The sequence below is a fragment of the Streptomyces sp. SudanB52_2052 genome (assembly GCF_964272415.1).
GTDB lineage: Bacteria > Actinomycetota > Actinomycetes > Streptomycetales > Streptomycetaceae > Streptomyces > Streptomyces olindensis.
The window spans coordinates 2,489,247-2,604,589 of record NZ_OZ186796.1; the positions used below are offsets into that span (position 1 = coordinate 2,489,247).

Sequence of the window (115,343 nt, forward strand, 5' to 3'; positions counted from 1 at the left end):
GATGGAGGCGCCCCTGACGGCGATGCCGATCGCCTCGATCTGCAGATGGAGGGTCTTGGACAAGGTGGTGAGCTGGTCGTGCACGCTGTTGTACTGGGCGTACAGCGTGTGTGCCTCAGGGAAGACGTCGGACCTGCCGTTACTCAGGGACGATGCTTTGATGGTCTGGGCGCCGACCTTCGTTGGGTCGCCGGCCGAACCCTCAAGATCCCGAAGTACCGCATCCACCCGCGACACGAAGTCGCTGAGCGCTTCGCCGCTGGCCTCCAGATCCGCCGCCCTGGCTGCCGACACGCCCCCCACCATGTCCGCCGGAAGCAAGACATCCCTCCCCGTTTCCCCGTGATAGCCATCGGGCCCGAACCGATCGGGACCGATCGCTCGCTGCGCGCGCGTCAGCAAAGCGAGCTGCGCCTGACAGCGCCTTCACCACTGTAGTCACCCTGCGCAACTGGGCCAACCGAGGCGCGTGTTAACTCAGTTACGGGACCGAATGCGATGCCACAGTTGCCCGAAGGGAGACTGGCCGCGACCAGCCGCCACCGGGAGCTCGGCTCACTCATCAGCCTGTACGCCGTGGGTCCCGCGGGCCTTGCATGACCTGCCGGGGCACGCCTGCAGCTCCCCCGAACCTTCACGCCGGACAATCCACCCGTAAGAGACCTGCGCCTCTTCCTCCCCGGAGCCCATTGCTAAGTTGGCCACCAAACCACAGCACCGGAGCCACGGCATCCACCTCGCCCCGGATCCGGCGCCGAGCAGCACGGGGGAAGGATCCGCCCATGGCATGGGACGAGTGGGAGCAGCTCAAGACGCAGGCGGTCGAACGTCATTCCGCGCAGATGCAGTTGAACCAACTCGACCCGGGCGACGGCTCCCCCGGCACGGCCGGCGGCGCCGGCAAGTACGGCGACCTGAAGGTGGCGAACGCCTCGTTGGCCAAGATCAGCAAGTCGGCGCATTCCCTGTACAACGTCCTTTGGGACAAGGCTCGCGTCGCCGTTCCCAGCAGCGACTCCGCGGCCAGTGATCTGTCGAAGCAGGGCTTCGCGCTCGGGGCGGGGCTGCAGCATGTGTCGAACCGCTGGGAGCAACAGCTCAAGTCCCTCATGGACGCCTGTGCGCAGATCACGAACCACCTGCAGGTCACAAAGAAGATTCACGCGGGCGACGAGAACTTCATCGTGCGCCAGATGAGCAGCATCGACGCCCTGGACGCCGGCTTCGACGAGCGCGTCGGGCAGCCCGGTGAGAAAAACCCTGTATACGGGGAGAAGAAGGAAGAGAAGAAGAAGGAAGAGTAGCGGCAGGGCCACCGGGTGACACCGGAGTGTCCCCTCCTCGGCCCAAGACCGGCCAGCATCGCACCGACTCGATCTGCCACTGCTCGACACTTCTGGGGATATTCACCGATGGACCTCGAAACCCTGCGCGACGCCAACTTCAAGCTGCTGGACGACGCCGTCACGGACTGGTCTACCCTCGTCAAGAACCTCGCAACGCTGAAGAAGGACGCCGAGGACGAGCTGCACCAGGCTGCGAACAAAGCGGACTGGGCCGGCGTGAACGCTCAAGTTTCGAAGGAATTCATCGGCAAGACGGCCGGCGAGTTCAGCGACGCGCACACCCAGGCCAGCACGATCCACAAAATCCTCGCGGACACACGGGGCGAGCTGAAGGGGTATCACCAACAACTCGTCGACGCCATCGAGGGAGGTCGGAAGAGGAATCTGACGGTCATCGGCTACGAGGGTGGATTCACTGTCACGTCGAGCGTGCCGCCGGAGGGTCGGGCACAGCAGGACAAGGACAACCAGTCCGAGATCACCTCACTCCGCGACCAACTCCAGAGCATCCTCGACAAGGCGACCGAGAGCGACAACTCGGCCAAGACCGTCCTGCAGGCCATCGCCGACCAGAGCAAACTCGGTTTCTCGGACGCCTCGTACAAGGACCGGGACAGCGCCGCCGAGGCCCTCAAGCAGGCCACGGAGCTGGCGAAGCTGGCACGGAAGGATCCCAAGGACCTCAGTCCTGAGGAATTCGACCGGCTTCTCAACGGGCTCAACAAGTACGGCACCGACGCTTTGTTCGCCGAAAGGTTCGCCACGACGCTCGGCCCGCAGAAGACTCTGGAGTTCTGGACCGGTGTCAACGACCCGCACCGGGGCAACTACGAGCTCGGGCAGAAGCGGCTGGACAAGTTCGACGATCTGCAGCGCAGCCTGGGCACCACGCTCGCCCATGCCACGCAGAGCGATTCGGTCGCGATGACCGAGTGGAAGCGCACGTTGATCGACATCGGTGACAAGCCGGTCTATGGCAACAACGGCGGCGGCCCCATGGGCTTCCAGGTCATGAGTAACCTGATGCGGACCGGGGACTACGACGACCAGTTCCTGAAGGACTACGGCAGCAAGCTCATGGCCACCGAGCGCAAGCTCACGGGCAACGGCGAGCACGCCAACATGGCGTGGCAGCACATGGGTGCGGACCCCTGGCTGAACCGCATCGGTGAGGACAGCGGCTCCGACCCGCTCACCGGCTATCTGAAGGGTCTCTCCAACAGCCCTGATGCCGCTACGGACTTCTTCAACCAGGAGTTCGTCTCGAAGGATGACCCAGACAACCCGTTTGAACGAGACTCGGATGACGAAAACACCCACAAGGGCAAGGTGTCGCTGTCCAACTTCGAGTATCTCTTTGAAGAGCGGGAGTGGCCGAAGGAGACCGATCTCAAGGGCGACGACCTACGCACCGGCGAGAACAACCTCGCCTTGGCGCTGGAGGCGGCAACCACGGGGCATCCGGCGGGCGAGGTACCTACCATCGACACACCGGCGCACACGCGAGAGCAGTCCCAGCTCATGGAGAGCCTGGTCGCGTCGATCGCGGACGAACCGGAGCGGCTCACCGGCCGGGGGTTCATGACCGACAGCGTCGGACAGATCACGTCGGAGTACCTGCCGGACATCAACCGCTCCATGACCGACGTCGTGCGGGATCCGAACTCGGACAAATGGCGGGAGGTCGAGAAGCTGTACCCCGTCGCCGGCTCGGAAGCCAAGCTGGATCACGCGTCGGTGAGCAAGCTGCTCTTCGCCGTCGGCCAGAACCCGGATGGGTACGCCGCTGTCGAGGTCGGCCAGAAGGCGTACATGGGCAAGCTGATGGACTACCACCTGAACCCGGACCTGCCGGAGGCCCAGCGGCTCTCCGACGACGAAGAACTGGTCATCCGGCAGATCGCCGGCCGATCCGGTGAGGTGTCCGGCACGCTCGCGCTGGGCGCGCAGGAGTACATCGGCAAGGAGGCTTCGGACAAGGACAAGGAATACGAGCACGCCGTCGCCCAGAAGAAGAACATCATCTCCGGTACGGTCGGCACCGTGGTCGGCGTCGGTACGTCCTTCGTCGCCACCCCCTGGGTCGGGGCGGCGGTCGGCGGCACCGTCGGCACAGTCACCAGCACCGTCCTGGAATCGGTGTTCAAGGACGCCGAGGGCCACGCCAAGGACCAGGCGCAACAGACCGGTGGCGAGTACTGGCAGGAAGGCCTGACACGGAACCTGACCGTCACGGAGGATGCCGCCCGGACGGCGTCGGACAAGTACCACACGATGGACACGAGCGACGCCGGTATCACAGCCCGTGAGGCGGCCCGCCAGGGTTACATCAACGCACGCGCCATCGTGGACGGACAGGCGCCCGGTAGCATCGCCGCCTTCTGATCATCTCTGCCCGACGAAGGGGATCTTGTGAGTGTTCGCCCTGCACCTCGGCGACAGCGAGGCATGACTGCCGTCGCGGCGATCTCTGTCCTTGCTGCCGCGATGTCCGCATGTGACAGTAATGAGTCCGCCCGCGACTACGCAGTTCCGAAGAAGCTGTGCGGCGTCGCTGTCGACGCCGGAGACCTCGAGCCATTCCTCCCTAACGGCAAGGGCATCACCGTGCGGGACAAGTCCGGCGGTGGGACAAAGGTGTGCGAGGTCGTCGTGGACAACAAGCTAGCCCTAAGGGCCACGCAGGCATGGGTGGAAGAGGGGAAGACCACGGCCTACTTCGCCTCCAGCCAGTCGCTCAAGGCCCCCGAGCATTCGGCTGAAGAGGAACGGTTCCGCTACTCGGGGAACGAGGCCTTTGGAAAGACGGATGGCTGTGTCGACGAGCGACACGGCCAGGAACTGTACACAGCGGTGCAGGCCCAGGGCTCGGACCACAGCGATGCCGAGGCGATGAAGCGGCTCATCACCGCCTATACGAGCGAGGTCGAGGCTTCAGCGGCGTGCAAGGCGGGCGGATTGAAGTGAGATTACGCGCCGCCTCGTCATCCCGAGGGTTCTCCTACTCAGCGGTATGCAGCGCCCACTAGCCGGACACAATTTCACCTGGCTTCTAGGCGTGTCACTTATGGCTGGCCAGCGGAGACGCCGAACCCCTGGATGGCCATGTAGATAAGCATGCCAGCGAGGAACACGAACAGGATACGAGTGATGGTAAAGGCCGAGTCGGGCACTTCTTCAGCTCCTGGGTTGAACCGTCGGCGCCGGTCTCGTACCCACTCTGCCTTGATGCAGGCCATGGCCAGAAAAACGACTGCCAGAACGATGCCCATCAGATTGAGTTTGTCGAGTGCATTCATACTTGTCGCTCCTGCCCTGTCTCAGTCACTAAACGTGCCGTCGCCTACGCGCATCCCGCACGGCGATCGCTGCTCCGCCCAAGCCAGCCACCAGAACCAGCCCCCCGACCACCACGTACGTACCCAACCGCACGTTTCGCTCCTGCTCCGACTCCCCTAGATGGACCGGTTCCACCGACGGCGCCACGCCCGTCGCCACGCCGCTCTCGGGCTTTGGGGACTCCACCGGGTTGGCAGGGTCAATGTCCGTCACCGCCTTGACCGGGTCCACCACCCCCCACCCGACCAGCCGGTCCCGGCCGGGGATCGTGCGTTCCGCTGTCTGTTGGATCTGGGCGACGACCTGCTGGGCCGTCCAGTTGGGGTGTTTCGCCTTCAGGAGCGCTGCCACTCCGGCCACATAAGGGGCCGAGAAGCTGGTGCCGTTGTCGGAACAATGGCCGTCACCGGGGACGGTGGAGATCATGTCGACACCAGGGGCGGCCACGCCCACGAACTCGCCCGACTGGGAAAAGGACGCGCGCTCGTTGTTGCGGTCCGAGGAGGCCACCGCGAGGACCCCTTTGAATGACGCCGGATAGGTGATCTTGACGTTGCCGCCGAGGCCGTCGTTGCCCGCTGAAGCAACCACAACCACCTTGTGGTCGAGAGCGTAATCGACGGCTTGCTTCAGGCTGGCCTCAGGCCTGACCGCGTTGGCCGTGTCCTGGGAGATGTTGATGACGTCGGCACCCGCGTCCACGGCGTAGCGAATGGACAGGGCCAGATACTCGGCCGTCCCGTTGCCCTGGGCGTCGTTTTGTTGGATGGGGATGATCGTGGCCTCAGGAGCGAGGCCGACGAAGCCGGTCCCCTTGGCCGGGCGGGCGGCGATGATGCCGGCCACCCGCGTGCCGTGGCCGACGGTGTCCGTCGTGCCTTGCTCGTTGCCGCGTTCGATCTTCTCGCCCTTGGCGTTCTTCGGTGGGAGGAAGTTCTTGCCCTTGGAGACGTCGACAGCACGGACGAGTTGGGGGTTCTTGACGTCGACGCCGGTGTCGATCACCGCTACCTGGGCTCCCTTGCCCTTCGTCTCCGCCCAGAGCTCGTCGAGGTTGACCCGCTGCAGCGACCACGGGCGGCCCTCGTACTTCTTCGAGGGGAATGTGCACTGGCCGCTGTCGTCCGCTCGTGCCACGGGTGCCAGAAGGGTGAGATGCGCCGTGGCCGCGAAAGAGGTCGTGGTGACCAGGGCCGCCGCGACCGTACATCCCCTCCGCGCTGCCAGGGTCTTACGCGCCTTGGGCCTCATGTCGCCCTCTCCTCAGCATGAGTTCGCTCTCCTACGGGACTGCGTCGGCTACGAACCCTGTGGCTGCCGCGCCGCCGCCTCCGACAGGCGTGGTCCGGTCGGCAGGAACGTCGACCACTCCGCCGGGACAGGAGCCGGGTCGACCTGCTCATAACCCAGCCGGGTCTGGGCGATCTTGGCTTCCGTCAGCTCCTGCTGACGCTGCTCGGCGGAGGTTCCGATGCCTTTGTCGTCGCTCGCGCTGTCACTGTTGGACTGCAGGGCATAGCGCAGGCCGGTGTCGGTGACCAGGAAGACGCTGCCTGCCTTGGTCTCCTTGCCCTTGAACTGGCGGTAGAGCTGGCCGGAGCCCGGGGTGACGTAAGCGCTGGACGACCCGGTGGGCAGCTGCGCGGGGAAGTCGGTGCCCACCCAGGTGGACAAGGTGGTCGCGCCGCTGCCGACGTCGACCGAGCGCAGGACGTTGCAGACGGTGTTGCGCCCGCTCGTCGCGCTGGCGCCGTCGTTGACCGTCCTCGGCTTGTACGCCGGCCACTTCTTGCTGCCCATGAAGGTCGTGCTCTCCACGACCGCACCGGGGCTGACCTGCTGTGCCTCGCCCGCCTGCCCGACGGCTACCAGGTCGCTGCTGTTGAGCAGCAGCGTAGCGGTGAACTCGGAGATGCGGGCTACGCGGCCGGGCAGTACGACGTAGTACTGCATCCTCGTTCCGTCATAGGCCTTGATGACCATGCCCACCTTGTCGTACTCCCCGAGGCTGTCGGAGGCGCCTGCCGCCTGGCCCGGCGTGCCCTCGACCGTCGGAATCGAAAGCGGGTCACCCGTGCGCAGGGTGTCGAGCCACTCCTGTGACACCCGCTGCGGGGCGCGGCTCCGGGTGTCGAGAGCTTTGAGGAGTTCCTTGTCGGTCGGGTCGGCGATCCGGTACGCGTAGCCACGGGAGTCGATGACGTACTGGGTCCTGCCGTCCGGGCCGACGACGTACATCAGGTCGCCCCTGGCGAGCTTGTTGCCGCCCTCGGTCCTGGACCACTCCTTCTCGGCGAGGACGAATGCCGCCTTCTGAATGGCACGGCCGCCGTCTGCGGGACGCTCGCAGACCATCCAGCGCTTGGGGGCCTCCGCCTCGCCGCCGGACGGCAGCCGGTCTGGGGCGTACGGGATGCCGATCGTGGCGCCGTGCGGCGGTTTGCCGCTGTCCAGGACCTTCTCGTCGACGGTGATGACGCTGGTCTTGCTCGGCTCCAGGAGCAGCTTGGCGGACGCCATGTTGAGCACCGGGTGCAGCTGCTTCTCGCCGCCCGTTTCCAGCACGACGTACCGCGTGGTCGAGTCACTCGCGACGATGACGTGCTCACCCGGCTCGTCCCAGCCTCGGGGGGCCGTCGGGCTGAACAGGCCGACGGCCCCGAACACCGCGAGGACCACCACGCCGACGACGGTGCCGGGCCAGACCGCGCTCAGTGGCTTGGGTGCTCCCTCCTCCGAACCCGAAGGCGAGGGACGCAGAAAGGATGCGAGTGTGCGGCGCTTCGCGAAGGTATAGGCGTTGAGTTCGTCACGCCGTGATGCCATGTTGTCCGCTCACTCCTCGTGCGGAGCCATGGGGCACGTCAAGATCCGTCCCCCGGCTTTCGGTTCCCTCTGCTGCCTCGGTTGTCAGCTCCGGCCCCTACTATGCCTGTTGCGTGGGCCTACGTGCGGCACGGGTAGGGTGCCATGGGCCCCAAGAGGCTTGCGCTGCGCTGGATTCGGGATCATTCGGGGGTTTGTGAGTGATGGCTTCCGCACCGCGGGCCAGGTCGCGGTCGCAATCGGGGTCGCGTCCGCGCAGCGTCGGCCGACCAGGCCCCCAGGGCTCCGCACCGGCCACGCCTGACAGGGCGGCGACCGGCAGCACCGTCACACCTACCTTGAGGGCGCGCTCGAATCGCGGTGGCTCGTTCGCGGTGCAGCGGCTCGTACTGCTGGAGCTGGCGGCGGCGCTCGTGGTCGGCGGCTGGTGCATCGGCACCTACGCGCTGGTCCCGGCTGCCGCTGTCGCCGCCCTGCTCGTGGCACTCGCGTTCGTACGTCGCCGTGGACGCTCCCTGCCCGAGTGGCTGGCGTCCGTGCAGGCCTTGCGATCCCGTCGCCGGAGTGCCGCGAACTCACCGGCACCTCCCGGCACCGACTCCGGTCTTGTCCCTGCCGTCGAGTGCGTCCCGAGCCTGCGCACGTACAGCTACAGCCGTGGCGACGACCGGCGGCCGGTCGGCATGGTGGGTGACGGGGCCTTCCTGACTGTGGTGCTCCAGGTCGAGGCGGACGCCGGTGCCCTGCGCGCCGAACTGAGCCGCAGGCCGCTGCCCGTGGCCCACGTGCGGGACGCATTGGAGGTGGACGGGATACGTCTGGAGTCGGCGCAGATCGTGGTGCACACCCAGCCCGCTCCCGCCCCGCATCTGCCGCAGCAGTCGGTCGTGGTGACCAACTACACGCAGCTGCAAGCGCAAGTCGCCTCACCTGCCGTCAGGATCATGTGGGTCGCGCTGAAACTGGATCCCGAGCTGTGCCCGGAAGCGGTGGCCGCGCGCGGGGGCGGACTCCTGGGGGCGCAGAAGTGCCTTTCCCGGGCGGGGGAACACCTGTCGAGCCGACTGACCGGTGCCGGATTCCGCGCAACCCTTCTCACGGAGGAGGAATTGACGGCCGCCATCGCCACCTCCGTGTGTGCCAACCCGATGGTGACCGCCCAGGCCGAGCGTGGCGAGGCACCGCATCGGCGAACCGAAGAATCCAGCCGTAGCTGGCGCTGCGACAACCGTCGGCACACCACCTATTGGGTGCGCCGCTGGCCTCCCCTGGGAGGGGCGGGTGCTGCGCCGGCGCAGTTGGTGGCATCGTTGACCTCGGTTCCCGCACTGGCGACGACGTTCAGCCTCACGCTGGCCCGGGGCGGGCATCAAGAGGTGACGGTGGCAGGACACCTGCGCATCACAGGCAGAAGCAGTGATGAACTGACGGCTGCCCGGCGTGATGTCGAGCATGCGGCACGGCAGGCCCGGGTCGGGCTCGCCCGTCTGGACCGCGAACAGCTCCCTGGCGTTCTCGCCACTCTGCCGCTCGGAGGGGCCCGCTGATGGGCATGACGACACCGACTGTGCCCTCGCCTCGAACCGGCGGCGAGCCACACACTCCCGGCTTCGGACAGCGACTGCGCACGGGCTTCGGTCTGCTCGGCCCTCGGCACCCGCGGCACTCACTGTCGGCGGAAGAGATAGACGTCCTGTCCCTGCCCGTGGGCGACGACGGCGTGGTGGTCGGAGTGAACACCGAGGGCCAGCCCGCCGTGCTCGGGGTGAATCGTCCTTCGCCCTACGGTGTCGTGCTCATCGGTGGCCTGTGGACGGCCCAGGTCCTCGCTCTGCGCTCAGCGGCCACGGGTGCCCGTGTCGCCGTCGAGACGGGACGCCCGCAGGCCTGGGCACGGATGGTGCATGCCTTGGGCGGCGGGCAGAACGGCCTGTCGGTGTACGACGTCGGCCGGGTGCCCCCGCAAGGTGCCTCAGCGGGTACGCCGGTGCTGGTGGTGCGAGATTGCGGTATGCGCCCGCCGCGTGGACGGGTCGTGTCAGGCCCTTGGCAGTCGGTGCTGACCTTGCTGCCGTATCTGAGCCCCGTCGCCCCGCGACTGATTCGGCAGGCACAGCTCGTCGGTGTGCAGCGGGTCTCGCCCGACGAGGCGGCGGAGCTGGGCCGCACCTTGGCTCTGCCTCAGGGTGACGTGGGGTCGCTGCCTACGCTGCCCGACGGGGTCACGCTGTGGTGTGCCGATGGCGACCGCCAGTATGTGACTACGCAGCCCACGGATACCGAGACCGGGCTCCTGGGCACCCCGCGGCGAATTGACTGACGTCACGTCTCCCTGGGCTGAACGTTCCCGTCCGGTTTATACCCATTGAGCAGTGAGCGTACATCCCGTATGCGTCGCTTGTGGCAATCGGCTGTGGATGGAGAGGTGGGCGGGCCTGACGCGTTCGGGTCGGTCGTGATTAGGCTGGGACGGGGCGCGACGTCACAACCCGTGGAGTGGGCGTCGGTGCCCCAGGGGGAGAGCGGGGAAGCCTGTGCAGCGGACTGCCTCGGACGACCTCGATACGCCGCAAACGACTTCGCACGACGCCGGACGACAAGCAAGGGTCGCCCCAGCACGGCATGAGGGTGCTCGACCACACCAGGAGGAACACTGTGAGCAGCGATCGGGACGGGATCCGCGGGGGCTGGGCGACACCCGGCGATGACCAGCCCGACGCGGAATCCGACGTCGAGATGACCGGCGAGTTCACCATCGACTATGCGCCGCCCGCCTGGTACACGCAGAACGCCTCGGGGAGTTCGGGCTCGGGGCAGGGCGCGGGAGCGTCCGAGGAGTCCAGCGCGTCGGGGGCGGCCGCGGATTCCGGGGCTGCGAAGGGGCCGGTGCCGCCGTTGCCGGGGCTGACTCCGCCGCCGCATGCCCATCCTGGTGGGGCCGCGTCCTCCCCGTCGTCCCCTCAGGGGCAGGGCTCCGCCCCCGCTCCGGCTCCCGGGGCGCCCTTCACTCCGCCCGTGCCACCGCCCGCTCCGGGCGCCCCTTTCACGCCTCCCGCGCCCGCGCCGGGTGTGCCCTTTGCGCCGCCGTCGCCTCCCACGCCTCCCGCGCCGTCCGCCGGAGGGTCGGCCGCCATGCCCAAGCTTCCGATGGGAAGCGGTTTCGAGCCGCAGGGGTCGCAGCCGCAGCCCCAGGGGCAGATCGAGGGGCCCGCGGCCGACGGGCCCGCGTCTTCGGCCGCTGTGCCGAACTTCCCCGGGGGATACCAGGCGCAGTGGCCGCCGTCGACTCCTCCGGCGGCGGCTCCCGAGGCTCCGCCCGCTGCTCCAACTGCTCCCGAGGCTCCAGTCGCTCCCCCCGTTCCGGCTGCTTTTCCTTCCGCCTCCGAGGAGAGGGAGTCGGAGAGCAGTGATCCGGAGAGCGGCGCCACCATGCGCTTCTCCGCCGTCGCTCTGAAGCGGGAGATCGCGGAGCGTGCCGCCGCGGCGGAGGCGCGCCTGGACTCGGTGGACGCGGGCCGGGACGAGGACAAGGACGAAGACAAGGACGGAGCCGACCCGGTCGCTTCCGGCTCGACCGACGAAGCACTCGAGCCGGGTGGGGACTCCGGCGGTGATGTCGAGGGTGCGCGCTCCGACGCCGACGAGGACGGCACCGGGGCGACCGAGGGAGAGGCCCCCGTCGCAGCTTCCCCGGTGGACGCCGACGACTCCGTGTCGCGGGATGACGCGCCCGGGGACGCGGTGCTCGCAGCGAAGGCGCCCGAGGCGTCCGCGGACGCGGTGGCCGAGGACCAGACCCCGACGGCCCCCGAGCCGGACGACGCGCAGCCCGCCGACACCGAGTCCGCCGACGCCGAGTCCCCCGACGCCCATGCCGCGGACGCCGCGGACACCCCGCCCGCCGATGCCGCGTCCGAGGACACCGGGCCGGCGGACACCGCTGCGCAGGAGGCTACGGATACCGCTGCACAGGAGGCTCCCGACGCCCAGTCGGCCTGGACGCCCCCGGCCCCGCACGGCATGCCGCCGCTGCCGCCGTCGTACCAGCCGGCCGCCCCGGCGCCCGCGGGCCAGTGGCCCGCACAGCAGCATCCCCAGCCGCAGGCACAGCCCGCGGACCCGAACGCGCCCGCGCAGCCGCAGCCGCAGCCGCAGCCGACGGCCGCGCAGGGGCAGCCGCCGGTGCCGCCCCAGCCGTCGGTGCCGGCTCAGCAGCCGCCGTTCCAGCCGCAGGCGCCGCAGCCCGCGCCCGCCGCCTGGAACCAGCCGGCCGCGCCGAACCAGCCGCCCGCTCAGCCCACACCGCAGCCCGGTGGCTACGGCTTCCCCCAGCCGGGAGCCCCGGCCGCGCCCGACGCCCAGGGCGGCTACGGCTTCCCGCACCCCGGCGCGCAGCCCCCGGCCCAGCAGCCCGGCACCCCGCAGGGCGGCTACGGCTTCCCGCAGCAGGGCGCCCCCGCCCCTGGCGCACCCACCCCTCAGGACGGCTACGGCTTCCCGCACCCCGGTGCCCCCAACGCCCAGGGCGGTTACGGCTTCCCCCACCCCGGCGCGCAGCCCCCGGCCCAGCAGCCCGGCGTGCCCCCGCAGGCCCAGTCGCAGCCCGGCGGGCAGCCCCAGCAGCCTGTGGACCCCCGTACCGGCGCGGCCTGGCCGCAGCCCATGCAGCACGACCAGCGGCAGCCGACCAACCCCGGTGCCGCGCCGCTCGGTTACACCGCTGCGGTGGAGCTGTCGTCCGACCGGCTCCTCAACAGCAAGAAGCAGAAGGCGAAGAGCAGCCGTCCGGCGGCCGGCGGTGGCCGGTTCAAGCTCGGCGGGAAGAAGGAGGAGGCCGAGCGGCAGCGGAAGCTGGAGCTGATCCGCACGCCCGTGCTGTCCTGCTACCGGATCGCCGTGATCAGCCTCAAGGGCGGTGTCGGCAAGACGACCACGACCACCGCGCTGGGCTCCACGCTCGCCACCGAGCGACAGGACAAGATCCTCGCGATCGACGCCAACCCGGACGCGGGCACCCTCGGGCGCCGTGTGCGGCGGGAGACCGGGGCCACCATCCGTGACCTCGTCCAGGCGATCCCGTACCTCAACTCGTACATGGACATCCGACGATTCACGTCCCAGGCGCCGTCCGGGCTGGAGATCATCGCCAACGACGTCGACCCGGCCGTGTCCACGACGTTCAACGACGAGGACTACCGGCGCGCGATCGACGTGCTGGGCAAGCAGTACCCGGTGATCCTCACCGACTCCGGCACCGGTCTGCTCTACAGCGCCATGCGCGGTGTGCTGGACCTCGCCGACCAGCTCATCATCATCTCGACGCCGTCCGTGGACGGGGCGAGCAGTGCGAGCACGACCCTGGACTGGCTGTCGGCGCACGGGTACGCCGACCTCGTCTCGCGGTCCATCACCGTCATCTCCGGGGTGCGCGAGACCGGCAAGATGATCAAGGTCGAGGACATCGTGTCGCACTTCGAGACGCGCTGCCGGGGCGTCATCGTCGTGCCGTTCGACGAGCACCTCGCCGCCGGTGCCGAGGTCGACCTCGACATGATGCGGCCGAAGGTGCGGGAGGCGTACTTCAACCTGGCGGCGATGGTCGCCGAGGACTTCGTCCGGCACCAGCAGTCGCACGGGCTGTGGACCTCCGACGGCAACCCGCCGCCGGTGGCCGCCCCGCCGCTGCCCGGCCAGCCCGTCCCGCCCCAGGCTCCGTACCCGGGACAGCAGCCGGCTCCCGGCCAGCAGATCCCCGGGCAGCCCGGCCCGTACCCCCAGCAGCCGGGCCAGCCGTACGCCCAGCCGGGCCAGCCCCCGGCCCAGCCGGGCCAGCCGTACCCGCAGGCCGCGGGACAGCCGCCCTACCCGCAGCCGGGACAGCCCGGGCAGCCCCCGGCCGGGCCCCCGCAGCCGGGCTACGGCTACCCGCAGCCCGGTCAGCCGGGGTACCCGGCCCAGCCCGACGGGCAGACGCCGCCTCCGCCCCCGACGCAGTAATCGGCTCACCCGATCGGCCCCTTTCGAGGGGCCGGTCCCCTGTCAGGCCCGCGCCGTCCCGACTCGGCGCGGGCCTCGGCGCGTTCAGGGGCGAAATCCGTTGCCAGGCCCTGGCCAGGAGCGCTTCAGTGGTCTCGACCAATGGGCACGAAAAGCTCGCCAATTCGTTATTTCCGCAGGCCACAAGGGGTGAACGCGCCGTTGACGAGTGGGAACGGCCGCTGATACACACTCAGCATCCACTGACAGCTGATCAACCCGTCCTTCCCGTCCGAGCGATGACGCGAGGTCCGCCCATGGGCACGAACGATCAGACACGCAGCCTCCCGCGCGGCCTCCGGCTCGTCGCCGCGGCCGGGGCGGCCGCCCTCACCCTCACGGCCGGGCTCGCCACCCCGCTCGACCCGGCGCCCCGGCAGGCCCGGGCGGCCGACGACGGCAAGAAGGTGCTGACCGTCGCGGTGGCGCAGAGCGTGGACTCGCTCAGCCCGTTCCTGGCGGTGCGGCTGCTCAGCACGAGCATCCACCGGCTCATGTACGAGTACCTGACGAACTACGACCCCAAGGACAACCACGCCATCCCGGGCCTGGCCACCAAGTGGGAGTCGTCGCCGGACAAGCTGACCTGGACGTACACGATCCGCTCGAACTCGAAGTGGTCGGACGGTGAGCAGGCCACCGCCGAGGACGCGGCGTGGACGTTCAACAAGATGATGACCGACTCCGGCGCGGCCACGGCGAACGGCAGCTACGTCGGGAACTTCAGGAAGGTCACGGCGCCGAGCCCGACCCGACTGGTCATCGAGCTGAAGAAGCCGCAGGCCACGATGACCGCGCTCGACGTGCCGATCGTGCCGAAGCACGTGTGGGAGAAGGTCTCGGACTTCTCGGAGTTCAACAACGACAAGAGCTTCCCGGTCGTCGGCAACGGGCCGTTCGTGCTGACCGGCTACAAGCCCGACAGCTACGTCCGCCTCAAGGCCAACGAGAGCTTCTGGCGCGGTGCACCCAAGTTCGACGAGCTGGTCTTCCGCTACTACAAGGACCAGGACGCCGCCGTCTCGGCCCTGCGCAAGGGCGAGGTCTCCTTCGTCGCCGGGTCGCCGTCGCTGACGCCCGCTCAGGCGGAGTCCCTGGAGGGTACGGAGAACGTCAAGGTCAACGACGCCCCCGGCCGCCGCTTCTACGCCCTCGCCACCAACCCGGGCGCGAAGGCGAAGAACGGCGAGAAGTTCGGCGACGGCCACCCCTCCCTGCTGGACCGGAGGGTGCGCCACGCGCTGTTCATGGCCGTGGACCGCGAGGCCATCATCGACAAGGTGTTCCGGGGCCACGCCGTCGAGGGCGAGGGCTACATCCCGCCGCGCTTCTCGCAGTACTTCTGGAAGCCGTCCGCGAGCCAGAAGCTGGCCTACGACCCGGCGAAGGCCGCTGAGCTGCTCGACCGGGCGGGGTACCGGAAGAACGGCGACGGCAAGCGCGTCGGCAAGGACGGCAAGCCCATCACCTACCGCGTCCTGTGCCACGCCACCGACCCGAACGACAAGGCGGTCGGCAAGTACCTCCAGGAGTGGTGGGGCGACCTCGGCATCGGCGTCCGCCTCGAATGCCTGGACAACGTGACCGACCCGTGGCTCGCCGGCAAGTACGACCTGGCGTTCGACGGGTGGTCCGTGAACCCCGACCCTGACTTCGTGCTGTCCATCCACACCTGCGGGGCGCTCCCGGCGACCCCCAAGGACACGGGCGCGACGGACAACTTCATCTGCGACAAGCAGTACGACGAGCTCTACGCCCGGCAGCTCGCCGAGTACGACCCCGCCAAACGGGCGGACATCGTCAAGCAGATGGAGTCGCGGCTGTACGACCTCGGGTACATGAACGTCATGGCGTACCCGAACGCGGTCGAGGCGTACCGGACGGACCAGATCAAGTCGATCACGACGATGCCGGCGAAGGCGGGCAACATCTACGGCCAGGACGGCTACTGGAGCTGGTGGTCGGCGGTGCCGGCGGACGCGGGCGGCTCGTCGGACAACGCGTCCTCGACGGGGGTCGTGGTCGGGATCGTCGCGGGTGTCGTGATCCTCGGCGGTCTCGGCGTCTTCGCGGCGATGCGGCGGCGGGCCACCGCCGAGGACCGCGAGTAGAGCGGCGAACGGACACCCATGACCGCTGACGCGACCCCCGCGCTGGTCGAGGACAGGCAGACGGCCGCCGGGCCACGGGTACGCGAGCGCTCCGCGTACCCGCGGTACCTGGCCGGCAAGGTGGCCGGTGCGGCCGTGTCGCTGCTGGCCGTCCTCGTGACCAGTTTCTTCCTCTTCCGGCTGATCCCCGGCGACCCGGTGAAGACCATGACCGGCGGCCGCCAGGTCTCGGCCGAACAGCTGGCCGCCTACCGTGAGGAGTTCGGGCTCGACCTGCCGTTGTGGCGGCAGTTCACCGACTACTGCGGCAAGGCCCTCACGGGTGACTTCGGGACGTCGTACCAGTTCCGCGCGCCCGTGGTCGACAAGATCACGGAGGCGCTGCCGAACACCCTGCTGCTCACCGGCACGGCCTTCGTCCTGTACACCGCGCTCGGCATCTTCCTGGGCACGCGCTCGGCCTGGCGGCGCGGCGGGCTCGGCGACCGGGTCAACACCGGCCTGGCGCTGACCCTGTACTCCGTCCCGTCCTTCTGGCTCGGGCTGCTGCTGATCATCGTGTTGTCGGTGGGCATCGGCCCGCTGCCGGGCCTGTTTCCGACCGGCGGCATGGAGTCGGGCGGCGAGGAGGGCTTCGCCTACGTCCTCGACGTCGCGCACCACCTGGTGCTGCCGGTGGTGACGCTGGTGGCGGTGGAGTACGGGCAGACGTTGCTGGTCACGCGGTCGGCGCTGCTGGACGAGATGGGCAGCGACTATCTGACGACCGCGCGGGCCAAGGGGCTGCGCGACGACCTCGTGCGCCGCCGGCACGCCGTGCCGAACGCGCTGCTGCCGACCGTGACGCTGATCTGCATCAACCTCGGCCGGACGGTGGCGGGCGTGATCCTGGTGGAGACGGTGTTCTCCTGGCCGGGCCTGGGCGGGCTGTTCTACCAGGCGCTGAGCGTGCCCGACCTGCCGCTGGTGCAGGGCCTGTTCTTCGTGTTCGCCGCCGCGGTGATCCTGATGAACACACTCGCCGACCTGGTCTATCCGCTGCTGGACCCCCGGGTGGCCCGATGACGACGTCGACCGGCACGGGCACCGGCCCGCGCGCCCTCGCCCGGCAGCGCCGCCGGGCCTCCGTCGCCCGCTTCTGGCGGCAGTACCGCGCGGAGCGGGCGGGGCTGTACGGACTGGCCGTGCTCGCCCTGTGCGCGCTGCTGGCGCTGTTCGCACCCCTGTTCGTCGGCTCGGACGTGAGCAGCGTGACCGACGCGCCGGGGCGTCCGATGCAGAGCCCGAGCGCCGAGTTCCCGCTCGGCACCGACCAGTTCGGGCGGGACCTGCTGGGTCTGGTGATCTGGGGCTCGCGGGTGTCGCTGCTGGTCGGGCTGCTCGCGGCCGTGCTGTCGGTGGCGATCGGCACGCTGATCGGGGTCACGGCCGGGCACTTCAAGGGCTGGTACGCGACGGTGATGATGCGCGTGACCGACTGGTTCCTGGTCATGCCGACCCTGGTGCTGGCGATCGCCCTGGCGACCGTGATGTCCCGCTCGCTGACCACGACCGTCATCGCGATCGGCGTCACCACCTGGCCGACCACGGCCCGCCTGGTGCGCGCGCAGACCCTCGCCGTGGAGACCCGGCCTTACATCGAGCGGGCGAGGGCGCTCGGCGGCGGCCACTGGCACATCATGTCCCGGCACGTCCTGCCGAACGTGATGCCGTTGGTGCTGGCCCAGACGACCCTGATCATCTCCTCGGCCATCCTCGCCGAGGCGACGCTCGCCTTCCTCGGCCTCGGGGATCCGACGGTCGTCTCGTGGGGCGGGCTGCTCCAGGACGCGCGGGAGGCGGGCGCGGTCAGTGCCGGGGACTGGTGGTACCTGGTGCCGCCGGGCATCGCCATCGCCGTGGTGGCGCTGGCGTTCACGCTGTGCGGACGGGCCGTGGAGGCTGTCCTCAACCCCAGGCTGGGGGTGTCGCGTTGAGTCTGCTCGACGTCAGGAACCTGACCGTGACGTATCCGGGCGGGGCCGCCGCCGTGCGTGGGGTGGACCTGCGCCTGGACGCGGGGCGCAAGCTCGGCCTGGCCGGGGAGTCCGGCTGCGGCAAGTCCACGCTGGCCCTGGCCCTGCTGCGGCTGCTGCCGTCCGGGACCCGTATCAGCGGGGAGGTCCTGCTCGACGGCGAGGACGTGCTGACCATGAAGTGGGGCCGGGTGCGGGCGGTGCGCTGGGCCGGGGCCTCGGTCGTCTTCCAGGGCGCGATGCACTCGCTGAACGCCGTGCACCGCATCGGCGACCAGATCGCCGAGCCGATCCTGCTGCACGGGAAGGCGACCCAGGCGGGCGCCAAGAAGAAGACCGGCGAGCTGCTGGAGCAGGTCGGCCTGCCCGCGGCCCGCGCCGACGCCTACCCGCACGAGCTGTCCGGCGGGCAGCGCCAGCGCGTCATGATCGCCATGGCGCTGGCCTGCGACCCGCGGCTGATCATCGCGGACGAGCCGACCACCGCGCTCGATGTGATGATCCAGGCACAGATCCTGCGGCTCATCGAGCAGCTGGTCGCGGACCAGGACCTCGGCCTGATCATGATCAGCCACGACCTGGCGGTCCTCGCCGACACCTGCGACCGGCTGGCGGTGATGTACGCGGGCCGGGTGGTCGAGGAGGGCCCGGCGGCCCAGGTGTACGAGGACGCCCGGCACCCGTACGCCCGGGCCCTGTCGGCCGCGTTCCCGCGCATCGGCGACCCGGCCTCCCGGTTCGCGCCGCAGGGGCTCGCGGGCGACCCGCCCGACCCGGCCGCGCTGCCGTCCGGCTGCACGTTCCATCCGCGGTGCCCGGTGGCACTGGAGTCGTGCGCCGAGCAGGACCCGGCGCTCCGGGAGGCGGGGCCGGGGCGGCGGGCGGCGTGCGTCCTGGTCGGGCCGCCGCCGGACGAGCCTCACACGGGGCCTCAGGATCCGGAAACGCTGGAGGAAGCGAGGCCCACCACGCCATGACCCTCTCCCCCACGGCCCCCGACGTCACCACGGCACCCCTGCTGAGCGCCCAGGGCCTGCACGTCACCTTCCCCGGCCGGCACGGCGGCCCCCCGGCCCGCGCGGTGGACGGCGTCGACCTCGACATCCGGCCCGGCGAGATCGTCGCCCTCGTCGGCGAGTCCGGCTGCGGCAAGACGACTCTGGCGCGCAGCCTGCTGGGCCTGGTCGAGCCGACCGCGGGCCGGGTCACCTTCGACGGCCACCCCCTGGACTACTCGGGCCGCTCCCTCAAGGCCTACCGCAAGCGCGTCCAGCTGGTCCTCCAGGACCCGAGCGGCTCGCTCAACCCCCGGCACACGGTGTACGACGCGGTCGCCGAGGGCCTGCGCATCCACGGCTTCACAGGCGACGAGCGCACGGCGGTCGCCGAGGCGCTGTCCCGGGCCGGCCTGCGCCCCCCGGAGCGCTTCTTCCTGCGTTACCCGCACGAGCTGTCCGGCGGACAGCGCCAGCGGGTCGTCATCGCGGGCGCACTCGTCCTGGAACCCGAACTCCTCGTCGCCGACGAGCCGGTGGCGTCCCTCGACGCCTCCGTGCGCGGCGAGATCCTCGCCCTGCTGCTCCGGCTGCGCACCGACCTCGGCCTGTCCGCGCTGGTCGTCACCCACGACCTGGGTCTGGCGTGGAACATCGCGGACCGGGTCGCCGTGATGTACCTGGGCCGGATCGTGGAGACGGGGGCGGTGGAGCAGGTGCTCACGGCACCGCGGCATCCCTACACCCAGGCCCTGCTGTCGGTCCTGCCGGAGGCCCCGGGCGACCCGGTCGTGCTCACCGGCGAGCCCCCGGACCCGTCACGCGTGCCGTCCGGCTGCCGCTTCCACGCCCGCTGCCAGGTCCTGGCGAGCGGCGAGGCGGAGCGGGCGGGCGTGGCGGACGCGTGCAGGGGCCAGGACGTGGCGGTGCTGAGCGGGGACGGGGAGTCACAGGTCGCTTGTCACTGGGCGGTTTCGCAGCTCCCCTAGGGGCGCGGGGAACTGCGCGAGCGGCCACACACCGCCCGCGGACGGCGTACGGCGGAACTAGGCAGACCGCTCTGCCGCCTCCACCAGCGCCCCGCACTTCTTGACGTCCTCGGACATCTGCTCCATGAGAGCCTCGAGCGTGTCGAACTTCGCCTGCCCCCGCACGAACGCCAGGAAGTCGACCGCGACATGCAGCCCGTAAAGATCCAGCCCGACCCGGTCGATGGCATACGCCTCGACCGTCCGCTCGGTCCCCTCGAACTGCGGGTTCGTGCCGACGGAGATCGCCGCCGGCATCGCCTCCCCCTGGGCGTGCAGCCACCCGGCGTACACACCGTCGGCCGGGACGGCCGTGTGCGGCAGCGTCTCCACGTTGGCGGTCGGGAAGCCCAGTTCACGCCCGCGCTGGGCGCCCCGGACGACGACGCCCTCCACCCGGTGCGGCCGGCCCAGGATCTCCGCGGCGCCCTCGACGTCGCCCTCGGCGACCAGACGCCGGGTCAGGGTGGAGGAGAACGGCTCGCCGCCGCCCGCCTCGCCGGTCACGTACAGGTCGACGACCTCGACTTCGAAGTCGTAGGTCTTGCCCTGCGTGGCGAGGAACTCCACGTTGCCCGCGGCCTTGTGACCGAAGCGGAAGTTGGGGCCCTCGACGACCACCTTGGCGTGCAGCTTGTCGACGAGCACCTTGGCGACGAAGTCGGCCGGGGACAGCTTCGAGAACTCGGTCGTGAAGGGGAGGATGAGGACCGCGTCCACGCCGAGGTCCGCCATGAGTTCGGCGCGGCGGTGGTGCGGGGCGAGCAGCGGCGGGTGGCTGCCGGGGCGGACGACTTCGCTGGGGTGCGGGTCGAAGGTGACGACGACGGCGGGCACGCCCAGCTTCCGCGCGCGGTCCACGGCATGCCGGATGATCAGCTGGTGTCCGCGGTGGACTCCGTCGTAGGAGCCGATGGTGACGACGCTGCGCCCCCAGTCCTGGGGGATGTCCTCCAAGCCACGCCAGCGCTGCACTGTGCCTGCTCCTTGTCGAAAGCTCGTCGAACCCATGTCCGGTCGGTTGTCCGTGTTGCCTCGTGCGCAGGTCTAAGGGTGCCATGCCGGGTCCCCGCCGCCCGCATCGGCATGGGGGCTGTGACCGGGCGCACGGCACCCCGCGCCGGTCAGGCGGGGACGCGTACGCCCGCCAGGTTCTCGATCGTCCGGTGGCAGCTCGGCCCGACCAGCGCCGCCCACTCCCCCGGCGCGTCGGCCAGCCAGCCGGCCACGCGGGCGGCGAAGCCGGGCACGTGCCTGCCGATGTCGATCAGGGCGCGGTCGAAGCGGCGCGCGCCCTCCGGGGTGCGGGAGAGGAGCAGGCCGATGCGGCGGACGAGGTCGCGCAGGTCGTCGCCGCCGTTCCGGGCGGCGGCGTGCAGCAGCGCGTCCAGGACGTCGGTGTCCTGCTCGCGGGCCAGGAGCGCGTCGCGCAGGTCGCGGCGCAGCGGGCGGGAGGCGGGGATGCCGGGTGAGGTGAGGACGGTGGCGAGGGCACACCGCAGCCGGACCGGGCCGCCCTCCAGCAGGCCGGTGACCAGGGGCAGGAGCACGGCCCGGGCGGCGGGGCCCCGGTCGAGCCGCTGGTCCACGTAGGTGGCCGTCTGCCCGGCGATTTCCGGGCGTCGCTCCGCCGCATCCCGCAGCAGCGCGGCGACCCGGCGGGCCAGGTCGGGCGGGGTGGCGTCGGCGAGGGCCCGCAGGGCGTCCTCCGGGTCGGGCCGCTCCAGCCGCGCGGCGAAGGCGCCGAGGACCGGCTCGGGGCAGACCGGGAGGGCACGGGCCAGTGCGTCCGGCGGGAGCTGCGGGTCGCCCGCCGCGAAGTGCTCCAGCGCCCGGGGCAGGTACCGGGCCCGGGTGTGCGGGTCCTGGACGAGGAGGGCGAGGGCACCGCCGTGCAGGGCGCGGTCGGCGGGGCGGGCGAGCAGGGTCAGGGCCGCGTAGCGCAGGAGGGCGCGGTCGCCTCCGGCGGTCACGTGCGGTGCGACGCGCAGTCCGTGCTCCATCGCGGCGCGCCGGCGCGCCGTCCGCTCGTCGCGCGCCCACCGGTCGACGGCCCGGCACAGCGCCGACGGTTCCTCCTCGGCCAGCACGGCCAGCAGTTCCCGGGCCCGCCGGTGCGCGCGGTCGACGAGCACGTCCGCCAGGTCGTCCAGGGCGGTGTGGCGGTGGGTGTGCAGCAGCGCCTGCGCGGCCGTGGCCACGGTCGCGTGCGGGGTGGCGGGCAGGGGCTGCTCGTCGTCGAACCAGTCGGCGAGCAGGGGCTGGACGGCGGTGGGGTCGGCGGCGAGCAGACCGGCGACGGCGTCCAGGAAACGGGGGCCGGCCTCGCACGGCGGTCCGTCGGCGTGGACCAGCCGCCTGAGGAGCGCGCAGCGCACGCTCTCCGGCAGCCGTAGCCCGGTCCAGAAGGCGGGCCCCGTCTCCTCGGGCACCGGCTGCCCCAGCCGCCGCCAGGCCACGATCCGGTCGGCGAGCAGCCGCAGCACCTCGCCGTACGGCGTCGCGTCGGGCACGGCCGCCAGGGTGCCGGTGAGCAGCCGGGCGGCCCACCAGGACCGCGGGTCGGCGTCCAGGGCGTGCACCAGGTCGGCGAGCCGGGCGGCCAGCCGTTCCGTGCCGTGCTGGCGCGCGAGGCACAGCAGGGCCTGGACGACGGGCCCGATGCGGTGGTGCGGGACGGGGTCGGGCTGCGGGCCCCCGCGGCGGTGGACGAGGGCGTGCAGGGCCTCGTCGAGGTCGAGGTGCATGCCCTGGAGCCAGTCGGCGAGTTCCTCGTGGGCGAAGCGGTAGCCGGGTCCGGCGGGCACGAGCAGGCCCTCGGCGAGGACGGCCGAAGCCCAGCCGGTGCCGCCGCCGAGCCGCGCCGGGGCGGGCCCCCACGGGAACACCTCCTCGAAGGTCTCCCGGTCCAGGTCCCCCGGGCCGGGGCCGAGGCTGCGCCGGGCGGCCTCGTGCACCTGCCCGGCGACCTTGGCGGCCAGTCGGCGTACGGCGGTGCCGCGCAGGCCGTTCCCGGCGGCCAGGCGGCGGGCGATGCGCAGGGACATCAGGTCCAGGTAGGCGGAGAGGACGCCGTCCCGGTCGGTGGTGGCGGCGGGCGGGGTGTCGGGGGCGTCGGCGAGGGCGGCCCTGACCTCGGCGAGCAGACGGAGGGTGAGGGGGTGCCCGGCTTCGGCGGGGACGAGGGCGCTCTCCGGGATGCCGTGGCGCAGGCGGGCCTGACGCGCCTCGTCCTCGGTGAGGTCGCCGAGACGCACGCACGGGGGCCGGTCCAGGAGGTCCGCCACCTCCTCCCAGTACTCCGTCCGGCACGCCACGACCAGACGCACGCCCGTCTCCCGCAGCCACCGCACTGTCCCGTCCGCCCAGTCGGCCAGGCGGCGGGCCAGGGCCGGCGGCATCTCCTCGGGGTCGTCGAGGACGAGCAGCAGGGGGCGGCCGAGGGAGCCGGCGACGCGGGCGAGGCGCTCGGGGGTGATGTCGCCCGGGTCGGCGGGAAAGGGGGCGCGTGCGGCCGCCACGACGGGGAGGGCCCGGGTCAGTGACCTGCGGGCCGCGTCCGCCACCGATGTGTCCTCGGCGCGCAGTTCGCAGCCGCGCAGCCAGAGGGTGGGCCGCCCGCTGCGGCCGCGGCGGGCGGCGAGCGCCGCGAGTTCCGTCGTACGGCCGCTGCCGGGTGCCCCGACGAGGCCGAGTACGGCCGCCGGTCCGGCCGTGAAGGCGTCGAGCTCGGCGATCACGGCCGCCCGTTCGACCGGTTCGGGGAGGCCGGTGCCGCCGGGCGGGCCGTCCAGCCCGGCCGATGTGCCGGTCAGCTCCAGCACCCCGGCCAGGTTGAGGTCGGCGCCGTAGGCGGGCACCGTCGCCGCGTTCTCGGCGAGCAGGTCGGCGAGCGGTCCCGCCGCGCCGGGCAGCCGGGCGTGCAGCGGTACGGCGAAGCCGACGTCGCGGTGGCCGGAGCTGAGCGCGGTGCCGAGCACGCCGACGACGGCACCCGTCTCCGCGTCGAGCACGGGGCCGCCGGCCGCTCCGCCGCCCAGGCGCAGCGCGTCCCGCCCCGCCGTGCCGACCGCGAGCTCCAGCGCGCCCCCGACGCTGTGGAAGCGGTCCGTGGCCGCGTAGGTCACGTCGGTCGTGCCGAGCACCCGCGCCTCGCGCCAGCCTCCGGCGGCGATCCGCACATAGGCGCCGGTCCCCGCGCCGCCCCGCACGGTGACGGGCAGCGGCGGCACACCGAGCCCCTCGGTGCGGACGAGGGCGAGATCCAGCGCGGGCAGCGGGGTGACGTCCTCGGCGGTCACGACCCGGCTCCGGTCCCCGGCGCCGTACAGGACGAGCCGGGGCAGTCCGTCGACGGCCTCGTGGCTGGTGACGAGGGTGCCGTGCCGGTCGGCCAGGAAGCCGGTGCCGCGGGGCCGGCCGGCCAGGTCGTGGATGCGGACGAGCGCCTCGCCGGGGGTCGCCCGGTCTCCGTACTCGGCCGTTCCGGTGGTCTGTCGCGCTGTTCCGGGGTGGTCCTGGGAGCCTGCCGCGCTGTCGCGTGGCTCCCGGGACCGGTTCCGCGACGTCATCGTCGTGCCTCCCCGCCGTACACCCGTGCCCTTGTGTTCGACAGTAGGGGCGGGATGATCAGCGGGACAGATCGCTCTGCGAAAGCGCCCCCTTCCGCTCCCCCGGTTCACTCCGAGCGCCCGCACAGACGGGTGAAGGAACCGGGGCGGCTGGATACACCCTAGGGGTGGGGGAACCGAGGGGGACCGTGGAGCGGCGGCAGTGGAGGTACCCCGTGGTCGCCGCTCCACGGGCGGACGGCACCCCGCGGTTCGTCAGCCGAAGACGGCGAGGCTCTTGGCCTTGCCGCGCTGCTCCTCGACGAGGGCGAGGAAGCGGCCCTCCGGGTCGAACACGGCGACGGGGCCGGAGCCCGCGTACTCCTCGGGCATGTCCAGCCGTACGCCGTTGGTGAGCAGCTTGGCCCGCCGGGCGTCGACGTCCCAGCGGGGGAACGCGGCCGCGGCGGCCTCGGCGACCGGCATCACGGTCAGCTCCTGCTGGAGCTGGTCCAGGGTGCGGGCCGCGTCCAGCTTGTAGGGGCCGACGCGGGTGCGGCGCAGGGCGGTGAGGTGTCCGCCGACGCCGAGGTCGGCGCCCAGGTCCCGGGCGAGGGCCCGGATGTAGGTGCCGGAGGAGCAGACGACCGACACGACCAGGTCGAGCACGGGCGTGCCGTCCTCGGCGACGGCGTCGCGGACGTCGTACACGCCGAAGGACGAGACCGTGACGGGCCGGGCCGGGATGTCGAACTCCTCGCCCTCCCTGGCCCGCTTGTACGAGCGCACGCCGTTGATCTTGATGGCGCTGACCTTGGACGGCACCTGCATGATGTCGCCGGTCAGCTTGGCGATGCCGGCGTCGATGGCGTCCCGGGTGACCCGGGAGGCGTCGGTGGAGGAGGTGATCTCCCCCTCGGCGTCGTCCGTGAGGGTGTTCTGCCCGAGCCGGATGGTGCCCAGGTACTCCTTCTCGGTCAGCGCCAGGTGGCCGAGGAGCTTGGTGGCCTTCTCGACGCCGAGGACGAGGACGCCCGTCGCCATCGGGTCGAGGGTGCCGGCGTGCCCGACGCGTCGCGTCCTGGCGATGCCGCGCATCTTGGCGACGACGTCGTGCGAAGTGAAGCCCGACGGCTTGTCGACGATGACGAGGCCGTCGGGCGTGGTGTGCTTCTGGGTCATTCGGCGGTGTCGTCCGTCTCGTCGTCCTCGTCCGGCTTGCGGTACGGGTCGGCGTCGCCGGCGTACTTCGCCCCGGCGGAGGCCTCGCGCACCTTCGCGTCGGACTGGCGCGCCTTGTCGAGGAGGTCCTCGATGGTGCGGGCGGTGTCCGGGAGGGCGTCCATGACGAAGGTCAGGGTCGGCGTGAACTTCACGCCGGCGGCCCGGCCCACCTCGGAGCGCAGGATGCCCTTGGCGCTCTCGAGCCCGGCGGCGGCCGCCGCGCGCTCCTCGTCGTCCCCGTACACGGTGTAGAAGACGGTCGCCTCCCTGAGGTCACCCGTGACCCGGGTGTCCGTGATGGTGACGTGCGAGCCGAGCCGCGGGTCCTTGATCCCGCGCTGCAGCTTCTGGGCCACCACCTCTCGGATGAGGTCCGCCAGCCTTTTAGCCCGCGCGTTGTCGGCCACTGGTCCGTCTCCCGTTCTTTCCTGTCCGGTTCGTTCTGGGGTCGTCAGTCGTCTTCGCCGTGGAAGCGCCGTCTGACGGACAGCAACTCCACCTCGGGGCGGGCGGCGACCAGCCGTTCGCACCGGTCGAGTACCTCGCTCAGGTGCCCCGCGTCGCCGGACACCAACGCGAGGCCGATGACGGCCCTGCGGTGGAGGTCCATGTGATCCACCTCGGCCGCGCTCACCGCGTACTTGCGCTGGAGCTCGGCGACGATGGGGCGGACGACGGAGCGCTTCTCCTTCAGCGACCGTACGTCGCCGAGGAGCAGGTCGAAGGACAGCGTCCCCACGTACATGTGTGTATCCGGATGACCCGCCGGTACGGGATCGGTGGCCCTGCCGGTATGGGTGGCAGGGACACCAGGAACGTTACCGCGAACGGGGCGGGTGCTCGATCGGGTTTTCCCGCGCGCACCGCGCCCCAACGGCCCACCGGCCGACGCGGCGGGTGCCGCGTCGGCCGGTGGGTGAACCCGTGGGTGTCACACCCGCGGCTTCTCGCGCATCTCGTACGTCGCGATGACGTCGTCGACCTTGATGTCGTTGAAGTTGCCGAGGTTGATACCGCCCTCGAACCCTTCGCGGATCTCGGTGACGTCGTCCTTGAAGCGACGCAGGCCCTCGATGGTGAGGTTCTCCGCGACGACCTTGCCGTCGCGCAGCAGGCGGGCCTTGGTGTTCCGCTTGACCTCGCCGGAGCGGATGAGCACACCGGCGATGTTGCCCAGCTTGGACGACTTGAAGACCTCGCGGATCTCCGCCGTACCGAGCTCGACCTCCTCGAACTCCGGCTTGAGCATGCCCTTGAGGGCCGCCTCGATCTCCTCGATCGCCTGGTAGATGACCGAGTAGTACCGGACGTCCACGCCTTCGCGCTCGGCCATCTGCTGCGCACGCCCGGCGGCGCGCACGTTGAAGCCGATGACGATGGCGTCGGAGCCCATGGCCAGGTCGATGTCGGACTCCGTGACCGCACCGACGCCGCGGTGCAGGACGCGGATGTCGACCTCTTCGCCGACGTCCAGCTGGAGCAGGGAGGACTCCAGAGCCTCGACCGATCCGGACGCGTCGCCCTTGATGATCAGGTTCAGCTGCTGGACCTCGCCAGCCTTCAGCACCTTGTCCAGGTCCTCCAGCGACACGCGGCGCGTGCGCTTGGCGAACGCGGCGTTCCGCTCCCGGGCGGCTCGCTTCTCCGCGATCTGACGGGCCGTACGGTCCTCGTCGACCACGAGGAAGTTGTCGCCCGCACCCGGGACGTTGGTCAGGCCCAGGACCTGGACCGGCGTCGACGGGCCCGCCTCGGTGACGAGGTTGCCGTTGTCGTCGTGCATCGCCCGGACTCGGCCGTACGCGTCGCCGACCACCATGGTGTCGCCGACCCGCAGCGTGCCGCGCTGGACGAGGACCGTCGACACGGCACCGCGGCCGCGGTCGAGACGGGACTCGATCGCGATGCCCTGCGCGTCCTGGTGCGGGTTGGCACGCAGGTCGAGCGAGGCGTCGGCCGTGAGGATCACGGCCTCCAGCAGGGAGTCGATGTGCAGACCCTGCTTGGCGGAGATGTCGACGAACATCGTGTCGCCGCCGTACTCCTCGGCCACCAGCCCGTACTCGGTGAGCTGACCGCGCACCTTGGTCGGGTCGGCGCCCTCGACGTCGATCTTGTTGACCGCGACGACGATCGGGACGTCGGCCGCCTTGGCGTGGTTGAGCGCCTCGACCGTCTGCGGCATGACGCCGTCGTTGGCCGCGACGACCAGGATCGCGATGTCGGTCGACCGGGCACCACGGGCACGCATGGCGGTGAACGCCTCGTGACCCGGGGTGTCGATGAAGGTGATCTTGCGCTCTTCTTCGTTGACCTCGGTCGCGACCTGGTAGGCACCGATGTGCTGGGTGATGCCGCCGGCCTCGCCCGCGATGACGTTCGTCTTGCGGATGGCGTCGAGCAGTCGCGTCTTACCGTGGTCGACGTGACCCATGACGGTGACGACCGGCGGGCGGACCACCAGGTCCTCCTCGTCGCCCTCGTCCTCGCCGAACTCGATGTCGAAGGACTCGAGCAGCTCGCGGTCCTCCTCCTCCGGGCTGACGATCTGAACCGTGTAGTTCATCTCGTCGGCGAGGAGCTGGAGTGTCTCGTCGGAGACGGACTGCGTGGCCGTGACCATCTCGCCGAGGTTCATCATGACCGCGACGAGCGACGCCGGGTTGGCGTTGATCTTCTCCGCGAAGTCGGTGAGGGAGGCACCGCGCGACAGGCGAACGGTCTCGCCGTTGCCGCGAGGCAGCATCACGCCGCCGACCGACGGGGCCTGCATGGCCTCGTACTCCTGGCGCCTCTGCCGCTTCGACTTGCGGCCACGACGCGCGGGACCGCCGGGACGGCCGAAGGCGCCCTGCGTGCCACCACGGCCACCCGGACCACCGGGACGACCGCCGAAGCCGGGACGGCCACCGCCGCCACCGAAGCCGCCGCCACCGCCGCCACCGGGACGACCGGCGAAACCGCCGCCGCCACCGGGACGACCGGCACCGCCACCGCCGCCGGGACGGCCGGCGAAGCCGCCGCCGCCGGGACGACCGGCACCGCCGGGACGACCCGCACCACCCGGGCCACGACCCCCACCGGGGCCGGGACGCGGGCCGGCAGCGGGACGCTGCGGCATCATGCCGGGGTTCGGACGGGGACCGGCGGAGCCGCCGCCGGGACGCGGGCCGCCGCCCTGCGGACGCGGCATCGAGCCCGGGGTCGGGCGGTTGCCGCCCGGAGCCTGCGGACGCGGACCGCCGCCGCCCTGGGCGCCGGGCGCCTGGGGACGAGGACCGCCGCCGGGCCCGCCGGGGCCGGGACGGGCACCACCCTGCGGACGGGGCGCCTGCGGGCGCGCCATGCCGGTGGAGCCACCGGAGGTGAAGGGGTTGTTGCCCGGGCGCGGACCGGCCGGACGGGCACCCGGACGCGGCGCCGGAGCGCCGGGACGCGGGCCCTGACCGCCGGGACGGCCCTGGCCGCCCTGACCCTGGCCGGGACCGCCGGAGGGGCGGCCGCCGCCGGGCTTGGGGGCGCCGGGACGCGCGCCGCCGGGCTTCGGACCGGACGGGGCCGGGGCCGACGGGGGCGCGGTGAACTCGGGCGCGGCCGGAGCCGGACGCGGCGCGGGCTTGGGACCCGGCGTCGGGCGCGGGCCGGGGGCCGGCGCGGGGGACGACGGGGCCGACGGCTGCTGGGCCGCGGGCTTGGGGGCGGCCGGCGGCTTCGGGGCAGCCGGACGGGCCGCCTGCGCCGGAGAGGGCGCCGCAGGACGGGGGGCGGCCTTCTTGGGGGCGGCGGGCTTCGCGGCGGACTTGCCGTTGCCACCACCCTGGAAGGCGTCGGTCAGCTTGCGTACAACGGGCGCTTCGATCGTCGAAGACGCCGAACGGACGAATTCACCGAGTTCCTGGAGCTTGGCCATGACGACCTTGCTCTCGACACCGAACTCCTTGGCGAGTTCGTAGACCCGGACCTTAGCCACTTCGCTCCTTTGAGGTCCGGGTTACGTCCGGACCGTCGCTAGTTCATGGGCGTACTCATCGCGTACTCATCGAGTGCTCATCGCAATCTCGACCTGCTTTCGACTCGCGAGGTACCTAAGCCACACGGGGTTCCGTGCGGCACGTCTTACGGTGTTGCCTGCTCGGCAACTGTTGTCTGCTCGACGTATCGGCGCAACGCCTTTGTGTCGAGCGCTCCCGGGGCGCGCAGTGCCCTCGTGAACGCCCGGCGGCGTACCGCCTGGTCGAGACAGACCGGGGCGGGGTGAACGTACGCACCCCGGCCGGGCAGCGTACCGCGAGGATCAGGGACGCATGCGTCCTTGATCGCCACGATCCGCAGCAGTTCGGCCTTGGCCGCTCGCTCCCGACACCCCACACAGGTGCGTTCAGGGCATGCGCGGGCGCGCGTCCGGCCAGACACTGCTAAGTCTACCTCCCCGTACGCACCTCACCCCTGTGGGGCAGGTTTCGAACAGTTGCCGCGCATGAACCTGTCGTGATCTGAACGACCGGCGGCTTGGATCTATTCCCCAAAGCGGTCCCGGGCCTGTTCCCCGGAGGGTTCCGTGTCCGGGCGGATGTCGATCCGCCAGCCGGTCAGCCGGGCCGCGAGGCGGGCGTTCTGGCCCTCCTTGCCGATGGCCAGGGACAGCTGGTAGTCGGGGACGGTCACCCGGGCGGACCGGGTCGACATGTCCACGATCTCGACCTTGGAGACGCGGGCCGGGGAGAGCGCGTTCGCCACCATCTCGGCCGGGTCCTCCGACCAGTCGACGATGTCGATCTTCTCACCGTTCAGCTCGCCCATCACGTTGCGGACCCGGCCGCCCATGGGGCCGATGCAGGCGCCCTTGGCGTTCAGACCCGACCGGGTGGACCGGACGGCGATCTTCGTGCGGTGACCGGCCTCACGGGCGATCGCGGCGATCTCCACGGAGCCGTCGGCGATCTCCGGCACCTCCAGGGCGAAGAGCTTCTTCACCAGGTTGGGGTGCGTGCGCGACAGCGTCACGGACGGGCCGCGGACGCCCTTGGCGACCCGGACGACGTACGAGCGCAGCCGCATGCCGTGCGGGTAGGTCTCGCCCGGCACCTGCTCCTGCACCGGCAGGATGGCCTCCAGCTTGCCGATGTCCACGAGCACGTTCTTCGGGTCGCGGCCCTGCTGGACCACGCCGGTGACGATGTCGCCCTCACGGCCGGCGTACTCGCCGAGCGTCGCGTCGTCCTCGGCGTCGCGCAGGCGCTGCAGGATGACCTGCTTGGCCGTGGTGGCGGCGATACGGCCGAAACCGGACGGGGTGTCGTCGAACTCGCGGGGCTCCTGGCCCTCCTCGACGTCGTCGGGGTCCTCCTTCGCCCACACGGTCACATGGCCGGTCTCCCGGTTGAGCTCCACGCGCGCGTGGCGGCGGCTTCCCTCGGTGCGGTGGTAGGCGATGAGGAGGGCCGACTCGATCGCCTCGACCAGCAGGTCGAAGGAGATCTCCTTCTCCCGAACCAAGCCCCGCAGGGCACTCATGTCGATGTCCACGGCTACGCCTCCTCTTCCTTCTTGTTGTCCTTGCGGCTGAACTCGACCTGGACACGAGCCCGGACGATGTCGTCGAAGGCGAGTCTGCGCGCGGTGGCCTTGCGGCCCTTGACCCCGGGCACCTCGGTGTCGACGCCGTCGTCGTCGACCTTCAGGATCCTGGCGACGAGCTCGCCGCCCTCGGCCAGCTGGAACCTCACCAGCCGGTCCGTGGCGCGGACGTAGTGCCGGTGTTCCGTGAGGAGGCGCTCCGCGCCCGGGGTGCCGACCTCGAGGGTGTACTCCCCCTCGCCCATCGCGTCCGTCTCGTCGAGCTTCGCCGAGAGCGCGCGGCTCACATCGGCGATCTGGTCCAGGTCCGCACCGGTGTCCGAGTCGACGACGACGCGCAGCACACGCTTGCGGCCGACGGAGTCCACTTCGATCTCTTCGAGATCCAGGCCCTGGGAGGTGACGAGCGGTTCCAGCAGTTCTCGCAGCCTCTCGCTCTGGGTGGTGCTCATCCGGGTGACTCCTCGGCCGCGTGTGCTGTTGTGGGATGGGTCGCGTGTCTGGTCAAAGGGTATCCGGTCGCGGGGAGTGTTGCCGTCCACCCGGTCACGAACGGTGCCGCTGAGTGGTCCGGGGCGACGGCCCGGGTACCGTGATCACGGGCGTGCAGCCCTGCCATGCGCTACTTTCTCGCACCGAGCCCCCGAGGACGTCTGACGTGCCGTTCCCCCCATCGCCGCGCGCCCGCTCGGGACCGCGCAGAAGGAGTCTGCTCGCCCTCGGCCCGGCGGCCGTCGCCCTGGCGGGCTGCACCGCCGGCGGCGGGGACCCGGCCGACCCGGGCGACGGCCCGTCGGCGGCGGAGCGGCGGGCACGCGCGCGTGCGGCGCGGGACAGCGAGGGGCTGCTGGAGCGGTACGACGCGGTGATCGCCGCCCGGCCGGGGCTCGCGGGGCGCCTGGGACCGCTGCGGGAGAACGTCGTACGGCACGCGCAGGCGTTCGGGGGTGGCCGGAAAGCGTCCCCCTCGGTGTCGGGCTCGATCGCGCCGTCGTCCTCGCCGACGGCCGCTGTGCCGGGGAACGACGAGGACGCCCTGGCCGGTCTCGCCGCCGCGGAGCGCGAGCTCGCCGACCGGCGGTCCAAGGAGCTGCTCGGGGTGCCGGGCGAGCTGGCGCGGCTGCTGGCGTCGGCGGCGGCGGCCGGGGCGGCGCACGTGTATCTGCTGACGGAGGGGGACGCGTGAGCGAGGCGAAGGACCGGGAGCTGCGGGCCCTCCAGGCGGCCCTGGCGGCCGAGCACGCGGCGGTCTACGGGTACGGGGTCGTCGGCGGGAAGATCGGCGAGGGGCAGCGCGTCGAGGCACGGACGGCGTACGACGCGCACCGGGCGCGCCGGGACGCGCTGGTGCGCGAGGTGAAGGACCTGGGGGGCAGGCCCGTGGCGGCGGCCGCCGGGTACGCGCTGCCGTTCCCGGTGCCGGACGCGGCCGCGGCCGTGCGGCTCGCCGCCGAGCTGGAGGACCGGGTGGCCGGGGTGTACTCCGACCTGGTGCGCGCGGCGGGCGGCGGGCGGCGGGCCCTGGCCGTCGAGGCGCTGCGGGAGGCGGCGGTGCGGGCGGTGCGCTGGCGCGGGGAGAGCGTAGCCTTCCCTGGGCTCGCCGAGCGGGCCGGCACGGCCCCGCCCTCGGCGGCGCCGACGGCGTGACCCGCAGGGCACGCACCGCGGACAGCACGAAGGGAACGACTCGCGCATGGTTTTCGAACCGCCGCAGCGCCTGGTCAGGGCGCTCGGTGAGACGGCGCCGGACGGTGACGACTGGCTGGCGAGGCTGCCCGAGGCGGCGCAGCGTGCCGTCGCGCTACGCGAGTTGACCGTGGAGCGGGTGCAGGTGCCGGGCGGGCGCAGCAGCCTGGTCGTGCTGGTGCGGACGGCCGACGGGACGCCCGCGGTGCTGAAACTGGCGCCGGGGCGGGCCCGGCCGGAGGCGGAGCGGGCCGCGCTCGCGCACTGGGCCGGGCGGGGCGCCGTACAGCTGCTGGAACCCGGCCTTCCGACCGAGGGTGTGCTGCTGCTGGAGCGGCTGCACCCGGACGTGTCGGTGCGGTCCCTGCCGGAGGCGAAGGCACTGCTGGAGGCGGCGGGGACGCTGCGGCGGCTGTGGGTCGAGCCGCCCGCCGACTTTCCCTTCGAGACGGTGGCCGAGCGGACCGGTCGGCAGGCCGAGGCGATGCGGGCCCGGGCGCAGGCCGATCCCGAGGTGGCCCCGCTGGTCGACCTGGCACTTGCGGCGCGCGCGGAGCTGCTGGCCGCTCCGCCCGAACACCGGCTGCTGCACGGCACGTTCCGGCAGAGCAAGGTGCTCGCCGGGGAGCGGATGCCGTGGCTGGCCGTGGGGCCCGACCCGGTGGTCGGCGAATGCGCGTTCGACCTGGCCCGGCTGGTCCGTGACCGGGTGGAGGACCTGATCGCCCAGCCGTCCGGCGCGGCGACGACCCGGCGCCGGGTGAAGCGGCTGGCCGAGTCCCTGGACGTGGACCAGGAGCGGCTGCGCGGCTGGACGCTGTTCCGGGCCGTGGAGTCGGGTGTGCGGGCGGGACGGGTGGGGCGGCCCCGGGACGCGGAGCTGCTGCTGGAGTTCGCGGGCTGGCTGTGAGCGCCCCGGTCGCCCGGAGCGCTCACTCGTCCCGCGCTGTCGGCCTTACGCGGTGAGGCGGGCCACGGCCTCCTCGACCGTCAGTTCCTCGCGCTCGCCGGTGCGGCGATCCTTGAGCTCCACGACGCCCTCGGCGGCGCGGCGGCCGGCGACCAGGATCTGCGGGACGCCGATCAGCTCGGAGTCCGTGAACTTGACGCCCGGGGAGACGCCGGCGCGGTCGTCGACCAGGACGCGGACACCGGCCGCGGCCAGCTTGCCGGAGATGTCGAGGGCCAGTTCCGTCTGCAGGGCCTTGCCGGCGGCGACCACGTGGACGTCGGCCGGGGCGACCTCCTTGGGCCAGCACAGGCCCTTGTCGTCGGCGCTCTGCTCGGCGAGGGCGGCGACCGCGCGGGAGACGCCGATGCCGTAGGAGCCCATGGTGACGCGGACCGGCTTGCCGTGCTGGCCGAGGACGTCGAGCTTGAGGGCGTCGGCGTACTTGCGGCCCAGCTGGAAGATGTGGCCGATCTCGATGGCGCGGTCGAGGACGAGGCCCGTTCCGCACTTCGGGCAGGGGTCGCCCTCCTGCACGACCACGACGTCGACGTAACTGTCGACCTCGAAGTCACGGCCCGCGACGACGTTCTTGGTGTGCGTGCCGGCCTTGTTCGCTCCGGTGATCCAGGAGGTGCCCGGGGCGACGCGCGGGTCGGCGAGGTAGGTGACCTTGTCCAGGCCCTGCGGTCCGACGTAGCCGCGGACCAGGTCGGGGCGGGCCGCGAAGTCGGTCTCGGTGACCAGTTCGACGGTGGCCGGGGCGAAGTGCGCCTCGACCTTGTCCATGTCGACCTCGCGGTCCCCGGGGACGCCGACGGCGACGATCTCGCCGTCGACCTTCACGAGGAGGTTCTTCAGCGTGGCCGAGGCGGGGACGCCGAGGGAGGCGGCGAGGGTCTCGATGGTGGGGGTGTCCGGGGTGGGGATGTCCTCGGCGGCCGGGACGTCCGCGGCGTCGACGGGCTGCAGCTCGTACGTGATCGCCTCGGTGTTGGCGGCGAAGTCGCAGTTCGGGCAGTCGGCGAAGGTGTCCTCGCCGGCCTCGGCCGGGGCGAGGAACTCCTCGGACTTGGAGCCGCCCATCGCGCCGGCGGTCGCGGCGCAGATGCGGTAGTCAAGGCCGAGCCGGGCGAAGATCCGCTGGTAGGCCTCGCGGTGCAGGGCGTAGGACTGCGCGAGGCCCTCGTCCTCGGTGTCGAAGGAGTAGGAGTCCTTCATCAGGAACTCGCGGCCGCGCAGGATGCCGGCGCGGGGCCGGGCCTCGTCGCGGTACTTGTTCTGGATCTGGTAGAGGATCACGGGCAGGTCCTTGTAGGAGGACGCCTGGTCCTTCACCAGCAGGGTGAAGATCTCCTCGTGGGTGGGGCCGAGGAGGTAGTCGCCGCCCTTGCGGTCCTGGAGACGGAACAGCTCCGGACCGTACTCGTCCCAGCGGCCGGTGGCGTCGTAGGGCTCACGCGGCAGGATGGCGGGGAGCAGCACCTCCTGGGCGCCGATGGCGTCCATCTCCTCGCGGACGATCCGCTCGACGTTGGCGAGCACCTTCTTGCCGAGCGGCAGCCAGCTCCAGATGCCGGCGGCGGTGCGGCGCACGTACCCGGCGCGGACGAGGAGCTTGTGGCTGAGGACCTCGGCGTCGGCCGGGTCGTCGCGCAACGTCTTCGCCATCAACTGGGACATGCGCTGGACCGGTGCGTTCGCCATGGTTCTGCTCCTGCTGCTGGGGGTCCCCCCGCTCGAGCGAAGCCGAGAGTGGGGGAGGGTGATGGCAGGAGGTTATCCGGGGGGCGCCGGGCGTCGGAAATCGGTTAACGGCGGCGCAGCGGGAGCGGGGCGCCCATCACCGCGTACGGCTTCGGCGCGCTCGGGAAGAGCACCTGGCGGGCCAGGTCCTGGTAGCCGAGGGAGCGGTAGAGGGCGCGGGCGGGGCTCTCGGTGTCGATCGCGGAGAGGATCGAGCGGGGTTCGGCGGCGCCGTCGGTGATGGTGGTGATCAGGGAGCGGCCGATGCCGCGGTTCTGGTGGGCGGGGTGGACGTGCAGCTCGGTGATCACGAAGGAGTCGTCGAGCCAGTGGTCGCGGCCCTGGGCCCGGAGGTAGGGCTCGACGACGGTGGACCACCAGTGGGTGCGGTCGTTGGGCATGCCGTAGACGAAACCCACGAGGGTGCCGCCGACGGTCGCGCCGAGGGCACGAGCGCCCGGGTAGGTCATGTGGCGGAGGACGATCTGGCGGCGGACGGCGACTTCGTCGGGACCGAGGCCGAATGCCACGGCTTGGACTTCCAGTGCCTCGTCGACGTGGGCGGGGAGGTCGAGGGGGCCGATCACCAGGTCCATGGCGGGGAGCCTACAGGGGGCTTCCCGTTGTCAGAACAGCACGCTCATGAAGGCGCCGACCTCTTGGAAGCCCACCCTCTGGTACGTCCTGCGGGCCGCCGTGTTGAAGTCGTTGACGTAGAGGCTGACGACGGGGGCGACGTCGGCCAGGGCGTAGCGCAGCACGGCCGCCATGCCGGGGGCCGCCAGACCGGTCCCCCGGTATTCGGGGGCCACCCACACGCCCTGTATCTGGCAGGCGCGGTCCGTCGCGGCGCCGATCTCGGCCTTGAAGGCGACCTTGCCGTCGGCGTCGAAGCGGGCGAAGGCGCGGCCGGAGCCGACGAGTTCGGCGACGCGGGCCTGGTAGAGGAGTCCGCCGTCGCCGGCCAGCGGGGAGACGCCGACCTCCTCGGTGAACATCGCCACGCACGCCGGCATGATCGTCTCCATCTCGTCCTTGCGGACGCGGCGGACGTAGGGATCCGGGGCGATGTCGGCCGGCAGACGGTCGGTGACCATGAGCGGCTGGTGGCGGCGGACCTCGCGGGCCGGGCCCCAGTGGGGTTCCAGCAGGCGCCACAGGTCGGCGGTGGCGCCCGAGGGTCCGACGATGGAGGAGCAGCGGCGGCCGGCCCGGCGGGCGCGGTCGGCGAAGGCCCGGATCGCGCGCGGGCCGGCGCAGATCGGGACCAGGTTGGCGCCCGCGTAGCACAGGGACGTCAGCATGCCGTCCTCGTACCAGCCCCACATCTCGCCGCCGAGCCGCCACGGGTCGAGACCGGCGATCTGCACCCGGGACGTCACGAAGGCGTTCGCGACCGGCTCGCGGTCGAGGACGGCGAGCGCGGCGTCCAGGTCGCTCGGTTCGAGGACCCGTGAGGTGGTCTGCGTCAACACGTGCGGGGCCTCACACACTGGGGTCGGCTTGGTCTCCGCACTATAGCTGCGCTGCTTGGGCGGGGCGCCTGGGAACTCGGGGGGGAACGGTCCGGCGGCGGGTGCGGGTCCGATGTGGCTGGGCGCGCAGTTCCCCGCGCCCCTGAAAGACGGGGCGCCGGGAAACCGCCAGTCCTGGGATGCTCAGCCCGCGACCGCCACCGACGGCTCGCCGGAAGCGACGCCGTCCGCCTCCATCTGCTCGGCCAGCTTCATGGCCTCCTCGATGAGGGTCTCCACGATCTTGGACTCGGGGACGGTCTTGATGACCTCGCCCTTGACGAAGATCTGGCCCTTGCCGTTGCCGGAGGCGACGCCGAGGTCGGCCTCGCGGGCCTCGCCGGGGCCGTTGACGACGCAGCCCATGACGGCGACGCGGAGCGGGACGTCCATGCCCGTGAGGCCGGCGGTGACCTCTTCGGCGAGCTTGTAGACGTCGACCTGGGCGCGGCCGCAGGACGGGCAGGAGACGATCTCCAGGCCGCGCTGGCGGAGGTTGAGGGACTCCAGGATCTGGATGCCGACCTTTACCTCCTCGGCGGGGGGCGCGCTCAGGGAGACCCGGATCGTGTCGCCGATGCCCTGGGAGAGCAGGGCGCCGAAGGCGACCGCCGACTTGATCGTGCCCTGGAAGGCGGGGCCCGCCTCGGTGACGCCGAGGTGCAGCGGGTAGTCGCACTGCTCGGCGAGCTGCTTGTAGGCCTCGATCATGATGACCGGGTCGTTGTGCTTGACGGAGATCTTGATGTCCCGGAAGTCGTGCTCCTCGAAGAGGGACGCCTCCCACAGGGCCGACTCGACCAGGGCCTCGGGGGTCGCCTTGCCGTACTTCTGCAGCAGGCGCTTGTCGAGGGAGCCGGCGTTGACGCCGATGCGGATCGGGGTGCCGTGGTCGCGGGCCGCCTTGGCGATCTCCTTGACCTTGTCGTCGAACTGCTTGATGTTGCCGGGGTTGACGCGGACCGCGGCGCAGCCGGCCTCGATCGCGGCGAAGACGTACTTCGGCTGGAAGTGGATGTCGGCGATGACCGGGATCTGCGACTTGCGGGCGATGGTGGCGAGGGCGTCGGCGTCGTCCTGGGTCGGGCAGGCGACGCGGACGATCTGGCAGCCGGAGGCGGTCAGTTCCGCGATCTGCTGGAGCGTGGCGCCGATGTCGGAGGTACGGGTGGTGGTCATCGACTGCACCGAGACGGGGGCGTCTCCGCCGACGGCCACGGACCCGACCTGGATCTGGCGGCTCTTCCGGCGCTCGGCGAGCTTGGTCGGAACGGACGGCATGCCGAGAGAAATCGCAGTCATCTGCTGTGCAACCCCAAGTCGTGGATCAAGGTCCGGTCCCGTGAGCAGCGGGCTCCGAGCTTCGAGATTACGGCACATGCCCCTGCGCGGGCACATCCCGCCCGCGCTGCCACCCGATGGGAGGCGGCCCGGCACACAGTATGCCGAGCCGCCTCGAACTCCGTATGACTAGGAGATTCTCACCGGGTTAACCACGTCCGCGATCAGCACCAGGATCGTGAAGCAGATGAAGATCCCGGCGACCACGTACGCGACGGGCATGAGCTTCGCCACGTCGAAGGGGCCCGGGTCGGGCCGGCGCAGCACCTTGGCCGTGTTGCGGCGCAGCGACTCCCACAGGGCGCCCGCGATGTGGCCGCCGTCGAGCGGCAGCAGCGGGAGCATGTTGAACAGGAACAGGGAGAGGTTGAAGCCGGCGACCAGCATGAGGGCCATGGCCAGCTGCTGGGTGGGCGGGATGTCGAGGGTGAAGATCTCGCCGCCGACGCGGGCCGCGCCGACCACGCCCATCGGGGAGTCGGCCTCGCGCGGGGCGCCGTCGAAGGCCGCGTTCCACAGGGCCGGGACCTTGCCGGGCAGGGCGGCGAGGGAGTCGACGGCCTCGCCGATCCGGTCGCCCATCCAGGTCACGGACTCGCCGAAGTCCTGCTTGACCACGCCGGTGGCGGCGCTGAAGCCGAGGAAACCGGCCTGGACGTACTGGCCGTCGACGATCTGGCCGCTCGCGTCCTTCTTGGCGACCTGGTTGGTGGCGATCTTCGCGTGCAGGGTGACGTCCTGGCCGCCCCGCTCGACGACGATCGGCACCTCCTTGCCGGGGCTGGAGCGGATCAGGTCGGACAGCTCGTTCCAGTCGTCGGTCCGCACGCCGTCGAAGGAGACGATCTTGTCGCCGGCCTTGAGGCCCGCCGCGGCGGCCGGGCTGGCCGGGTCGCCCTTCTCGCACTTGTCGCGGTTCTCGCTCTGCGCGATGACGCACTGGGAGACCGAGCTGACCGAGGTGGTCTGCTGGGTGATGCCGAAGCCCATCAGGACGGTGAGGAACAGCGCCACCGCCAGGACCAGGTTCATGAAGGGGCCGGCGAACATGACGATCACGCGCTTCCAGGGGGCGCGCGTGTAGAACATGCGGTTCTCGTCGCCCGGCCGGAGCTCCTCGTACGCGGCCGAGCGGGCGTCCTCGATCATGCCGCGCCACGGGGAGGTGGAGCGGACCTCCAGCCGGCCGTCGGCGCCGGGCGGGAACATCCCGATCATGCGGATGTAGCCGCCGAACGGGATGGCCTTGATGCCGTACTCGGTCTCGCCCCTCTTGCGCGAGAAGAGCGTCGGGCCGAAGCCGACCATGTACTGCGGCACGCGGATGCCGAAGAGCTTGGCCGTGGACAGGTGCCCCAGCTCGTGCCACGCGATCGAGAACAGCAGGCCGACCACGAAGAGACCTATGCCGAGGATGAACATCAGGGTCGTCATGCACGGGCCTCCGCCGTCTGTGCCGCCAGTTGCCGGGCCCGGGTCCGCGCCCAGGTCTCCGCTTCGAGGACGTCCGACACGGTGAGTGAGGTTCCCGTACGCGGGGTGCCGTGCTCCTCGACGACCCGGGTGACGGTCTCCATGATCCCGTTGAACGGCAGTGCGCCCTGGCGGAACGCCTCCACGCACTCCTCGTTGGCCGCATTGAACACCGCCGGGGCGGTGCCCGCGAGCTCGCCGACGTGCCGGGCGAGGTTCACCGAGGGGAAGGCCTCGTCGTCGAGCGGGAAGAACTCCCAGGTCGAGGCCTTGCTCCAGTCGAAGGTGGGGGCGGCGTCGGGGACGCGCTCGGGCCAGCCGAGGCCGATGGCGATGGGCCCGCGCATGTCGGGTGGGGTCGCCTGGGCCAGTGTCGATCCATCCGTGAACTCAACCATCGAGTGGACATACGACTGGGGATGCACGACGACCTCAATGCGGTCGAAGGGAATGTCGTAGAGGAGGTGCGCCTCGATGACCTCCAGGCCCTTGTTGACGAGGGTCGCGGAGTTGATCGTGATGACCGGGCCCATGGCCCAGGTGGGGTGCGCGAGGGCGTCCTCGACGGTGACGTTCGCCAGCTCCTCCTTGGTCCGGCCGCGGAAGGGGCCGCCGGAGGCGGTGACGACCAGCTTGCGGACGTCGGCGCGGGTGCCGGCGGCCAGGGCCTGGAAGAGGGCGGCGTGCTCGGAGTCGACCGGGATGATCTGCCCGGGCCTGGCAAGGGCCTTGACCAGCGGGCCGCCCACGATGAGCGACTCCTTGTTGGCGAGCGCGAGGGTGCGGCCCGCCTCCAGGGCGGCGAGGGTCGGGGCGAGTCCGATGGAGCCGGTGATGCCGTTCAGGACGGTGTGGCAGTCGGACGCCGCGAGCTGCGTGGCCGCGTCCGGGCCGGCGAGGATCTCGGGGAGCGGCTCGCCGGTGCCGTACTGCGCGGTGAGCGCCTCGCGCAGGGCCGGTACGACGTCCTCGCGGGCCACGGCGACCGTGGCCGCGCGCAGCCGGTGGGCCTGCTCGGCGAGGAGGGCGACCCGGCCGCCGTTGGCCGAGAGGCCGGTGACCCGGAACCGGTCGGGGTTGCGCAGCACGAGGTCGATGGCCTGGGTGCCGATGGACCCGGTGGAGCCGAGGATCACCACGTCCTTGGGGCCGTCGCCCGTTACGGGGTCGTAGACGAGGTGCGGGTCGGCCAGGGCGCGGGCCGCAAGCACCGTCGTCCGCCCGGAGGGCGGGCCCTGCGGCGTCATGGGGGTCCCCCCTGCTCGAGCGAAGCCGAGGCCTTGGGGGAGCGTGCTCTCGGCGTGCCGGGCGTCGACCCGTGTACTGGACGTACTCGGGTCGGCGCCCGGTGCGGCGAGAGTGCGTGCATGGCGTCGCGGGGCAGACGGGGCTTGCGGCCCGCGCCCTGAGGGGGCTGGACTGTCGCTCATTCCTCCATTGTTGCTGTAAGCATCGTGTGTGAGGACAGCGCGTCCCCTTCCTGGGGGCGCGCGCCGCAGCGGCTCGGGCCCCCAGGGGGCCGGGCTACCGGATCGGCCGGTGGACGTTCTCCTTCTGCGACGGTCCCGGTGTCGCGTCCGCGATCCAGGGGCCCTCGCCCGAGGGGTCGACGATGCCCCGCTCCAGCCACGCGTAGGTGCCGGACAGGACGCCCTTGACGACCGTGCGGTCTAGGTCGTCGGTGTTGGTCCACAGGCGGGTGAAGAGCTCTTCGATCCGGATGCGGGCCTGGCGGCAGAAGACGTCGGCGAGCTGGTAGGCCTCGCGGCCGTTCTCGCCCTGGCCGCGCAGGAGTTCGGCCCGTACGCAGGCCGCGCTCATGGCGAACAGTTCGGCGCCGATGTCCACGATCCGGCCGAGGAAGCCCTGCTTGGACTCCATGCGGCCCTGCCAGCGGGACATGGCGTAGAACGTGGAGCGGGCGAGCTTGCGGGCGGTGCGCTCGACGTAGCGCAGGTGGGCCGAGAGGTCCACCTCGCGCTTGAACTCGCCGTAGGAGGTGGGGAGCTGGCCCGGGCCCGCCACCAGCTTCGGGAGCCACTTGGCGTAGAAGGCGCCCGCGTTCGCGCCGGCCCTGGCCTTGTCGCCGAGGGACTTCTCGGGGTCGATGAGATCGCCGGCGACGGAGAGGTGGGCGTCGACGGCCTCGCGGGCGATGAGGAGGTGCATGATCTCCGTCGAGCCCTCGAAGATGCGGTTGATGCGCAGGTCGCGCAGCAGTTGCTCGGCGGGGACGCCGCGTTCGCCGCGGGCCCGCAGGGACTCGGCCGTCTCGAAGCCGCGGCCGCCGCGGATCTGGACGAGTTCGTCGGCCATCGTCCAGGCCATCTCGGAGGCGTACAGCTTGGCCAGGGCGCCTTCGATGCGGATGTCGTTGCGGTCCTCGTCGGCCATCTGCGAGGCCAGGTCGGTCACGGCCTCCAGGGCGAAGGTGGTGGCCGCGATGAAGGAGATCTTGGAGCCGACCGCCTCGTGGTGCGCGACGGGTTTGCCCCACTGCTCGCGGGCCGCCGACCACTCGCGGGCGATCTTCAGGCACCACTTGCCGGCCGCGACGCAGGACGCGGGCAGGGACAGCCGCCCGGTGTTGAGGGTGGTCAGGGCGATCTTCAGGCCCTGGCCCTCCTCGCCGACCCGGTTCGCGGCGGGGACGCGGACCTGGTGGAAGCGGGTGACGCCGTTCTCGATGCCGCGCAGGCCCATGAAGGCGTTGCGGTTCTCGACGGTGACGCCCGGCGAGTTCGTCTCCACGACGAAGGCGGTGATGCCGCCCCGGTGGCCCTCGGACTTCGGCACCCGGGCCATGACCACCAGCAGGTCGGCGACCACGCCGTTGGTGGTCCACAGCTTCACGCCGTCGAGGACGTAGTCGTCCCCGTCGGGCACGGCGCTGGTGGCGAGGCGGGCCGGGTCGGAGCCGACGTCGGGCTCGGTGAGCAGGAAGGCGCTGATGTCCGTGCGGGCGCAGCGCGGCAGGAAGCGTTCCTTCTGCTCCTGCGTGCCGAACAGCTTCAGCGGCTGGGGTACGCCGATCGACTGGTGGGCGGAGAGCAGCACGCCGATCGCGGGGCTGGCGGAGCCGGCCAGGGAGAGCGCCTTGTTGTAGTACACCTGCGTGAGGCCGAGACCGCCGTACCTGGTGTCGATCTTCATGCCGAAGGCGCCGAGCTCCTTCAGGCCGTCGATCACCTCGTCGGGGATCCGGGCGTCGCGCTCGATCCGGGCCGGGTCGACCTTCGTCTCGACGAAGTCGCGGAGCTTGGCGAGGAACTCCTCGCCGCGCTGGGCGGCCTCGTCGTCGGGGACGGGGTGGGGGTGGATGAGGTCGAGCCGGAAGCGGCCGAGGAACAGCTCCTTGGCGAAGCTGGGCTTGCGCCAGTGCTGTTCCCGGGCGGCCTCCGCCACCTCACGGGCCTCCCGCTCGGTGACGGCGGGACGGGAAGAGGGGGTGGAAGCGGACATGAGGGTCACCTCGCCGCATCTAGTGATGTTGAGGACCGTACGTTACCGATCAGTGCTACTGGATCGTTGGTACCCGAAACCGGACGCTCCCACCAGTCCTCGCGCGTCCGTTCAGCCGAAGGGGGCGGAGCGTGCGCGGCACTTGTCGCGCGCCCGACGACGGTGTTGCATCGAGGTACCTCCCAGGAGACCGGTGTTCGCCCCTGGAATTCGGTATCGAAGCGCTTCGACAACCTATGGACACCCAGGATCACTGGAGCTACTGTCGAACCACCCTCACTCGCCGTTATCAGCAATGCGCACTGTCGAAGCGCTTCACAAAGCTTGGAGAGCTGGATGGTCACCCTCGCCGAGGTCGCCCAGCACGCCGGAGTCTCGGCGAGCACGGTGAGCTATGTCCTCAGCGGCAAGCGGTCCATCTCCGCGACCACCCGGCAGCGGGTCGAGCGGAGCATCCGCGAGCTCGGGTACCACCCGAACGCCGGGGCCCGGGCCCTGGCAAGCAGCAGGTCGAACATCATCGCGCTGATGATCCCGCTGCGCACGGACATGTACGTGCCCGTGATGATGGAGATCGCCATCGCGGTGGCGACCTGCGCCCGCACGCACGGGTACGACGTGCTGCTGCTCACCGGTGAAGAGGGGCCGGACGCGGTGCGCCGCGTCGCGGGCAGCGGGCTCGCCGACGGGATGATCCTGATGGACGTCGAACTCGACGACGAGCGGCTGCCGCTGCTGCGCGCGACGGACCAGCCGTCCGTGCTGATCGGTCTGCCCGCCGACACCACCGGTCTCACCTGCGTCGACCTGGACTTCAGGGCGACGGGCGCGCTGTGCGTGGAGCACCTGGCGAAGCAGGGGCACCAGGACATCGCCGTCATCGGCGAGGCACCGGCGGTCTACGAGCGGCACACGGGCTTCGCCGAGCGCACCCTCGACGGGCTGCGGTCGCGCTCCCGCGAGCTGGGCGTGCGGCTGCTGCACCGGCCGTGCGACGGCGGGTACGACGCGATGGCGGTGACGCTCGCCCGGATCCTCGACGAACGCCCGGGGACCTCGGGGATCATCGTGCAGAACGAGTCGGCGGTCGAGCCGCTGCTCGCGCTGCTGCGGCAGCAGGGCCGGGCCGTGCCGGAGGACATGTCGGTGGTCGCGATCTGCCCGGACCAGGTCGCCACGCAGGCCTCGGTGCGGCTGACCTCGGTCGCCATCCCCGCGCAGGAGATGGGCCGGCACGCGGTGGAGCACCTGGTCGCCAAGCTCGAGGGGCGCGGCCGCGACGAGGTCGTGCTGATCGCCCCCGAGCTGACGGTACGGACGAGCACGGGCCCGGCGCCGAGCCGGTCGTAGGAACCCCTGGCGCCCCGCCTTCCTCGCAACGCCGCCCTCCTCCCAGGGCACCCCCATGTCTGCACTCCTCCAGGAGCACAGGAGCACGCCACGTGAATCAGCCTGCTGAAACCCAGCCCCAGGTGAGCCTGGCGCAGTCCTCCCCCACGGTCGGTACGTTCCGCGAGCGGGACGGCGCGCTGGAGTGGAGCGGCCGCCAGGAGACCGTACGGATCGAGCCGTGGGGGCCGGACGCGGTCCGGGTGCGGGCCCGGCTCGGCGGCCCGGTCCTCGAAGGGCTGCCGGGCGCCCTGCTCGACGAGGCTCCGACGACGCCCTCCACGGTGAAGATCGAGGACGGCGGCGGCCGGCTGACGGTGGGCGCGCTCACCGTCGAGGTGAACGCCGAGGGCCTGATCCGCTTCCTGCGGACGGAGGACTCCGCCGAGCTGCTCGCCGAGGACCGCGCCCACTTCTGGTGGCCCGGCTCCCGCCTCTACACGGCCGTCGGCAACGGCCACCACCGCCTGGAGCAGCGCTTCGCCGCCTACGACGACGAGAAGCTGTACGGCCTCGGCCAGCACCAGCACGGGCGGTTCGACCAGAAGGGCCTGGTGCTGGACCTGGTCCAGCGCAACGCCGAGGTCGGCATCCCGGTGCTGACCTCCAGCCGGGGCTACACCCTGCTGTGGAACAACCCGGCGATCGGTCGCGTGGAGCTGGCGCACAACGGCACGCGGTGGGTCGCCGACTCGGCCCGGCAGATCGACTACTGGATCACGGCGGGCGATCCGGCCGGAGCCCAGCGCCGGTACAGCGCGGTGACCGGCCGGACGCCGATGCTGCCGGAGTGGGCGGCGGGCTTCTGGCAGTGCAAGCTGCGCTACCGCACCCAGGACGAACTGATGGCGGTGGCCCGGGAGTACAAGCGGCGGGGCCTGCCCATCTCGGCGATCGTCTGCGACTTCTTCCACTGGACGCACCTCGGCGACTGGAAGTTCGACCCGAAGGAGTGGCCGGACCCGGCGGCGATGGTGCGGGAGCTGGACGAACTCGGCATCAAGCTGGTGGTGAGCGTCTGGCCGTCGGTGTCGCCGCTGAGCGAGAACCACCCGGTCCTGGAGCAGCGGGGCTGGTTCATCGGCACCCAGTACGGGCCGATGGCGCACGCCGACTGGCCCGACAAGGAGGTCGCCTCCACGGTCCAGGTGGCCTTCTACGACGCCACGAACCCGGAGGCCCGGGAGTTCGTGTGGTCGAGGATCAAGGAGAACTACCTCGACCCGTACGGCATCACGGCGTTCTGGCTCGACGCCTGCGAGCCGGAGCTGAAGCCCGGCTTCTCCGAGAACCTGCGGTACTGGGCGGGACCGGGCCTGGAGGTCGGCAACATCTACCCGGCCGAGAACGCCCGCACCTTCTACGAGGGCCTCGTCGCCACCGGCGAGGAGGAGGTCGTCACCCTCAACCGCTCGGCGTGGGCGGGCAGCCAGCGCTACGGCGCCGCCCTGTGGTCCGGGGACATCGGCACGGACTTCCCGACCCTGCGCCGCCAGATCGCGGCCGGGCTCAACACGGCCCTGTCGGGCATCCCGTGGTGGAACACCGACATCGGCGGCTTCCACGGCGGCGACCCGGACGACCCGGCCTACCGGGAGGTGATGGTCCGCTGGTTCCAGTTCGGCGCGCTGTCCCCGCTGATGCGTCTGCACGGCTTCCGCGACCCGGGCATGCCGCTGGGCCCGGAGATGACCGGCGGCCCGAACGAGGTGTGGTCGTACGGGGAGGAGGCCGGGGCCGTCCTGGAGAAGTACCTGCGGCTGCGCGAGCGGCTGAAGCCGTACGTCCTGCGCGTCATGCGGGAAGCGCACGAGGAGGGCCTGCCCGTGATGCGGCCGCTGTTCCTGGAGTTCCCCGGCGACCAGACGGCCTGGTCGGTCGACGACTCCTACCTGTTCGGCCCGGACCTGCTGGTCGCGCCGGTGCTGACGGCCGGCGCCACGGCCCGTACGGCGTACCTGCCGGCGGGGGCCACGTGGACGGACGCGTGGACGGGTGAGACGTACGAGGGCGGTCAGGCCGTGACGGTCGACGCCCCGCTGGACCGGATCCCGCTGTTCCTGCGGGACGGGGCGCGGCTGCCTGTAGCGGAGTAGCCGTGCCGAAAGGGGGTGGCCGGATCGATGGAGGTCTTCCGGCCACCCCTCTTCGCTTCTTCGGCCAACATCGGTGCAGCGCGGGCGGGTTGGAAGGGATAGGTTCCCTGCGTGTCCTCGTCTCCGCTCGCCCTCACCGCCGCCGATCTGCTGCTGCGGCCCGCCTTCGGCTCCCGCCGCGACCCCGGCCGGGTCTTCGACCGCATCGCGGCGGAGACCGGACAGGCGCCGGGCGACCGGGAGTTCCTCGACGGCTTCCGGGCCCTGCTGGGCTGGTGGGCGAAGGCCGAGAACCTCACGCCGGTCGGCTGGCAGTCCGCGCAGGCGCACGTCCGGCGGCACCTGGCCAACCGGGCCCGCGTGCGGCGGCTGATCGCCGAGCATCCGGAGATCGAGCGGGAGCCGATCGAGAAGCCGGTGTTCGTCGTGGGGCTGCCGCGCACGGCGACCACGGTCACGCACGCGGTGCTGTCGATCTCGGACGATCACCGGTGCCCGCTGCTGTGGGAACTGCTCCGGCCCGACCTGGAGTTGCCGCCCCGGCAGCGGCGGAAGGCGATCACCGCCGGGCACCGGATGGTGCAGGGCACGAACCTCTTCGCGCCGCGCTTCCGCGACATCCACGCGATGGCCGCCGAGGGCCCCGAGGAGTGCACGTTCGCGCTGCCGCACGCCCTGATGCCGTTCTCGCAGGCCCGGATCCCCGAGTACCTGGACTGGCACCGCGCCCGGGACTTCGTCGACGACTACCGGTACCTCAAGCAGGTCTACCAGGTGCTCCAGTACGGCCGTCCGCGGCGGCGCTGGATGCTGAAGTCGCCCATGCACCTGGAGAACCTGGACGCGTTGCTGACGGTCTTCCCCGACGCCACGCTCGTGTGGTGCCACCGCGACCCGGTCACCGTCGTGGCGTCCTTCTGCAGCCTGATCGAGCACGGCATGGCCGTCAGCACCCGCCCCCTCGATCTGCACGGCATCGGCACCACCTGGCTCGGTCTGCTGAGCCGGGCCATGACGCGCGGCCTCGCGGCCCGGGCCGCCGTCCCGCCGGAGCAGCTGGTGGACGCCCCGTACTCCTGGCTCGGCTCCGACCCCGCCACCGGCGCCCCGAAGCTCTACGCCGCCGTCGGCGCCCCCTGGACCGAGGCCGACGCGGCCCGGCTGCCCGCGGCCGTCGCCCGCCCCAGGGGCACCCGCAGGCACACCTACAACCTGGCCCGCTACGGCCTGACCCGGGACGAGGTCGAGACGGCCTTCGCCGGGTACGAGGCGCTGCGGGCCGAGGTCGACCGCGCCTGACGGCACGGCCGGCCCCGGCCCCGGCGCCCCGGGATCAGCTGCTGCTGACCGTCAGGTTGTTGGTGGTGAAGTTCAGACCGCCGGACGACGAGGTGATCTCGTAGCCGAACTGCACGTCACCGATGGTCTCGTTGCCCATCCACCTCTTGGTGTCCTTGATCCACTTCAGGATCGGCAGGATGTTGACGCTGCCGGAGTTGGAGTCGGACGTCCGCAGGAACGAGAAGACCTCGTTGGCCCCGTTGTTGCCCTTGTAGACGTTCCAGGTGTGGCCGCCGAGGGTGACGCTGCCCTGGGAGGTGCCGAGCGGTCCGACGGCGCCGTTGTAGTTGACCCAGAGCATGATCTCGTAGTCGTAGTCGGTGTCCCAGATGTCGTACGACGTGTTGTACGCGCCGGACGACGGGACCGTGACGTTGTAGTTGCTCGTGAGCGAGCCGAGGGAGGTGATCGTCTTGTTGATCACCTTCTTGGAGTTGGGGTACGACTTGATGCCGCCGGTGTTGGGGTGGTCGGCCCAGACGCCCCAGTTGGTGCCGGAGTTGGCCCAGACGCACTGGCTGCCGGCGCCGGAGCCCCAGATGTTGTTGTAGAGCGTGTAGCCGTTGAGGCTCGTGTTGCCCCACTGGTCGCAGGAGTTCCAGACGGCGGCGGAGGCGGGGGCGGAGGCGAGGCCGACGGTGACGCCGAGCGCGAGGGCCGGGGCCAGCAGGGCCTTGGTGATCCTGCTCATGGTGCGTGTTGCCATGGTGTCCCTTCCATGGGTGGGGGGATTGCGGGGGGATCACCGCGCTCTCAAGGTGAGCGCGCGGTCTTCTCCGGCGACGAGGTCGAGGGGCTCGGCACCGGAGGAAGTCCTGAATTCGACGCGGACGGTACGCCTCGGCCGGAGGACGGCGGTGGCGGCGCCGTCCCGGCTCCAGGTGAGGTCGATCTCGGCCCCGAACCGGGTGCGCACACCGCGCAGCGCGCCGCTGGGGTACGCCGCCGGGAGCGCGGGCAGCAGGACCAGCCGGTCGGGGGTGGACTGCACGAGCATCTCGATCAGTACGGCCGGCAGGGTGTGCGCCGCGTCGGCGTTGTAGACGTGGCGCTTCGGATAGTGGGCGCTCATCAGGGAGGCGTGGAAGAAGTCGCCGTCCAGGACCTGGCCGAGGGCGTGGGCGACGCGGTCGGCGTCCCGGAGCCGGGCGGCGACGAGGGCGTGGTGCAGGTGGCCGTGCGCGGAGTCGTTCTCGGCGCCGCGCAGTTCCAGGGCGCGGTGGGCGGCGGCCGCGAGCTCGGGGGTGTCGTAGGGGGTGATCTCGTCGAGGGGCCAGACGCCGTAGAGGTGGCTGAGGTGGCGGTGGTCGTAGGAGTCCTCCAGGCCCGGCCAGGCCCATTCGGCCAGGGCCCCGTCCTCGTTGATCCGGTGCGGCGGCAGCCGGTCGGCGAGGGCGTGCCAGCGGTCGGCGTCGGGGCCGGGGTGGTAGGCGGCGGCCGTGCGCAGGGCGTGGCGGGCCGCGGAGAGGTCCATGGCCGCGTTCAGGGTGCCCCAGCTGGCGTTGGCGGGGCGGTTCTCGGGTGAGTAGGACGGGACGACGACGAGGTGGCCGTGCTCGTCCGTCCTGGTGAGGAAGTCCTCGTAGAAGAGGGCGACTTCGGCGAGCGCCGCGGCGGTGCGCGGGTCGCGGGTGCCCTGCGTCTCGTCGTGGTCGACGAGCGGCTTGAGCAACCAGTCGGCGCCGGCGGTCCACAGGTGCAGCGGGTATTCGCGGTTGTAGTGGTACGCGTGGCCGGACTCGCCGTCGGTGTGGGCGGGGGCGACCACGCCCCGGGCGCCGAAGACCGCGCGGGCGTTGTCGCGCCAGTCGGGGAGCTGGCGCCGGACCAGCCGCGCGTGGGCCTCGGTGACCTCGGGGAGGGCGGCGGCAGCGGCGGAGGCGGTCTGGAGGTTGAGGTTGGCGTCCTGGGTGAACGCGCCCGACCAGGCGGTGTTCCAGTCGCCGGTCCACAGCCCGGTCAGGCGGGGCGGGAAGAGGCCGCTCGCGGAGAGCAGGTGGTAGCGGCCGGCGGCGAAGAGGCGCTCCAGCAGGGCGGCGCCGCGCGGCCGGGTCAGCAGCTCGGAGCCCGGCAGGGCCCGTTCGGCGGGGTCGGCGCCGAGGTCGAGGGTGACGCGCTCGTAGGCGGTGCGGTGCAGTGCGGTGTGGCGGTCGAGGAGCTCGTCGTACTCCTGGGGCAGGTCGCGCAGGGCCCGGCCCTCGGCGACGACGTCGAGTTCGCCGGTGTGCCGGTGCACCCGGGTGAGGAGCAGCACGGACCGGGCGCCCTCGACGCGCACGCCGGGGGGCACGAGGGTGGTGGTGCCGCCGGTGACGGTGACCTGGGTGACGCCGGTGCAGGCGCGGTCGCCGTCCGGGTAGCGGGCGCGCAGGCTGAGCAGGGCGCCCTCGGGGGTGAGGACGGCTCCGTGACCGACGCCCAGTCCGGTGGGGGCGCCGGGCAGCCGGTGGTCCAGGTCGATGTCGAGGGTGAGGTCGGGTCCGGTGAGATGGTGGACGATCACGTCGTCGGCGCGGGAGACGAAGAGGCGGCCGGTCCAGCCGGCGCAGGCCGCGCCGACCACGCCGGTGGTGAAGTCGACGTCCCGGCGGTAGTCGGGGCACTCGGCCGGCGGCCGGCGCAGCCGGACCTGGAAGGCGGGGTGGAAGGGCTGCACCCACTGGAGCGGGCGCCCGTCGGTGAAGCTCTCGGCGGCCGTCCGGTCGCCCGCCAGGAGCCGGTCCTGGAGGGCGGGGAGGCCGTCGGCGAGCTGCGGGGGCCGGGGGTCCCGGCCGTTGGGCCGTACCAGGGTGTGATGTGTGACGATGACCCGCTCGCTGTTCGGGTCACCGAACACAAGGGCGCCGTGGTGGCCGTTGCCGCTGAGGAAGGCGTCCTCCCAGCGGGCGGCCGGCCGCGGTTCCCACGTGCCGTGGACGGGTGCGGTGGCGGTCATGGCCGGAGCACCGCCACCTCGTAGCGGCCGAGGGTGAGCCGGTCGGTGACGGCCGTGTCCGTCAGCAGGTCATGGTGGGTGCCGGGCACCTCGACGGTCACCGGCTCGCGGCCGTGGTTGAGGACGAACAGCACCTCGCCCCGGCGTACGGCCTCGACGTGCTCGGGGAGGCCGTCCAGCACCGGGCGGACGCCCGCGCCCTCGGCGATCCGGGCCAGCAGGTCGCGCAGCGCCTCGGGCTCCGGGAGCGTGGAGACGTACCAGGCGCGGCCCTTGCGCAGGACGGCGGGCATGCCGTCCAGCTCGCCGCCCTTGTAGCGGATCGTGTGGTCCGGGTCGGCGGGCTCGATCTCCTCGGACCACAGCGTGCCGCGGAAGCCCTCGCACGCGGCGGTCTCCTCGGCCTCCAGCGGCCACCACTCGTGCAGCGTGCGGATGCCGAACAGCTCCCGCAGCCGGGCGTCCATGCCGCCGGGGCGTACCCGGTCGTCCTCGTCGGCGACGCCGGTCAGGAAGCCGCAGACGAGGGTGCCGCCCTGCCGGACGTAGGCGAGGAGGTTGTCGATCGACGCATCGGTGAGCGCGTACAGCTGGGGCACGACGACCACCGGGTACGGCGTCAGGTCGTGCTCGGGGTGGGCGAAGTCGGTGGTGAGGTGCGCCTGCCAGAGGGCGCGGTGCCAGGCGCGCAGCACGTCCGGGTACTCCACCCGGCTGGACAGGCGGCCGTCGTGGGCGCCGGCCCACCAGGCGTGCCAGTCGTGCAGGACGGCGACGCCGGCGGTGATGTGCCGGCCGGTCACCTCGGGGGCGATCCGGGCCAGGTCGGCGCCGAGCCGCTTGACCTCCTGGTACGTCCGGCCGTCTTCCCCCGCGTGGCTGACCATGCCGGAGTGGAACTTCTCCGCGCCCTGCCGGGACTGCCGCCACTGGAAGTAGCAGACGGCGTCGGCGCCCCGGGCCACGGCCTGGAGCGACCACAGCCGGTTCATGCCGCGGGGCTTGGGGTGGTTCACGCCGCGCCAGTTGACCGGCCCGGCCGCCTGCTCCATGAGCATCCACGGCCCGCGTGCCTGGGAGCGGGTCATGTCCTGGACGAGGGCGCCGTGCTGGGCGCCGAGCGGGTCGCGCGGGTCGGGGTAGAGGTCGACGGAGACGACGTCCTCCTCCTCGGCCCAGCGCCAGGCGTCCTGGCCGAACCACAGGGGCATGAAGTTGCTGGTGACCGGGATGTGCGGGGTGTGACGCCGGACGATGTCCCGCTCGGCCGTGTAACACTCCAGGAGCATGTCGGAGGTGAAGCGCCGGAAGTCCAGGACCTGGCCGGGATTGCGCAGGTAGTGCGGCAGGCGGGGCGGCAGGATGCCGTCCCAGGTGTCGTAGCCCTGGCTCCAGAAGGCGGTGCCCCAGGCCTCGTTGAGGGCGTCGAGCGTGCGGTACCTCTCGCGCAGCCAGCGGCGGAAGGCTGCCGCGGCCTCGTCGCCGTGGTCGTAGGTGCAGTACTCGTTGTTGATGTGCCACATCGTCAGGGCCGGGTGGCCGCCGTAGCGGGCGGCCAGGTCCTCGGTGATGGCGGCGGCGTAGCGCCGGTAGGTGGCGCTGGAGTGGGAGAAGTGCTGCCGGCCGCCCCACCACTCGGTGCGGCCGTCCTCGGTGACGGGCAGGGTGTCGGGGTGCAGCCGGCCCATCCACGGCGGGGGCGAGGCGGTCGGGGTGGCGAGGACGACGCCGATGCCGTTCGCGTGCATCAGGTCCATCAGCGTGTCGAGCCGGCCGAACTCGCGTGCGCCCGGCTCCGGTTCCAGCGTCGACCAGGAGAAGACGCCGAGGGTGACCGAGTTGACGCCGGCGGCCTTCATCAGCCGGACGTCCTCGTGCCAGGTCTCCTCGGGCCACTGCTCCGGGTTGTAGTCGCCGCCGTAGAGGAGGCGGCCCCGGGTCGCGTCGGCCAGGCCGGGCCGTTCTCCTGCGGTCATCAGGCGGGCTCCCCGTACTGCACACCCCGTCCGTTGGTGGCGATGTAGACCCGGCCGTACACGCGCGGGTCACCGGTGATGGTGGCGCCGATCCAGCCCCACTGGTGCCGGTCGTCGTTGACGCGCACCCAGGTCTTCGCCTCGTCGTCCGAGCGGTACACGGCGGTGATGCTCTCGGTCGAGCCGACCATGTAGATCGCCGGGTAGGAGGCGCCCTCGGCGGCCTTGCCGAAGCCCAGGGTGTACGAGGCCCGGCAGCCGGCGACCTTGGTGAAGGTCGCGCCGCCGTCCGTGGAGCGGTACAGCCCGTTCCACTTCAGGCTCAGCCAGAGGTCGCCGGAGCGGCCCGGGGCGGCGACGAGCTGGAACTCGGTGTCGCCCGAGTTCAGACCGCCGGTCCGCGCGGTGAAGGTCGCTCCGCCGTCCGTGCTGGCGAAGAGCGTGCCGGTGGTGGTGTCGAAGGCGTAGAACCGCCGCGGGTCGACCGGGTCGGCGACCGGGACGGCGCCCTTCGGGAAGGAGGAGACCTCCGACCAGGTGGTGCCGTTGTCGACCGAGCGGAAGCCGGGATTGCTCGTGCCGAAGGACCACAGCAGCACGCTGCCGTCGGCGTTGGTGGCGATCGGCCCCGGTGCGCTCTTGGCCATGCTCGGCTGGGCCTTGAAGGGGGCCCAGGTTTTTCCTCCGTCGGTCGACCAGGCCCCGTTGCCGTGGTCGCCCCAGCCCGCCCGGACCACGTACGACGGCTTCGCCGCGGCCAGCGACAGGCCGGTCGACGTGCCGAACACCGGGTTGGACGCCATGCCGCGCGACGGCGACGCCGTGAGCCGCTCGTGGTACATCACGCCGATGTCCCCGGAACCGCTGAGCAGGTGTGCCTCGCCGGTCGGGGGCGAGACCAGCTGGCGGATGGAGGCCTCCTCCAGGCCGCGGATCTGCGGCGCCCAGTGCGTGAGGTCGCGGGTGCCGTAGAGGGTCGCGCCCGTGCCGTACACCACGTGCTTCGAGTCGTACGGGTCGAGGGCGAGGGCCTGGATCCACCAGCCGAACTTGGGCTCGTCGCCGCCCCACTTGAGGTAGGGCGTCTCGGAGACGTCGAGGACGGCCGTGTCCTTCAGGGAGGTCCAGGTGCGGCCGCCGTCGGTGGAGCGGAACACGGTGTCGATCTCGGCCCAGCGGTTGTTGGTGGAGACGACGAGCGTGCCGGGGCGGCGGGCGTCGACGGCGACACCGCCGTAGCCGAAGGCGTCCCGCCCGCCGTCGCTCGTGGTTCCGCCGGGCTTCACCGGTGTGACCTCGGTCCACTTCCCGCTGCCGGTGCGCAGCTTGTGCACGCTGCCGTCGGACTGGCCGTTCGGGCCGGGGGCGTCGGCGTACGTCACGTACAGCTCACGGGTGTGCCGGTCGTACGCGGCGCGGATCGGCACCTTGGCGGCGGTGCCCGTGGGCTGTCCCGGGACAGCCTCCCAGGTGATGCCGTCGGTGGTGCGGTAGAGGTTCGCGGAGGTGCCGTCGGAGTCGCCCCAGCCGGCGTAGACGGCGCGGCCCGCGGCGACCAGGAGCGTGACGCCCTGGCCGGTGGCGCTCGGCGCGGCGGGGAAGCTCACGGCCTTCCAGGTGGCGCCCCGGTCGGTCGACCTGAGCAGCCCGTCGTGCCGGGTGCCGAGCCACAGGGTGTCGCTGTCGCGCGGGTCGACGAGCAGCCGCTCACCGCAGCCGCGCCCGTCCTCGTTGGCCCCGAGCTTCACGGTGAGGTCGGTGCGCTTCCAGGTGGCGCCGCGGTCCTCGGAGCGCAGCACGGCCCCGTTGCCGGCCCAGGGCTGGGCGTACGTGCCGAGGGCGAGGTAGACGCGGTTCGGATGGGCCGGGTCGACGGCCATGGCTTCCACGCCGAGCAGGTTCCAGTCGTCCCAGCCGATGTGGTCGACGAGCGGGATCCACCGGGCGGTGCGGTCGTCCCAGCGGTAGGCGCCGCCGATGTCGGTACGGGCGTAGGCGAGGCCGCGGACGGCGGGGTGGAAGAGGACGCCGGTGATGAAGCCGGTGCCGCCCTGGACGACGTTGCGCCAGCGGTAGGCACCGCCCGCGGCGGGGACGGCGGCGTGCGCCCGCCCGGGCAGGAGGGGGACGGTGGTGAGCGCGGCGACGGCCGCGGTCCCGGCGAGAACGGCACGTCTGCTCGGGCTGGACGCATGCATGACACATACCTCGTGGTTCTGGGAGGGGGGAGGAGAAGCGCCCCGGAAGGGGCGCGGGGAACTGCGCGATCAACCACGACGCGGCCGCGGACGACGATGGCCGGCAGCCCTACGGCGAGAGGGCGTTCTCAGCCCTTGACGGCTCCGGTCAGCATGCCCTTCTTGAAGTGCCTCTGGACGAAGGGCGACAGGACGGCGACCGGCAACAGAGCCATCACCATGACCGCCATCTGTACCGCGAGTCCCGACAACTGACCGGTCTTGATGGCCTGGCCCAGGCCGACCGGCGCTTCCTGCTTCTGCACGAGCTGGATCATGACGTTCTGCAGCGGCATCATGTCCTGGTCGTTCAGGTAGAGCGAGGCGTTGAACCAGGCGCTCCAGTACCCGACGGCGTAGAACAGCGTGATCACCGCGAGGACCGCCCGGGACAGCGGCATGACGATCTTCCAGAGGATCCGGAAGTCCCCGGCGCCGTCGATGCGGGCGCTGTCGATGAGTTCCTGCGAGATCTCCATGAAGAAGCCGCGCAGCACCAGGATGTTGAAGACGCTGATCGCGCTCGGCAGGATCAGCGCGAGGTAGCTGTCCGTCAGGCCGAGGGACTGCACGAGCAGGTACGTGGGGATGAGGCCGGCGCTGAAGAACATGGTCGCCAGCAGCGTCATCAGGATCCAGCGGTGGCCGAGGGACCCGCTGCGGGAGAGGCCGTAGGCGCACAGCACGGACACCGCCATGGAGAACAGCGTGCCGACCAGGGTGACGAGGATGCTGATGATCGCGGCGCGGGTGACCTGGCCGCCGCTGAGCAGCTCCTGGTACGCGATGAAGGTGATGCCCTTCGGCACCATCACCAGGCCGCCCGCCTCGTCGATGGTCTTGCGCGAGGAGAGGCTGGTGACGACCACGATCCACAGCGGGAACAGGATCGCCAGGCAGGCCAGGAACAGGGCGATGGCCTTGCCCGCGAGACCGGCCTTCGAGGGCTCCTCCTCCCACGCGGGGCGGGGCGGGGCGGCCCACGGACGCGGCTTGTTCGCCGGTTTCTCGATGACGGTGGTCACTTCTTGTACACCCCCTGCTCGCCCATGAGATGGGCCACCTTGTTCGCGGCGAGGACCAGGCCGATGCTGACCACACCCTTGATGAGACCGGCGGCGGCCGCGTAACTGAAGTCCTGGTTGCGCACGCCGTTCCACCACACGAAGGTGTCGAGGACCTCTCCCGCACCCGGCCCTACGGCGTCGCGTTGCAGCAGGATCTGCTCGAACCCGACGGTCAGGGCGTCGCCGACGCGCAGCACCAGGAGGAGGGCGATCACCGGGCGCAGGGCGGGCAGCGTGACGTGCCACATGCGGCGCCAGCGTCCGGCGCCGTCCATCGCGGCGGCCTCGTAGTGGTCCTGGGACACCGAGGCCAGGGCCGCGAGGAAGACGATGATCCCCCACCCGGCGTCCTTCCACACGCTCTGCGCGGTGAGCAGGAAGGGGAAGGTGTCCGGGTTGGTCATGATGTCGATGCCGTCGTACCCGTTCTGCCGCAGCAGCTGGGAGAGCATGCCCGCGCCGCCGAACATCTGCTGGAACACGGCGATGACCAGCACCCACGAGAAGAAGTGCGGCAGGTACAGAACCGCCTGCGCGACGGCCCTCACTCGCGGCCGGATCACGCTGTTGATGAGCAGCGCGAGCAGGATCGGGATCGGGAAGAACAGCACGAGCTGGACGAAGAACAGCACGAGCGTGTTCTCGACGGCGTTCCAGAAGGCGGAGTCCTCGAAGATCCGCTGGAAGTTCTCCAGGCCCACGAAGGGGCTGTTGAGGATGGAGATGATGCCGTTGTCGCTGATGTAGGGGTCGTAGTCCTGGAAGGCGACGACGTTGCCGAGGATGGGCAGGTAGTTGAAGACCAGCACCAGCAGGACGGCCGGCAGCGTCATCAGGACCAGGACGCGATCGCGCCGGAACCTGTGCCGGAGGCTCAGTTTGCCCGCAGGTGGCTTCTTGCGGGAACCGGTGGCGTCCGGTGACGCCACCGGGGTCTTCTCGGACGTTCCGGCCTCGGTGCTGCTCCGAGGCACCGTGCTGTGCGACACGGCTGTTCTCCTTGCCTCAGGGCCGGGTCAGCTCGCCGCCGAGCCGTTCTCGTCGAGAAGCTTCTGGTACCAGTCGCGCAGCTTGTCGCCGCCCTTGCTCTTCCAGTCGGAGACGAACTGCTGCATGTCGCTGATCTTCTTCCGGCCGCGGACGATGTCGTCCTCGAGCTGCTCGGCGTCGTTCTGGAGGTTGGTGTACCGGGCGGGCTCGGTGATCTGCATGCCCCAGAACGAGGACTTCTTGGCGAAGGCGCCCATCCGCTGCTGCCACTCGACCTGGCCCTTGGCGACCTCGGGGAAGTCGGGGTGTGCGATGGTCGCGGCGGGGCTCGCGACCATGACGTAGGCGTTCATCACCTCGATGTTGCCCTTGTCGGTCTTGACGGGGACACCGTCCTTGACGGTGTAGTGGGTGCCTTCGACGCCGTAGTTGGTCATCATGTACTCCTTGGTGCCGTACGGCGCCGCGGTGACGTTGGCGACGGCCAGCACGTCGCGGATGACCGACTCGGAGGCCTTCTTGTTGACGAAGGCGAAGATGCCGGCGGGCTGGTCGGCCCACAGGGTGGGGTCGCCGCCGTCGTGACCCCAGATGTCCATGCCCCAGATCTTGAAGTCCGGGTTCTGAGTGGCCTGTTCAGCGGTGCGGCCCCACCACTGGGAGATGTTGTTGGGATAGATCAGGAACTCGCCCGCCGCGAACTTGGGGCCCGGGTCGGGGGCGTTCTTGCCCATCTTGGAGTCGGGGTGGACGACCCCGGCGGCGAAGAGCTTGCGCGACCACTCCAGCGCCTCGAGGAACTCCTCGGTCTCGATGCGGTTGACGAGCTTGCCGTCGACGAGGTTCCAGCCGAGCGGCTTCTCGCTGCCCGAGAGCACACCGAAGGCCTGGAAGGCGGTCCACTTCATGTCCAGGCAGGCCCACCTCCGGGCCTTGGCGTTGGTGATCTCCTTGGCCAGGGCCATGAACTCGTCGCAGGACCTCGGGACTTCGTAGCCCTCCTTCTCGAAGATGTCCTGCCGGTACAGGGGCACCATGGAGGGGGCGGACGGCGCCGGCATGGGCAGGCCGCGCAGCTTGCCGCCGAAGATGGAGCGCCGCCAGGCGTCGGTCGGGATCGCCGCGAGGTTCGGGTACTCCTTGACCTTGTCCCCGGAGAGGTACGGCCCGAGGTCGGCGAACTTGCTGATGATGGCGCTGGGTATCTTGCCGCCCATGTTCCACCCGGGGACGATCACCACGTCCGGGACGTCGCTGGAGGCGAGGACCGCGCCGAGTTTCTGGTCGTAGGTGTTGCCGTCCTGGTTCTGCCAGACGACGTCGACGCCGATCAGGTCGTTCATCGCCGTGTAGTAGGCGTTGTTCTGCTTCGGCGGCGAGCCCCAGAACGGCGACATGACGGTGACCTTGCCGCCCTTGCCGAGCTTCTCGGGGACCGAGGTCTTGAGAGTGGCGAGGTCCAGCTTGCTGGCGAAGCCGATGGCGGAGCCGTTCCTGGACGGGATGTCCGGCGTCACCACGTTGCTGGCCACGTAGGCGGGCAGGATCTTCTTGGCGTCCTTGCCCGACGTGGTGCCGTCCCGCGATCCACTGTCCGACCCGCCGCACGCGGAGAGCAGCGGCATCCCGCCCGCGACCGCTGCGGTGGCGACCGCCGTGGAGGCGAGGAAGCTTCTCCGGCTCGGTCCGGAGGAGGCGGAGGCGGCGTTCGGCGTCATTGCGTCAACCCTTCATGGCGCACCAGGACACCCGGCGGAGGGCCGTCGGCTGCGGTGTCTCGAGTGGAACTGGCTGAGCTGAAGCGAGACTTCGACCATGCACCGGGACATCCCCAGTCGAAGCGCTTCGATGTTGCTGTGAGGTTAAGTGAACGCCCCAGGGTGCACAAGGGTCGTTCCCAAACTTCCTCCCAGGCATGAGAAGGGACCTTTCCTCATGCACCGCTTGAAGTGATGGCGTCGGTCTCTTGACACCCGCCCCGTCGTCGAATGAGCATCGAAGCGCTTCGAAAGAGCCTCGCCGCTCCACCGCAAAGGGAATCCCACGTGACCGCACCCACGCCGTCCAGTCCGCCGTTCCGCGATCCGCGTCTGTCGTTCGCGCAGCGGATCGACGACCTCCTGTCGCGGCTCACGCTGGAGGAGAAGACCGCTTTCCTGCACCAGTTCGCGCCCGCCGTCGAGCGGCTCGGCGTCGCCGCCTTCCGCACCGGCCAGGAGGCCCTGCACGGCGTGGCGTGGATGGGCCCGGCGACGGTGTTCCCGCAGGCGGTGGGCCTCGGTGCCACGTGGAACCCGGAGTTGGTGCGGCGCGTCGGCGACGCCGTGTCCAAGGAGATCCGCGCGATGCGCGCCAAGGACGACCGCGTCGGTCTCAACGTCTGGGCGCCGACCGTCAATCTGCTGCGCCACCCGCTGTGGGGCCGCAACGAGGAGGGCTACTCGGAGGACCCCAGGCTCACCTCGGCGATCGCCACGGCCTACACGCACGGCCTGCGCGGCGACCACCCCACCTACTGGCGCACCGCGCCCGTGCTGAAGCACTGGCTCGCCCACAACAACGAGACGGACCGCTCCACGACGTCGAGCTCGGTGCGTCCGCGGGTGCTGCACGAGTACGACCTGCGGGCCTTCCGCGCGGCGGTGGAGGCGGGCGCGGTGGCCGGGGTGATGCCGGCGTACAACCTGGTCAACGGACGCCCCAACCACGTCTCCCCGTACCTCGCCGAGCACCTGCGCACCTGGACCCACCAGGACCTGCTGGTCTGCTCGGACGCGGGCGCGCCGAGCAACCTGGTCGACTCCGAGCACTACTTCGACACCCACGAGGAGGCCACCGCGGCCTCGCTCGTGGCGGGCGTCGACAGCTTCACCGACCACGGCACCGACTCCTCGCAGATGACCGGGCGGCTGCGCGGCGCCCTGGAGCGGGGCCTGCTGACGGAGGCCGATGTCGACACGGCCGTCCGCCGGCAGCTCTCGGTCCGCTTCCGGCTCGGCGAGTTCGACCCGGAGTACGACCCGCACGACGCGACCGGCGAGTTCGACACCCCGGCGCACCGCGCCCTCGCGCGGGAGGCCGCCGAGCAGGCGATCGTGCTGCTGAAGAACGACGGGGTGCTGCCGCTGGCCCCCGACACCCGCGTCGCGGTGGTCGGGCTGCTCGCCGACGAGTCCAAGCTCGACTGGTACAGCGGCACGCTCCTGCACCGCTCGACCCCGCTGGAGGGCCTGTACGAGCGGTTCGGGGCGGAGCGGGTGGAGTTCGCCGAGGGCGTCGACCGAGTCCGGCTGAGGACCGCCGCGGGCGCGTTCGTGCACGTGCCGGTGGCCGAGGACGCCGCCGACGAGGTGCGCGGCGCCGAGGGGGCGCTCGACCCGGCGCTGCTCGCGGGCCGCACCGACCTGCCCGCGCTCACCACCGACGCGACCGGCACCGAGCTGGCGCTGGTCGACTGGGGCGAGGGCGTGCTGACCCTGCGCGCACCCGACGGCCGCTACCTCTCGGTCGCCGACGACGGGTACGTCCGCGCCTCCGCCGACCAGCCGGGGGGCTGGATCGTCCAGGAGACGTTCAGCCTGGAACCGCACGGGAACGGGCACCTCCTGAAGCACCGGGGGACGGGTCGCCACGTCTGTGTCTCCGCCGACGGCCTGAAAGTTGCCGACGAGGATCCCGAGGTCTTCGAGCTGGTCGTCACCGAGCGGGGCGAGGAGGCGGTGGCGCGTGCCGCCGCGGCGGCCGACGTGGTCGTGGTGGTCGCGGGCAACGACCCGCACATCAACGGCCGTGAGACGGAGGACCGGACGACCCTGCGGCTGCCCGCGCAGCAGGAGCGGCTGCTGCGGGCCGCCCGGGCGGCGAACCCGGCGACCGTGCTGGCGCTGGTCTCCGCCTACCCGTACGCCGTCGACCCGGCGGACCTCCCGGCCGTGCTGTGGACCGCGCACGGCGGCCAGGCGGCCGGCACCGCCCTGGCCCGCGTGCTGGCCGGTGACGTCTCCCCCGCCGGCCGCCTTCCGCAGACCTGGTACGCCGACGACGCCGACCTGCCGGGCCTCCTCGACTACGACGTGATCGGCAGCCGTCAGACGTACCTGTACTTCGAGGGCACGCCCCTGTTCCCCTTCGGACACGGCCTGTCGTACACATCGTTCACGTACGGCGGCCTGACGGCCGGGGTCGAGGACGGGGCGGTGCGGGTCTCCTTCTCCGTCACCAACTCCGGTGCGGTCACGGCCGACGAGGTCGCCCAGCTCTACGCCCGGGCCGTCGAGGCGTCCGTGCCGCGTCCGCGCCGCGAGCTGCTGGACCACCGGCGCGTCACCCTCGCCCCGGGCGAGACGGCCGAGCTCGGCTTCGAGGTCCCGCTGTCCGCCTTCGCGTTCTGGGATGTCGCCCAGGACCGGTGGCGCGTGGAGCCGGGGGCGTACGAGCTGCTGGCGGGGGCCTCCAGCGAGGACGTCCGGCTGCGGACGGCCGTCACGCTCGACGGCGAGCCCACCCTGCCGCGCGCCGTCGTCGCGGACGGCCTGGCCGCCGCCGGCTTCGACGAGCAGCGCGGCATCGAGATCGTCGACCGGACGAAGGTGTCGGGCGACGCGGTGACGCCGGCGGACGCGGCCTGCGGTGAACTCGTCTACCGCGCCTGCGACTTCGGGAGCGGCATCACCGGGGTGACGGTGGAGGTGGCCGGCGGGGGCACGGTCGAGCTGTCCCTCGACGGCGGCCCGGCGCTCGCGGTGCTGTCGCCCGCGACGCCCACCTCGGGCCCGTACGACTACGTCTCGCTCGGCGCGTCCGTCGTCGCCGCGGGCGTGCACGACGTGCACCTCAGGCTGCGCGGCCCGCTGCGGCTCGCGCACGTCGGCTTCTCCGGTTGAGGGTCCGGAGGAGGCCGGCGTAGAGAAGGGGCCCGGCACCGGAAGGCATCGGTGCCGGGCCTCTTCGCAGAGCCTACATGAAAATGGTTCCCATAAGCTAGAGGCTGATTCCGGTCAGGACCATCACGCGCTCGTAGGTGTAGTCCTCCATGGCGAACCGCACGCCCTCGCGGCCCACGCCGGACTGCTTGACGCCGCCGTAGGGCATCTGGTCGGCGCGGTAGGACGGCACGTCGCCGATGACGACACCGCCGACCTCCAGGGCCCGGTGGGCGCGGAAGGCGGTCTGCAGGTCGTGGGTGAAGACGCCCGCCTGGAGGCCGTACTTGGAGTCGTTGACGGCGGCGAAGGCCTCGGCCTCGCCCTCCACCTTCTGCACGGTGAGGACCGGCCCGAAGACCTCCTCGCAGGAGATCGTCACGTCGGCCGGGACCTCGGCGAGGACGGTCGGCGCGTAGGAGGCGCCGTCGCGCTTGCCGCCGGTGAGCAGCCGGGCACCGGCCTCCACGGCCTCCTGCACCCACGCCTCGACGCGCTGCGCGGCGTCCTCGCTGACCAGCGGCCCGACGTCGGTGGCGTCGTCGCTCGGGTCGCCGGTGACCTGGGCCTCGACGGCGGCGACGATGCGGGGCAGCAGCCGGTCGTACACCGAGGCGTCGGCGATGACCCGCTGGACGGAGATGCAGGACTGGCCGCCCTGGTAGTTGGAGAAGGTGGCGATGCGGTTCGCCGCCCGGTCGAGGTCCTCGTCGCTCGCCCAGTCGGCGAGGACGACGGCCGCGCCGTTGCCGCCCAGCTCCAGGGTGCAGTGCTTGCGCGGCACCGAGTCCATGATCGCGTAGCCGACCTTCTCGGAGCCGGTGAAGGAGATCACGGGCAGGCGCTCGTCCCGTACCAGGGCGGGCATCCTGTCGTTGGCGACCGGCAGGATGCTCCAGCAGCCCGCGGGCAGCTCGGTCTCGGCCAGCAGGTCGCCGATGATCAGGCCGGACAGCGGGGTGGCCGGGGCCGGCTTGAGGATGATCGGGGCGCCGGCGGCGATGGCCGGGGCGACCTTGTGGGCGCAGAGGTTCAGCGGGAAGTTGAAGGGCGCGATGCCCAGCACGACGCCCTTGGGGAAGCGGCGCGTGAAGGCCAGCCGGCCCTGGCCGCCGAGGTCGGTGTCGAGGCGCTGGGCCTCGCCGCCGTTGAACCGCCGGGCCTCCTCGGCCGCGAACCGGAACACGGAGACGGCACGGCCGACCTCGCCGCGCGCCCACTTCATCGGCTTGCCGTTCTCGGCGGAGATCAGCCGCGCGATCTCCTCGGTGCGCTCGGCGAGGCGCTTGCTGACGTGGTCGAGGGCGGCGGCGCGCACGTGGGCCGGGGTGGCGGCGAACTCGTCGCGCACGGCGTGGGCGGCGGCCACGGCCTCCTCGACCTGCGCGTCCGTCGGCACGCTCACCTTGCCGACGAGCCGCCCGTCCCACGGGGAGGTGACGTCGAAGGTGTCCTCGCCGGTGGCCTGGCGGCCGGCGAGCCAGAAGGCGTGGGTGGAGGTCATGTTCGTTCCGGCCCTTCGGCGTTGGGGGTGATCCAGGGGTACGGCACCAACCGTAGGGGCGCGGTGGCCGAAGGGCGTTTGTCCGGGACGTAGCAGTGGCAGCCGGGGACAGTACGGTTTGGCTAGTCGGTGGTGGTCGCCTTCAGGGCCAGCCAGAGCTCCATCCGCGCGTCCGGGTCGTCCAGGGAGCGGCCGAGGATCTCCTCGACCCGGCGCATGCGGTAGCGGAGGGTGTGGCGGTGGACGCCGAGGTCGGCCGCCGCCGCGTCCCACTGGCCGTGCTTGGACAGCCAGGCGCGCAGGGAGGCGACCAGGTCGCCGCGGCCCGTGGCGTCGTGCTCGTACAGCGGGCGCAGCATGCCGTCGGCGAACGCCCGTACGGCGTCGTCCGCGAGCAGCGGCAGTACGGATCCGGCCGCCATCTGCTCGTGCTCCACGAGCACGCGCCCGCGCCGCCTGGCCACTGACAGCGCCTGCTCGGCCTGCTTGTAGGCGGCCGACGCGGCGATGGGTCCGGCCGGTGCCGACAGGCCCACGACCAGCTCGTCCTCCTCGCCGACCGGCACCTTCTCGCGCATGCCGGTCCGCGCCGTCTCCAGGGCGGCCGCGTACTCGGCGCAGGCCGCCGCCGCGGCACCGCCGTCCGCGGCCAGCACCACCAGCCGCTCCCCCTCCGGCACGACCAGCACGGCCTCGCCGGCCCGAGCCGCCGCGGACTCCATGACGTCGGCGAGCGCCGCGAGGGGGTCGCCGTTCGTGTCGGCCGCGGCGAGCGCGGCGGCCGAGGGCCGGTCCGCGGCCCGGGCGTGCGTTCCGGCCTCGGCGCGGGCCAGCGCCGCCGAGGCCGACACCGGCACCCGCTCGGCGACCATCATCCGGAACGGCGCGTCCAGCAGCCCGCCGTACAGGTCCCCGGCGACCGCCCGCGCGTGGTCCGGCTCCCCGGCCAGCAGCATGCGCAGCACCGCCGAGCCGATCCGCTGTTCGGCCGCCTGGAGGGACCGGGAGCGTTCCGTGGTCAGCGTCAGCAGCGCGATGGCGGAGTGGACGGCGTAGCGCTCGGCGGTACCCAGGGCGGCGGCCGTGCCGACGGCGAGAGCCGCCCGGGGGCGCCGGCCGGTGCCGATGGTGTGCAGTTCGACCCGGTCCTCGTTCTCCGGCCCGCCGACCACCGACGAGGCGGGCGCGGGGCGGTCCCGCAGCCGCTCCACGTCGGCGGTGAGCCGCGCGGCCCGCCGCCCGGCCCACTCCGGTGCCGTGGCGACGACGGCGCCCGAGGCGTCGTAGAGCGCCGCCCAGCCGTCGACCTGCGAGGCGAGGGCGGCCAGCAGCCCTTCCGGGCCACCGGTCTGGGCCTGCCGGGTCAGTTCGCGCTGGGCGGCGAACCCGGCGGTGACGGCCTTGTACTGGTCGGCGGCGATCGCCGCGGACACGGCCTTGCTGATGGCGAGGAAGGGGGTGCGGCGCGGCACCTCCAGCAGGGGCAGGCCCTCCTCCTCGGCCGCGTCGACGAGCGCCTTGGGGATCTCCTCGTAGTTGACGCCGACGGCGAAGCCGAGCCCGACCACTCCGGCCCCGGCCAGCCGCCGCACGTAGCGGCGCATGGCCTCCGGGTCCTCGGCGTCCAGCTTGAGCGCGGTGATCAGCAGCAGCTCCCCGCCCTCCATGTAGGGCACGGGGTCGGCGAGCTCGCTGACGTGGGCCCAGCGGACCGGCACGTCGAGGCGGTCTTCGCCCGCTCGCACGGTCAGTTTCAGCGCGGAGTGGTGGACGAGCGAGGCGAGCGTCGGGGGCATGAGGCCTTCTGCGTCAGGGCTGTGTGATCTTTGTGGTCTTTTGGCCGCCACGTATGAACGACCTGTGACGATTCTGCCTCACCGTACGGTCCCCGCGTACCCGCACCGGCGGGAAGCCGTCAGCCCCGGAGGTCCACCAGCAGCGGCGGCGCGTGCTCGCCCTGCACATTGGTCAGCGACAGCACCGCGTGTCCCGCCGGGACGCCGTGCGCCAGCTCGGACGCGGACCAGCGCTCCCGCTCGACCTGCCGCACGGTCACCGCCCGCGCGGTCGGGGCCTTGCCGGTGATCACCCGCCGCACCGCGTGCAGCGCCTTGCCCGCCGGGGTCTCGGCGATGATCTGCCGGTCGGTGACGTCCCGGGCCTCGGTCCACTCCTTGCCCCACACTTCGGCGAAATCCTGCCCGTCCCAGGGCGTGACCCCGGACAGCGCCATCCGGCAGCCGGTGGCCCCGAGCAGCGGCCCGCGCAGGGGCCGGGCCACGTCGTCCAGGGTGCGCAGGGTCAGGACGACTCCGGCGTTGCCGGACCGCAGCCGCTGGATGCCGCGCACGGACTCGGGCGTGACCACGCCGGTCGCGTCGTCGAGCACCAGGCAGGCGAACAGCGACCGGTCCTCCCGTACGGCGACGCTCGCCGTGAACTGCGCGAGCACCAGCCGAGCCAGCATCCGGGAGGCGTCGGCGTGCCCGCGCTCGGGCAGGTCGATGCGGACCCGCACGGGGTGGTCGAGGGCCTTGAGCGTGAACGGCCGTGACTGGCCTGAGGTGTCGAAGAACCCGGCGAACGCGGGCCGGTCGAGCAGCGCGACCCGGTCGGCGAGCACCCCGCCGACGTCGCCCGGCTGCCCCATCTGCCGCTCCCGGGCGTCGAGTTCCCGCAGCAGCGAGTCCTGCCCGGCGTCCTGCAGCCCCTGCCGCAGCGTGGCGAACGGCCCCGGCGCCCCGTCCAGCAGCTGCCGCAGCTCCGGTACGGAGGGGAAGCGCCCATGGACGGCGCGGAACGGTCCGAGCAGCTGCGCGAGGACGGTGGTGGACCGGCGGCTGTCACTGCCCGGGTGCGGATCGGCGAGATCCCCGACGAGCGCCTCGGCGAGCACGGCCGCGGCCTCGTCCGGGTCGGCGGTCCCGCCGTACAGGTCGAGGTCGTACTCGGACTCCTGGTTCCCGATCCGTACGACGACGTCGTACGCGTCGGCCGGCCCGAGCCCCGCCCCGGCCGCCCCGACGACGACCACGGCGGCCCGTCCGGCGAGAGCGTGCAGACACAACGACTCGGCGAGCGGCCGGACGACGGCACCGGTCTTACCGGAGCCGGCGGGGCCGACGGCCACGAGCGAGGTGCCGAGCAGGTCGGGCCCGAGGGCCAGCCCGGCCCCGCGGTAGGCGTAGGGGTTGCGGGCGTCGTCCACGGTGGTCCCCAGCCGGACCTGCCCGGTGACCAGGTCGTGCCGGGCCAGCCGGGCGGGCAGGTCGCGCTCTCCGGAGGGGTGCAGGCAGGCGGCGGCACCGTCCTTGAGCACGGCACCGCTGAAGGTGGCCAGGCTGTGCCGGCCGGTGCGCACGCCCTGCCAGGCGCGGAGGATCCGGGCGTGGTCGACGTCCCGCATGAGCCCGGCGCGGGCGTCGGCGGCGAGCCGCTCGGCGGCGTCGGCGGCCCCGGCGGCGCGGAGCTCGTTCCACTGGGCCGGGTCGTCCTCGGGGGCCGGCTGCGCCGCCTGGGCCTCCGGCCTGCGGAAGCGGGGGACGACGAAGCGGCGCCACACCTCGCCCCAGCGGCCGAGCCGGGCCACCCCGACCATGATCGCCAGGGCGACGAGCAGCTCGTACCCCCGGTACACCAGGAACGTTCCGGTCTCGCCGAGATCGCTGTCGGCGCCGCGCCAGGCGTCGGGGACGATCAGGTCGAACGGCACCCACCACCAGTTGCCGAGGTAGCCGTTCTGCAGCAGGGACCAGATCAGCCATCCCACCAGGAAGGCGATCAGCGCCCCGCTCAGCAGCTGCCGGGTGGGGATCGCCTCGGGTTCCTCCGCGGGCCGCGGCCGGTGCCCGAAGCGCCACACGCCCGGCGCCGCCTCGGGGCGGGGCGCGCGCAGCCAGGTGAGGAAGGCCGACCCGTCCGGCAGCGGGGGCGTCTCCGGTGCCCGTGGCGGCATCGGAGGCATCGCGGGCACCTCCGGCGGCCCCGCAGGGCGCGGCACGGGATGCGCGTGCGTACCCCGGGCCTCCTGCGTCCCGTCGCTGTCCATCGCCCTTGCCCCCTGACCAGCCGCTCCGTCCACCATCAGCGAGCCAATCTAACGCCCTCCCCTGGGGAGTTCACCGCTTACACGGCCGGGTCGTGGGCAGCAGCCCACCAGACCGCCATGTCCACCCCGGACAAGCCGCCGTGCCGACAACGCCCACATGGAGCATGCCCACCCTCCTTTCCCCGCCCTAGCCTGCGAGAAAAGAAGCCAAGCGTCCGTGAACCACCATCCGCACCACCCCAGGAGCCCCGCATGACCGCACTTCCGCAGGAGCGTCGCGTCGTCACCGCCATCCCCGGACCGAAGTCGCAGGAGCTGCAGGCCCGCCGCACCGCCGCGGTCGCGCAGGGTGTGGGCTCGGTGCTGCCCGTCTTCACGGCGCGTGCGGGCGGCGGCATCATCGAGGACGTCGACGGCAACCGCCTCATCGACTTCGGGTCGGGCATCGCCGTGACCTCCGTCGGCGCCTCCGCCGAGGCCGTCGTACGGCGGGCGTCCGCGCAGCTCGCCGACTTCACCCACACCTGCTTCATGGTCACGCCCTACGAGGGGTACGTCGAGGTCGCCGAGGCCCTCGCCGAGCTGACCCCGGGCGACCACGCCAAGAAGAGCGCCCTGTTCAACTCCGGCGCCGAGGCCGTCGAGAACGCCGTGAAGATCGCCCGGGCGTACACCAAGCGGCAGGCCGTCGTCGTGTTCGACCACGGGTACCACGGGCGGACCAACCTGACGATGGCGCTCACCGCGAAGAACATGCCGTACAAGCACGGCTTCGGGCCGTTCGCGCCCGAGGTGTACCGGGTGCCGGTGGCGTACGGCTACCGCTGGCCGACCGGCCCGGAGAACGCGGGCCCCGAGGCCGCCGCGCAGGCCGTCGACCAGATCAGCAAGCAGGTCGGCGCCGAGAACGTGGCCGCGATCATCATCGAGCCGGTGCTCGGCGAGGGCGGTTTCATCGAGCCGGCCAAGGGCTTCCTGCCGGCGATCCGGAAGTTCGCCTCCGACCACGGCATCGTCTTCGTCGCGGACGAGATCCAGTCGGGCTTCTGCCGCACGGGCCAGTGGTTCGCCTGCGAGGACGAGGGGATCGTCCCCGACCTGATCACCACGGCCAAGGGCATCGCCGGCGGTCTGCCGCTCGCGGCCGTGACCGGTCGCGCCGAGATCATGGACGCCGCGCACGCCGGCGGCCTGGGCGGCACCTACGGCGGCAACCCGGTCGCCTGCGCCGGTGCGCTCGGCTCCATCGAGACGATGAAGGAGCTCGACCTCAACGCCCGGGCGAAGAACATCGAGACGGTGATGAAGGCCCGTCTGTCCGCCATGCAGGACAAGTTCGACGTCATCGGCGATGTCCGCGGACGCGGCGCGATGATCGCCATCGAGCTGGTCAAGGACCGCGCCACCAAGGAGCCGAACCCGGAGGCGACCGCCGCACTTGCCAAGGCCTGCCACGCCGAGGGGCTGCTGGTCCTGACCTGTGGCACCTACGGCAACGTGCTCCGCTTCCTGCCGCCGCTGGTGATCGGCGAGGACCTGCTGAACGAGGGCCTCGACATCATCGAGCAGGCCTTCTCCCGCATCTGAACCGGTCGTTGCCCGCACCCGGACCCGCCGGACCGCGCATCTGAGCCGCCGTCGGGGCAGGTGAGCCGCTCCGGTTCCGCTACCGGGGCGGCGAGCGGCAGAGCCTGTGAAGAAGGTGTGCGAGGTGGATGACAGGGGGCCCTGCGGCCTGTCCTCCGCCCTGCCCCTGTCGTAGGTTCTACCCAGATGAGAGATACACCCCGCCCACAGGGGACTGTGGGTGACATCAGGCCGGGGCCTCCCCAGCTTCGACCTGGTCGTGCCCTCGCGCACACAACCGGAGCCTGAGGCTCTGGATCTCCTCACCGATCGGACAGTCGCCCGCCCCAAACCCCCCGGGGCGCGCGACGTTCCGGTCCGGACGGCCGCCTCGGAACCACCCCCCCTGTTCCGGGGCGGCCGACCTCCCTCTACGCCCCCTTCCTGAGCACTTCGGTCAGGGCCGCGATGCTGTGCCCTCCGTGGCCCGCCTCGGCCGCCCGTCGCAGCAGGTCGTGCAGGGGAGCCAGCCAGGCGGTGTCGACGTTCGTCTCCTCGGCCAGGTCGTCGTCGTGGGCCGCGCCCGCGAGGAAGAGGTCCACCGAGCTCGCGGCGTCGGTGTAGTCGCCGCTGTCGATCTCCGCGGCGTAGACCGGCAACAGCGTTTTGATCATGTCCAGCCACTTGCCGGCGAACCGGACCATCGACTCCGCCCGCAGTCCCCGCGCCTGGACGGCGGCGGCCCCCTGGAAGAAGCCGACGAGCGCGGGCAGCAGCATCGCGCCCACCGCCATCTCGTACAGCGCGGCGAGATCGGGCTCCTCCCCGAGGTGGACGGTGTCGCCGCCCAGCGCTCTGAGGGTGGTCTCGTGTGCGTCGAAGACGGACCGGTCGCCGCTGTAGTAGAGCAGGGTGTCCGGTGCTCCCACGGCCGCCGGCACGTTCTTGACCGCTCCGGCGAGCAGGCGGGCGCCGTGCGCGGTGGCCCACGCGGCCGTCTCGCGCGCGCCGGACGGGGAGCCGCTGTTCAGGGTGACGAGGGCCCGGCCCCGTAACGCCCCGGCAGCCGGTTCCAGGGCCGCGCGGGTGTCCTCGAAGGTGGTCAGGCAGGTGACGACCAGGCCGCTCGCGGCGACGGCGTCCGCGACCGACTCGGCGGGCACGGCCCCCTTCTCCACCAACGGCCCGGCTCGGCCCGGGGTGCGGTTCCAGACGGTGGTCGGGTGTCCCGCCGCCAGGAATGCCCCGGCGAGCGCCCGGCCCATCGAGCCCAGTCCGACGACGGTCACGGGTGTGGGACTGTCCCCAGCCATGTTTCTCTCCCTCGGTCTTCTTTACGGGAGTCCATGCTGGGTGGTCGCGTACATTCCCTCAAGTACCTACATTTTTCTCGGGTACTGACAGTTTTGTTCGTGCAGTCCTGTTCCTGGGGAGGGCCGGATGGCGAAGCGTACGTATACGTGCGGGCTGGATGCCGCCATAGCCGTGATGGGCGGGAAATGGAAGGGGCTGATTCTGTTCTCGCTGGGTGAAGGGCCCTTGCGGTTCGGCGAGTTGCGGCGGACGGTGGCCGGTATCAGCGAACGGATGCTCATCCTTCAGCTGCGGGAGATGGAGAACAGTGGTCTGGTGCACCGCGAGGTGCACCAGCAGGTTCCGCCGAAGGTGGAGTACTCGCTGACGGAATTCGGTCATTCCCTCAATGCCGCGATGGCGCCGCTCGGGGAATGGGGCGAGGAGAATCTGGAGCGGATCGAGGCCATTCCGTGAGCCGGGGTCAGGAACCGGACGCTTTCCCCGCGGTCGGGGCCGGTTCCGGGCGGTGGATGCCGCGGGGGCGGTAGCCCAGGACGTCGGCGAGGCCCAGCACGTCCGCGAGCAGCCAGATGATCGCGAGCCACATCTCCGTGCCCTGGAGGCCGGGTTCGCGGCCCGGGCCGCTGCCGTCGGGGGTGGGGCCGAAGGCGAGGCCGCGGCCCGGGTGCCAGCGGCGCAGGGCGGCGGTGAGCTGGGCCGCCGCCCACGCGCGGGTCTCCTCGAAGCGGTGGGTGGTCTGCCGGGCGCAGAGCCACAGGGGGTGGATCACGTCCAGGACGTTGCAGGCGTTCTCGCGGCCGGGGGCGAAGTGGCGGGGGTCGCGTGCGTGGTCCAGGACGGTGTCGATCACACGCTCCGCGTACGGCACGGGCAGGCCGAACTGGGCGAAGGAGCCGCGGGTGAGCCGGTAGTAGCCGTTGACCATCTGCAGGCGTCCGGCCTCGGGGGTGGGTGAGCCCCACATGCCGGTCCAGGGATCGGCGTGGGTGTGCAGCCAGCCGAACAGTGCCTCCAGCGCGCCGGGCGCGGCCGGCTCCGCCCCGAGGCGCAGGTTCCAGTGCGCGGCGGTGGCCCAGGAGTCGACCCAGGCCCCGGCGTGCCAGGCGCGGTCGCGCCAGGGCAGGTCGGCGAGGTGCCGGACCAGCCGGTCCGCGGTCGTGTTCCGCACCGCGTGGACCGGGTGGGCGAAGGAACTGCCGAGCAGGTCGAGCGCGTAGCCCACGCACAGCACGTGATAGGCCGCGGCACCGTCGTCGTCCGGCACCCCGGCCGGGCCGGGGAGCGGCGGCGCCGCGCCGATCTCGGGGACCAGCCCGGTGCCGGGGTCCTGCAACGCCCGCAGCCGCTGCACGTGCTCGGCGGCGGTCAGCTGGGGCGGCACGTCCCGGAGCAGCAGGTCGGCGATCTCGACGGCGTCGCAGTGGGCCCGCACGGTCGGCTGGGCACCGGGCCGGTCGACGTAGTGCCCGCTGCCGGGCTGCCGACACCGGTCGAGCAGCTCGGGGGCCTGGGACCGGGCGGTTCCGACGAACGCGACGAGCTCCTCGGCGAGGTCCGCGAGGGCGAACCGCTGCTCCACGCTGCCGCGCGGATCGCGGTGGGGCTTGCCGAGCACCTTGGCAGGCCGCTGCTCCGCACTGCCGCCCGGACCGCCGCGGGACTCGCCGAGCACCTCGGCAGACCGCTGGCCCGCGCCGCCGCCCGGACCGCCGCGGGACTCGCCGAGCACCTCGGCAGACCGCTGGCCCGCGCCGCCACTCGAAGCACCACGGGACACACCGCCCACCTCGCCAGGCCACTGCTCCGCACTGCCGCCCGGACCGCCGTCGGACTCGCCGCCCACCTCGGCAGACCGCTGGCCCGCGCTGGCGCCCGGACCGCCCTGGGACTCGCCGCGCCCCTCGGCGGGGCCCTGCCCCCCACCCCCCGGCTCCCGTCGGTCCCGGATGCGTCGGGCCGGGTTGCCCGCCGCCACCGTCCATGCCGGCAGGTCCTTCGTCACCACCGCTCCCGCCCCGACGACGCAGTGGTCCCCGATCGTCACGCCGTCCACGACGACCACGTGCGAGCCGATCCACACGTCGTCGCCGACGGTGATCCCACGGCTGGTGACAGGCTGCCGGTGGACCGGCAGGTCGGGTGCGGTCCCGTGGTTGAAGCCGAGCAGGGAGGTGTGCGCGCCGACGCGCACCCCCTCCCCCAGGGTGACGGTGCCGCGCACCACCGTGAAGGGGTTGATCGTGCAGTCGGCGCCGGTGCGTATGTCGCCGGTGACATAGGCGTGGGCCGCGATGTACGAGCGGTCACCCAGGTCCAGGACGTCCGGGTGCACCGCGGCCGTCTCCGCGACGAAGCAGTCCGCCCCGAGCCGGACCTCGCCCGGCCCCGCGAGAAGCCGCTTCCGCCGCTGTTCCTGTACCGCGCGCTGCTCCTCGGACGCCTGCGCGGCGAAGAGCCACGGGCAGTGGTCGAAGAAGCCGTCGTCGTTCGCCGACTGGTTCACGTGATCCTCCGCAAGGGGCCGCGAGTGGGCGTCTGTGCTCGTGCCAAGCTGTGCCCCATGCCGATCCCCGCCAACCAGGAGCGCGCCACGTCCCCCACGCGGGGCGGGAGAACCCGCCCGGGCGCCCTGACCCTCCTGCTCGGCCTCCCCGCCCTGCTCTTCGCGCTGATCACCTGGCAGGTCGTCGCCGACGGCCCGCTGATCCGACTCGACGCACGCGTCAGCCGCGGCCTCGTCGACCCCGACCGCGGCTCCGAACTCCTCGCCGACCTGGGCAACATCCAGGTCGCGGTGCCGGTCCTCGCCGTCGCCCTCGGGTACGTCGCCGTACGCGCCCGCCGCGCCGGCGGCGACCGCTGGTGGCTGCCGGTGGCCGCCGCGGCCCTGCTCATGGCCCTGGTTCCGGCGCTGGTCGTCCCGCTCAAGGAGCTCACGGACCGCCCGGGCACCCCGGCCGTCCCGCCCGGTACCGGCTACTACCCCTCGGGTCACACCGCCACGGCCGCCATCGCCTACGGCTCCGCGACCCTGCTGCTGCTCCCCCGGCTCCGCACGGCCCTCGCCCGCCGCGCCCTGGTCACCGCGTGCCTCGTGCTCGTACTCGGCGTGAGCTACGGCCTGGTCCGCCGGGGCTACCACTGGCCACTGGACGTGGTGGGGAGCTGGTGTCTGTGCGCGGTGCTGCTGTCGTCGCTGTGGCTGTTCCTGCGGCGGACCAGGCCACCCGAGCCGCGCCGGTAGGGCCTGATCGTCGTTCCCCGTGGCCGGCCCTGGTGGTGCCTAGCCATCGTTCTCCGTGGCCAGCCCCGCCGCCGCCTCGTGCATCGCGAGTTCCAGCAGCGCCGGGTCCGTCATTGTGCCCGAACCGTCCGGCGGGACGAGCCAGCGGACGCCGCCGGGTGAGGAACGGCCCGGGTACGGCACGACGATCCACGTGCCGGCGCCCGCCGTGCGGATGCCCGTGCCGAGCCAGCGGGCCGCGGTGCCCGGCGGCACGAAGAACCCCATGCGCGCGTCGCCGAAGTCGACGAGCACGGGCCCGGGCTGGTCGAGGACACGGCTCAGCACATCGAGTGTGGCGTAGCCGAGTTCGCCGGGCAGAATGAGCACGTCCCACGCGCTGCCGGCCGGCAGCAGCGCGACCCCGAGCGGGTTGCGCTCCTGCTCACACGTCACCGATTCCACCGGTTCAGCTGTCGAAGCCCAGCCCCAGCCGGTCCATCGTCCGCAGCCACAGGTTGCGGCGTCCGCCCTGCGCGTCCGCCCGCGCCAGGGACCACTTGGTGAGGGCGATGCCCGTCCAGGCGAACGGCTCGGGCGGGAACGGCAGCGGCTTCCTGCGGACCATCTCCAGCTCGGTCCGCTCGGTGCGCTCCCCCGCCAGCAGGTCCAGCATCACCTCGGCGCCGAACCGGGTGGCCCCGACGCCGAGCCCCGTGTACCCGGCCGCGTAGGCCACCTTGCCCTGGTGGGCGGTGCCGAAGAACGCCGAGAAGCGGGAGCAGGTGTCGATGGCGCCGCCCCAGGCGTGACTGAAGCGGACGCCCTCCAGCTGCGGGAAGCAGGTGAAGAAGTGCCCGGCGAGCTTGGCGTAGGTCTCGGGCCGGTCGTCGTACTCGGCGCGGACGCGGCCGCCGTAGGGGTAGATCGCGTCGTAGCCGCCCCAGAGGATCCGGTTGTCGGCGGAGAGGCGGAAGTAGTGGAACTGGTTGGCGCTGTCGCCGAGGCCCTGGCGGTTCTTCCAGCCGATCGACGCGAGCTGGTCGGCGGTGAGCGGCTCGGTCATGAGGGCGTAGTCGTAGACCGGGACGGTGTAGGAGCGGACGCGTCTGACCAGGTTGGGGAAGATGTTGGTGCCGAGGGCGACCCGGCGGGCGCGGACCTGGCCGTAGGGGGTGCGGACGGCCATGCCGGCGCCGTACGGCTTGAGGGTCAGGGCGGGGGTGTGCTCGTAGACGCGGACGCCCAGTCGCACGCACGCCTGCTTCAGGCCCCAGGCGAGCTTCGCGGGGTGCAGCATGGCGACGCCCCTGCGGTCCCACAGGCCCGCCTGGAAGGTGGGTGAGTTCACCTGCTCCCGTACGGCGTCGGCGTCCAGGTACTCGACGTCCTCGGCCAGGCCGCGGCGGGACATCTCCTCGTGCCAGTCGCGCAGTTCCCACGCCTGGTACGGCTCGGTGGCGACGTCGATCTCGCCGGTGCGTTCGAAGTCGCAGTCGATGCCGTGCCGGGCGACCGCCGCCTCGATCGCGTCGAGGTTGCGGGCGCCCAGCCGCTGGAGTGCGCGGATCTCGTCCGGCCAGCGGGCGAGGCCGTTGGGCAGGCCGTGGGTGAGGGAGGCGGCGCAGAATCCGCCGTTGCGGCCGGAGGCGGCCCAGCCCACCTCGCGGCCCTCCACCAGCACCACGTCCCGTCCCGGGTCGCGTTCCTTGGCGATCAGCGCCGTCCACAGTCCGCTGTAGCCGCCGCCGACGACCAGCAGGTCGCAGGTCTCGGAGGTGGTGAGGGCGGGTTCTGGGCGGGGCCGGCCGGGGTCGTCCAGCCAGTACGGGACCGGCTGGGCGTCGGAGAGCGATCGGGTCCACTGATTCATGGCGCTCGGGGCCATGATTTCAACTCCCTACGGTTATGCCTTTTGTCTGCTGCGGCGATTGCCGACGGCCATGGAAACCAGGACGAAGAGTACGGCGACGACGAACATGGCCGTGCCGATGACATTGATCTGAACGGGCGTTCCGCGCTGCGCCGAGCCCCAGACGAACATGGGGAAGGTGACAGTCGAGCCCGCGTTGAAATTGGTGATGATGAAATCGTCGAAGGAGAGCGCGAAGGCGAGCAGCGCGCCCGCCGCGATTCCGGGGGCGGCTATCGGCAGGGTGACGCGGACGAACGTCTGGAACGGGCCCGCGTACAGGTCCCGCGCCGCCTCCTCCAGTTTCGGGTCCATCGACATCACACGTGCCTTGACGGCCGTGACCACGAAACTCAGGCAGAACATGATGTGCGCGATGAGGATCGTCCAGAAGCCGAGCTGCGCGCCCATGTTGAGGAACAGGGTGAGCAGCGAGGCGGCCATGACGACCTCGGGCATCGCCATCGGCAGGAAGATCAGCGAGTTCACGGCGCCCCGGGCGCGGAACCGGTAGCGGACCAGGGCGAAGGCGATCAGCGCGCCGAGGAGCGTGGCGCCGAGGGTCGCCCAGAACGCGATCTGGAGGCTGACCGACAGCGAGCCGCACAGGTCGGAGACCCCGCACGGGTCCTTCCAGGCGTCCAGCGAGAACTGCTGCCACTCGTAGTTGAAGCGCCCCTTCGGTTTGTTGAAGGAGAACACCGTCACAATGATGTTCGGCAGCAGCAGATAGGCGAGGGTGAAGAGCCCCGCGAGGACGACGAGATTTCTCTTGAGCCAGTTGACGAAGGGCATTTAGACCAGATCCTCCGTCCCGGACCTGCGGATGTAGAAAGTGACCATGAGCAGGATGGCCGCCATGAGGATGAAGGAGAGCGCCGCCGCCGTCGGATAGTCGAGCACCCTGAGGAATTGCGTCTGGATGACGTTGCCGACCATGCGGGTGTCGGTCGAGCCGAGCAGGTCGGCATTGACGTAGTCACCGGCCGCCGGGATGAAGGTCAGCAGCGTGCCGGAGACGACACCCGGCATCGACAGCGGGAAGGTCACCTTGCGGAAGGTGGTCCAGGGCCGGGCGTACAGGTCGCCGGCGGCCTCGTGCAGCCGGCCGTCGATGCGCTCCAGCGAGGTGTAGAGCGGCAGGATCATGAACGGCAGGAAGTTGTACGTCAGACCGCAGATGACCGCCAGCGGGGTGGCCAGCACACGGTCGCCCGCGGTCAGGCCCAGCCAACTGGTCACGTCCAGGACGTGCAGCGAGTTGAGCGCGCCGACGACCGGGCCGCCGTCCGCGAGGATCGTCTTCCAGGCCAGGGTGCGGATCAGGAAGCTGGTGAAGAACGGCGCGATCACCAGGATCATGATCAGGTTCCGCCAGCGGCCCGCCCGGAAGGCGATCAGATAGGCGAGCGGGTAGCCGAGCAGCAGGCACAGGACCGTGGCGGTACCGGCGTAGAGCACCGAGCGGACGAACTGCGGCCAGTACGCCGACAGCGCGTCCCAGTAGGTGGCGAAGTGCCAGGTGACCTCGTAGCCCTCCTCCAGGGAGCCCGTCTGCACCGACGTGGAGGCCTGGTAGATCATGGGCAGCGCGAAGAACACCAGCAGCCAGAGGATGCCGGGCAGCAGCAGCCAGTACGGGGTCAGGCGGCCCCGGCGCCTCGGCGGCTTCGGCCCGGGTGCGTCCGGTGCGAGCGGCGGTGGCGCCTCGGTGAGCGTCGACATCAGGCCGCCTCTTCCACTCCGGCCGAGCCCTCTGTCCCGGCGAACACGGACTGGGCGGCGTCCAGGCCGAAGGTGTGGGCCGGGTTCCAGTGCAGGACGACCTCGGCGCCGGGTACGAGCCGGGGGTCCCGGTCGATGTTCTGGGCGTAGACCTCGAAGTCGGAGCAGACCGGGCTGTCGACGACGTACTGCGTCGAGACGCCGATGAAGCTGGAGTCGGCGATCCGGCCGGTGATGCGGTTGCGGCCCTCGGGGATCTCGCCGGCGTCGTCCGCGTGGGTGAGGGAGATCTTCTCCGGGCGGACCCCGACCAGGACCTTGCCGCCGGTGCTCGCGGGCGCCGAACAGCGCGCCTCGGGCAGGACGAGCTTGCCGCCGCCCGCCTTCAGCACGATCTCCCCGCCGCTCTTCGAGTCGACCTCGGCCTCGATGAAGTTGGAGGTGCCGAGGAAGTTGGCGACGAACGTGGTGCGCGGGTTCTCGTACAGCTCGGCCGGGGAGCCGAGCTGCTCGACGCGGCCCGCGTTCATCACGGCGACCGTGTCGGCCATGGTCATGGCCTCCTCCTGGTCGTGCGTGACGTGGATGAAGGTGATGCCGACCTCGGTCTGGATGCGCTTGAGCTCCAGCTGCATCTGGCGGCGCAGCTTCAGGTCGAGGGCGCCGAGCGGCTCGTCGAGCAGGAGCACCTTGGGGTGGTTGATCAGCGCGCGGGCCACGGCGACGCGCTGCTGCTGGCCGCCGGAGAGCTGGTGCGGCTTCTTGCGGGCCTGCTCGCCGAGCTGGACCAGCTCCAGCATCTCCTCGACCTGCTTCTTCACCGACTTCCACCCGCGCCGGCGCAGGCCGAAGGCGACGTTCTCGAAGATGTCGAGGTGCGGGAAGAGGGCGTAGGACTGGAAGACCGTGTTCACCGGCCGCTTGTAGGGCGGCAGGGCCGTCACGTCCTGGTCGCCCAGGAAGACGGTGCCGGCGGAGGGTTCCTCCAGCCCGGCGATCATGCGCAGGGTGGTGGTCTTGCCGCAGCCGGACGCGCCGAGCAGGGCGAAGAAGGAGCCCTGGGGCACGGTCAGGTCGAGCGGGTGGACGGCGGTGAAGGCGCCGTAGGTCTTGGCTATGCCCGTGAGGCGAACGTCGCCGCCCGGGTCGGTGGTGTTCGTCATGGTGGTCACGCCCCCGTCAGCTTCGCGAACTTCTCTTCGAACTCGGTCTCTTCCTTCGAGCTCAGCGAGCGGAAGGCGTGCGACTTGGCCGCCATGGCCTTGTCGGGGATGATCAGCGGGTTGTTCGCCGCGTCCTCGTCGATCTTCGCCAGCTCGGCCTTCACGCCGTCGACGGGGCACACGTAGTTGATGTACGCGGCGAGTTCCGCGGCCGGCTTCGGCTCGTAGTAGAAGTCGATGAGCCGCTCGGCGTTCGTCTTGTGCCGGGCCTTGTTGGGGATCAGCAGGTTGTCCGTGGACGTCATGTAGCCGCTGTCCGGGATGAGGAAGTCAATGTCGGGGCTGTCCGCCTTGAGCTGGACGACGTCCCCGGCCCAGGCGACGCAGGCGGCGAAGTCGCCGCTGGTCAGGTCCGACGTGTAGTCGTTGCCGGTGAAGCGGCGGATCTGGCCCTTGTCGACGGCCTTCTGCAGGCGGGCGATGGCCGCGTCGTAGTCGTCGGCGGTGAAGTCCGCCGGGTCCTTGCCCATGTCGAGCAGCGTCATGCCGACGCTGTCGCGCATCTCCGACAGGAAGCCGACCCGGCCCTTCAGCTTGGGGTTGTCGAGCAGGTCGGAGATGGACTTCACCTCGACGCCGTCGAGGGCCTTCTTGTTGTACGCGATGACCGTCGAGATGCCCTGCCAGACGTACGAGTAGGCGCGGCCCGGGTCCCAGTCGGGGCTGCGGAACTGGGACGACAGGTTGGCGTAGGCGTGCGGCAGGTTGGACGGGTCGAGCTTCTGCACCCAGCCCAGGCGGATGAGGCGGCCGGCCAGCCAGTCGGTGAGGACGATCAGGTCGCGGCCGGTGTCCTGGCCCGCGGCGAGCTGCGGCTTGATCTTGCCGAAGAACTCGTTGTTGTCGTTGATGTCCTCGGTGTACTTGACCTTGATGCCGGTGCGTTTCGTGAACTGCTCCAGCGTGGGGTGGTGCTTGCCGCTGTCGTCGACGTCCATGTACTCGGTCCAGTTGGAGAAGTTCACGGTCTTCTCCTTGGCCGAGCGGTCCTCGGCGGGGACGCCGCCCTGCGACCGACCGGCCGCCGGGATGCCGCAGGCGCTCAAGCTCCCGAGGCCGCCGACGGCGAGCGCGCCGCCCGCGGAGGCGCGCAGCAGGGACCGCCGGGTGAGGGCGGCCCTGCCGTTGGTGAAGCTGCGCCGCATGGCGGCCACTTGGGCCGCGGACAGGCGGTCGGGCTCGTACTGCTCCATGCGCGTGGTTGCCCTTTCGGAGGGTGGGCGGCCGTTGGTCAGGCGGCCTGCGTACGACTATCGGTCCCCGAAGACGGTGCGGTGCCAGTCCTTCGCGGCGACCGCGGTGTTGTCGAACATGACGTGCTTGATCTGGGTGTACTCCTCGAACGAGTACGTTGACATGTCTTTGCCGTAGCCGGAGGACTTGTAGCCGCCGTGCGGCATCTCGCTGATGATCGGGATGTGGTCGTTGACCCACACGCACCCCGCCTTGATCTCGCGCGTGGCCCGGTTGGCCCGGTAGACGTCCCGGCTCCAGGCGGAGGCGGCGAGCCCGTACGGGGTGTCGTTGGCGAGGGCGATCCCCTCGTCGTCGGTGTCGAAGGGCAGCACGACCAGGACCGGCCCGAAGATCTCGGACTGGACGACCTCGCTGTCCTGCGGCGCGTCGGCGATGAGGGTGGGACGGTAGTAGGCGCCCTTGGCGAGCTCCCCCTCAGGGGCCTCGCCGCCGGTCACCACGCGCGCGTAGGCCCGCGCCCGGTCGACGAAACCGGCGACCCGGTCCCGCTGGACGTGCGAGATCAGCGGCCCGAGGTCGGTGCCCGGGGCGAAGGGATCGCCCAGCCGGACGGTCTCCATGAGGGCCGCGGTCCGCGCCACGAACTCCTCGTACAGCGGCCGCTGCACGTACGCGCGCGTGGCGGCCGTGCAGTCCTGCCCGGTGTTGATGAGCGCCCCGGCGACGGCGCCGTGGGCGGCGGCCTCCGGGTCGGCGTCGTCGAAGACCACGAAGGGCGCCTTGCCGCCGAGCTCCAGGTGGAGGCGCTTGACGGTGGCGGTGGCGATCTCCGCGACGCGCTTGCCGACGGCGGTGGAGCCGGTGAAGGAGGTCATGGCCACGTCGGGGTGGCCGACGAGGTGCTCCCCGGCCTCCCGGCCGGTGCCGGTGACGATGTTGATCACGCCGTCCGGGATCCCGGCGTCGGTGGCCGCCCGAGCGAAGAGCAGCGAGGTCAGCGGGGTGAGTTCGGCGGGCTTCAGGACGATGGTGTTGCCCGCGGCGATCGCCGGGAGGATCTTCCAGGCGGCCATCTGGAGGGGGTAGTTCCAGGGCGCGATCGACCCGACGACCCCGATGGGCTCGCGGCGGACGTACGAGGTGTGGTCCCCGGAGTACTCACCGGCGGACTGCCCCGGCAGGTGGCGGGCGGCTCCGGCGAAGAAGGCGGCGTTGTCGATGGTCCCGGGGACGTCGAACTCACGGGTCAGCTTCAGCGGCTTGCCGCACTGGAGCGACTCGGCGCGGGCGAAGTCCTCGGCCCGGTCGGCCAGGACCGCGGCGAACCGGTGCAGGGCGTCGGACCGCTCGCCGGGGGTGGTTCCCGCCCAGCCGGGGAAGGCCGCGCGGGCGGCGGCGACGGCCCGGTCGACGTCGGCCGTGCCCGCCAGCTCGTAGCGGAGGACCTCCTCGCCCGACGCCGGGTCGACGACCGCGTGGGTACGGCCGGAGGTGCCCCTGGTCGGACGGCCCGCGATGTACTGCGCGCCCTCCTCGAAGCGCTCCTCGGCCGGGAAACGGTCCGGGGTGGCGGTACCCGGGTTGTGCATGTCGCTCTCCTCCGTGTCCCCGCGAGGGGGGCCGGCGTGGCTCAGGCTCGATTTGAGTGCCGATCCTGACAGAGGGATGGCACACCAACAAGGGATTCCGTTGTTGATTTTTGGTTACGCGACGGAATCTGTCGACCAGGTGTCGAGTCCGCCGGGAAAAGGCAGGACGCTGTGTCAGTGGTGCGTGCCAGACTCGCGTGCATGGAGAGGATCACGGGGGCGGCCGCCTCGCGGGAAGCCTTGATCGAGGCGGTCCGTGCGGGGGCCAGGGCCAAGTATCTGCACTTCTGGGGGCACCGGCCGCGGCCGGACGGCCGGATCGGGCCGAGCTGTCTGAGCCAGTGGTGGCCGTCGCCGTTCACGGTGGACGGCGTGGCGTACGCGACGGCCGAGCACTGGATGATGGCCGGCAAGGCCCGCCTCTTCGAGGACGCGGCGGCGGAGCGTGCCGTGCTGGCGGCCGGGCATCCCGCCGAGGCGAAGAAGGCCGGTCGGCTGGTGCGCGGGTTCGACGAGGCGATATGGGCCCGGGAGCGGTTCCGGATCGTCGTCGAGGGGTCCGTCCACAAGTTCGGCGCCCACCCGGACCTGCGGGAGTTCCTGCTGAGCACCGGCGACCGCGTGCTGGTCGAGGCGAGCCCCGTGGACCGCGTGTGGGGCATCGGGCTGGCCGCGGACGACGAGGCGGCGATGGACCCGCAGCGGTGGCGGGGGCCGAACCTGCTGGGGTTCGCGCTGATGGAGGCCCGGGAGCGGCTGCGCACGGCATGAGCGAGGGGCCGGCCCCGGGGCCGGCCCCCGTGTGGAGCTTCGTTCAGGCCGCCGCGCCGAGTCCGCCCATGATGCTGGCGAACAGCAGGAAGCCCAGCAGCGGCAGGATCACGGTCGCGATGATCCCGCAGACCAGGCCGGCGGTCGCCGCGCCCTTGTTGGTGGCCTCACCGCGGGTGGCCTTGCCGCGGCCGATGGCACCGAAGATGATCGCCAGGATGCCCAGGATCACGCCGAAGAACCACAGCAGGAAGGTCACGCTGCACACCACGCCGATGATGCCCAGCACCAGCCCGGTGGTCCCCATGCCGTTGCTCGGCTGCGGGGGTATCCCGTAGCCGGGGGCGTGCGCGTAACCCGCGGGCGGTGCGGCCGGGTAGCCGGGGCCGCCCTGCGGATAGCCGTAGCCGGGGCCGGACTGCTGCGGGTAGCCGTAGCCGGGGGCCGGCTGCTGCGGGGGCTGGGACGGCGGCCCGAACCCACCGGGCGGGGGGTTGGTGTTGGACATGGACGATCTCCCCTCGTTGTCAGACCAGGGAATCGTAGTGGCCAACTCCGGCGCGGCGTACGGGAGTTTCAGCGGTGGTACGCGGCGGTGGCCACCGGGGCCCGGGCGCCGTAGTACGGGTCGTCGTCGTACGGTTCGTCGCTGTTGATGGCGGCCGTGATGCCGACCGCGATCAGGACGATCACGGCGATGCCGAGGATGATCCCGATGATGCCCATGATCAGGCCCGCCTGGGCCTGGCCGTGGTTCGTGGCCACACCGGCCTCGGCGCGCTTGCGCCCCTTGATGCCGAAGACGACGGCGAGGACGCCGGTGACCAGGGAGACCACGCCGTAGAGGCAGAACAGCGTGCAGGAGACGATGCCGAGCACCATCGCCGCTATGCCCATGCCGTTCTGAGGGGCCACGGGCATGCCCGGCCAGCCGTAGCCGGGCCCGGCCTGGTAGCCGGCCCCGCCCTGGGGGTAGCCGGGGTAGCCGTAGCCGCCGGGGGCGACGGGCGGGGGCGGGACGGCACCTGCGCCGTCGAACTGCGGCGTGCCGGTGGGCGGGGTGAAGCCCGCGTTCGGCATCGAGGTGACCGTGGCCTGGTCGTGCACGGACGGCGGCCCCTGGGTGGGCGGCTGGTCCTTGTCGAGCGACGGCTTGTTCTCCGGGGGCGCCCACGGGTCGTGGCCGCCGCCTCCGCCGGGCTGCGTCGGGTCCGTCATCTGTGCATCCCCCCTGGGTCGATCGTGCCGCCATGCTACGGGGCCGTCCGGCGCGCGTCGCAGCGCGGGTGGGCGGAGCCGGCAGCGCGGCCCCACGGGCCCCGCGAGGGCGCTGCCCCACCACCTAGGATGAACCCGAGTCACCGATCAGCCGATCACCCGCGCCCGCCCGAGCCATGCTCCGGCCGGGGCGCCGTTCCGGGGAGGAACCCTTGACCGAGCATCTCGTCGACCCCCAGGCCCCGCGTGACCTGAAGGCATTCATCGCCGGACTGCCCAAGGCCGAACTGCACGTGCACCACGTGGGCTCCGCCTCCCCCCGGATCGTGTCCGAGCTGGCCGCCCGGCACCCCGACTCGAAGGTGCCGACCGACCCCGCGGCCCTGGTCGACTACTTCACGTTCACCGACTTCGCGCACTTCATCGACGTGTACCTGTCGGTCGTCGACCTGATCCGCACCCCGGAGGACGTCCGGCTGCTGACCTACGAGGTGGCCCGGGACCTGGCCCGGCAGCAGGTGCGGTACGCCGAGCTGACCATCACGCCGTTCTCGTCCACGCGGCGCGGCATCGACGAGCGTGCCTTCATGGACGCGATCGAGGACGCCCGCAAGGCCGCCGAGGCCGAGTTCGGGACGGTGCTGCGCTGGTGCTTCGACATCCCCGGCGAGGCGGGCCTGGAGGCCGCCGAGGAGACGACCCGGCTCGCCACCGACGACCGGCTGCGCCCCGAGGGCCTGGTCTCCTTCGGGCTCGGCGGGCCCGAGGTCGGCGTGCCCCGGCCGCAGTTCAAGCCCTACTTCGACCGCGCGATCGCGGCCGGGCTGCACTCCGTGCCGCACGCCGGCGAGACCACCGGCCCCGAGACGGTCTGGGACGCGCTGACGCACCTGCGGGCCGAGCGCATCGGGCACGGCACCAGCTCCGCGCAGGACCCGAAGCTGCTCGCGCACCTCGCCGAGCACCGGATCCCGCTGGAGGTGTGCCCGACCTCCAACATCGCCACGCGCGCGGTCCGCACCCTCGACGAGCACCCGATCAAGGAGTTCGTGAAGGCGGGGGTCGTCGTCACGATCAACTCCGACGACCCGCCGATGTTCGGCACGGACCTGGAGAACGAGTACGCGGTCGCCGCCCGGCTCCTCGACCTCGACGAGCGGGGCCTGGCCGACCTGGCGAAGAACGCCGTCGAGGTGTCCTTCCTGGACGAGGCCGGCAAGGCCGGGATCAAGGGCGAGATCGACACGTACACCGCGGGGTGGCTCGACCGGTGACGTCCCCTGCGCAGCGCCCCGGGCGGGCCGTGACCGCCGTGGCCCACCGGGGAGACCCCTACCGCGTCCGCGAGAACACCGTGGCCTCGCTCAGGTCCGCGCTCGCCCGGGGCGCCGACGCGGTGGAGATCGACGTACGGCTCACCCGGGACGGCGTGCCGGTACTGCTGCACGACGCGACGCTCAAGCGGCTCTGGGAGCACGAGCGGCCGGTGCTCGCGCTGTCCTTCGACGAGGTGCGCGGGCTGACCGGCGGCGGGGTGCCGACCCTGACGGAGGCGCTGGCCGCGGCCGACGGGCACCGGGTGATGATCGACCTGCCCGGCTCGCCCGACGTGCGGGCGGTGCGCCGGGTCACGGACGCCGTCCGGGAGGCCGGGGCGGCGGACCGCGTCTACTACTGCGCGGGCGCCGACGCCATGCTCGCCGTACGCGCGGCGGACCCGGACGCCGAGATCGCCCTCACCTGGACGACACTGGCCCCGCCACGGCCCGTGTTGCTGGAGGCGATCCGCCCGCGCTGGCTCAACTACCGGTTCCCGCTGGTGGACCGCGCGCTCGCCGACCGCGTCCACCGCGACGGCTACCTGCTGTCGGTCTGGACCCCCGACACCCGCCGCTCCATGCGCCGGCTCCTGGCCACGGGCGTGGACTCGATCACGACCAACCGCGTCGACGTGCTGTGCGCTACACGCGCGAGCGCTGCGGCACCGTCGCCGGATCGGCCGGGGTCGAGCGGGTGACGTACTGCGGCACCGGCGCGCTGTCCGTGCCGGTGTCGCGGACGAGGCCGTAGCGGATCGCGCCCTGCTCGGGCCCCTCGTTGACGTCCTTGTCCACGGCCTCCCAGCTCGACGGGAACACGGTCAGGCCGTAGTCGCAGCCCCGCTCGTTCTGGGTGAGGGTGACGGTGCCGTCGAGGTAGAAGTACTCGTTCTGCCACATCTGCTGGGTGCCGGGCGGCAGGACGGCCCAGCCGATGGCGGGGCCGCCCATGCCGGTGGCGTAGCCGTTCGGGGCGCCGGGCAGCGGGTCGTCCATCCGGCGCCAGCCGCCGGACGCCACGTGGAACAGCCTGCCCTTCAGGCCGGTCCAGCTGGGCATGACCAGTGCGCCCGGCCGGGACTTGGGCGAGATCTGCCAGCGGACCAGGACGTAGCCCTGCCCGGTGAGCGTCACGCTGTCGCCGCGGTGCTGCATGACCGCCTTCGGTCCGCCGGTGCTGATGAGGCCGGACTCGGGGCGGCGCGGCAGCGCGGCGGGCCGGGCGTCCGGGTCGGGGGCGCGGTCGACGGCGTCGACGACCGTGCCGTACGGGTCGGCCTTCTTCGTCACCGACGGCGAGGGCTCGGGGGCGGGCGGGGCGGAGGACGGCGGTCGTTCCGAGGTGGCCGTCGCGGTGGGGGTGACCGCGGCCCGGGGCGGCGGGGCGTCCGGCGGCTGGGTGACGACGTAGGCGCCGCCGGCGACGATCGTCGCCCCCGCCGTCATCGCGACGGCCGGCTTGGTGAGCGCGCCCAGCAGCTTGGCGGACCAGCCGGCGGACGTGGCGGCCACGGCCGTCTTCCCGCCGAAGGCGAGCGACAGCGTGAACCCGACCGGCAGCGGGACCAGGGCGATGCCGACGAGGAGGCGTTCCGCCGGTACGACGGACTCGGGGGTGTCGCCGCAGTAGCCGCAGCCGCGGATGTGCCGGGCGAGCCGCTTGCGCCACACCGAGTCGGGCCTGCCGTCCCAGCGGCCGGTCAGTTCGCGCAGGTCGGGGCAGGCGCCGTCCAGGGCGCGGACGATGCCGCGCGAGGTCTCCAGACGCTCCTTCATCCGCTGGACGCGCACGGCGGCGTGCTGCCGGGTGATGCCGACGGCGGCGGCCAGCTCGCGCCGGGTCAGTTCGCCCGCGACCTCCAGCCACCACAGCGACAGCAGCTGCCGGTCCTCGTCGTCCAGCCACCGCGCCGCCTCGGCGACCTCGCGCCGCTGGCCCTCCAGCTGGAGGCGGAGCACGGTCAGTTCGGCGAAGTCGGCGGCGGGTGCCTCCGGAAGCGGGTCCGCCGTCCGGCGCCGGGCCCGGTCCCGGATCTGCCGCATGGCGATCGCCACCAGCCAGGACCGGAAGCTGTCGGGGTCGCGCAGCGAGCCGAGGTTGTCGACCGCGCGCAGCATGGTCTCCTGGACGACGTCGTCGACGTCGGCGTGGCCGTTCAGGGCCCGGCCCACGATGTTGTAGACCAGCGGCAGCCAGCCCGCGACCAGCTCGTCCAGCGCCTGCCGGTCGCCGGACTGCGCCGCCGTGATGGTGGCGCGCCAGTGCTGACTGTCCACGGTGCCCTCTCGACGCCTGGGTTCACTGATGTTCCGCACGCACCCTCTCAGCCGGTACCGGGGTCCTCGCCATGTCGGGGATCACATGTGCGGAGACGGTGGAGAGTCTGCGGGGATAACAGTTTTTGCGCACCGGGGTCTCCGGGCGCCCCGGACGCACGAGCGGCCCCGGACGGAGAGGAACCGTCCGGGGCCGCTCGGCAGTGCGGGGAGGGTTACGCGTCCAGCGACGTCATCACGTGCTTGATCCGCGTGTAGTCGTCGAAGCCGTACGCCGACAGGTCCTTGCCGTAGCCGGACTTCTTGAAGCCGCCGTGCGGCATCTCCGCGACCAGGGGGATGTGCGTGTTGATCCACACGCAGCCGAAGTCGAGCTTCTTGCTCATCCGCATGGCGCGGCCGTGGTCCTTGGTCCACACGGAGGAGGCGAGGGCGTACTCCACGCCGTTGGCCCACTCCACCGCCTGGTCCTCGTCGCGGAAGGACTGCACGGTGATGACCGGGCCGAAGACCTCCTTCTGGATGATCTCGTCGTCCTGCTTCAGGCCCGAGACGACGGTCGGCGCGTAGAAGTAGCCCTTGTCGCCGACCCGCTTGCCGCCGGTCTCCACGCGCGCGTGCGCGGGCAGCCGGTCGATGAAGCCCTCGACCTGCTTGAGCTGGTTGGGGTTGTTGAGCGGCCCGTAGAGCACGTCCTCGTCGTCCGGCTGCCCGGTCTTCGTCTCGGCGGCGGCCTTCGACAGCGCGGAGACGAACTCGTCGTGGATGGACTCGTGAACGAGCACGCGCGTGGCGGCCGTGCAGTCCTGGCCGGCGTTGAAGTAGCCCGCGACCGAGATGTCCTCGACGGCCTTGGCGATGTCGGTGTCCTCGAAGACCACGACCGGCGCCTTGCCGCCCAGCTCCAGGTGGACGCGCTTGACGTCCTTGGAGGCGGACTCGGCGACCTGGATGCCCGCCCGCACCGAGCCGGTGATGGAGGCCATCGCCGGGATCCCGTGCTCGACCATCATGCGGCCGGTCTCGCGGTCGCCGCAGATGACGTTGAAGACGCCCTTCGGCAGGATCCCGCCGAGGATCTCCGCGATCAGGACGGTGGAGGCCGGGGTGGTGTCGGACGGCTTCAGCACGACCGTGTTGCCCGCCGCGATCGCCGGGGCGAACTTCCACACGGCCATCATCATCGGGTAGTTCCACGGCGCGACCTGCGCGCAGACCCCGACCGGCTCACGGCGGACGATGGAGGTGAGGCCCTCCATGTACTCGCCGGCCGAGCGGCCCTCCAGCATCCGCGCCGCACCCGCGAAGAAGCGGATCTGGTCGACCATCGGCGGGATCTCCTCGGAGCGGGTCAGCCCGACCGGCTTGCCCGTGTTCTCCACCTCGGCCGCGATCAGCTCCTCGGCGCGCTCCTCGAAGGCGTCCGCGATCTTCAGCAGGGCCTTCTGGCGCTCGGCGGGCGTGGTGTCGCGCCAGCCGGGGAAGGCCTCGGCGGCCGCCGCCATCGCGGCGTCCACGTCCGCCTGCCCGGACAGCGGAGCGGTCGCGTACGCCTCGCCCGTCGCGGGATTGACCACCTCGGTGGTCCGTCCGTCGGCGGCGTCCCGGAACTCACCGCCGATGTAGTTGCGCAGACGACGCAGCTCGGTGCTCACTGCCGGCCCTCCAGTTCGGATGTCCAGTACTTGAGACACCCACCCTAGTCGGCCGACCCACGTTTTCAACACCCCCGCTCCCATCGTTCATGCGGAATCCGCAGCACTGGACGATGAAAACAACGGATTTCATCGATCACGGCTTGCGGAAGTGTCGAGACCTCGTGCACAGTGACCTCGTGGCCAGTCGAAGCGCAGACCAGAAGGACTCGCGGGAGCACCGCGAGCCCTCCCGAGAGTCCAGGAACGGCAGCTCGCCCCAGCTGGACGCCGTCTCCCTCGCCATCATCGAGCAGCTCCAGGAGGACGGCCGCCGGCCGTACGCCGCCATCGGCAAGGCCGTGGGCCTGTCCGAGGCGGCCGTGCGCCAGCGCGTCCAGAAGCTGCTCGACCAGGGCGTGATGCAGATCGTCGCCGTCACGGACCCGCTCACCGTGGGCTTCCGCAGACAGGCGATGGTCGGCGTCAACGTCGAGGGCGACGTGGAGTCGGTCGCCGACGCGCTGACGGCCATGTCCGAGTGCGAGTACGTGGTGATGACCGCGGGCTCCTTCGACCTGATGGTGGAGATCGTCTGCGAGGACGACGACCACCTCCTGGACGTCATCAACAAACGCATCCGGGCCGTCCCAGGAGTGCGCTCCACCGAGAGCTTCGTCTACCTGAAGCTCAAGAAGCAGACCTACATGTGGGGAACCCGATAACCGTGAGGACCCGATAGCCGTGAGCAAGGACCTCTCCCAGTCCGCGTACGACCACCTGTGGATGCACTTCACGCGAATGTCGTCGTACGAGAAGGCCCCCGTCCCCACCATCGTCCGGGGCGAGGGCACGTACATCTACGACGACCAGGGCAAGCGCTACCTGGACGGCCTCGCCGGCCTGTTCGTGGTGCAGGCCGGGCACGGCCGCGTCGAGCTGGCCGAGACCGCCTTCAAGCAGGCGCAGGAGCTGGCGTTCTTCCCCGTGTGGTCCTACGCCCACCCCAAGGCGATCGAGCTCGCCGAGCGCCTGGCCCACCACGCGCCGGGCGACCTGAACAAGGTCTTCTTCACGACCGGTGGCGGCGAGGCCGTCGAGACCGCCTGGAAGCTCGCCAAGCAGTACTTCAAGCTGGTCGGCAAGCCCACCAAGCACAAGGTGATCTCCCGGGCGGTCGCCTACCACGGCACCCCGCAGGGCGCCCTGTCCATCACCGGCCTGCCGGGCCTGAAGGCCCCGTTCGAGCCGCTGGTGCCGGGCGCGCACAAGGTCCCGAACACCAACATCTACCGCGCCCCGCTCTTCGGCGACGACCCGGAGGCCTTCGGCCGCTGGGCCGCCGACCAGATCGAGCAGCAGATCCTCTTCGAGGGCCCGGACACGGTCGCCGCGGTCTTCCTGGAGCCGGTGCAGAACGCGGGCGGCTGCTTCCCGCCCCCGCCCGGCTACTTCCAGCGGGTCCGCGAGATCTGCGACCGGCACGACGTGCTGCTCGTCTCGGACGAGGTCATCTGCGCCTTCGGCCGCCTGGGCACGTACTTCGCCTGCGACAAGTTCGACTACGTCCCGGACATGATCACCTGCGCCAAGGGCATGACCTCGGGCTACTCCCCGATCGGCGCCTGCATCATCTCCGACCGCCTGGCCGAGCCGTTCTACCAGGGCGACAACACCTTCCTGCACGGCTACACCTTCGGCGGCCACCCGGTCTCCGCGGCCGTGGGCCTGGCCAACCTCGACCTGTTCGAGCGCGAGAACCTCAACCAGCACGTCCTGGACAACGAGGGCAACTTCCGCGCCACCCTGGAGAAGCTCCACGACCTGCCGATCGTCGGCGACGTCCGCGGCAACGGCTTCTTCTACGGCATCGAGCTCGTCAAGGACAAGGCCACCAAGGAGTCCTTCGACGCCGACGAGACCGAGCGCGTCCTGTACGGCTTCCTCTCCAAGAAGCTGTACGAGAACGGCCTGTACTGCCGGGCCGACGACCGCGGCGACCCGGTCGTCCAGCTCGCCCCGCCGCTGATCTCGGACCAGTCGACGTTCGACGAGATCGAGCAGATCCTGCGGGCCACCCTCTCGGAGGCGTGGACCAAGCTCTGACCGGCCGACGCGCCCCGCGTCGCTCCGATCGTCTGCCTGGATGATCAACACCGGCCCCGGTGCCGCCCGTTCGAGTGAGAAACGGCGGCCCGGGGCCGCGTGCTGTCCGGAGCCGAGCCGCCTTTCTGCCTAGCGTGCCCAGTGACCGATCGGCCCTGCCTTCGTTCCCCCGCACGGGGGATGGCACGGGAACTACGGATCTGAACCGAGGTGTACGCCCATGGAGGCCCCGCCGGACAACGACGTGCTCTGGGCACGTGCCCTGCACTTCCAGCACGACGACGGCTCGCCCGCGCTCTGCGGCGTCTCGCTCGGCGTCCGCGAGGGCGAGATCCTCGCCGTCAGCGGCCCGCGCGGCAGCGGCAAGACGACCCTGCTGCGGTGCCTGTCCGGCCTGGTGCCCGTGCGGCGCGGCGAGGTCTGGTTCAACAGCGTGCCCGTGCACACCATGGGCCCGCTCACCCGGGAACGGCTGCGCCGCGACCGCTTCGGCTGGATCGACCCGGCCCCCTCGCTGGTCCCGGAGCTCAACGCCTGGGAGAACACGGCCCTGCCGCTGATGCTGCGCGGCACCAGCCGGCGCCGCGCCAAGACGGCCGCGCTGGAGTGGCTGGAGCGCCTGGACATCGGCGACGGCGCCCGCAAGCGCCCGCACCAGCTGGTCCAGGCCGAGCGCCAGCGCGTCTGCATCGCCCGCGCGCTCGCCCCCGCCCCCTCGGTGCTGTTCGCGGACGAGCCCACGGCCCCGCTGCACCGCGCCGACCGCGCCCACGTCCTGCGCACCCTCACCACGGCGGCCCGCTCCCACGGCATCACCGTCGTGCTGGCCACCCACGACGCGGAGACCGCGGCCCTCGCCGACCGCACGGTGTCGTTGCTCGACGGGCGGCGCGTGCAGACGGTGCACCTGCCGCCGGTCGCCGAGACCACCGAGCCGGAAGGCCGGGCCGCGTGCTCGCTCTCCGTCTGACCCGCGGCGCCCACCCCGCCGTCCAGCTGCGCCGCCTCCTGGTCGCGGCGGCCTCGGCGGGCACGAGCTTCCTGGTGCTGTGCACCCTGGGCCACGCCCTCGGGCACCCCGGCACCACCGGCGAGTCCCTGACGCGTCTGGCCTGGTGCGCGGCCCCGCTGGCCGCCACGATCTACTTCGCCGTCGCGGTGGCCCGCACCGACCCCGCCACGCAACCCCGACCCGGCCTCTCCGCGATCGGCCTCGGCCCGCTGCGCCTGCTGGTCGTCTCGGCGGCGACGACGGCCCTGTCCTGCACGCTCGGCTCCATGCTGGCCCTGCTCGTCTTCCTGCACCTGCGGGGCGATCTGTCGGGCCTGCCCTTCGACGGGGCGGCCGCCGGGCCCCTCGCCTCCGGCCGGCCCCTGCCGCTGGCGGGCACCTTGACGCTGCTGGCGATCGTCCCCGTCGGCGCGTCGGCGGCCGTGGCGCTGGCGCTGCGGCCGCGGGAGACCGGACCGGCGGCGCCCCGGGCGTCCCGGACGTACGGCCGCTTCGGCGCGTACCGCCGCGACAGCAAGCGCGAGACCTTCGGGGTGTACGGCCGGTTCGGACGGCAGAACGTCCGGCCCGCGCACGGCGGCTCCACCGGCTCGGCGTCGCAGGGCAGCCCTCCGCAGGCCCGCACCGGCGAACCTGCCTCGGTGACGACCGTCGCCCGCACCCCCACCCCGACCGACACCGACACCGGCTCCGGCTCCGGCTCCGGCTCCGGCTCCGGCTCCGGCTCCGGCTCCGGCTCCGGCGGCACGGTGAGCGCGCTCGCGGATCCCGCGGCCCGCGACACGGTGAGTGCGGTGATCCCGTACGGCGACCCGGCCCGCCACCCGGCGGAGCCGGACTCGGGGGGCTCCGCCCGGCCCGACGGTGATCCCGTACGGCACCCGGCGGCGCCCGACCCCGGCGGCTCCGACGGCGCCCCGGCCCGGCACCCGGCGCCGTCCGCCCCCGAGCACCCCGACGACGGCCCGACCCGGGATCCGCTGAACACCGCCCACCCCACCCGGCCTTCGCAGGCGCCGGACCCGGTGAGCGCGCCCCGCCCCGACGGGACGCCCGCCCAGCGGTCCGCCCCGAGTCCGGCCGCAGCGCGTGGCGCCGACGACCCCGCCGCCCTCGCGGCGGCCCTGCCGGACCCGCCCGGCACCAGCGGCTCCCCCACCACCGCCCCGACCGGTCTCCCCTGGGGCATCACCCTGCTGGCCGCGGGCCTCGCCGTGGAGACCTACACGAGCCGCACCGCCCCGACCGCCCCCGACCTCACCTTCTCCGGCGCGTCCCCCGGCGTCCTGGCGGGCTGGGCGCTGGCCGCCGTCGGCCTGGCCCTGGCCGGCCCGGGCCTGACGCACCTGTGCGGACGGCTCCTCCAGTCGGCCCGCCCCGGCGCGCTGCGGCTGCTGGCCGGGCGCATCCTCATGGCCGAGGCCCGCCGCATCGGCCGTCCCCTGGGCGTCGTCAGCGCGGTCCTGTCGGCCGCGTGGGCCATGGCACTGCTGCACCTCCCGGACGGACTGTCGCTCGGCCCGCTCACCACCCTCGGCGTGCTCGTCGTGACCGGATGCACCGTGGGCACGCTCCTCACGGCCGCCGTCGAGGCCCGGCAGGCCCGGGCCGACATCACCGCCGCGCTGCTGCGCCTCGGCGCCCCCGCGACGATGCTGCGCGGCGCCGCCGCCCTGCGCGCGGGCGCCCTGCTCGCCCTGTTCGGCCCGCTCACCCTGACGGTCGCCGAGTTGGCGGCACTGCCGCTGGCCCGCTGAAGCGCGCCGGAGCCCGCCGGAAAAAACCCGTGCAAAAAAAATCTCCGAACACCGATGAGTTCCGCGCCGTACCCAGGTCTATCCCCGCGTAACGACACGGACCCGATGGGAGAGACCCCGCATGTACCAGCAGATGATCTTCGTGAACCTGTGCGTCAACGACCTCGACGCCTCCAAGAAGTTCTTCACGGAGCTCGGCTACTCGATCAACGAGCAGTTCAGCGACGAGTCGACCGCCTCGGTCGTCATCAGCGACACCATCGTCGTGATGGTGCACACCAAGGACAAGTACGCGCAGTTCACGAAGAAGGCGATCGCGGACGCGACGAAGACCAGCGAGGTGCTGATCGCGCTGAGCGCCGAGAGCCGCGAGAAGGTCGACGAACTGGTCGAGAAGGCGGTCGCGGCGGGCGGCTCCCTCAGCGGCGAGACCCAGGACCACGGCTTCATGTACGGCCGCGCCTTCGACGACCCGGACGGCCACACCTTCGAGGTCGTGTGGATGGACCCGTCGGCCGTCGAGGGCTGAGACGTGGCTGTGCCAGCATGGGCGGGTGCAGACGATGCCCGCCCATGCGGCCCACCACGACGACCGTGAGATCGAGACGCTCGAGGAGTTCGACGCCACCGTCTCGGCGCGCGGCACACTCGCCGGCCACCGCGTCCAGGCCGTCGACCTGACGGACCGCACGCGCGAACTGCTCGGCACGGACACCGCGGGCGCGGTCTTCCTCGGCTGCGCGATGCGTGAGGAAGCGGCCGCGAAGGTCCGCGCCGACGGCGCCCTGGTCTTCCCGCCCGTCCCCGACCTGCCCTTCGACCCGTACCGCGGCCACGTCTACGCGCCGGACGAGCTCTTCGCGTCGCTCGCGGACGGCTACGAGGCCACCCCCGACGCGCAGGCGTACGCCTGGTTCCAGCGCACCAAGGCCGACCGGGACATCTACGCCTCCATGCTGCGCTCGGTCCACGACGACTCCGTCTCCGACGCCCTCGACGAACTCCTGTCCGGCGCCCGGGTGGTGGGCGTGATGGGCGGTCACGCGATGGCCCGCGGCACCCAGGAGTACGCCGGTGCCGCGCGACTCGGCCGCGAGCTGGCCCGGGCCGGTTTCACGGTCGCCACCGGAGGCGGCCCGGGCGCGATGGAGGCGGCGAATCTCGGCGCGTACGCCGCCCCGTTCGGCGACGACATGCTCACCGAGTCGCTCGAACTGCTCGCCAAGGCACCGCGCTTCACCCCGTCGATCACCCAGTGGGCGACGGCCGCCTTCGAGATACGCGGCCGCTGGCCGCAGGGCGGCCGTTCCGTCGGCATCCCGACCTGGTTCTACGGCCACGAACCGCCGAACGCCTTCGCGTCCCACATCGCCAAGTACTTCGCCAACGCCACCCGCGAGGACGGCCTGCTGGCCCGGTCCAACGCGGGTGTGGTGTTCCTGCCCGGCGCCGCCGGGACCGTTCAGGAGATCTTCGACAACGCCACGCCCAACTACTACGAGTCGCGCGGCGAGCCGACGCCCATGGTGCTCGTGAACCGGGCGCACTGGACGGAGAAGCTGCCGACGTGGCCGCTGCTGCGGTCGCTGGCCAGGGGACGGTCGATGGAGGCGCGGATCGCGCTGGTCGACCGGATCGAGGAGGCGCCCGAGGCGTTGAAACGTCTCGGCGGTTAATAAGCTGGCAAAGCAACTGCTTGCATCCTGCATATGCGTTGACACTACTTATGCGGCGCTTATAGACCTGGGAGCCTCCCGGTAGTGCTGATGTCCAGTCAACACTGCCTCCACCCCCCGCATTTGCGCATCCCGTAAAGGACAAACGTGGCAGTTCTGTCCGTATCCCGCCGTACGACTCGGCGCCGCACCGTCGCCCGTTCCGTGCGGATCCTCGGTGTCGCCTCGGCCTCGGCCGCCCTCGCACTCGGTGCCGCCGGCAACGCGCTCGCCTGCAACATCAACGAGTTCTCCGCCGAGGCGAAGTGCGACGGTGACAAGGGCGTCATCACCGTCACCGACGTGGACCCCGCCGGCATCCCGGCGACCGTCACCGTGTACCTGGAGAACAACGGCGCCGACGTGAAGAAGGTCGGCGAGCAGGTGGTCAAGGGCTCCCGCGAGGGCACCACCATCACCTTCGCCGAGAACTGGAAGCCGAACGCCGAGTACCGCATCCACGTCAAGGCCACCCCGTACGTCGACGAGGACATCAAGCCGAACCTCGTCACCCCGGCCACGGCCTGCAAGAAGGAGGAGGAGCCCCCGGCTTCGACTCCGCCGGCCACGCCGACCCCGTCGGCCTCCCCGTCGAAGCCCGCCGAGGACACCGACACCCCGGCTCCGGCGCCGTCGGAGAGCGAGAGCAGCACACCGGCGGGCAACGCGCCCGCCCCCGCGGCCGGTGAGTCGAACCTCGCCGAGACCGGTGCCGACTCCAACACCGGCATCATCGCCGGCATCGCGGCGGCCCTGGTCGTCGTCGGTGGCGGTGCGGTGTTCTTCGGCATGCGCCGCCGTGGGGCGAAGAGCGACAGCTGACGCCCCCGCACGCCGTTACGTGGCCTGTCCCCGATCCCCGGGGGCGGGCCACGTCCCGTCTCAGCCGAGCACGACGGTCTCGGCCGCGTCGAACTCCACCCCGACCTCGCCCCCGACCTCCGGCGCGGACCGCAGCGCGCAGGCCGCCTCCAGGCGCGGGGCTTCCTCCGGCTGGAGGTGGACGGCCACGTGGGTGCCCTTGAAGGTGCGGGCGGTGACCGTGCAGCGCAGCCCGGCGTCGGCGGACACCAGGCGCACCCCGGCGGGCCGGACGAGCAGGGTCCGTGTGCCCTGCGGGGCCCCCTCGGGCACGGGCACCTTGCCCCACGGCGTGTCCGCCGCCTCCGCCCCGACGGTCGCCTCGACGACGTTCTCGAAGCCGAGGAAGCGGGCCACGAACGCGTCGGCGGGCCGCTGCCACACCTCCAGGGGCGTACCGGACTGGGCGATCCGCCCGTCCCGCATCACCACGACCCGGTCGGCCAGCGCGAAGGCCTCCCCCTGGTCATGGGTCACGGCGAGCACGGTCGTGCCCAACCGGCCGAACAGTTCCTTGAGTTCGACGACGAGCCGCTCCCTGAGCGACCGGTCGAGCTGGCCCAGCGGCTCGTCCAGCATCAGCAGCCGGGGGCTCGGCGCCAGGGCCCGGGCCAGCGCGACCCGCTGCTGCTCCCCGCCGGACAGCGCGGCGACGGACCGGCGGGCCGCGCCCGGCAGCCCGACGAGGTCCAGCAACTCCTGGACGTGCTCGGCCTGTTGCCGCTTCGGCGCCCCGTGCATGCGCAGCCCGAAGGCGACGTTGCCGCCCACGTCCCGCTGCGGGAACAGCTGGTGGTCCTGGAACATCAGTCCGACGCCCCGCCGGTGCGCGGGCACGCCCGCCTGGTCCCGCCCGTCGAGCGACACCCGCCCGGAGTCGAGCGGCTGCAGCCCGGCCACCACCCGCAGCAGGGTCGACTTGCCGCTGCCGCTGGGCCCGAGCACGCACACGATCTCGTGCTCGGCGACCTCCAGATCGACGGCGTCCAGCACGGCCCGCCCGCCGAAACGGACCGTCGCGCCCCGCAGACTCAGCAGCATCTAGAACTCCCCGGTCCGGTCCGTCCGCAGCCTCTCCAGTACCAGCAGGGCCACGGCGCACACCACCATCAGAATCGTCGACAGGGCCATCGCCTGCCCGTAGTTGAGGTCCCCGGGCCGCCCCAGCAGCCGGGCCACGGCCACCGGCAGCGTCGGGTTGTCGGGCCGCGCGATGAACACCGTCGCCCCGAACTCCCCGAGCGACACGGCGAAGGCGAACCCGGCCGCGATCAGCAGGGCCCGCCGGACCATCGGCAGGTCCACCTCCCGCCACACCCGCGAGGGCGAGGCCCCCAGCACCGAGGCCGCCTCCCGCAGCCGTACGTCCACGGCCCGCAGCACGGGCAGCATCGTCCGGACCACGAACGGCACCCCGACCAGGGCCTGCGCGAGCGGCACGAGGATCCAGGAGGACCTCAGGTCCAGCGGCGGCTCGTCCAGCGCGATCAGGAACCCGAAGCCGACGGTCACCGCGGACACCCCGAGCGGCAGCATCAGCAGCGCGTCGAAGCCGCGCACGAACCGCCCGGCGTCCCGGCGGGTGAGCGCGACGGCGGCGAGGGAGCCGATCACGACGGCGATGGCCGTGGCGGCGACGGCGTACGACAGGGAGTTGCCGATCGCCTCGATCGGCGGGACGAGGAACACTCCCCCGTCGTCGCTGGTCAGCGCCCGGTAGTAGCCGAAGCCGGGCGCGTCAAGGGACCGCTGCACCAGTACGGCCAGGGGCAGCAGGAGCAGCACCACGACGGTGACCAGGACCCCGGCCAGCAGCGTCCACTGCCCGGCGCCGCGCGGCCGGCGCGCGGTCCCGGCGGCGTCCACCAGCCGCAGCGCGGTCTCCCGCCGCCGCACGGTCCAGGCGTGCAGGGCGAGGATCGCCCCCACGGCCACGAACTGGATCAGCGTCAGCACGGCCGCCGTGGACAGGTCGAAGATCTCGGACGTCTGCCGGTAGATCTCCACCTCCAGGGTGGAGAAGGTGGGCCCGCCGAGGATCTGGACGACGCCGAAGGAGGTGAAGGTGAACAGGAAGACCATGAGCGCGGCGGCGGCCACGGCCGGTGCCAGCGCCGGGAGCGTGACCCGCCGCCAGGCCTTCAGGGGTGACGCCCCGAGCATCCGCGCGGCCTCCTCCTGCCGCGGGTCGAGCTGCGCCCACAGCCCCCCGACCGTCCGGACGACGACCGCGTAGTTGAAGAAGACGTGTGCGAGCAGGATCGCCCACACCGTGGTGTCCAGCCGTACGCCCCACAGCTCGTCGAGCAGCCCGCCGCGCCCGACCAGCGCCAGGAACGCCGTACCGACGACGACCGTCGGCAGTACGAACGGCACGGTCACCACCGCCCGCAGCACCTGCTTGCCCGGGAAGTCGAAGCGCGCGAAGACATACGCGCCGGGCAGGGCGACGATCAGGGTGAGCGCGGTGGAGACGAGCGCCTGCCAGGTGGTGAACCACAGGACGTGCCGGACGTCGGACTGCGCCAGCACCTCCCCGATCCGCCCGAGGTGCCAGACCCCGTCGACCTTCAGGCCGCGCGCGACGATCGCGGCGACCGGATAGGCGAAGAAGACCGCGAAGAACGCGACGGGCACGGCCAGCAGACCGAACCGCGCCGCCGCGCCCCGCCGCCGGACGGCTACTTCAGGACGAGTGAGGTCCACGCCTTGACCCACTGGTCACGGTGGTCGGCGATCTTCGCCGGGTCCATGGTCTCGGGATCCTTCGCCTGCGGCCCGTACTTCGCGAACTCGGGCGGCACCTGGGCGCCCTCGGTCACCGGGTACACGAACATGTTGAGCGGCATGTCCTGCTGGAACCGCTCGCTGATCAGGAAGTCGAGGAAGGCCTTGCCGCCCTTGGTGTTCTTCGCGTTGCTCAGCAGCCCCGCGTACTCGACCTGCCGGAAGCAGGTGCCCTCGGCGACCCCGGTCGGGGCGGCGGTGGGCTTCGGGTCGGCGTACAGCACCTCGGCGGGCGGCGAGGAGGCGTACGACACGACGAGCGGCCGGTCGCCCTTGGCCTTCTTGCCGCTGCTGGAGCCGGAGAACTCCTCGTTGTAGGCCTGCTCCCAGCCGTCGACGACCTTCACGCCGTTGGCCTTGAGCTTCTTCCAGTAGCCCTCCCAGCCGTCGTCGCCGTACTTCGCGGCGGTGCCGAGCAGGAAGCCGAGACCGGGCGAGGAGGAGGCGGCGTTCTCGGTCACGAGGAGGTTCTTGTACTGCGGCTCGACCAGGTCGTCGAAGCTGCGCGGCGGTTCGATCTTGTGGTCGGCGAAGTACTTCTTGTCGTAGTTGACGCAGATGTCGCCGGTGTCGACGGGCGTGACGCGGTGCTTGTCCTGATCGGCCCGGTACTCGGCCTTGATCCGCTCCGATCCCTTCGCCTCGTACGGCTGGAACAGGCCGTTGTCGAGGGCGCGGGACAGCAGGGTGTTGTCGACGCCGAAGAAGACGTCGCCCTGCGGGTTGTCCTTGGTCAGGACGGCCTTGTTCACGGCCTGCCCGGCGTCGCCGTCCTTGAGGACGCGGACCTTGTAGCCGGACTCCTTCTCGAAGGCCGCGATGACGTCCTCGGACGCGGCCCACGAGTCGTGGCTGACGAGCGTGACGGTCTTGGAGTCGCCGGCCTCCTGGGAGCCGTCGGACGACCCGCACGCGGACAGCGTGCCGACCATGCCGAGCCCGACGGCCACCGCCGTCAGCCGCTTGATGTTGATGCTCACTGGATTCCTCCTGGAGTGACCAGGAGAAGACGCGGCCCTGCCCGGGACTTCCGGGGTCCCGGGCAGGGCGCAACAGCTCGAGTGGTGACCGATCTCCCTACCCAGAATGACCTGGGCCAGGTTCGGAGGGTCTGCGGCCGTGTGCCGCACTCTCAGCGCTGTGGCGCTCCCCTGTCGGAATATGAAGGTGTATGTACGACGGTCAGACTACCGTTCGGTGGCCGCGAGCTGACCACACGCCCCGTCGATCTCCTGTCCACGGGTGTCCCGGATCGTCACCGGCACACCATGCGCGGCGATGGCCTCCACGAACGCCTTCTCGTCCTCGGGCCGCGAGGCGGTCCACTTCGACCCGGGCGTCGGGTTGAGCGGAATCAGGTTCACGTGCACGGGCTTGCCCTTGAGCAGCCGTCCGAGCCGGTCACCCCGCCACGCCTGGTCGTTGATGTCCCGGATCAGCGCGTACTCGATCGACAGCCGCCGCCCGGACTTGGCGCTGTACTCGAAGCCCGCGTCCAGCACCTCCCGCAGCTTCCACCGCGTGTTCACGGGCACGAGGGTGTCGCGCAGCTCGTCGTCGGGCGCGTGCAGCGAGATCGCCAACCGGCACTTGAAGCCCTCGTCGGCGAACCGGTGGATGGCCGGCACCAGACCGACGGTGGACACGGTGATCCCGCGCTGCGACAGGCCGACGCCGTCGGGCTCGGGGTCGGTGAGCCGCCGGATGGCGCCGACGACCCGGTTGTAGTTCGCGAGCGGCTCGCCCATGCCCATGAACACGATGTTGCTGAGCCGCGCGGGGCCGCCGGGGACCTCCCCGTCGCGGAGGGCCCGCATCCCGTCCACGATCTGGTGGACGATCTCGGCGGTGGACAGGTTCCGGTCCAGGCCCGCCTGCCCGGTCGCGCAGAACGGGCAGTTCATGCCGCATCCCGCCTGCGAGCTGATGCACATGGTCACCCGGTCCGGGTAGCGCATCAGCACCGACTCGACGAGCGTCCCGTCGAACAGCCGCCACAGCGTCTTGCGGGTGGTGCCCTGGTCGGTCGACAGATGCCGCACGACGGTCATCAGCTCGGGCAGCAGCGCCTCCTGCAACCGCCCCCGGGCACCGGCCGGGATGTCGGTCCACTGCTCCGGATCGTGCGCGTACCGCGCGAAGTAGTGCTGCGAGAGCTGCTTGGCGCGAAACGGCTTCTCCCCGACAGCGGCGACGGCCTCCTTGCGCTCGGCAGGAGTGAGGTCGGCGAGATGCCGCGGCGGCTTCTTGGCTCCGCGCGGGGCGACGAATGTGAGTTCTCCGGGCTTAGGCATGGCTCAACCAGTGTCGCAGATCGTTCACGGTGGCCCGTGCCCCGCCTGCGGCACCGGGAGTGAGAGCGCCTACTCGCCCGTGTGCTCCAGCCGGTCCTTGAGGAGCTGCTCGTTACGCGGGAGTTCCTTGCGAACCTGGGGGCGGACGACGAAGGGGACGAGGACCTTGCCCATGCCGTGGCCCTCGAAGTCGACCTCGATCGTCACGTGGGAGCGGCGGCCCTCGTCGAACGGCTCGACCTCGCCGTGGACCCGTGCCCGGACGGGGCCGTCGATCCCGCGCAGGCCCCAGCTGTGCGGCGGGTCGTACTCGGTGACCTCCATGGTCATCGGCATCGTGCGACGACCGATGTGCCGGGTGACCCGGACCTTGGAGCCGATGCCGACGGGCCCCTCGTCGAGGCGCTCCGCGGACACGGCGCTCAGCTGCCACTCCGGCATGCGCGGGGTGTCCATGACGTAGTCGTAGACGTCCGTGGGAGCGCGGTCGACATCGATGGACTGTCGAATGGCGGACATGATGACCCCCTTTGCGGCGTACACCTGAATCGTCCCACTCCGCGAAGCCCGCCGCCTCCCCGAGAAAGACGGCGAGCCCCCGCCGTGGTGGACGGGGGCTCACCGGGGCGGATCCGCTCAGCCGGATCCCACGAAGAGCACGAGCAGCAGCCACACCACGGGGGCCGTGGGCAGCAGCGAGTCGAGCCGGTCCATGATGCCGCCGTGGCCCGGCAGCAGCGTGCCCATGTCCTTGATGCCGAGGTCCCGCTTGATCATGGACTCGCCGAGGTCGCCGAGCGTGGCGCTGACCGCGACCGCGAGGCCCAGCAGCAGGCCCTGCCACCAGGCACCGTCGTCGATGAGGAACTCCAGGCACAGCGCGCCCACGACCATGGCGAAGGCGACCGCGCCGAGCAGGCCCTCACGGGTCTTGCCGGGGCTGATGCGCGGGGCGAGCTTGGTCCGGCCGAAGCGCCAGCCGACGGCGTAGGCACCGGTGTCGCTGACGACCGTCAGCAGCAGGAAGGTGAGCACCCGCTGCGGCCCGTCGTCCGCGGTCAGCATCATCGCGACGAACGTCGCCAGGAACGGCACGTAGAACGCCGCGAAGACGCCCGCCGTGACGTCCCTGAGGTAGTTCTCCGGCGGTTCCGTCATGCGCCAGACCAGCACGGCCAGTGCGGTGAGCGCCATGGCGACCCAGGCGCCCTCGGCGCCCCGGACGTACCCGGCGACGACCATCGCGGCACCGCCGAGCGCGAGCGGCACGAGGGGCGCCCGGATGCCCTTGCGCTCCTCCAGCCGCTTGGTCAGTTCCCACAGGCCCACCACGACGGCGACCGCGACGACGCCGACGAACACGGCCTTGACGACGAACAGCGACGCGACGATCACCGCGCCGAGGCCGACCCCCACCCCTATCGCGGCGCTCAGGTCGCGACCCGCGCTCTTCTTCTGCGGCTTGGGTGCCGGCTGCGAGGCGTCGGGCATGGGCTCCGGATTCGTGTCGTTCCGGACCGGAGGGCCGCTGCGCCGAGCGGCCCCTCGGTCGTCATCCTGGTTTTCGCCGTATGCGGCCACGTCGGGCACGATGGGCATGGGCCGAGTCTGAGGCGCGTCATGCGCATCGTATGCGGGACCCGCCGGGGCGGCCCCTTGGACGTGCCCCTGGCCGGGGGTGTGGACCTGCCCGTGGCCATGCGGGTGGTCGGCGGGCCCCCAGTACCCGGCCTGTGGCGGCGCCCCCCAGGAAGAGTCGTTCATCAGACCTCGAGCAGCTCCGCTTCCTTGTGCTTCAGGAGCTCGTCCACCTGCGCGACGTACTTCGCGGTGGTGTCGTCGAGCTCCTTCTCCGCACGGCGGCCCTCGTCCTCGCCGACCTCGCCGTCCTTGATCAGCTTGTCGATGGCGTCCTTGGCCTTGCGGCGCACGGAGCGGATGGAGACCTTGGCGTCCTCACCCTTGCTCTTGGCGACCTTGATGTACTCGCGGCGGCGCTCCTCGGTCAGCTCGGGGAACACCACCCGGATGATGTTGCCGTCGTTGCTCGGGTTGACGCCCAGGTCGGAGTCGCGGATGGCCTGCTCGATGTTGCGCAGCGCGCTCTTGTCGAACGGCGTGACCACGGCCATGCGCGGCTCGGGCACCGAGAACGAGGCCAGCTGGTTGATCGGGGTCGGCGCGCCGTAGTAGTCGGCCACGATCTTGTTGAACATCGCCGGGTGCGCACGGCCGGTGCGGATCGCGGCGAAGTCCTCCTTGGCGACCACGACGGCCTTCTCCATCTTCTCCTCGGCCTCGAGGAGGGTCTCTTCGATCACCACTTGCTCCTGCGTGTCTTGAGTAGGCCCGGCTGCGGTTCCATGTGGGGCGGCGGCCGGCTGCGTCGCGTCTTCTTCCTGCACGGTTCCCGACCGGCAGGACATTGTCCATCCCCCGGCCCGGCTCCGTCCCGTCCGTCCCCCGGACGGGGTTGTTCTCGGGGTGTCAGTCCCGGCTGCCGGGGTCCCCCACCAGCGTGCCGATCTTCTCACCCTTGACGGCGCGTCCGATGTTGCCCTCCGCGAGCAGCTCGAAGACCACGATCGGGAGCTTGTTGTCGCGGCACAGCGTCACGGCCGTGGCGTCGGCGACCTTCAGGTCGCGGGTGATGACCTCGCCGTAGCCGAGGTGGTCGAACTTCACGGCGTCCGGGTTGGTCTTCGGGTCGGAGTCGTAGACCCCGTCCACGCCGTTCTTGCCCATCAGCAGCGCCTCTGCGTCGATCTCCAGGGCGCGCTGGGCGGCGGTGGTGTCGGTGGAGAAGTACGGCATGCCCATACCGGCGCCGAAGATCACCACGCGGCCCTTCTCCAGATGGCGTACGGCGCGCAGCGGGATGTAGGGCTCGGCGACCTGGCCCATGGTGATGGCGGTCTGCACGCGGCAGTCCACGCCCACCTTCTCCAGGAAGTCCTGGAGGGCCAGGCAGTTCATGACGGTGCCGAGCATGCCCATGTAGTCGGAGCGGGCCCGGTCCATGCCGCGCTGCTGGAGTTCGGCGCCGCGGAAGAAGTTGCCGCCGCCGATGACGACCGCGATCTGCGCGCCGTCGCGTACGACGGCCGCGATCTCGCGGGCGATCTTGTGCACCACGTCGGGGTCGACGCCCAGGCCGCCACCGCCGGAGAAGGCCTCTCCGGACAGCTTCAGCAGAAACCGGCCGCGTACTTTGCCGTCGTCGCTCTTCTGGGCCTTGGTGGTCATGGGGGATCCCGCCTCTTTCACGTGGTGCGCATACGAGGAAGGCCATTGCCGGTGGGGCGTGTTTCGCATCCCATACGGCAATGGCCTCCTCGTCAGATCTGCTGTCGTCCGTCACCCCTGTGACGGCGTACGCGGACGACTGCTGTCGACCCTATCGGGGTCGGGCGTCGATCGCGGTACGGACTCAGATGCCGACCTTGATGCGCGTGAAGCGCTTCAGGGTGACACCGGCCTCGTCCAGGATCTTCTGGACGGACTTCTTGTTGTCGAGCGCGTACGGCTGGCCGAGCAGCGTGGCGTCCTTGAAGAAGCCGTTGAGGCGACCCTCGACGATCTTCGGGAGGGCGGCCTCGGGCTTGCCCTCGGCGCGGGTGGTCTCCTCGGCGACGCGGCGCTCGGACTCGACGACCTCGGCCGGCACGTCCTCCTTGGAGAGGTACTTCGGCGCGAAGGCGGCGATGTGCTGGGCGACGCCCTTGGCGATCTCGGCGTTCGGCTTGTCCAGCTCGACGAGGACACCGATCTGCGGGGGCAGGTCGGGCATCGTGCGGTGCATGTACGCGGTGACGTAGCCGTCGGCGAACTGCGCGAAGCGGTCCAGGACGATCTTCTCGCCCAGGTTGGCGTTGGCCTCGTCGACGAACGCCTGGACGGTCTTGCCGGCCTCGATCTCGGAGGCGAGCAGGGCCTCCAGGTCGGCCGGGGAGGTCTTGGCGACGTGCTCGGCGATGGCGGTGGCCACGGCCTGGAACTTCTCGCCCTTGGCGACGAAGTCCGTCTCGCACTTCAGCTCGACGAGGACACCGGAGGAGTTGTCGTCGGCGATGATCGAGACCACGGCGCCGTTCTCGGCGGAGCGGCCCTCGCGCTTGGCGACGCCCTTCTGGCCCTTGATGCGGAGCGCCTCGACGGCCTTCTCGACGTTGCCCTCGGCCTCGTCCAGCGCCTTCTTGCAGTCCATCATGCCGGCGCCCGTGAGCTCGCGGAGCTTCTTGACGTCGGCGGCGGTGTAGTTCGCCATGAGTCTGTGAATCTTTCTCGAAGTCTGGAAGATCGAAGATCTGCGGGTGCGCCCATGGAGCCGGGGGGCGCTGTCCTTCCGCTGACCTACGGGTGAACGGCGGGAGCGGACTTCATGTCAGCGCTCCCGCCGTCAACTCGGACGCTGACGGGTCAGGCCTGCTCGGCCTCGGCCGGCTTCTCGCCCTCGGCCGGCTTCTCGGCCTCGGCCTCGGCGGCCGGAGCAGCCTCGGCGGCCGGAGCGGCCTCGGCGGCGGCCTCGTCGGCCTTCTTCTCGCCCTCGAGCAGGTCGCGCTCCCACTCGGCCAGCGGCTCGCCGGCGGCCTTCTCGCCCTTGCCCTCGGTGGCGACACCGCTGCGGGCGATGAGGCCCTCGGCGACGGCGTCGGCGATGACGCGGGTGAGCAGGGTGACGGAGCGGATCGCGTCGTCGTTGCCCGGGATCTTGTAGTCGACCTCGTCGGGGTCGCAGTTGGTGTCGAGGATCGCGACGACCGGAATGTTCAGCTTCCGGGCCTCACCAACGGCGATGTGCTCCTTCTTGGTGTCCACGATCCAGACGGCGCTGGGCACCTTCTGCATCTCGCGGATACCACCGAGGGTCTTCTCCAGCTTGGCCTTCTCGCGCGAGAGCACGAGAAGCTCCTTCTTGGTCAGACCGGACGCGGCGACGTCCTCGAAGTCGATCTGCTCGAGCTCCTTGAGGCGCTGCAGACGCTTGTAGACGGTCGAGAAGTTGGTGAGCATGCCGCCCAGCCAGCGCTGGTTGACGTAGGGCATGCCGACGCGGGTGGCCTGCTCGGCGATGGCCTCCTGCGCCTGCTTCTTCGTGCCGACGAACATGACCGTGCCGCCGTGGGCGACGGTCTCCTTGACGAACTCGTAGGCGCGGTCGATGTACGACAGCGACTGGAGCAGGTCGATGATGTAGATGCCGTTGCGCTCCGTGAAGATGAAGCGCTTCATCTTCGGGTTCCAACGACGGGTCTGGTGACCGAAGTGGACGCCGCTCTCCAGCAGCTCCCGCATCGTGACGACGGCCATGGCCGTATCTCCTTGAATTTCTCGGTTGTGCCGCGGATGCCGGACGGCTTCCGCGCCTGACGCCCACTGCGCGCCGTGCCACGAGGGACCGAGGGGCGCTGATACGGCCCGTTGCCGGGCTGCGTATCGGGGCGTGCGAAGTCGACCCGGTGACCCGGATCGCCACCAGAAGTGTACGGGACCCGCGGGGCACCGGGTGACGCCGTTGTCCACAACCGGGCGGTGGTCCACAGCCACGGTCCGGAAGGGGCGGCGGTCCGGGACGCTTTCGGCATGCGAGCGAAGCGATGTGTGCGTGGGTGTACGCGGCTGGTCCTGCTGCTGGTGTTCACGGCGACGGCCCTGCTGTCCCCACCGCCGAGCCTGTCCCTGACCGGTACGGATGCGACCGTACCCGCCCTCGGCCGCACCTGGCCGGTGGGCTTACGTCCCCCGGTCCTGCGCGGCTGGGAACCCCCCGAGACGGTGTACGGCCCGGGCCACCGGGGCGTCGACCTGACGGCAGCGCCCGGGACGCCGGTGCGGGCGGTGGCGGCGGGCCGGGTGGCCTTCGCGGGCCGGGTGGCCGGCAAGGGGGTCGTCTCGGTGGACCTGGCGGGGACCGGCGATCCCCCGCTCCGCACGACCTACGAACCCGTGACGGCGTCCGTCGAGGAGGGCGCGGAGGTGGAGGCGGGCGAGGTGATCGGCACGGTGGCGGCGACCGGCTCGCACTGCACGGCTCCGTGCGTGCACTGGGGCCTGCGCCGGGGCGGGACGTACCTGAACCCGCTGTCGCTGCTGCCACCGTGGCTCCTCAACCGGGGCCCGTCGAGGCTGCTGCCGGTCCTCACCTAGGGCGCGGCTCGCCCAGGGCACGGGGAGTCGCGCCGCTCGGGCGGCGCGGGCGGGCGCCTTTGCGCCGTGGGTGGGCGATGGGCCTCCGCCTGAGCAAAGCCGAGAGCCTGGCGGAGGCGCCCGGCAGCACCCCGCTGCACCCCGCGGCGGCGGGCTGCTCACCCACCCGGCCCCGGCTCCGGCTCCGGCTCCGGCTCCGGCTCCGGCTCCGGCGAGGCTCAGCCCCGCACACCCCGCAGAGCCATGGAGACAGCCGCCTCGGTGACGACCCCGGGCTCCTCCGCGGCCCCCAGCTCGATCCGCCGCACCGCCGCGTCCACGACGCCCTGCACCAACATCGCGGCGAGCCGGGGCTGCTCGTGCCCCATCTCGGCCAGCGCCTCGACGATCATCGCGACGAGCCCGCCGTGCGCCGCCCGGATCTTCTCCCGGGCCCCCGCGTCCAGCTCACTCGCGGAGATCGCCACCACGGCCCGGTGCCGCCGGTCCCCGACCAGTTCAAGCTGCTGCCGCACATACGCCTCGACCTTGGCGTCGGGCGTCTCCGCCCGCTCCATCGCCGCCGACACCTCCGCCGCCCAGACAGGGAAGTCGACCTCGCACAGTTCCTCGACCACGGCCGCCCGTGACCGGAAGTACTCGTAGACGGAGGACCGCGCGAGGCCCGTCCGCTCGGCGAGGGCCGGGAAGGTCAGCGCCTCCGTACCGCCCTCGGACAACAAGGAACGAGCCGCGTCCAGCAGGGCGGCTCGCTGCATCGACCGGTGCTCGGCCACGGAGGCCGCTCGAATCCTTGGCACATCAACACTCTACGGACGCGCCGGGCCGGACGGGAGTGGCTCCCGCCGGGCCGACGCCATCCGGCCAGGTCAGCGGCCGAAGCTCGCCAGTTTCGCTCTGAGCTGGAGCACGGACTTGGTGTGGATCTGGCTGACCCGGCTCTCGGTCACACCCAGCACGTTCCCGATCTCGGCCAGCGTGAGGCCCTCGTAGTAGTACAGCGTGACCACGGTCTTCTCCCGCTCGGGCAGCGTGTTGATCGCCCGGGCGAGGAACCTGCGCAGCTCCCGGTCCTCGGCGACCTCCACCGGGTTGTCGGCGGCGGTGTCCTCCAGCGTGTCCATGACGCTCAGCCCGTCGCCGCCCTCACCGCCCCCGTGCAGCAGCTCCTCCAGGGCCACCACGTTGGCCAGCGACAACTGGCTGAACACCGCGTGGAGTTCCTCGACCGCGATACCCATCTCGGAGGCCACCTCGCCCTCCGTCGGCGTGCGCCGCAGCCGCGCCTCCAGGGTGGCGTACGCCCGCTCCACGTTGCGCGCCTTCTGCCGCACCGAGCGCGGGATCCAGTCCAGCGCCCGCAGCTCGTCGATCATCGCGCCGCGGATCCTGGTGATGGCGTACGTCTCGAACTTGATCTCCCGGTCGATGTCGAACTTCTCGATCGCGTCGATCAGCCCGAACACCCCGGACGAGACGAAGTCCGCCTGCTCGACGTTGGACGGCAGGCCCACGCTGACCCGGCCCGCGACGTACTTCACCAGCGGCGAGTAGTGCAGGATCAGCTGCTCCCGCAGCCGCTCGTCCCCCGTCGCCTTGTACGACCGCCACAGCTCGTCGAGCGTCGAGGGAGCGGGCGGCCGCACGCTGCCACCGTCACGGGCGGCTGGGGGGATCGCCGCCCGGTCGGACCCGGAGGTGTGCTGGGGCATTCGTCGCCTTGTGCCGTTCTGCTGCGAAGTGGTGCTGCTGGGGTGAGCTGTCTGTCTGATGTCGAGTTGCCTGTCCGTGTCGGTATGCTCGTGAGCGTAGCGTGACTGTGGTGTCGCGGTGCGCGAAGGACGGAGGTCGAAGGGGGCGCAGACACGTTCCGGAAGGCGTCCGGCCGAAGCGCCGCGCTCGCCCGGCGTGCTCACCGCAGACCCCCAACTGGGCGCATTCCAAGGGGTGTCGGGGTTCCCCCGGACGGCCGAACAGGGGCGGTCCTCATGGCTCGGGACCGCCGCGGACCGACATCACCGCCTGGCGTGTCAACTTCCAGCCGTCGCCGTGTCGTTCGACGTAACCGAGTGCTCGGAGTTCGTACAGTCTCGCGATCGCGTCGTCCGGTGTGGTCTGTGCGCGGCGCGCGATCTCGTCCGGCCGGGCGGCCCGGCGCCCCGGCAGCGCGGCGAGCACCTGCCGGGCGGCCGGCTCCAGCAGGTCCCGGGGCAGGACGGGGCCGCGCCGGTCGGGGGCGAGCTGTCCGATGTCGCCGACCAGCTCGACGACGTCGGCGGCGTCGGTGACCAGGGCCGCTTCCGCGCGCAGGAGCTCGTGCACCCCGGCGGACAGGGCGCTGGTGGCGGGGCCCGGTACGCCCATTGTGTGCCGGCCCAGGCGCTGGGCCGCCCGGGCGGTGACCAGGGAGCCGCTGCGGTGGGCGGCCTCGACGACCACGGTGCCGCGGGTGAGGGCCGCGATCACCCGGTTCCGCAGAATGAACCGGCTCGGTGTCGGATGATCGCCGGGCGGCAACTCACCGATGACCAGACCCTGTTCGGCGATCCTGCCGATCAGCTGGGTGTGTCCGCGCGGGTAGGGCCGGTCGACGCCGCAGGCGAGGACGGCGACGGTGGCTCCGCCCGTGCCGAGGGCTCCGCGGTGGGCGGCGCCGTCGACGCCGTAGGCGCCGCCGGAGACCACGACCCAGCCCTGCTCGGCGAGACCGGCGGCGAGGGTGGCCGCCATGTGCGCCCCGTACTCGGTGCAGGCCCGGGCGCCGACGACCGCGACCGACTTCAGCGCCCACATGCGCAGGCTGGGCCTCCCTCGCACCCACAGGCCCAGGGGCCGGGCATCCCCGAGATCGTCGAGCTGCCCCGGCCACTCGGACTCCCCGGGGCACACGAACCGCACCCCGGCGTCGCGGGCGACCTCCAGATCCCGCCGCGGCCGGGCGACCGCGGCCCTGGCCAGCAGCCCGGCCCACCGCTTCGCGCTCACGCCCGGCAGAGGCGCCCCTCCCTCCACCAGCCGCCGCACCACTCCCCCGACCCCGACCTCCCGCACCCACCGCCCACCGGCTTCGTCCCCAGGCTCGATGACGCGGGAGAGGAAGACGCGGGCGAGGAGTTCGTCGTCCGGGTCGTCGAGGACGCTCACGTCAGTGCCCCGATGGCCATGGGCACGCCCCTCGGTACGCCGGTGCGCAGCTGGAGCGCGAGTGCGACGTCCGTCGCGTCGGGCCGGTCGTGGCCCACCAGATCGGCCACGGTCCAGGCCACGCGCAGGACGCGATCGAGTCCGCGGGCGGTCAGGACGCCCCGCTCCAGGTTCCGCTCGGCCTCGTCCATCGCGCCGGAGGCGGCGTACCAGCGGCTGCGCAGCTCGCGGCCGGGCACCTCGCTGTTCGTCCGCCAGGGAGTGGCCGCCAGGCGCTCCGCAGCCCGTTCCCGGGCCGCCCGGACCCGGTCGGCGACCGTCGCGGTGGACTCGCCGCGGGCGCCGCAGGCGGTCAGCTCGGTGCGGGTGACGCGGTCCACCTCGACGCGCAGGTCGACGCGGTCGAGCAGCGGCCCGGAGAGCCTGGCCTGGTATCGGCGGATCGCCGAGGGCGGGCACTCGCAGAGGTCGTCCCGCTGGGAGAACCGGCCGCACGGGCAGGGGTTGGCCGCGAGCACCATCAGGAACTTCGCCGGGAAGCGCACGACTCCCGCGCTGCGCGCGATCACCACGTGGCCCGCCTCCAGCGGCTGGCGCAGCGCGTCCAGGGCCTGGCTGTTGAATTCCGGCGTTTCATCCAGGAACAACACGCCGCGATGGGACAGCGACACTGCGCCGGGCCGCGCGATGCCGGGGCCGCCGCCGACGAGTGCCTGCATGGTGGCCGAGTGGTGCGGGGCGCAGTACGGGGCGACGTCGATCAACGGCTTGCCGGGTGGCAGCAGGCCCGCCACGGAGTGGACCGCGGTGACCTCCAGCGACTCCTGCCGACTGAGCCGGGGCAGGATGGTGGGCAGCCGCTCCGCGAGCATCGTCTTGCCGGCCCCGGGCGGCCCCTCCAGGAAGAGGTGGTGCCCGCCCGCCGCGGCCACCTCCACCGCCGTGCGCGCCGACAGCTGTCCCACGACGTCCGCCAGGTCGTGGCCGTGGTCGTGCTGGGCGGCGCCGACGCTGTGCATGCCGGTGGCCGCGCCCGCGCCCGGCACGCGCAGACCGGCGAGGAGTGGATCCGGGCGTCCCAGCTCGTCCTGCTCCTCGTCGGGCACGGGTTCGTCGGCCAGGATGGCGATCAACTGCCGCAGGCTGCGGACGCCGAGGACGGAGACCCCGGGTACGAGGGACGCCTCGGCGGCCGCGCACTCCGGCACCACCACCTGCTCATACCCCGCGTCCGCCGCCGCCAGCACCGCCGGCAGCACCCCCCGCACCGGTCGCACCCGTCCGTCCAGCCCCAGTTCGCCGATCATCACGATGTCGGCGAGGACCCGCGGGTCGATGCGTTCCGCCGCGCCGAGGACCGCCGCCGCGACGGCCAGGTCGAAGCCGCTGCCGGACTTCGGTACGGAGGCCGGGCTCAGGCCCACCGTGAGCTTCTTCTGCGGCCAGGCCGCTCCCGAGTTGACGACCGCGGCGCGCACCCGGTCGCGGCTCTCCGTGAGGCTCTTGTCGGGCAGCCCCACCAGCGTGAACGCCGCCACGCCCGGTTCGAGGTCGGCCTGCACCTCGACGACCACGCCCTCGACGCCCACCAGCGCCACCGAACACGTACGGGCGAATGCCATCAGGCCACCCCCCGCACGTGCTCGACCACGGCCGCGCCGCGGGCGGGCAGCAGGACTCCGACGACGTCGATGCGGACCCCGCCGGGCGGTGCGCCCCCGTGGGTCTGGATCCACCGCTCGGCGAGGTCCCGCAGCCGGTCCGCCTTCTGCGGGGTCACGGCCGCCATCGGATGCTCGAAGGGACCTTCCCTGCGGGTCTTCACCTCGCAGACGACCAGGACGTCCCCGTCCCGGGCCACGATGTCGATCTCGCCGTTGCGGCCCGAGCGCCAGTTGCGCTCCAGGACCGTCAGGCCCGCCTCCGCCAGCCGCCTGGCCGCCAGGCTCTCTCCGTACCTGCCCATCGCACTGCGTGCGTTCATGTCGGCACCACCTCCGGCGCCAACGATCACGCAGCCGCGACCCAGAAGTGGATCTTGGTGGACAGCTCAGCGGTTGTGGACAACCCGGTCACCCGCCGGGGTGAACGTCACCCGCTCGGCAGCTCCAGGTCGCTCTTGTTCAGCTCCTCAATGTTCACATCCTTGAACGTGAGGACCCGGACCTGCTTCACGAACCGCGCCGGCCGATACATGTCCCACACCCAGGCATCGGCCATGGACACCTCGAAGAACACCTCACCCTGGACCGAGTGCACCTGCATCTCGTAGTCGTTGGTCAGGTAGAAACGCCGCTCGGTCTCGATCACGTATTTGAACAGACCGACGACATCGCGGTACTCCCGGTAGAGCTTCAGCTCCATCTCGGTCTCGTACTTCTCGAGGTCCTCGGCGCTCATGGCATGTTCCCCTTCAGCCGTGCGATCCCACCATTGTGCGCCAGTCCCGTGAGCCGCTAGACGATTTCCGGGTCAAGGATCACGGGCCTGGCCGGGGGACCTTCGTCGAGCAGCGTGCGCAGCAGCCCGGCGAGTCTGGTCGGATACACCGTCTCATGTGCCCGGGTCAGTTCCGGACAGGTCCACCAGCGCGCTCCGGCGACGCTGCGCCGTTCCAGCTCGGTCAGCCCGGCGGCGGCGACCGCCGTACGGTCCGTACGAGCCAGGTAGTACCACTCGTCCTGGTCCCAGCGGCGGCCCGCGAACGGGAACGAGCACACCCGCCGCCACAGCACCGGGCCGAGCTCGACCTCGGTGATGCCCGTCTCCTCGGCGAGTTCCCGCAGGGCGGCCTCTTCACGGGTCTCGTCGCCCTCCACGCCGCCGCCGGGGGTGAACCACCAGTCGTCGGCCGGATCGTCCGGCTCGTGCCCGTGCAGCAGCAGGATGCGGTCCTGCGGGTCGAGCAGCACGACCCGGGCGACCTTGCGCAGTCCGCCCTCGTAGCCGTCCTGGCCCGCGTCCAAGGCCTCAGCGGACACCCGCGGGCTCCGCGTTCGACCGCCGCGCCCGGGCCGCGTCCGCGCGCTTGGCGATCGGGCCGTAGGCACCGCCGCCCAGGACGAGCACGGCGCCGGCGATGATCAGGGCGGTGATCGTGCGCAGCGGTCCGGGCGAGGAGAGGGCGCCGAGCGGTTCGAAGCCGGTGGGGCGCTCCAGCATGCCCTTCATGGGCCAGACGACGGCGTCCACGCGCGCGTCCACGGCGGAGCGGGCCACCGTGCCGCTGGCGGCGTCGGTCAGGTGGGCGGTGGAGTCGACGGAGTTGCCGCGCTCGTCGCCGAGCAGGAACAGCCGGCCCTTGGGGACGGTCACGGTCGGGAAGTTGCTCATCTCGGCCGGTGTGCCCTCGGGCAGGTACGTCTCGTCGATCTCCTTGCCGTTGACCTTGAGCTTGCCGTCCTGGCAGCAGGAGACCGTGTCGCCGCCGATGGCGACCACGCGCTTGACCATGGGCGCGTTCGCCCAGGTCGCGTCCTTGAAGACGACGACGTCGCCGCGGCGCACGTCGGCGCCGTCGACCCGCTGCGCCAGGATCCGGTCGCCCGCGTCGATCGTCGGCGTCATCGAGCTGGTGGGCACGGTGTACGGCCGGTAGACCACCGCTCCCCAGGCGAACCCGCCGAGGAACAGCACGAGGCCCAGCGCGACGGCCAGCCCGGACAAGCGCTGTCCGGTCCGGCTGCCCACCGGGCCCGTGCCTGTGCCGCCGCCGCGCGGGGCCGTGTGCGTCCTGCTCTCGCCACCCATGGGTCCGCACCCTACCCGGGGGTACCGACCGGGGTCAGCAGACGGGTGGGATCACTGCCGACCGAGCGGCGCCGTCTGCTTCCCACCCCGGGTCGCCGCCCTCCTGGGCCGTGCTACTGCTTCCTGCGGCGCCACCACACCACCGGCACCACACCGGCGAGCGCCAGCCCCTGCGGCGCGACCGCCCAGCCCACTGCGGCCGGCTGGGCGTTCAGACCGGCCTGGTCGAAGGTGTCCGGCACCGGCAGCGTGTCCCAGCGGTTGATCGGCCAGGCGATGACGATGGCCCGTCCGACGACGTCCTTCACGGGGACCATGCCGTGGTGCTTGTCGGACTGGTTGTAGCGGGAGTCCCGCGAGTTCTGCCGGTGGTCGCCCATGACCCAGATGTAGCCCTTGGGGACCTTCACCTTGAACTGGCCGCCCTGGTCGTCGACGCTGCACGGCGTGTTGCCGGCGTAGACGTACGACCGCTCGTCCAGCGCCTTGCCGTTGACCGTCAACGGGCCGGTGCCCTTGCACTCGATCGTGTCACCGCCGACGCCGATGACGCGCTTGATGAGGTCCTTCTCCTCCGCGGACGGCATGAGGCCGATCCAGCTGAGGAACGTCTGCAGGGCGTTCGGATCCGTCGTCGGCTCGCCCGCCAGCCAGTTGTCCGGGTCGTGGAAGACGACGACCTCGCCACGCTCGGGCTCGGAGCCGAACCAGGGGGTCAGCTTGTCGACCAGGACGCGGTCTCCCTGCTGGAGGGTGTTCTGCATCGAGTCGGAGGGGATGGAGAACGCCTGCACCAGGAAGGTCTTGATCAGCAGCGCCAGTACCAGCGCGATGCCGATCAGGATGGGCAGCTCCTTCCAGAAGGAGCGTGGTTTCTTCGGTGTCCGGGCCGTACCGCCCGGCCCCTGGCCCTCGGCTGTCGTGTGCTCGCCTGTCACCCTGTCGTCCTCGGCTGCCCCGGAGTCACTCCCGGAGGTCACGGCGCTGTCCGCGGCCGGGACGGCGGATTCCGCGGGGCGTCCGCGGTGCTCCTCGCCGTCGTGTCCGGACCGTGCGCCAACCGCCACATCCCCCAC

The 115,343-nt window shown here is 71.7% G+C and carries 95 protein-coding genes, 1 pseudogene and 1 riboswitch (2 of these 97 cut by a window edge); of the genes and pseudogenes, 33 read left to right on the forward strand and 63 right to left on the reverse strand.

Features of this window, described 5'->3' with window-relative positions; all coding sequences use genetic code 11:
- Positions 1–321, reverse strand: partial view of a hypothetical protein gene (locus ACSUPV_RS10765; protein ID WP_037767792.1) — the 5' portion only. Its footprint begins 126 nt before the window's first position; the window shows 321 of its 447 coding nt (coding positions 1–321); its start codon is at positions 319–321; the stop codon falls past the left edge of the window.
- Between the two features lie 461 nt (positions 322–782).
- Between ACSUPV_RS10765 and ACSUPV_RS10770 the strand changes: the two genes are divergently transcribed.
- The 3 genes from ACSUPV_RS10770 (at position 783) to ACSUPV_RS10780 (ending at position 4,313) form a co-directional block, all read left to right on the forward strand.
- Positions 783–1,304 carry a hypothetical protein gene (locus ACSUPV_RS10770; protein ID WP_436947384.1) on the forward strand — a complete coding sequence of 174 codons (522 nt, stop codon included), beginning with the start codon at positions 783–785 and terminating at the stop codon, positions 1,302–1,304.
- Positions 1,305–1,412: 108 nt separating this feature from the next.
- Complete coding sequence (locus ACSUPV_RS10775) at positions 1,413–3,731, forward strand: hypothetical protein (protein ID WP_436947385.1); 2,319 nt, start codon at positions 1,413–1,415, stop codon at positions 3,729–3,731.
- A 63-nt stretch (positions 3,732–3,794) separates the two neighbouring features.
- On the forward strand, positions 3,795–4,313 hold the full coding sequence (locus ACSUPV_RS10780) for a hypothetical protein (protein WP_037767795.1): 519 nt from the start codon (positions 3,795–3,797) through the stop codon (positions 4,311–4,313).
- A 98-nt stretch (positions 4,314–4,411) separates the two neighbouring features.
- Here ACSUPV_RS10780 and ACSUPV_RS10785 read toward each other — a convergent pair whose 3' ends face one another.
- Genes ACSUPV_RS10785 through eccB form a run of 3 tightly spaced genes read right to left on the reverse strand, consistent with a single transcriptional unit; the run spans position 4,412 to position 7,511 of the window.
- Positions 4,412–4,645, reverse strand: coding sequence for a hypothetical protein (locus tag ACSUPV_RS10785; RefSeq protein ID WP_359792584.1), 234 nt, complete (start codon positions 4,643–4,645; stop codon positions 4,412–4,414).
- Between the two features lie 28 nt (positions 4,646–4,673).
- Positions 4,674–5,936, reverse strand: coding sequence for a type VII secretion-associated serine protease mycosin (mycP, locus tag ACSUPV_RS10790; protein ID WP_436947386.1), 1,263 nt, complete (start codon positions 5,934–5,936; stop codon positions 4,674–4,676).
- Positions 5,937–5,984: 48 nt separating this feature from the next.
- The gene (gene eccB, locus ACSUPV_RS10795) at positions 5,985–7,511 is read right to left on the reverse strand and encodes a type VII secretion protein EccB (protein WP_436947387.1); all 1,527 of its coding nucleotides are present in this window, start codon (positions 7,509–7,511) and stop codon (positions 5,985–5,987) included.
- Positions 7,512–7,714: 203 nt separating this feature from the next.
- On the opposite strand from eccB, the gene eccE reads away from it, so the two are divergent.
- From eccE to ACSUPV_RS10835, 8 genes are all read left to right on the forward strand, one after another.
- Positions 7,715–9,058 carry a type VII secretion protein EccE gene (eccE, locus tag ACSUPV_RS10800; protein ID WP_078651069.1) on the forward strand — a complete coding sequence of 448 codons (1,344 nt, stop codon included), beginning with the start codon at positions 7,715–7,717 and terminating at the stop codon, positions 9,056–9,058.
- A gap of 5 nt (positions 9,059–9,063) precedes the next feature.
- Positions 9,064–9,831: a hypothetical protein gene (locus tag ACSUPV_RS10805; RefSeq protein WP_078651071.1), complete on the forward strand. Its 768-nt coding sequence runs from the start codon at positions 9,064–9,066 to the stop codon at positions 9,829–9,831.
- Between the two features lie 335 nt (positions 9,832–10,166).
- On the forward strand, positions 10,167–13,508 hold the full coding sequence (locus ACSUPV_RS10810) for an SCO5717 family growth-regulating ATPase (protein WP_436947388.1): 3,342 nt from the start codon (positions 10,167–10,169) through the stop codon (positions 13,506–13,508).
- 296 nt (positions 13,509–13,804) lie between these two features.
- Positions 13,805–15,658 carry an ABC transporter substrate-binding protein gene (locus ACSUPV_RS10815; protein WP_436947389.1) on the forward strand — a complete coding sequence of 618 codons (1,854 nt, stop codon included), beginning with the start codon at positions 13,805–13,807 and terminating at the stop codon, positions 15,656–15,658.
- Between the two features lie 18 nt (positions 15,659–15,676).
- Positions 15,677–16,723, forward strand: a complete 1,047-nt coding sequence (locus tag ACSUPV_RS10820; RefSeq protein ID WP_436947390.1) for an ABC transporter permease — start codon at positions 15,677–15,679, stop codon at positions 16,721–16,723.
- Positions 16,720–17,634, forward strand: coding sequence for an ABC transporter permease (locus ACSUPV_RS10825; RefSeq protein ID WP_359792595.1), 915 nt, complete (start codon positions 16,720–16,722; stop codon positions 17,632–17,634). The genes ACSUPV_RS10820 and ACSUPV_RS10825 overlap by 4 nt, the downstream gene beginning before the upstream one ends.
- The gene (locus tag ACSUPV_RS10830; RefSeq protein WP_031118374.1) at positions 17,631–18,650 is read left to right on the forward strand and encodes an ABC transporter ATP-binding protein; all 1,020 of its coding nucleotides are present in this window, start codon (positions 17,631–17,633) and stop codon (positions 18,648–18,650) included. Before ACSUPV_RS10825 ends, ACSUPV_RS10830 begins: the two co-directional genes overlap by 4 nt.
- On the forward strand, positions 18,647–19,657 hold the full coding sequence (locus tag ACSUPV_RS10835; protein WP_031118375.1) for an ABC transporter ATP-binding protein: 1,011 nt from the start codon (positions 18,647–18,649) through the stop codon (positions 19,655–19,657). Before ACSUPV_RS10830 ends, ACSUPV_RS10835 begins: the two co-directional genes overlap by 4 nt.
- 57 nt (positions 19,658–19,714) lie before the next feature.
- On the opposite strand, the gene ACSUPV_RS10840 is transcribed toward ACSUPV_RS10835, so the two are convergent.
- From ACSUPV_RS10840 to rimP, 9 genes are all read right to left on the reverse strand, one after another.
- Positions 19,715–20,671 (reverse strand): bifunctional riboflavin kinase/FAD synthetase, encoded by a 957-nt coding sequence (locus ACSUPV_RS10840; protein ID WP_031118376.1) that lies wholly within the window; start codon positions 20,669–20,671, stop codon positions 19,715–19,717.
- 149 nt (positions 20,672–20,820) lie between these two features.
- Positions 20,821–24,267: a trypsin-like peptidase domain-containing protein gene (locus ACSUPV_RS10845; protein ID WP_436947391.1), complete on the reverse strand. Its 3,447-nt coding sequence runs from the start codon at positions 24,265–24,267 to the stop codon at positions 20,821–20,823.
- A 255-nt stretch (positions 24,268–24,522) separates the two neighbouring features.
- The gene (gene truB / locus ACSUPV_RS10850) at positions 24,523–25,428 is read right to left on the reverse strand and encodes a tRNA pseudouridine(55) synthase TruB (protein ID WP_031118380.1); all 906 of its coding nucleotides are present in this window, start codon (positions 25,426–25,428) and stop codon (positions 24,523–24,525) included.
- Positions 25,425–25,877 carry a 30S ribosome-binding factor RbfA gene (gene rbfA, locus ACSUPV_RS10855; protein WP_031118381.1) on the reverse strand — a complete coding sequence of 151 codons (453 nt, stop codon included), beginning with the start codon at positions 25,875–25,877 and terminating at the stop codon, positions 25,425–25,427. Before rbfA ends, truB begins: the two co-directional genes overlap by 4 nt.
- Positions 25,878–25,921: 44 nt before the next feature.
- Positions 25,922–26,215, reverse strand: coding sequence for a DUF503 domain-containing protein (locus ACSUPV_RS10860; RefSeq protein WP_010042759.1), 294 nt, complete (start codon positions 26,213–26,215; stop codon positions 25,922–25,924).
- A gap of 186 nt (positions 26,216–26,401) precedes the next feature.
- Complete coding sequence (infB, locus tag ACSUPV_RS10865; RefSeq protein ID WP_382614781.1) at positions 26,402–29,440, reverse strand: translation initiation factor IF-2; 3,039 nt, start codon at positions 29,438–29,440, stop codon at positions 26,402–26,404.
- Between the two features lie 146 nt (positions 29,441–29,586).
- Positions 29,587–29,883 carry a YlxR family protein gene (locus ACSUPV_RS10870; RefSeq protein ID WP_359757337.1) on the reverse strand — a complete coding sequence of 99 codons (297 nt, stop codon included), beginning with the start codon at positions 29,881–29,883 and terminating at the stop codon, positions 29,587–29,589.
- A 102-nt stretch (positions 29,884–29,985) separates the two neighbouring features.
- On the reverse strand, positions 29,986–30,996 hold the full coding sequence (nusA, locus tag ACSUPV_RS10875) for a transcription termination factor NusA (RefSeq protein WP_382614783.1): 1,011 nt from the start codon (positions 30,994–30,996) through the stop codon (positions 29,986–29,988).
- Positions 30,997–30,998: 2 nt separating this feature from the next.
- Complete coding sequence (gene rimP / locus ACSUPV_RS10880) at positions 30,999–31,499, reverse strand: ribosome maturation factor RimP (protein WP_031118386.1); 501 nt, start codon at positions 31,497–31,499, stop codon at positions 30,999–31,001.
- A 206-nt stretch (positions 31,500–31,705) separates the two neighbouring features.
- On the opposite strand from rimP, the gene ACSUPV_RS10885 reads away from it, so the two are divergent.
- From ACSUPV_RS10885 to ACSUPV_RS10895, 3 genes are read left to right on the forward strand one after another with little or no spacing between them, the layout of a single operon-like run.
- Complete coding sequence (locus tag ACSUPV_RS10885) at positions 31,706–32,233, forward strand: hypothetical protein (protein ID WP_382614785.1); 528 nt, start codon at positions 31,706–31,708, stop codon at positions 32,231–32,233.
- Positions 32,230–32,694, forward strand: coding sequence for a ferritin-like domain-containing protein (locus ACSUPV_RS10890; protein ID WP_436947392.1), 465 nt, complete (start codon positions 32,230–32,232; stop codon positions 32,692–32,694). Before ACSUPV_RS10885 ends, ACSUPV_RS10890 begins: the two co-directional genes overlap by 4 nt.
- Positions 32,695–32,740: 46 nt before the next feature.
- Positions 32,741–33,643 carry an aminoglycoside phosphotransferase family protein gene (locus ACSUPV_RS10895; protein WP_037763759.1) on the forward strand — a complete coding sequence of 301 codons (903 nt, stop codon included), beginning with the start codon at positions 32,741–32,743 and terminating at the stop codon, positions 33,641–33,643.
- Between the two features lie 45 nt (positions 33,644–33,688).
- Here ACSUPV_RS10895 and ACSUPV_RS10900 read toward each other — a convergent pair whose 3' ends face one another.
- The 7 genes from ACSUPV_RS10900 to ACSUPV_RS10930 form a co-directional block, all read right to left on the reverse strand.
- Positions 33,689–35,389, reverse strand: coding sequence for a proline--tRNA ligase (locus tag ACSUPV_RS10900; protein WP_436947393.1), 1,701 nt, complete (start codon positions 35,387–35,389; stop codon positions 33,689–33,691).
- A gap of 104 nt (positions 35,390–35,493) precedes the next feature.
- Positions 35,494–36,024, reverse strand: coding sequence for a GNAT family N-acetyltransferase (locus ACSUPV_RS10905; RefSeq protein WP_031118391.1), 531 nt, complete (start codon positions 36,022–36,024; stop codon positions 35,494–35,496).
- A 30-nt stretch (positions 36,025–36,054) separates the two neighbouring features.
- Complete coding sequence (locus ACSUPV_RS10910) at positions 36,055–36,903, reverse strand: GNAT family N-acetyltransferase (RefSeq protein ID WP_031118392.1); 849 nt, start codon at positions 36,901–36,903, stop codon at positions 36,055–36,057.
- Positions 36,904–37,086: 183 nt separating this feature from the next.
- Positions 37,087–38,244, reverse strand: a complete 1,158-nt coding sequence (gene ispG, locus ACSUPV_RS10915) for a flavodoxin-dependent (E)-4-hydroxy-3-methylbut-2-enyl-diphosphate synthase (protein WP_037763766.1) — start codon at positions 38,242–38,244, stop codon at positions 37,087–37,089.
- Positions 38,245–38,412: 168 nt separating this feature from the next.
- A complete protein-coding gene (locus ACSUPV_RS10920; protein ID WP_359793769.1) occupies positions 38,413–39,705 on the reverse strand; it encodes a M50 family metallopeptidase in 1,293 nt (430 codons plus the stop codon).
- An 8-nt stretch (positions 39,706–39,713) separates the two neighbouring features.
- Positions 39,714–41,003, reverse strand: coding sequence for a 1-deoxy-D-xylulose-5-phosphate reductoisomerase (gene dxr, locus ACSUPV_RS10925; protein ID WP_436947394.1), 1,290 nt, complete (start codon positions 41,001–41,003; stop codon positions 39,714–39,716).
- Positions 41,004–41,280: 277 nt separating this feature from the next.
- Entirely contained in the window at positions 41,281–43,218 is a 1,938-nt protein-coding gene (locus ACSUPV_RS10930; protein ID WP_037763771.1) for an acyl-CoA dehydrogenase family protein, read from the reverse strand.
- Between the two features lie 336 nt (positions 43,219–43,554).
- Between ACSUPV_RS10930 and ACSUPV_RS10935 the strand changes: the two genes are divergently transcribed.
- From ACSUPV_RS10935 to ACSUPV_RS10945, 3 genes are all read left to right on the forward strand, one after another.
- Positions 43,555–44,568: a LacI family DNA-binding transcriptional regulator gene (locus tag ACSUPV_RS10935; protein WP_037763773.1), complete on the forward strand. Its 1,014-nt coding sequence runs from the start codon at positions 43,555–43,557 to the stop codon at positions 44,566–44,568.
- 92 nt (positions 44,569–44,660) lie between these two features.
- Positions 44,661–46,703: a glycoside hydrolase family 31 protein gene (locus ACSUPV_RS10940; protein ID WP_037763775.1), complete on the forward strand. Its 2,043-nt coding sequence runs from the start codon at positions 44,661–44,663 to the stop codon at positions 46,701–46,703.
- Between the two features lie 111 nt (positions 46,704–46,814).
- A complete protein-coding gene (locus ACSUPV_RS10945) occupies positions 46,815–48,002 on the forward strand; it encodes a sulfotransferase family protein (protein WP_436947395.1) in 1,188 nt (395 codons plus the stop codon).
- Between the two features lie 34 nt (positions 48,003–48,036).
- On the opposite strand, the gene ACSUPV_RS10950 is transcribed toward ACSUPV_RS10945, so the two are convergent.
- From ACSUPV_RS10950 to ACSUPV_RS10980, 7 genes are all read right to left on the reverse strand, one after another.
- Complete coding sequence (locus tag ACSUPV_RS10950) at positions 48,037–48,750, reverse strand: glycoside hydrolase family 12 protein (RefSeq protein ID WP_031118403.1); 714 nt, start codon at positions 48,748–48,750, stop codon at positions 48,037–48,039.
- 36 nt (positions 48,751–48,786) lie between these two features.
- Complete coding sequence (locus ACSUPV_RS10955) at positions 48,787–50,979, reverse strand: glycosyl hydrolase family 95 catalytic domain-containing protein (RefSeq protein WP_436947396.1); 2,193 nt, start codon at positions 50,977–50,979, stop codon at positions 48,787–48,789.
- Positions 50,976–52,955 carry a beta-galactosidase gene (locus ACSUPV_RS10960; protein WP_031118407.1) on the reverse strand — a complete coding sequence of 660 codons (1,980 nt, stop codon included), beginning with the start codon at positions 52,953–52,955 and terminating at the stop codon, positions 50,976–50,978. The genes ACSUPV_RS10955 and ACSUPV_RS10960 overlap by 4 nt, the downstream gene beginning before the upstream one ends.
- Positions 52,955–55,153 (reverse strand): sialidase family protein, encoded by a 2,199-nt coding sequence (locus tag ACSUPV_RS10965; RefSeq protein WP_037763783.1) that lies wholly within the window; start codon positions 55,151–55,153, stop codon positions 52,955–52,957. Before ACSUPV_RS10965 ends, ACSUPV_RS10960 begins: the two co-directional genes overlap by 1 nt.
- Before the next feature lie 128 nt (positions 55,154–55,281).
- Positions 55,282–56,217, reverse strand: coding sequence for a carbohydrate ABC transporter permease (locus tag ACSUPV_RS10970; protein WP_436947397.1), 936 nt, complete (start codon positions 56,215–56,217; stop codon positions 55,282–55,284).
- A complete protein-coding gene (locus ACSUPV_RS10975) occupies positions 56,214–57,248 on the reverse strand; it encodes an ABC transporter permease (RefSeq protein WP_037763787.1) in 1,035 nt (344 codons plus the stop codon). Before ACSUPV_RS10975 ends, ACSUPV_RS10970 begins: the two co-directional genes overlap by 4 nt.
- A gap of 27 nt (positions 57,249–57,275) precedes the next feature.
- Positions 57,276–58,967: an extracellular solute-binding protein gene (locus ACSUPV_RS10980; RefSeq protein WP_031118413.1), complete on the reverse strand. Its 1,692-nt coding sequence runs from the start codon at positions 58,965–58,967 to the stop codon at positions 57,276–57,278.
- Between the two features lie 327 nt (positions 58,968–59,294).
- Here ACSUPV_RS10980 and ACSUPV_RS10985 point away from each other — a divergent pair, with 327 nt between their 5' ends.
- Complete coding sequence (locus ACSUPV_RS10985) at positions 59,295–62,132, forward strand: glycoside hydrolase family 3 C-terminal domain-containing protein (RefSeq protein ID WP_436947398.1); 2,838 nt, start codon at positions 59,295–59,297, stop codon at positions 62,130–62,132.
- Between the two features lie 97 nt (positions 62,133–62,229).
- On the opposite strand, the gene ACSUPV_RS10990 is transcribed toward ACSUPV_RS10985, so the two are convergent.
- The 3 genes from ACSUPV_RS10990 to ACSUPV_RS11000 form a co-directional block, all read right to left on the reverse strand.
- On the reverse strand, positions 62,230–63,675 hold the full coding sequence (locus ACSUPV_RS10990; RefSeq protein ID WP_436947399.1) for an aldehyde dehydrogenase family protein: 1,446 nt from the start codon (positions 63,673–63,675) through the stop codon (positions 62,230–62,232).
- A 122-nt stretch (positions 63,676–63,797) separates the two neighbouring features.
- The gene (locus ACSUPV_RS10995) at positions 63,798–65,471 is read right to left on the reverse strand and encodes a PucR family transcriptional regulator (protein ID WP_436947400.1); all 1,674 of its coding nucleotides are present in this window, start codon (positions 65,469–65,471) and stop codon (positions 63,798–63,800) included.
- A gap of 119 nt (positions 65,472–65,590) precedes the next feature.
- Positions 65,591–67,723 (reverse strand): ATP-binding protein, encoded by a 2,133-nt coding sequence (locus tag ACSUPV_RS11000; RefSeq protein ID WP_436947401.1) that lies wholly within the window; start codon positions 67,721–67,723, stop codon positions 65,591–65,593.
- Between the two features lie 252 nt (positions 67,724–67,975).
- On the opposite strand from ACSUPV_RS11000, the gene gabT reads away from it, so the two are divergent.
- Both gabT and ACSUPV_RS11010 read left to right on the forward strand, forming a co-directional pair.
- A complete protein-coding gene (gene gabT / locus ACSUPV_RS11005; protein WP_031118418.1) occupies positions 67,976–69,310 on the forward strand; it encodes a 4-aminobutyrate--2-oxoglutarate transaminase in 1,335 nt (444 codons plus the stop codon).
- A 186-nt stretch (positions 69,311–69,496) separates the two neighbouring features.
- Positions 69,497–69,721: pseudogene (locus tag ACSUPV_RS11010) on the forward strand (phosphatase PAP2 family protein); the annotation flags it as partial.
- Here the strand turns inward: ACSUPV_RS11010 and ACSUPV_RS11015 are convergent.
- The gene (locus tag ACSUPV_RS11015; protein ID WP_436947402.1) at positions 69,721–70,602 is read right to left on the reverse strand and encodes an NAD(P)-dependent oxidoreductase; all 882 of its coding nucleotides are present in this window, start codon (positions 70,600–70,602) and stop codon (positions 69,721–69,723) included. The pseudogene ACSUPV_RS11010 and the gene ACSUPV_RS11015 sit on opposite strands and share 1 nt — an antisense overlap.
- Before the next feature lie 127 nt (positions 70,603–70,729).
- On the opposite strand from ACSUPV_RS11015, the gene ACSUPV_RS11020 reads away from it, so the two are divergent.
- A complete protein-coding gene (locus tag ACSUPV_RS11020) occupies positions 70,730–71,059 on the forward strand; it encodes a winged helix-turn-helix transcriptional regulator (RefSeq protein ID WP_037763800.1) in 330 nt (109 codons plus the stop codon).
- 7 nt (positions 71,060–71,066) lie between these two features.
- Here ACSUPV_RS11020 and ACSUPV_RS11025 read toward each other — a convergent pair whose 3' ends face one another.
- Entirely contained in the window at positions 71,067–73,109 is a 2,043-nt protein-coding gene (locus tag ACSUPV_RS11025) for an acyltransferase (RefSeq protein WP_436947403.1), read from the reverse strand.
- A gap of 57 nt (positions 73,110–73,166) precedes the next feature.
- On the opposite strand from ACSUPV_RS11025, the gene ACSUPV_RS11030 reads away from it, so the two are divergent.
- Positions 73,167–73,850: a phosphatase PAP2 family protein gene (locus ACSUPV_RS11030; protein WP_037763806.1), complete on the forward strand. Its 684-nt coding sequence runs from the start codon at positions 73,167–73,169 to the stop codon at positions 73,848–73,850.
- 39 nt (positions 73,851–73,889) lie between these two features.
- Here the strand turns inward: ACSUPV_RS11030 and ACSUPV_RS11035 are convergent, their stop codons facing one another.
- Genes ACSUPV_RS11035 through ACSUPV_RS11065 form a run of 7 tightly spaced genes read right to left on the reverse strand, consistent with a single transcriptional unit; the run spans position 73,890 to position 81,475 of the window.
- Positions 73,890–74,285 (reverse strand): hypothetical protein, encoded by a 396-nt coding sequence (locus tag ACSUPV_RS11035; RefSeq protein ID WP_436947404.1) that lies wholly within the window; start codon positions 74,283–74,285, stop codon positions 73,890–73,892.
- A gap of 13 nt (positions 74,286–74,298) precedes the next feature.
- Positions 74,299–75,717 (reverse strand): NAD(P)/FAD-dependent oxidoreductase, encoded by a 1,419-nt coding sequence (locus ACSUPV_RS11040; protein WP_359794450.1) that lies wholly within the window; start codon positions 75,715–75,717, stop codon positions 74,299–74,301.
- 18 nt (positions 75,718–75,735) lie between these two features.
- The gene (locus ACSUPV_RS11045; RefSeq protein WP_037763812.1) at positions 75,736–76,536 is read right to left on the reverse strand and encodes an ABC transporter permease; all 801 of its coding nucleotides are present in this window, start codon (positions 76,534–76,536) and stop codon (positions 75,736–75,738) included.
- The gene (locus ACSUPV_RS11050; protein ID WP_031120880.1) at positions 76,537–77,466 is read right to left on the reverse strand and encodes an ABC transporter permease; all 930 of its coding nucleotides are present in this window, start codon (positions 77,464–77,466) and stop codon (positions 76,537–76,539) included. It abuts the gene before it with no gap.
- Positions 77,466–78,629 (reverse strand): ABC transporter ATP-binding protein, encoded by a 1,164-nt coding sequence (locus ACSUPV_RS11055; protein ID WP_382614885.1) that lies wholly within the window; start codon positions 78,627–78,629, stop codon positions 77,466–77,468. The genes ACSUPV_RS11050 and ACSUPV_RS11055 overlap by 1 nt, the downstream gene beginning before the upstream one ends.
- Before the next feature lie 5 nt (positions 78,630–78,634).
- Positions 78,635–79,882, reverse strand: a complete 1,248-nt coding sequence (locus ACSUPV_RS11060) for a polyamine ABC transporter substrate-binding protein (RefSeq protein ID WP_031120883.1) — start codon at positions 79,880–79,882, stop codon at positions 78,635–78,637.
- 57 nt (positions 79,883–79,939) lie between these two features.
- A complete protein-coding gene (locus ACSUPV_RS11065; protein WP_359794454.1) occupies positions 79,940–81,475 on the reverse strand; it encodes a gamma-aminobutyraldehyde dehydrogenase in 1,536 nt (511 codons plus the stop codon).
- Between the two features lie 201 nt (positions 81,476–81,676).
- On the opposite strand from ACSUPV_RS11065, the gene ACSUPV_RS11070 reads away from it, so the two are divergent.
- Positions 81,677–82,246: an NADAR family protein gene (locus ACSUPV_RS11070; protein ID WP_382614821.1), complete on the forward strand. Its 570-nt coding sequence runs from the start codon at positions 81,677–81,679 to the stop codon at positions 82,244–82,246.
- Between the two features lie 43 nt (positions 82,247–82,289).
- Here the strand turns inward: ACSUPV_RS11070 and ACSUPV_RS11075 are convergent, their stop codons facing one another.
- Together ACSUPV_RS11075 and ACSUPV_RS11080 are read right to left on the reverse strand one after the other, a co-directional pair.
- Entirely contained in the window at positions 82,290–82,754 is a 465-nt protein-coding gene (locus tag ACSUPV_RS11075; RefSeq protein ID WP_037763826.1) for a DUF4190 domain-containing protein, read from the reverse strand.
- A 68-nt stretch (positions 82,755–82,822) separates the two neighbouring features.
- The gene (locus ACSUPV_RS11080; RefSeq protein ID WP_037763829.1) at positions 82,823–83,464 is read right to left on the reverse strand and encodes a DUF4190 domain-containing protein; all 642 of its coding nucleotides are present in this window, start codon (positions 83,462–83,464) and stop codon (positions 82,823–82,825) included.
- Between the two features lie 212 nt (positions 83,465–83,676).
- Between ACSUPV_RS11080 and ACSUPV_RS11085 the strand changes: the two genes are divergently transcribed.
- Together ACSUPV_RS11085 and ACSUPV_RS11090 are read left to right on the forward strand one after the other, a co-directional pair.
- A complete protein-coding gene (locus ACSUPV_RS11085; RefSeq protein WP_031120888.1) occupies positions 83,677–84,738 on the forward strand; it encodes an adenosine deaminase in 1,062 nt (353 codons plus the stop codon).
- Complete coding sequence (locus ACSUPV_RS11090) at positions 84,735–85,481, forward strand: glycerophosphodiester phosphodiesterase (RefSeq protein ID WP_037867807.1); 747 nt, start codon at positions 84,735–84,737, stop codon at positions 85,479–85,481. Before ACSUPV_RS11085 ends, ACSUPV_RS11090 begins: the two co-directional genes overlap by 4 nt.
- Here ACSUPV_RS11090 and ACSUPV_RS11095 read toward each other — a convergent pair.
- Entirely contained in the window at positions 85,426–87,060 is a 1,635-nt protein-coding gene (locus ACSUPV_RS11095) for an RNA polymerase sigma factor (protein WP_359794462.1), read from the reverse strand. The genes ACSUPV_RS11090 and ACSUPV_RS11095 overlap by 56 nt on opposite strands.
- Positions 87,061–87,275: 215 nt before the next feature.
- On the reverse strand, positions 87,276–88,715 hold the full coding sequence (locus tag ACSUPV_RS11100) for a gamma-aminobutyraldehyde dehydrogenase (protein ID WP_436947405.1): 1,440 nt from the start codon (positions 88,713–88,715) through the stop codon (positions 87,276–87,278).
- 164 nt (positions 88,716–88,879) lie between these two features.
- On the opposite strand from ACSUPV_RS11100, the gene ACSUPV_RS11105 reads away from it, so the two are divergent.
- The 7 genes from ACSUPV_RS11105 (at position 88,880) to ACSUPV_RS11135 (ending at position 96,106) form a co-directional block, all read left to right on the forward strand.
- Positions 88,880–89,419 (forward strand): Lrp/AsnC family transcriptional regulator, encoded by a 540-nt coding sequence (locus ACSUPV_RS11105; RefSeq protein WP_037763841.1) that lies wholly within the window; start codon positions 88,880–88,882, stop codon positions 89,417–89,419.
- A gap of 13 nt (positions 89,420–89,432) precedes the next feature.
- On the forward strand, positions 89,433–90,800 hold the full coding sequence (locus ACSUPV_RS11110; RefSeq protein WP_037763843.1) for an aspartate aminotransferase family protein: 1,368 nt from the start codon (positions 89,433–89,435) through the stop codon (positions 90,798–90,800).
- Between the two features lie 220 nt (positions 90,801–91,020).
- Complete coding sequence (locus ACSUPV_RS11115) at positions 91,021–91,770, forward strand: ABC transporter ATP-binding protein (protein ID WP_037763846.1); 750 nt, start codon at positions 91,021–91,023, stop codon at positions 91,768–91,770.
- The gene (locus ACSUPV_RS11120) at positions 91,752–93,569 is read left to right on the forward strand and encodes a hypothetical protein (RefSeq protein WP_436947406.1); all 1,818 of its coding nucleotides are present in this window, start codon (positions 91,752–91,754) and stop codon (positions 93,567–93,569) included. The genes ACSUPV_RS11115 and ACSUPV_RS11120 overlap by 19 nt, the downstream gene beginning before the upstream one ends.
- A gap of 121 nt (positions 93,570–93,690) precedes the next feature.
- Positions 93,691–94,098: a VOC family protein gene (locus ACSUPV_RS11125; protein ID WP_031120899.1), complete on the forward strand. Its 408-nt coding sequence runs from the start codon at positions 93,691–93,693 to the stop codon at positions 94,096–94,098.
- 25 nt (positions 94,099–94,123) lie between these two features.
- On the forward strand, positions 94,124–95,245 hold the full coding sequence (locus tag ACSUPV_RS11130; RefSeq protein ID WP_359790691.1) for an LOG family protein: 1,122 nt from the start codon (positions 94,124–94,126) through the stop codon (positions 95,243–95,245).
- Between the two features lie 147 nt (positions 95,246–95,392).
- Complete coding sequence (locus ACSUPV_RS11135; protein WP_051851621.1) at positions 95,393–96,106, forward strand: LAETG motif-containing sortase-dependent surface protein; 714 nt, start codon at positions 95,393–95,395, stop codon at positions 96,104–96,106.
- A 60-nt stretch (positions 96,107–96,166) separates the two neighbouring features.
- Here the strand turns inward: ACSUPV_RS11135 and ACSUPV_RS11140 are convergent, their stop codons facing one another.
- The 10 genes from ACSUPV_RS11140 to rpsB all read right to left on the reverse strand — a co-directional run bounded on the left by ACSUPV_RS11140 (position 96,167) and on the right by rpsB (position 106,536).
- Positions 96,167–97,186: an ABC transporter ATP-binding protein gene (locus ACSUPV_RS11140; RefSeq protein WP_436947407.1), complete on the reverse strand. Its 1,020-nt coding sequence runs from the start codon at positions 97,184–97,186 to the stop codon at positions 96,167–96,169.
- Positions 97,187–98,851 carry an ABC transporter permease gene (locus ACSUPV_RS11145; RefSeq protein ID WP_436947408.1) on the reverse strand — a complete coding sequence of 555 codons (1,665 nt, stop codon included), beginning with the start codon at positions 98,849–98,851 and terminating at the stop codon, positions 97,187–97,189.
- Positions 98,827–99,864, reverse strand: a complete 1,038-nt coding sequence (locus tag ACSUPV_RS11150; RefSeq protein WP_436949892.1) for a thiamine ABC transporter substrate-binding protein — start codon at positions 99,862–99,864, stop codon at positions 98,827–98,829. Before ACSUPV_RS11150 ends, ACSUPV_RS11145 begins: the two co-directional genes overlap by 25 nt.
- A gap of 124 nt (positions 99,865–99,988) precedes the next feature.
- Positions 99,989–100,095, reverse strand: a riboswitch (TPP riboswitch).
- 24 nt (positions 100,096–100,119) lie between these two features.
- Complete coding sequence (gene rlmN / locus ACSUPV_RS11155; protein ID WP_436947409.1) at positions 100,120–101,226, reverse strand: 23S rRNA (adenine(2503)-C(2))-methyltransferase RlmN; 1,107 nt, start codon at positions 101,224–101,226, stop codon at positions 100,120–100,122.
- 69 nt (positions 101,227–101,295) lie between these two features.
- A complete protein-coding gene (locus tag ACSUPV_RS11160) occupies positions 101,296–101,745 on the reverse strand; it encodes an SRPBCC family protein (RefSeq protein ID WP_031120908.1) in 450 nt (149 codons plus the stop codon).
- Positions 101,746–101,862: 117 nt separating this feature from the next.
- The gene (locus ACSUPV_RS11165; RefSeq protein WP_078650889.1) at positions 101,863–102,990 is read right to left on the reverse strand and encodes a phosphatidate cytidylyltransferase; all 1,128 of its coding nucleotides are present in this window, start codon (positions 102,988–102,990) and stop codon (positions 101,863–101,865) included.
- Positions 102,990–103,547 (reverse strand): ribosome recycling factor, encoded by a 558-nt coding sequence (gene frr, locus ACSUPV_RS11170; protein WP_031120910.1) that lies wholly within the window; start codon positions 103,545–103,547, stop codon positions 102,990–102,992. Before frr ends, ACSUPV_RS11165 begins: the two co-directional genes overlap by 1 nt.
- 166 nt (positions 103,548–103,713) lie before the next feature.
- Complete coding sequence (pyrH, locus tag ACSUPV_RS11175; protein ID WP_010044452.1) at positions 103,714–104,472, reverse strand: UMP kinase; 759 nt, start codon at positions 104,470–104,472, stop codon at positions 103,714–103,716.
- A 184-nt stretch (positions 104,473–104,656) separates the two neighbouring features.
- Positions 104,657–105,493, reverse strand: a complete 837-nt coding sequence (gene tsf, locus ACSUPV_RS11180; RefSeq protein ID WP_031120911.1) for a translation elongation factor Ts — start codon at positions 105,491–105,493, stop codon at positions 104,657–104,659.
- A gap of 152 nt (positions 105,494–105,645) precedes the next feature.
- Positions 105,646–106,536 carry a 30S ribosomal protein S2 gene (rpsB, locus tag ACSUPV_RS11185; protein WP_037763869.1) on the reverse strand — a complete coding sequence of 297 codons (891 nt, stop codon included), beginning with the start codon at positions 106,534–106,536 and terminating at the stop codon, positions 105,646–105,648.
- 273 nt (positions 106,537–106,809) lie between these two features.
- Here rpsB and ACSUPV_RS11190 point away from each other — a divergent pair, with 273 nt between their 5' ends.
- Positions 106,810–107,373 carry a peptidoglycan DD-metalloendopeptidase family protein gene (locus ACSUPV_RS11190; RefSeq protein ID WP_436947410.1) on the forward strand — a complete coding sequence of 188 codons (564 nt, stop codon included), beginning with the start codon at positions 106,810–106,812 and terminating at the stop codon, positions 107,371–107,373.
- Between the two features lie 218 nt (positions 107,374–107,591).
- On the opposite strand, the gene ACSUPV_RS11195 is transcribed toward ACSUPV_RS11190, so the two are convergent.
- On the reverse strand, positions 107,592–108,149 hold the full coding sequence (locus tag ACSUPV_RS11195; protein WP_031120914.1) for a TetR/AcrR family transcriptional regulator: 558 nt from the start codon (positions 108,147–108,149) through the stop codon (positions 107,592–107,594).
- Positions 108,150–108,242: 93 nt separating this feature from the next.
- A complete protein-coding gene (gene whiG, locus ACSUPV_RS11200) occupies positions 108,243–109,085 on the reverse strand; it encodes an RNA polymerase sigma factor WhiG (RefSeq protein WP_020270719.1) in 843 nt (280 codons plus the stop codon).
- A 274-nt stretch (positions 109,086–109,359) separates the two neighbouring features.
- Positions 109,360–110,517, reverse strand: coding sequence for a DNA-processing protein DprA (gene dprA, locus ACSUPV_RS11205; protein ID WP_037763872.1), 1,158 nt, complete (start codon positions 110,515–110,517; stop codon positions 109,360–109,362).
- Complete coding sequence (locus tag ACSUPV_RS11210; RefSeq protein ID WP_436947411.1) at positions 110,514–112,139, reverse strand: YifB family Mg chelatase-like AAA ATPase; 1,626 nt, start codon at positions 112,137–112,139, stop codon at positions 110,514–110,516. The genes dprA and ACSUPV_RS11210 overlap by 4 nt, the downstream gene beginning before the upstream one ends.
- On the reverse strand, positions 112,139–112,501 hold the full coding sequence (locus ACSUPV_RS11215; RefSeq protein ID WP_389617373.1) for a YraN family protein: 363 nt from the start codon (positions 112,499–112,501) through the stop codon (positions 112,139–112,141). The genes ACSUPV_RS11210 and ACSUPV_RS11215 overlap by 1 nt, the downstream gene beginning before the upstream one ends.
- 107 nt (positions 112,502–112,608) lie before the next feature.
- Positions 112,609–112,917 (reverse strand): DUF2469 domain-containing protein, encoded by a 309-nt coding sequence (locus ACSUPV_RS11220; RefSeq protein ID WP_003993268.1) that lies wholly within the window; start codon positions 112,915–112,917, stop codon positions 112,609–112,611.
- A 56-nt stretch (positions 112,918–112,973) separates the two neighbouring features.
- On the reverse strand, positions 112,974–113,498 hold the full coding sequence (locus ACSUPV_RS11225) for an NUDIX hydrolase (RefSeq protein WP_382614845.1): 525 nt from the start codon (positions 113,496–113,498) through the stop codon (positions 112,974–112,976).
- Positions 113,488–114,267, reverse strand: a complete 780-nt coding sequence (lepB, locus tag ACSUPV_RS11230) for a signal peptidase I (protein ID WP_031120919.1) — start codon at positions 114,265–114,267, stop codon at positions 113,488–113,490. Before lepB (ACSUPV_RS11230) ends, ACSUPV_RS11225 begins: the two co-directional genes overlap by 11 nt.
- Positions 114,268–114,380: 113 nt before the next feature.
- Positions 114,381–115,343, reverse strand: coding sequence for a signal peptidase I (gene lepB, locus ACSUPV_RS11235; protein WP_436947412.1), 963 nt, complete (start codon positions 115,341–115,343; stop codon positions 114,381–114,383).
- Positions 115,231–115,343: the 3' portion of a signal peptidase I gene (gene lepB / locus ACSUPV_RS11240; protein ID WP_031120921.1), read on the reverse strand. It continues 979 nt past the right edge of the window; only the last 113 of its 1,092 coding nucleotides appear in the window; its start codon lies off the right edge, out of view — the gene reads right to left on this strand; it ends in the stop codon at positions 115,231–115,233. Before lepB (ACSUPV_RS11240) ends, lepB (ACSUPV_RS11235) begins: the two co-directional genes overlap by 113 nt.

Bases quoted from the DNA above. Each gene is read 5' to 3' on its own strand.
- eccE (WP_078651069.1), top strand. From the start codon at position 7,715: ATGGCTTCCGCACCGCGGGCCAGGTCGCGGTCGCAATCGGGGTCGCGT.
- ACSUPV_RS11015 (WP_436947402.1), bottom strand. From the start codon at position 70,602: ATGGCTGGGGACAGTCCCACACCCGTGACCGTCGTCGGACTGGGCTCG.
- ACSUPV_RS11190 (WP_436947410.1), top strand. From the start codon at position 106,810: ATGCGAGCGAAGCGATGTGTGCGTGGGTGTACGCGGCTGGTCCTGCTG.
- ACSUPV_RS10835 (WP_031118375.1), top strand. From the start codon at position 18,647: ATGACCCTCTCCCCCACGGCCCCCGACGTCACCACGGCACCCCTGCTG.
- ACSUPV_RS10920 (WP_359793769.1), bottom strand. From the start codon at position 39,705: ATGTTCATCCTCGGCATAGGTCTCTTCGTGGTCGGCCTGCTGTTCTCG.
- ACSUPV_RS10825 (WP_359792595.1), top strand. From the start codon at position 16,720: ATGACGACGTCGACCGGCACGGGCACCGGCCCGCGCGCCCTCGCCCGG.
- ACSUPV_RS11050 (WP_031120880.1), bottom strand. From the start codon at position 77,466: ATGTCGACGCTCACCGAGGCGCCACCGCCGCTCGCACCGGACGCACCC.
- rpsB (WP_037763869.1), bottom strand. From the start codon at position 106,536: ATGGCCGTCGTCACGATGCGGGAGCTGCTGGAGAGCGGCGTCCACTTC.
- ACSUPV_RS10860 (WP_010042759.1), bottom strand. From the start codon at position 26,215: ATGTACGTGGGGACGCTGTCCTTCGACCTGCTCCTCGGCGACGTACGG.
- ACSUPV_RS11220 (WP_003993268.1), bottom strand. From the start codon at position 112,917: ATGAGCGCCGAGGACCTCGAGAAGTACGAGACCGAGATGGAGCTGAAG.
- ACSUPV_RS11160 (WP_031120908.1), bottom strand. From the start codon at position 101,745: ATGTCCGCCATTCGACAGTCCATCGATGTCGACCGCGCTCCCACGGAC.
- dxr (WP_436947394.1), bottom strand. From the start codon at position 41,003: ATGACGCCGCAGGGCCCGCCCTCCGGGCGGACGACGGTGCTTGCGGCC.
- ACSUPV_RS11140 (WP_436947407.1), bottom strand. From the start codon at position 97,186: ATGCTGCTGAGTCTGCGGGGCGCGACGGTCCGTTTCGGCGGGCGGGCC.
- ACSUPV_RS10990 (WP_436947399.1), bottom strand. From the start codon at position 63,675: ATGACCTCCACCCACGCCTTCTGGCTCGCCGGCCGCCAGGCCACCGGC.
- ACSUPV_RS11125 (WP_031120899.1), top strand. From the start codon at position 93,691: ATGTACCAGCAGATGATCTTCGTGAACCTGTGCGTCAACGACCTCGAC.
- ACSUPV_RS11045 (WP_037763812.1), bottom strand. From the start codon at position 76,536: ATGCCCTTCGTCAACTGGCTCAAGAGAAATCTCGTCGTCCTCGCGGGG.
- ACSUPV_RS11165 (WP_078650889.1), bottom strand. From the start codon at position 102,990: ATGAACGACTCTTCCTGGGGGGCGCCGCCACAGGCCGGGTACTGGGGG.
- eccB (WP_436947387.1), bottom strand. From the start codon at position 7,511: ATGGCATCACGGCGTGACGAACTCAACGCCTATACCTTCGCGAAGCGC.
- ACSUPV_RS10820 (WP_436947390.1), top strand. From the start codon at position 15,677: ATGACCGCTGACGCGACCCCCGCGCTGGTCGAGGACAGGCAGACGGCC.
- ACSUPV_RS11075 (WP_037763826.1), bottom strand. From the start codon at position 82,754: ATGTCCAACACCAACCCCCCGCCCGGTGGGTTCGGGCCGCCGTCCCAG.
- ACSUPV_RS10785 (WP_359792584.1), bottom strand. From the start codon at position 4,645: ATGAATGCACTCGACAAACTCAATCTGATGGGCATCGTTCTGGCAGTC.
- ACSUPV_RS10960 (WP_031118407.1), bottom strand. From the start codon at position 52,955: ATGACCGCAGGAGAACGGCCCGGCCTGGCCGACGCGACCCGGGGCCGC.
- ACSUPV_RS11080 (WP_037763829.1), bottom strand. From the start codon at position 83,464: ATGACGGACCCGACGCAGCCCGGCGGAGGCGGCGGCCACGACCCGTGG.
- pyrH (WP_010044452.1), bottom strand. From the start codon at position 104,472: ATGACCACCAAGGCCCAGAAGAGCGACGACGGCAAAGTACGCGGCCGG.
- ACSUPV_RS11115 (WP_037763846.1), top strand. From the start codon at position 91,021: ATGGAGGCCCCGCCGGACAACGACGTGCTCTGGGCACGTGCCCTGCAC.
- ACSUPV_RS10805 (WP_078651071.1), top strand. From the start codon at position 9,064: ATGACGACACCGACTGTGCCCTCGCCTCGAACCGGCGGCGAGCCACAC.
- rlmN (WP_436947409.1), bottom strand. From the start codon at position 101,226: ATGCCTAAGCCCGGAGAACTCACATTCGTCGCCCCGCGCGGAGCCAAG.
- ACSUPV_RS10900 (WP_436947393.1), bottom strand. From the start codon at position 35,389: ATGGCGAACGCACCGGTCCAGCGCATGTCCCAGTTGATGGCGAAGACG.
- rimP (WP_031118386.1), bottom strand. From the start codon at position 31,499: ATGAGCACCACCCAGAGCGAGAGGCTGCGAGAACTGCTGGAACCGCTC.
- ACSUPV_RS10905 (WP_031118391.1), bottom strand. From the start codon at position 36,024: ATGGACCTGGTGATCGGCCCCCTCGACCTCCCCGCCCACGTCGACGAG.
- ACSUPV_RS10895 (WP_037763759.1), top strand. From the start codon at position 32,741: ATGGTTTTCGAACCGCCGCAGCGCCTGGTCAGGGCGCTCGGTGAGACG.
- ACSUPV_RS11070 (WP_382614821.1), top strand. From the start codon at position 81,677: ATGGAGAGGATCACGGGGGCGGCCGCCTCGCGGGAAGCCTTGATCGAG.
- lepB (WP_031120919.1), bottom strand. From the start codon at position 114,267: ATGGGTGGCGAGAGCAGGACGCACACGGCCCCGCGCGGCGGCGGCACA.
- tsf (WP_031120911.1), bottom strand. From the start codon at position 105,493: ATGGCGAACTACACCGCCGCCGACGTCAAGAAGCTCCGCGAGCTCACG.
- ACSUPV_RS10780 (WP_037767795.1), top strand. From the start codon at position 3,795: ATGACTGCCGTCGCGGCGATCTCTGTCCTTGCTGCCGCGATGTCCGCA.
- ACSUPV_RS11065 (WP_359794454.1), bottom strand. From the start codon at position 81,475: ATGCACAACCCGGGTACCGCCACCCCGGACCGTTTCCCGGCCGAGGAG.
- gabT (WP_031118418.1), top strand. From the start codon at position 67,976: ATGACCGCACTTCCGCAGGAGCGTCGCGTCGTCACCGCCATCCCCGGA.
- truB (WP_031118380.1), bottom strand. From the start codon at position 25,428: ATGACCCAGAAGCACACCACGCCCGACGGCCTCGTCATCGTCGACAAG.
- ACSUPV_RS11040 (WP_359794450.1), bottom strand. From the start codon at position 75,717: ATGGCCCCGAGCGCCATGAATCAGTGGACCCGATCGCTCTCCGACGCC.
- ACSUPV_RS11215 (WP_389617373.1), bottom strand. From the start codon at position 112,501: ATGAACGCACGCAGTGCGATGGGCAGGTACGGAGAGAGCCTGGCGGCC.
- ispG (WP_037763766.1), bottom strand. From the start codon at position 38,244: ATGACTGCGATTTCTCTCGGCATGCCGTCCGTTCCGACCAAGCTCGCC.
- ACSUPV_RS10965 (WP_037763783.1), bottom strand. From the start codon at position 55,153: ATGCATGCGTCCAGCCCGAGCAGACGTGCCGTTCTCGCCGGGACCGCG.
- ACSUPV_RS10930 (WP_037763771.1), bottom strand. From the start codon at position 43,218: ATGTCCGCTTCCACCCCCTCTTCCCGTCCCGCCGTCACCGAGCGGGAG.
- ACSUPV_RS11030 (WP_037763806.1), top strand. From the start codon at position 73,167: ATGCCGATCCCCGCCAACCAGGAGCGCGCCACGTCCCCCACGCGGGGC.
- ACSUPV_RS11020 (WP_037763800.1), top strand. From the start codon at position 70,730: ATGGCGAAGCGTACGTATACGTGCGGGCTGGATGCCGCCATAGCCGTG.
- ACSUPV_RS10950 (WP_031118403.1), bottom strand. From the start codon at position 48,750: ATGGCAACACGCACCATGAGCAGGATCACCAAGGCCCTGCTGGCCCCG.
- ACSUPV_RS10815 (WP_436947389.1), top strand. From the start codon at position 13,805: ATGGGCACGAACGATCAGACACGCAGCCTCCCGCGCGGCCTCCGGCTC.
- ACSUPV_RS10955 (WP_436947396.1), bottom strand. From the start codon at position 50,979: ATGACCGCCACCGCACCCGTCCACGGCACGTGGGAACCGCGGCCGGCC.
- ACSUPV_RS11000 (WP_436947401.1), bottom strand. From the start codon at position 67,723: ATGGACAGCGACGGGACGCAGGAGGCCCGGGGTACGCACGCGCATCCC.
- ACSUPV_RS10980 (WP_031118413.1), bottom strand. From the start codon at position 58,967: ATGACGCCGAACGCCGCCTCCGCCTCCTCCGGACCGAGCCGGAGAAGC.
- ACSUPV_RS11060 (WP_031120883.1), bottom strand. From the start codon at position 79,882: ATGGAGCAGTACGAGCCCGACCGCCTGTCCGCGGCCCAAGTGGCCGCC.
- ACSUPV_RS11210 (WP_436947411.1), bottom strand. From the start codon at position 112,139: ATGGCATTCGCCCGTACGTGTTCGGTGGCGCTGGTGGGCGTCGAGGGC.
- ACSUPV_RS10775 (WP_436947385.1), top strand. From the start codon at position 1,413: ATGGACCTCGAAACCCTGCGCGACGCCAACTTCAAGCTGCTGGACGAC.
- ACSUPV_RS10935 (WP_037763773.1), top strand. From the start codon at position 43,555: ATGGTCACCCTCGCCGAGGTCGCCCAGCACGCCGGAGTCTCGGCGAGC.
- ACSUPV_RS10770 (WP_436947384.1), top strand. From the start codon at position 783: ATGGCATGGGACGAGTGGGAGCAGCTCAAGACGCAGGCGGTCGAACGT.
- mycP (WP_436947386.1), bottom strand. From the start codon at position 5,936: ATGAGGCCCAAGGCGCGTAAGACCCTGGCAGCGCGGAGGGGATGTACG.
- ACSUPV_RS11055 (WP_382614885.1), bottom strand. From the start codon at position 78,629: ATGACGAACACCACCGACCCGGGCGGCGACGTTCGCCTCACGGGCATA.
- ACSUPV_RS10995 (WP_436947400.1), bottom strand. From the start codon at position 65,471: ATGCCCCCGACGCTCGCCTCGCTCGTCCACCACTCCGCGCTGAAACTG.
- whiG (WP_020270719.1), bottom strand. From the start codon at position 109,085: ATGCCCCAGCACACCTCCGGGTCCGACCGGGCGGCGATCCCCCCAGCC.
- ACSUPV_RS11150 (WP_436949892.1), bottom strand. From the start codon at position 99,864: ATGGTCGGCACGCTGTCCGCGTGCGGGTCGTCCGACGGCTCCCAGGAG.
- ACSUPV_RS10845 (WP_436947391.1), bottom strand. From the start codon at position 24,267: ATGACGTCGCGGAACCGGTCCCGGGAGCCACGCGACAGCGCGGCAGGC.